This is a genomic window from Sabulibacter ruber (genome assembly GCF_017355955.1).
In the GTDB taxonomy this organism is placed as follows: domain Bacteria; phylum Bacteroidota; class Bacteroidia; order Cytophagales; family Hymenobacteraceae; genus Nibribacter; species Nibribacter ruber_A.
The window spans coordinates 1-115343 of the sequence record NZ_JAFFID010000006.1 but is presented as its reverse complement, the minus strand read 5'-3'; the positions used below and the strand labels follow the sequence as shown (position 1 = coordinate 115343).

At 53.4% G+C, this 115343-nt stretch carries 87 protein-coding genes (1 of these 87 running past the window's edge); 62 read left to right on the top strand and 25 right to left on the bottom strand.

The features are described 5' to 3' along the window. Positions 1 to 1956: the 3' portion of a SusC/RagA family TonB-linked outer membrane protein gene (locus JT719_RS22380; RefSeq protein ID WP_207435994.1), read on the top strand. The gene continues 1251 nt to the left of window position 1, outside the view; 1956 of the gene's 3207 nt are visible here — the last part of the coding sequence; the start codon falls outside the window, past its left edge; the stop codon is at positions 1954 to 1956. Positions 1957 to 1977: 21 nt separating this feature from the next. Then, positions 1978 to 3336 carry a RagB/SusD family nutrient uptake outer membrane protein gene (locus JT719_RS22375; protein WP_207435993.1) on the top strand — a complete coding sequence of 453 codons (1359 nt, stop codon included), beginning with the start codon at positions 1978 to 1980 and terminating at the stop codon, positions 3334 to 3336. Positions 3337 to 3405: 69 nt separating this feature from the next. On the opposite strand, the gene JT719_RS22370 is transcribed toward JT719_RS22375, so the two are convergent. Together JT719_RS22370 and JT719_RS22365 are read right to left on the bottom strand one after the other, a co-directional pair. Beyond that, positions 3406 to 3696: a hypothetical protein gene (locus JT719_RS22370; protein WP_207435992.1), complete on the bottom strand. Its 291-nt coding sequence runs from the start codon at positions 3694 to 3696 to the stop codon at positions 3406 to 3408. Positions 3697 to 4032: 336 nt separating this feature from the next. Then, on the bottom strand, positions 4033 to 4617 hold the full coding sequence (locus JT719_RS22365) for a Crp/Fnr family transcriptional regulator (RefSeq protein ID WP_207435991.1): 585 nt from the start codon (positions 4615 to 4617) through the stop codon (positions 4033 to 4035). Positions 4618 to 5318: 701 nt separating this feature from the next. Here JT719_RS22365 and JT719_RS22360 point away from each other — a divergent pair. The 3 genes from JT719_RS22360 (at position 5319) to JT719_RS22350 (ending at position 9220) form a co-directional block, all read left to right on the top strand. After that, a complete protein-coding gene (locus JT719_RS22360; RefSeq protein WP_207435990.1) occupies positions 5319 to 6284 on the top strand; it encodes a hypothetical protein in 966 nt (321 codons plus the stop codon). A 483-nt stretch (positions 6285 to 6767) separates the two neighbouring features. Then, the gene (arr, locus tag JT719_RS22355; RefSeq protein WP_242693415.1) at positions 6768 to 7184 is read left to right on the top strand and encodes an NAD(+)--rifampin ADP-ribosyltransferase; all 417 of its coding nucleotides are present in this window, start codon (positions 6768 to 6770) and stop codon (positions 7182 to 7184) included. A gap of 1712 nt (positions 7185 to 8896) precedes the next feature. After that, on the top strand, positions 8897 to 9220 hold the full coding sequence (locus tag JT719_RS22350) for a hypothetical protein (protein ID WP_207435988.1): 324 nt from the start codon (positions 8897 to 8899) through the stop codon (positions 9218 to 9220). A 102-nt stretch (positions 9221 to 9322) separates the two neighbouring features. Here the strand turns inward: JT719_RS22350 and JT719_RS22345 are convergent, their stop codons facing one another. Then, on the bottom strand, positions 9323 to 10345 hold the full coding sequence (locus JT719_RS22345; RefSeq protein ID WP_207435987.1) for an IS110 family RNA-guided transposase: 1023 nt from the start codon (positions 10343 to 10345) through the stop codon (positions 9323 to 9325). A gap of 274 nt (positions 10346 to 10619) precedes the next feature. On the opposite strand from JT719_RS22345, the gene JT719_RS22340 reads away from it, so the two are divergent. From JT719_RS22340 to bla, 14 genes are all read left to right on the top strand, one after another. Continuing rightward, entirely contained in the window at positions 10620 to 11027 is a 408-nt protein-coding gene (locus JT719_RS22340; RefSeq protein ID WP_207435986.1) for a hypothetical protein, read from the top strand. A 171-nt stretch (positions 11028 to 11198) separates the two neighbouring features. Further along, entirely contained in the window at positions 11199 to 11453 is a 255-nt protein-coding gene (locus JT719_RS22335) for a hypothetical protein (protein WP_207435985.1), read from the top strand. Between the two features lie 184 nt (positions 11454 to 11637). Further along, positions 11638 to 12108 carry a hypothetical protein gene (locus tag JT719_RS22330; RefSeq protein ID WP_207435984.1) on the top strand — a complete coding sequence of 157 codons (471 nt, stop codon included), beginning with the start codon at positions 11638 to 11640 and terminating at the stop codon, positions 12106 to 12108. Positions 12109 to 12977: 869 nt separating this feature from the next. Beyond that, positions 12978 to 13163, top strand: coding sequence for a hypothetical protein (locus tag JT719_RS22325; protein WP_207435983.1), 186 nt, complete (start codon positions 12978 to 12980; stop codon positions 13161 to 13163). A gap of 881 nt (positions 13164 to 14044) precedes the next feature. Further along, entirely contained in the window at positions 14045 to 14587 is a 543-nt protein-coding gene (locus tag JT719_RS22320; RefSeq protein WP_207435982.1) for a hypothetical protein, read from the top strand. A gap of 734 nt (positions 14588 to 15321) precedes the next feature. Next, entirely contained in the window at positions 15322 to 16068 is a 747-nt protein-coding gene (locus JT719_RS22315) for a hypothetical protein (RefSeq protein ID WP_207435981.1), read from the top strand. A gap of 276 nt (positions 16069 to 16344) precedes the next feature. Then, positions 16345 to 17439, top strand: coding sequence for an acyltransferase family protein (locus tag JT719_RS22310; RefSeq protein WP_207435980.1), 1095 nt, complete (start codon positions 16345 to 16347; stop codon positions 17437 to 17439). Positions 17440 to 17695: 256 nt separating this feature from the next. After that, positions 17696 to 17935: a hypothetical protein gene (locus JT719_RS22305; RefSeq protein ID WP_207435979.1), complete on the top strand. Its 240-nt coding sequence runs from the start codon at positions 17696 to 17698 to the stop codon at positions 17933 to 17935. Positions 17936 to 17940: 5 nt separating this feature from the next. Beyond that, the gene (locus JT719_RS22300) at positions 17941 to 18603 is read left to right on the top strand and encodes a hypothetical protein (RefSeq protein WP_207435978.1); all 663 of its coding nucleotides are present in this window, start codon (positions 17941 to 17943) and stop codon (positions 18601 to 18603) included. A 168-nt stretch (positions 18604 to 18771) separates the two neighbouring features. After that, complete coding sequence (locus JT719_RS22295) at positions 18772 to 19404, top strand: pyridoxamine 5'-phosphate oxidase family protein (RefSeq protein ID WP_207435977.1); 633 nt, start codon at positions 18772 to 18774, stop codon at positions 19402 to 19404. 261 nt (positions 19405 to 19665) lie between these two features. Then, a complete protein-coding gene (locus tag JT719_RS22290; protein ID WP_207435976.1) occupies positions 19666 to 20088 on the top strand; it encodes a VOC family protein in 423 nt (140 codons plus the stop codon). Positions 20089 to 20376: 288 nt separating this feature from the next. Then, entirely contained in the window at positions 20377 to 20703 is a 327-nt protein-coding gene (locus JT719_RS22285) for an MmcQ/YjbR family DNA-binding protein (protein WP_207435975.1), read from the top strand. Between the two features lie 383 nt (positions 20704 to 21086). Further along, positions 21087 to 21506: a hypothetical protein gene (locus JT719_RS22280; protein ID WP_207435974.1), complete on the top strand. Its 420-nt coding sequence runs from the start codon at positions 21087 to 21089 to the stop codon at positions 21504 to 21506. Between the two features lie 925 nt (positions 21507 to 22431). Then, positions 22432 to 23346: a class A beta-lactamase, subclass A2 gene (gene bla, locus JT719_RS22275; RefSeq protein WP_242693414.1), complete on the top strand. Its 915-nt coding sequence runs from the start codon at positions 22432 to 22434 to the stop codon at positions 23344 to 23346. A 340-nt stretch (positions 23347 to 23686) separates the two neighbouring features. Here bla and JT719_RS22270 read toward each other — a convergent pair whose 3' ends face one another. From JT719_RS22270 to JT719_RS22200, 15 genes are all read right to left on the bottom strand, one after another. Next, a complete protein-coding gene (locus JT719_RS22270) occupies positions 23687 to 24100 on the bottom strand; it encodes a hypothetical protein (protein WP_207435973.1) in 414 nt (137 codons plus the stop codon). Positions 24101 to 24967: 867 nt separating this feature from the next. Next, positions 24968 to 25993: a type II toxin-antitoxin system HipA family toxin gene (locus tag JT719_RS22265; RefSeq protein WP_242693413.1), complete on the bottom strand. Its 1026-nt coding sequence runs from the start codon at positions 25991 to 25993 to the stop codon at positions 24968 to 24970. After that, entirely contained in the window at positions 25990 to 26328 is a 339-nt protein-coding gene (locus tag JT719_RS22260) for a HipA N-terminal domain-containing protein (protein WP_207435972.1), read from the bottom strand. The genes JT719_RS22265 and JT719_RS22260 overlap by 4 nt, the downstream gene beginning before the upstream one ends. Further along, positions 26325 to 26534, bottom strand: a complete 210-nt coding sequence (locus JT719_RS22255; protein WP_207435971.1) for a helix-turn-helix transcriptional regulator — start codon at positions 26532 to 26534, stop codon at positions 26325 to 26327. The genes JT719_RS22260 and JT719_RS22255 overlap by 4 nt, the downstream gene beginning before the upstream one ends. A gap of 446 nt (positions 26535 to 26980) precedes the next feature. After that, positions 26981 to 27346, bottom strand: a complete 366-nt coding sequence (locus tag JT719_RS22250; RefSeq protein WP_207435970.1) for a hypothetical protein — start codon at positions 27344 to 27346, stop codon at positions 26981 to 26983. A gap of 161 nt (positions 27347 to 27507) precedes the next feature. Next, positions 27508 to 27855, bottom strand: coding sequence for a hypothetical protein (locus JT719_RS22245; RefSeq protein ID WP_207435969.1), 348 nt, complete (start codon positions 27853 to 27855; stop codon positions 27508 to 27510). Positions 27856 to 28045: 190 nt separating this feature from the next. Then, positions 28046 to 28930 carry a hypothetical protein gene (locus tag JT719_RS22240; protein WP_207435968.1) on the bottom strand — a complete coding sequence of 295 codons (885 nt, stop codon included), beginning with the start codon at positions 28928 to 28930 and terminating at the stop codon, positions 28046 to 28048. A 29-nt stretch (positions 28931 to 28959) separates the two neighbouring features. Beyond that, entirely contained in the window at positions 28960 to 30264 is a 1305-nt protein-coding gene (gene traM, locus JT719_RS22235) for a conjugative transposon protein TraM (protein WP_207435967.1), read from the bottom strand. Positions 30265 to 30274: 10 nt separating this feature from the next. Continuing rightward, entirely contained in the window at positions 30275 to 31102 is an 828-nt protein-coding gene (locus JT719_RS22230) for a DUF4138 domain-containing protein (protein WP_207435966.1), read from the bottom strand. Positions 31103 to 31129: 27 nt separating this feature from the next. Then, the gene (locus JT719_RS22225) at positions 31130 to 31843 is read right to left on the bottom strand and encodes a conjugal transfer protein TraK (protein WP_207435965.1); all 714 of its coding nucleotides are present in this window, start codon (positions 31841 to 31843) and stop codon (positions 31130 to 31132) included. 31 nt (positions 31844 to 31874) lie between these two features. Beyond that, entirely contained in the window at positions 31875 to 33251 is a 1377-nt protein-coding gene (locus JT719_RS25455) for a TraJ family protein (RefSeq protein ID WP_207435964.1), read from the bottom strand. Between the two features lies 1 nt (position 33252). Next, entirely contained in the window at positions 33253 to 35850 is a 2598-nt protein-coding gene (locus JT719_RS22215; RefSeq protein ID WP_207435963.1) for a VirB4 family type IV secretion system protein, read from the bottom strand. Then, positions 35819 to 36148, bottom strand: coding sequence for a hypothetical protein (locus JT719_RS22210; RefSeq protein WP_207435962.1), 330 nt, complete (start codon positions 36146 to 36148; stop codon positions 35819 to 35821). The genes JT719_RS22215 and JT719_RS22210 overlap by 32 nt, the downstream gene beginning before the upstream one ends. Before the next feature lie 11 nt (positions 36149 to 36159). Continuing rightward, positions 36160 to 36564 carry a hypothetical protein gene (locus JT719_RS22205; RefSeq protein ID WP_207435961.1) on the bottom strand — a complete coding sequence of 135 codons (405 nt, stop codon included), beginning with the start codon at positions 36562 to 36564 and terminating at the stop codon, positions 36160 to 36162. 58 nt (positions 36565 to 36622) lie between these two features. Beyond that, positions 36623 to 37330: a hypothetical protein gene (locus tag JT719_RS22200; protein WP_207435960.1), complete on the bottom strand. Its 708-nt coding sequence runs from the start codon at positions 37328 to 37330 to the stop codon at positions 36623 to 36625. Positions 37331 to 37596: 266 nt separating this feature from the next. Between JT719_RS22200 and JT719_RS22195 the strand changes: the two genes are divergently transcribed. From JT719_RS22195 to JT719_RS22155, 9 genes are all read left to right on the top strand, one after another. Further along, entirely contained in the window at positions 37597 to 37974 is a 378-nt protein-coding gene (locus JT719_RS22195) for a hypothetical protein (protein ID WP_207435959.1), read from the top strand. A gap of 21 nt (positions 37975 to 37995) precedes the next feature. After that, positions 37996 to 39915 (top strand): toprim domain-containing protein, encoded by a 1920-nt coding sequence (locus tag JT719_RS22190; protein WP_207435958.1) that lies wholly within the window; start codon positions 37996 to 37998, stop codon positions 39913 to 39915. A 633-nt stretch (positions 39916 to 40548) separates the two neighbouring features. Continuing rightward, a complete protein-coding gene (locus JT719_RS22185; RefSeq protein ID WP_207435957.1) occupies positions 40549 to 40806 on the top strand; it encodes a hypothetical protein in 258 nt (85 codons plus the stop codon). A gap of 339 nt (positions 40807 to 41145) precedes the next feature. Beyond that, positions 41146 to 42492, top strand: coding sequence for an IS110 family RNA-guided transposase (locus JT719_RS22180; protein WP_207435956.1), 1347 nt, complete (start codon positions 41146 to 41148; stop codon positions 42490 to 42492). Positions 42493 to 42625: 133 nt separating this feature from the next. Beyond that, positions 42626 to 43531, top strand: a complete 906-nt coding sequence (locus JT719_RS22175; protein ID WP_207435955.1) for an alpha/beta hydrolase — start codon at positions 42626 to 42628, stop codon at positions 43529 to 43531. 65 nt (positions 43532 to 43596) lie between these two features. Then, entirely contained in the window at positions 43597 to 43956 is a 360-nt protein-coding gene (locus JT719_RS22170; RefSeq protein ID WP_207435954.1) for a hypothetical protein, read from the top strand. Between the two features lie 20 nt (positions 43957 to 43976). Next, positions 43977 to 44888 carry a helix-turn-helix domain-containing protein gene (locus JT719_RS22165; RefSeq protein WP_207435953.1) on the top strand — a complete coding sequence of 304 codons (912 nt, stop codon included), beginning with the start codon at positions 43977 to 43979 and terminating at the stop codon, positions 44886 to 44888. Positions 44889 to 45246: 358 nt separating this feature from the next. After that, positions 45247 to 46329 (top strand): glycoside hydrolase family 5 protein, encoded by a 1083-nt coding sequence (locus JT719_RS22160; protein ID WP_207435952.1) that lies wholly within the window; start codon positions 45247 to 45249, stop codon positions 46327 to 46329. 263 nt (positions 46330 to 46592) lie between these two features. Next, complete coding sequence (locus JT719_RS22155) at positions 46593 to 46736, top strand: hypothetical protein (protein WP_207435951.1); 144 nt, start codon at positions 46593 to 46595, stop codon at positions 46734 to 46736. Positions 46737 to 47186: 450 nt separating this feature from the next. On the opposite strand, the gene JT719_RS22150 is transcribed toward JT719_RS22155, so the two are convergent. The 5 genes from JT719_RS22150 to JT719_RS22130 form a co-directional block, all read right to left on the bottom strand. Beyond that, the gene (locus JT719_RS22150) at positions 47187 to 47627 is read right to left on the bottom strand and encodes an alpha/beta hydrolase family protein (RefSeq protein ID WP_207435950.1); all 441 of its coding nucleotides are present in this window, start codon (positions 47625 to 47627) and stop codon (positions 47187 to 47189) included. After that, complete coding sequence (locus JT719_RS25680; protein ID WP_423227988.1) at positions 47521 to 48021, bottom strand: NUDIX hydrolase; 501 nt, start codon at positions 48019 to 48021, stop codon at positions 47521 to 47523. Before JT719_RS25680 ends, JT719_RS22150 begins: the two co-directional genes overlap by 107 nt. An 866-nt stretch (positions 48022 to 48887) precedes the next feature. Further along, positions 48888 to 49820, bottom strand: coding sequence for a replication initiation protein (locus JT719_RS22140; protein WP_207435948.1), 933 nt, complete (start codon positions 49818 to 49820; stop codon positions 48888 to 48890). A 1117-nt stretch (positions 49821 to 50937) separates the two neighbouring features. After that, complete coding sequence (locus tag JT719_RS22135) at positions 50938 to 51405, bottom strand: hypothetical protein (RefSeq protein WP_207435947.1); 468 nt, start codon at positions 51403 to 51405, stop codon at positions 50938 to 50940. After that, positions 51389 to 52141, bottom strand: a complete 753-nt coding sequence (locus tag JT719_RS22130) for a ParA family protein (RefSeq protein WP_207435946.1) — start codon at positions 52139 to 52141, stop codon at positions 51389 to 51391. Before JT719_RS22130 ends, JT719_RS22135 begins: the two co-directional genes overlap by 17 nt. 1089 nt (positions 52142 to 53230) lie before the next feature. Here JT719_RS22130 and JT719_RS22125 point away from each other — a divergent pair. From JT719_RS22125 to JT719_RS22105, 5 genes are all read left to right on the top strand, one after another. Beyond that, positions 53231 to 53728 (top strand): hypothetical protein, encoded by a 498-nt coding sequence (locus JT719_RS22125; protein ID WP_207435945.1) that lies wholly within the window; start codon positions 53231 to 53233, stop codon positions 53726 to 53728. A gap of 27 nt (positions 53729 to 53755) precedes the next feature. Further along, positions 53756 to 54787 carry a DUF5712 family protein gene (locus JT719_RS22120; protein ID WP_207435944.1) on the top strand — a complete coding sequence of 344 codons (1032 nt, stop codon included), beginning with the start codon at positions 53756 to 53758 and terminating at the stop codon, positions 54785 to 54787. A gap of 57 nt (positions 54788 to 54844) precedes the next feature. Continuing rightward, the gene (locus JT719_RS22115; protein WP_207435943.1) at positions 54845 to 56956 is read left to right on the top strand and encodes a type IV secretory system conjugative DNA transfer family protein; all 2112 of its coding nucleotides are present in this window, start codon (positions 54845 to 54847) and stop codon (positions 56954 to 56956) included. Between the two features lie 78 nt (positions 56957 to 57034). Beyond that, a complete protein-coding gene (locus JT719_RS22110) occupies positions 57035 to 57496 on the top strand; it encodes a hypothetical protein (protein WP_207435942.1) in 462 nt (153 codons plus the stop codon). A 17-nt stretch (positions 57497 to 57513) separates the two neighbouring features. Next, positions 57514 to 58857, top strand: a complete 1344-nt coding sequence (locus tag JT719_RS22105; protein ID WP_207435941.1) for a Fic/DOC family protein — start codon at positions 57514 to 57516, stop codon at positions 58855 to 58857. Between the two features lie 613 nt (positions 58858 to 59470). On the opposite strand, the gene JT719_RS22100 is transcribed toward JT719_RS22105, so the two are convergent. Further along, positions 59471 to 60343 (bottom strand): AraC family transcriptional regulator, encoded by an 873-nt coding sequence (locus JT719_RS22100; protein ID WP_207435940.1) that lies wholly within the window; start codon positions 60341 to 60343, stop codon positions 59471 to 59473. A 638-nt stretch (positions 60344 to 60981) separates the two neighbouring features. Here JT719_RS22100 and JT719_RS22095 point away from each other — a divergent pair. From JT719_RS22095 to JT719_RS22030, 14 genes are all read left to right on the top strand, one after another. Further along, entirely contained in the window at positions 60982 to 62853 is a 1872-nt protein-coding gene (locus tag JT719_RS22095; protein WP_207435939.1) for a sodium:solute symporter family protein, read from the top strand. A gap of 50 nt (positions 62854 to 62903) precedes the next feature. Next, positions 62904 to 64124 (top strand): glycoside hydrolase family 130 protein, encoded by a 1221-nt coding sequence (locus tag JT719_RS22090; RefSeq protein ID WP_207435938.1) that lies wholly within the window; start codon positions 62904 to 62906, stop codon positions 64122 to 64124. Then, positions 64124 to 65353: an AGE family epimerase/isomerase gene (locus JT719_RS22085; protein WP_207435937.1), complete on the top strand. Its 1230-nt coding sequence runs from the start codon at positions 64124 to 64126 to the stop codon at positions 65351 to 65353. The genes JT719_RS22090 and JT719_RS22085 overlap by 1 nt, the downstream gene beginning before the upstream one ends. A gap of 615 nt (positions 65354 to 65968) precedes the next feature. Beyond that, positions 65969 to 69025: a SusC/RagA family TonB-linked outer membrane protein gene (locus tag JT719_RS22080; RefSeq protein ID WP_207435936.1), complete on the top strand. Its 3057-nt coding sequence runs from the start codon at positions 65969 to 65971 to the stop codon at positions 69023 to 69025. A 19-nt stretch (positions 69026 to 69044) separates the two neighbouring features. Continuing rightward, positions 69045 to 70565, top strand: coding sequence for a RagB/SusD family nutrient uptake outer membrane protein (locus JT719_RS22075; protein WP_207435935.1), 1521 nt, complete (start codon positions 69045 to 69047; stop codon positions 70563 to 70565). 8 nt (positions 70566 to 70573) lie between these two features. Continuing rightward, complete coding sequence (locus JT719_RS22070) at positions 70574 to 71506, top strand: hypothetical protein (protein WP_207435934.1); 933 nt, start codon at positions 70574 to 70576, stop codon at positions 71504 to 71506. Between the two features lie 257 nt (positions 71507 to 71763). Continuing rightward, complete coding sequence (locus JT719_RS22065; RefSeq protein WP_207435933.1) at positions 71764 to 72780, top strand: glycoside hydrolase family 26 protein; 1017 nt, start codon at positions 71764 to 71766, stop codon at positions 72778 to 72780. Between the two features lie 206 nt (positions 72781 to 72986). Next, complete coding sequence (locus tag JT719_RS22060) at positions 72987 to 73967, top strand: glycoside hydrolase family 26 protein (RefSeq protein WP_207435932.1); 981 nt, start codon at positions 72987 to 72989, stop codon at positions 73965 to 73967. Between the two features lie 230 nt (positions 73968 to 74197). Beyond that, on the top strand, positions 74198 to 75883 hold the full coding sequence (locus JT719_RS22055; RefSeq protein ID WP_207435931.1) for a DUF5060 domain-containing protein: 1686 nt from the start codon (positions 74198 to 74200) through the stop codon (positions 75881 to 75883). 217 nt (positions 75884 to 76100) lie between these two features. Beyond that, positions 76101 to 78899, top strand: a complete 2799-nt coding sequence (locus JT719_RS22050) for a glycosyl hydrolase 2 galactose-binding domain-containing protein (protein WP_207435930.1) — start codon at positions 76101 to 76103, stop codon at positions 78897 to 78899. A 271-nt stretch (positions 78900 to 79170) separates the two neighbouring features. Beyond that, the gene (locus tag JT719_RS22045; protein ID WP_207435929.1) at positions 79171 to 80838 is read left to right on the top strand and encodes a carboxylesterase/lipase family protein; all 1668 of its coding nucleotides are present in this window, start codon (positions 79171 to 79173) and stop codon (positions 80836 to 80838) included. Between the two features lie 714 nt (positions 80839 to 81552). Next, positions 81553 to 83418, top strand: coding sequence for a class I mannose-6-phosphate isomerase (locus JT719_RS22040; protein WP_207435928.1), 1866 nt, complete (start codon positions 81553 to 81555; stop codon positions 83416 to 83418). Between the two features lie 123 nt (positions 83419 to 83541). Beyond that, positions 83542 to 84924 carry a sugar porter family MFS transporter gene (locus JT719_RS22035; protein WP_207435927.1) on the top strand — a complete coding sequence of 461 codons (1383 nt, stop codon included), beginning with the start codon at positions 83542 to 83544 and terminating at the stop codon, positions 84922 to 84924. A 217-nt stretch (positions 84925 to 85141) separates the two neighbouring features. Then, positions 85142 to 87520 carry a GH92 family glycosyl hydrolase gene (locus tag JT719_RS22030; RefSeq protein ID WP_207435926.1) on the top strand — a complete coding sequence of 793 codons (2379 nt, stop codon included), beginning with the start codon at positions 85142 to 85144 and terminating at the stop codon, positions 87518 to 87520. A 516-nt stretch (positions 87521 to 88036) separates the two neighbouring features. Here the strand turns inward: JT719_RS22030 and JT719_RS22025 are convergent. After that, positions 88037 to 88774 (bottom strand): GntR family transcriptional regulator, encoded by a 738-nt coding sequence (locus JT719_RS22025; protein ID WP_207435925.1) that lies wholly within the window; start codon positions 88772 to 88774, stop codon positions 88037 to 88039. Positions 88775 to 90062: 1288 nt separating this feature from the next. Between JT719_RS22025 and JT719_RS22020 the strand changes: the two genes are divergently transcribed. The 15 genes from JT719_RS22020 (at position 90063) to JT719_RS21950 (ending at position 115143) form a co-directional block, all read left to right on the top strand. Continuing rightward, positions 90063 to 90761: an RNA polymerase sigma factor gene (locus JT719_RS22020; protein WP_207435924.1), complete on the top strand. Its 699-nt coding sequence runs from the start codon at positions 90063 to 90065 to the stop codon at positions 90759 to 90761. 244 nt (positions 90762 to 91005) lie between these two features. Further along, entirely contained in the window at positions 91006 to 92070 is a 1065-nt protein-coding gene (locus JT719_RS22015; RefSeq protein ID WP_207435923.1) for a FecR family protein, read from the top strand. 109 nt (positions 92071 to 92179) lie between these two features. Beyond that, on the top strand, positions 92180 to 95524 hold the full coding sequence (locus tag JT719_RS22010) for a SusC/RagA family TonB-linked outer membrane protein (RefSeq protein ID WP_341350791.1): 3345 nt from the start codon (positions 92180 to 92182) through the stop codon (positions 95522 to 95524). 12 nt (positions 95525 to 95536) lie between these two features. Further along, the gene (locus JT719_RS22005) at positions 95537 to 97183 is read left to right on the top strand and encodes a RagB/SusD family nutrient uptake outer membrane protein (RefSeq protein ID WP_207435922.1); all 1647 of its coding nucleotides are present in this window, start codon (positions 95537 to 95539) and stop codon (positions 97181 to 97183) included. 33 nt (positions 97184 to 97216) lie between these two features. Next, positions 97217 to 98356, top strand: coding sequence for a SusE domain-containing protein (locus JT719_RS22000; RefSeq protein ID WP_207435921.1), 1140 nt, complete (start codon positions 97217 to 97219; stop codon positions 98354 to 98356). Positions 98357 to 98435: 79 nt separating this feature from the next. Then, positions 98436 to 99596: a glycoside hydrolase family 76 protein gene (locus JT719_RS21995; protein WP_207435920.1), complete on the top strand. Its 1161-nt coding sequence runs from the start codon at positions 98436 to 98438 to the stop codon at positions 99594 to 99596. 98 nt (positions 99597 to 99694) lie between these two features. Beyond that, positions 99695 to 101110, top strand: a complete 1416-nt coding sequence (locus JT719_RS21990; RefSeq protein WP_207435919.1) for a glycoside hydrolase family 125 protein — start codon at positions 99695 to 99697, stop codon at positions 101108 to 101110. A 245-nt stretch (positions 101111 to 101355) separates the two neighbouring features. Beyond that, entirely contained in the window at positions 101356 to 103548 is a 2193-nt protein-coding gene (locus JT719_RS21985) for a GH92 family glycosyl hydrolase (protein WP_207435918.1), read from the top strand. Positions 103549 to 103759: 211 nt separating this feature from the next. Further along, positions 103760 to 105703: a glycoside hydrolase family 97 protein gene (locus tag JT719_RS21980; protein ID WP_207435917.1), complete on the top strand. Its 1944-nt coding sequence runs from the start codon at positions 103760 to 103762 to the stop codon at positions 105701 to 105703. A gap of 63 nt (positions 105704 to 105766) precedes the next feature. Next, complete coding sequence (locus JT719_RS21975; protein ID WP_207435916.1) at positions 105767 to 106675, top strand: ROK family protein; 909 nt, start codon at positions 105767 to 105769, stop codon at positions 106673 to 106675. Between the two features lie 163 nt (positions 106676 to 106838). Then, on the top strand, positions 106839 to 109331 hold the full coding sequence (locus JT719_RS21970) for a glutaminase family protein (protein WP_207435915.1): 2493 nt from the start codon (positions 106839 to 106841) through the stop codon (positions 109329 to 109331). Between the two features lie 303 nt (positions 109332 to 109634). Beyond that, positions 109635 to 111485 carry a 3-keto-disaccharide hydrolase gene (locus JT719_RS21965; RefSeq protein WP_207435914.1) on the top strand — a complete coding sequence of 617 codons (1851 nt, stop codon included), beginning with the start codon at positions 109635 to 109637 and terminating at the stop codon, positions 111483 to 111485. A gap of 52 nt (positions 111486 to 111537) precedes the next feature. Then, positions 111538 to 113481 (top strand): hypothetical protein, encoded by a 1944-nt coding sequence (locus tag JT719_RS21960; protein WP_207436134.1) that lies wholly within the window; start codon positions 111538 to 111540, stop codon positions 113479 to 113481. Between the two features lie 194 nt (positions 113482 to 113675). Further along, positions 113676 to 114440 carry a 3-keto-disaccharide hydrolase gene (locus JT719_RS21955; RefSeq protein WP_207435913.1) on the top strand — a complete coding sequence of 255 codons (765 nt, stop codon included), beginning with the start codon at positions 113676 to 113678 and terminating at the stop codon, positions 114438 to 114440. A 202-nt stretch (positions 114441 to 114642) separates the two neighbouring features. After that, the gene (locus JT719_RS21950; RefSeq protein WP_207435912.1) at positions 114643 to 115143 is read left to right on the top strand and encodes a cupin domain-containing protein; all 501 of its coding nucleotides are present in this window, start codon (positions 114643 to 114645) and stop codon (positions 115141 to 115143) included. Positions 115144 to 115343 lie beyond the last annotated feature (200 nt).

Genomic DNA, 115343 nt, shown 5'->3' with positions numbered 1-115343 from the left:
CTCGCCGATGACGAGGGCAACGCCTTGCCTGTGGTCAAGGACTACCGCCAGTCCTTCAAGGAGACGGCGGGAGACGGCAGGCTGCTGGACTGGAACTACTACCCCCTGGAGGACTGGCGCCACAGCCGGTCCCGCGGGGAGACCCAGGAGGTGCGCGCCGACGCGGGCCTGCTCTACCGGCTGCCCTGGGGCCTGGAGGCCGACGTGAAATACCAGTACCAGCGGCAGCAGAGCGCCTCCGAGCAGCACCACGATGCCCAGAGCTACCTAGCTCGCAACCTGGTCAACCTCTACACCCAGATCGACCCCGCCACGGGCACCCTCACTTACAAGGTGCCCCGGGGCGGGATCCTGGACCGGTCCCAGGGCCTGACCGAGGCCCACAGCGTGCGGGGGCAGCTCAACTTCCAGCGCACCTGGGGAGAGCATGAGCTGGTGGCCATCGCCGGGGGCGAGATCCGCGCCGCCCGCACCACCGGCCACTCCGCCCGCCTCTACGGCTACGACCCTGCCACCCTCTCCTTCGGGCAGGTGGACCACACCCTTCCGTATCCCATGATCACGAGCGGCCGCACCTCCTTTATCCCGCCCAACACGGGGCTGCAGGGCCTGGCCAGCCGCTTCGTCTCCCTTTTCGGCAACGCCGCCTACACCTACCGGGGGCGCTACACCCTCTCGGCCAGCGCCCGCCGCGACGCCTCCAACCTCTTCGGGGTGAAGGCCAACGACCGCTGGAACCCGCTCTGGAGCGCCGGCCTGAGCTGGAACCTGGCCCGGGAGCCTTTCTACGGGTGGGCCCTGCTGCCTTCCCTGCGCCTCAGGGCCACCTACGGCTTCAGCGGCAACGTGGACCAGGGCCGCACGGCCGTGGCCACCATCACCTACCGGCCCAACCTGTCCCCCTTCACCGGCGGGCCTATGGCCTATTTCGCCAACTACGCCAACCCGAAGCTGGGCTGGGAGCGGACGGGCATGCTGAACCTGGGCCTGGACTTCGGCTTCCGGGGGGACCGCGTGAGCGGCTCGGTGGAATACTACCGCAAAAAGGGGAAAGACCTGTTCGGATGGAAGCAGCTGGACTATACGGCCGGCATCGGCTCCAGCGTGGTGACGAACGCCGCGGCGATGGTCGGCCAGGGTCTGGACCTGGAGCTGAACACCCTGACCCTGAAGGCGGGAGCCTTCGCCTGGCGCACCCACCTCAACGCCAGCTTCTACCGCGACGAGGTGACCGAGTATTACCTGGGGGACCAGCAGGGCAGCAACTTCATCTCCACGACCCCCGGCGTCTCCGGCGTGGAAGGCCGCCCGGTCTACTCGCTCTTCTCCTACCGCTGGGCGGGATTGGACCCGGCCACCGGCGATCCGCGGGGGTACGCCCCCGACGGCACGCCCGGCAAGGACTACGCCGCCCTCATGGGCGCCGGGGTGCTGGTGGATGACCTGCGCTTCCACGGCTCGGCGGTGCCCACCGCCTTCGGCTCGCTGGGCAACACCCTCTCCTACGGACCCTTCTCCCTCACCGCCCGGATCTCCTACAAGCTGGGCTATTTCTTCCGGCGCTCCTCCATCCATTACTCCGACCTCTACCGCCTGGGGGCCATGCACCGCGACTATGCCGACCGGTGGCAGCAGCCGGGCGATGAGGCCCGCACCGACGTGCCCTCCCTGTCCTACCCGGCCAACGCCAACCGCGACCGGTTCTACGCCGGCTCCGAGGCCCTGGTGGAGCGCGGCGACCACGTGCGGCTCCAGTACGTTACCGCCAGCTACGCCTTCCCCCGGGCGAAAGGGAAAAAGATGCCCTTCCAGCACCTGGAAACCTATCTGACCCTCCAGCACCTGGGGCTCCTGTGGAGGGCCAACGACCGGGGCCTGGACCCCGACTACCACCTGGGCCGCTATAACCTGCCCCCGGCCCGGACCTATTCCCTCGGCCTCCGGGCCTCTTTCTAACCTTTATCCTTTCCCTGTCCCATGCTTAAGAACCTGCACAAACTCCTGCTTTCCCTGTCGGCCCCCTTCCTGCTGGGCTGCGACAGCTTCCTCGACGAGAAACCCGACCAGAAACTGGTGATCCCCTCCACCCTCACCGACCTGCAGGCCCTGCTCAACGAGACGGACCTGATGAACCACCAGGTGCCCAACGCCGGCGAGATCAGCGCCGACAACTACTACCTCACCGATGCCGACTGGGCCGCCCTGCCCCGGGAGCAGGACCGTCACCTGTACGTCTGGGCGGGGGAGAACGTGTTCCCCCCCCAGGTCAACGACTGGAACTACAACTTCATGCCCGTCTACGTGGCCAACACCGTGCTCGAGCAGCTCGCCTCCCTGCCCCGCACCCCGGCCAACTCCCTGGACTGGGACGACGTGAAGGGGCAGGCCCTCTATTACCGGGGGCACCACTTCCTGCAGGGGGCGCTGCTCTGGGCCCCGGCCTACGACGCACGCACGGCCTCCGCGGACCTGGGCATCCCCCTGCGCCTGGGCACCGACTTCAACGTGCCCTCCGTGCGGGCCTCGGTGCAGCAGACCTATGACCGCATCGTGGCGGACCTGCGTGAGGCGGCGGCCCTGCTGCCGACCAAGCGCCTGCACCCCACCCGCCCGTACCGGGTGTCGGCCCACGCCCTGCTGGCCCGCACCTTCCTGGCCATGGGAGACTACCGGCAGGCGGCCCTCTACGCCGACTCCTGCCTGCAGCGGCAGTCCGCCCTGCTGGACTACAACACGCTGGACCTTTCCGCCGCCTACCCCGTGCCGCAGTACAACCCGGAGGTCATCACCGAGCACTTCGCCTTCGGCGTGAACCCCGCCCTGCAGGAAAGCCTGGCCCGGATCGACCCCGCGCTCTATGCCTCCTACGCCCCGGAGGACCTGCGCCGGGCGGTGTTCTTCCGGCCTAACGGGGACGGCTCCTTCGCTTTCCGGGGGAGCTACGGGGGCGGGGCCCCTTTCGCCGGGACGGCCACGGATGAACTGTACCTGATCCGGGCGGAGGCCCACGCCCGGCTGGGGAACGTGCCCGAGGCGATGCAGGACCTGAACACCCTTCTGGTGACCCGCTGGCGGGCCGGCACCTTCGTTCCCCTCACGGCCGCCGGCCCTGAGGAGGCCCTGGCCCACATCCTGCGGGAGCGCCGCAAGGAGCTCGTCCTGCGGAACCTGCGGTGGATGGACCTCAAACGCCTGAACCGGGAAGGGGCAAATATCACCCTCTCCCGCACCGTGCAGGGCCGGGTGTACACGCTGCCCCCCAACGACCCGCGCTACGCCCTCCCCCTCCCGGACGACGTGGTGGCCCTGTCGGGCATGCCCCAGAACCCGCGCTAAAGCCCCGGAGGGTAAAAAAAAGAGGCTGCCTGGATACCGGGCAGCCTCTTCGGGTTAAAAGGCAAGGAATCAGTTCCGCTTGGTGGTCGCCTGGCTGCGCACCTGCTCGTCGGACTTGCCGTCGAGCCATTCCGCGATGTCCATGTCCGTCACCACGGTGCAGGGCAGGTTGACCCCGGAGGGGCAGCTGGGCGCCTGGGAGGGCGCCTCCTGCCAGAACTCCGGTTCATCCGCATCGGCCAGCTGGGAGCCGATGAACTGGTAGGTGACCAGGCGTCTGGCGGTCCGGGTCTCGCCCCTGGTGAAGGCCGTGCCCCCCAGGGCCACCAGCACCGTCAATCCTAAAAGGTATTTTCTCATGGTACCGACTGCTTTGTTAGATCAAAAAACAGCCCAAAAACTTTGGTGGGAAATGGTCTTCAGTGCCTACTCTGCGTCAGGTTTTCGGCGTCCCCTGGCCGGGATGGGAGCGCGCCTTCCCTTCCATGGCGTTTCCTTCCGGTCCTGCGGGAGCGCCGGCTTCTCCCGCTCCCCGCGACTTTTCCCCGGTTGACAATCCCGGGGAGAGGACCTCGCGGCGATAAGGTAAAACTACCGGAAACCAGGGTGGGGAACCTGCCCCTATGCCGGAAGGAAAGGGAGCTGATGTCGTCATGTGCCGGGTGCCCAGGTCCGGTGGGCGGGTCTCCTGTGGGGTCAATCTCCCCGCCGCCCTCCCCGGGCTTCCTCCCGGCGGAGGCGGCTCAGGTGCTTGGGGGACAGGTTGAGGTAGGAGGCCAGCAGCTCCTGCGTGGCCTGGTACACGACCGTCGGTTGGGCGTGGAGCACATGCCGGTAGCGGTCGGCGGCGGCGGGGATCCGCAGCATCTCCTCCCGCCGCTTGGCCTCCAAGGCCTTCTCCTCCAGCAGCCGGAGGAAGAAGGAGGCCACCTGCGGGATCTCCGCCATCCGCTGCCCGGCCTCCCGCAGGGAAAGGGCGAACCCCACCGAGTCCTCCAGGCACTCGATGTATTCCCCTCCCGGCTCCCCGGTGAAGCAGCCGTCGGGCAGCAGGAACTGCCCTCCCGGCAGGAACCAGGTGGTGGCCTCGTAGCGTTCGTAGCGCCGGTACCCCCGCACCAGGCCGCGGGAAAGGAAGTACAGGCTCTGGGCGGTCTGCCCGGGCACCAGCAGCAGCTGGCCTTTCCGGAACCATACCTTCGTGAACGCTTTGGCCAGGGCCTCCCTCCCGGGAAAGACCCTCAGCCCTCTGCGGGCCAACTGTTCCGCTAACTCTTCCATAGGGGATTTTTTTTGGGGGACTCCCCCGCCGCCGGGGCCGTGCCTCCCGTTTCCTGATCTGGTGCGTTGGGCATCGCTTTCCCCTGATAGGGGGTTCGGCCGCCTGCCTGTCTTTCTACTGGGGAAGGGAGGCTCCCCTCCCAAGTGAAGCCGGAATAAAGGGGCTGGGGGGAAACAAACCAAGTCCTGCCGCGGGGGAACCTTCCCGGCGCCCTATGTGATTTTTCCCAGGGGGAAGTGGGGCTTCGGTCGGTTCCGCCGGGGTTTTACCCCGGGCGGGGTACGTGAAAAATCACAGATAGCGGGATAGGCCGGGAAGGCAGGGACGCCGTATATTTAGGAGCAAGAATCAGTACCGCTTACCCCTTCCCCCATGAGCAAGTATCTACTTTCCCCAGAGACGCTGCCCCTCCCGTTTCCCGCGCGGCGTCGCCCCTTCCTTCCAGAGGAACCATCCACCCGGAACCCCTTGACCGCACCGGTCGTCCCGGCCGGCCGCACGTAGGTTCCCCTCTCCCATAACTGCCGCCCTCCCTGGCGGAAAACGACCGTTTCCCGGCCAGGGCTCTAGTGGGTTGCCCGGGCCCGCCGGTTGCGCTGGCCTGTCCTTCCCATGCCCCGGGCTGGACGCCGGAACCCTCTGCCGGATCTCGGCGGGCAGTACCCCCTTTCCTGTATTTTCCATTCTTAACCCAGCGATCATGAGACTACTAGAGATCAAGAACAACGAGGCCGTATTCAGAACCCTGCTCCAGCGCGCCATCCTGGATGCCGCGGAAGCGGTGGTGGACAGATCCCACAAGGCAGGGAAGATGCCCCGGGAGGAGGACTTTGTCGCGGGGCTGACCCTGGTGTTCACCCCCAACCTCTTCCACGTCCTCAAGGCGGTGTTCCCCAGGAACCAGTTCTCCCTAACGGGGATCTACTCCTTCCTGAAGCCCACGGTGAACATCAAGCTGCGCCGGGAGCCGGAGCTGGGGGACCTTCTGCTGGTGTTCCTCTCCACCGACAAAACCGGGGCGAAGCGCGGCAACTCCCTGCTGCTGAAAGCCCGCAAATCCCGCAAGATGTCACTCGTGCTGCCCAAGGCGGAGCTGCACCAGGTGAAGCTGTACAGCGAATGGCCGGCGTTCACCCGCCAAGGGGAACCCGGTTCGGGGGAGGTCCGGAGGGACATCCTGCCCAAGGCGATCCACGACGGGGCCCAGTACCTGCTGATCGACGACAACCCTTTCTCGGGGCTTTCCGGCCTGGCCGGCACCTTCCCGCTGGGCTGCGCCATCCCCTCCCCGGAACTCTGCCTCAACAACGACCTGGCCGCGGAGCTCGTGGACTTCTTCAAGTTCAAGGCGGGCCGGACCTTTGAGCCGGACCCTTCTTCCTCCCGCGACGACTGGACCAGGCTGGTGTGGGACCTGCTGGACCAGGCGAAGGCGAAAGCCTCCCGCAGGAGGAACTCCGCGGTGCGGAGCTTTCGCAGGACCGCCTCCAAACAGCTGGACGGGGGCTGCTTCTTCGTCCCCGAGCCAAGATCCATCTACTCCGGGCTGCACGCGGAGCTGGGGGATGGCAAGCCCGCCAATCTCCCCGGCAAGCCGAGGCAGGAGGACACCGCCGCCGTGTCGGTCATCGTGGTGGAGAGCTTTGAGCAAGCCGAGGAAGGATAAGGGCGGTGGGCAGAAAAGGAAGTTAGGGTGGGGCGCGATTGTCTCCTGGGGCCCCGGCACTGGGCACGGCCGGTTCCGTACTGCCCGTGGATCCTGCGTGCGGTATGCCCCTTCAGGGCACCCTCCTCGGGAAGGGTGCAAAAGACGCCCCTCTTCCCTTTCCGTACCGGACAACCAGGCTTCCGGGCTCCCCCCGCAGGGATGATGCGGGGAACTGCCCTGCCGCAAAAGGATGGCAGGCGAAGGAACCCCGCTCCGGGAGCAAGCCCATGGCTGCTTGCCTGTATCTCCCTGCTTTGTTTGTGCGATTCTCCCAGGGGCCGTTGCTTTTGGGGAGATGTTAGATTTGTTACCTTAGGATGGACAAACATCCCCTGGTACGACCGATGGCCATGGGATGGACTCGGAACAGGGGAACTGCAGCCGCAGCCCTCTACCAACCCCGGAACGCCAATGAAAACGGAAAGACGCGAGGATATGTCAATGGAAACCGCCCCCGACTCGGATAAAACCAGATTCTACCATGGCACGAAGGCCGACCTGAAGCCGGGGGACCTGATCGAGCCCGGCTTCAGGTCAAACTACGGGAAAAGGAACAGGGCGTCCTACGTCTACCTGACCGCCACCCTGGATGCCGCTGTCTGGGGGGCCGAGCTCGCCCTGGGCGAAGGCCCCGGCAGGATCTATGTGGTCGAGCCGACCGGCCCGACGGAGGATGACCCGAATCTGACGGACAAGAAGTTTCCCGGCAATCCGACCCGGTCCTACCGGTCCCGGAGCCCGCTTCGGGTACTGGGCGAGGTTTCTGCCTGGCAGGGACATTCCCCGGAGCAGCTTAAGGCCATGCAGGACCACCTTGCGCGACTCAGACAACTTGGAATCGAGGCAATCGAAGACTAAGCGGAAATCGGACGGCCCCCGTACTTCCTTACCCAACCGGCCGCTGACCCAGCGTTGGCTAAAGGAAGGCAGCGGTGCAACTCACCTCAGGCTTTGGCTCTGCAGGATTTCAAGTATGCATCCAGTTGGTGATTTATAAATCGCTGTCTGGAAGCTCGTTAATGCTCGGTTGCTGGAATTCTGCTTTTTGTTCTCAGGCCTGCTCTTCCTGCCCGCGTTTCACCGAGAGGCGGCCTATGCCTTGCTTGTTTTCCACTTTCCCTGGGTGAAGGCTGCTTACAGAATCTATCCTTTCAACCTTGTGAAGGTATTGACTAATTGACATGTCAACGATTCAATAAATTAACCGGTTATACTTGCCTAAAGCTGTTTCAACCCTGATCCATGAAAGAGTTGATGGTAGGTCTTGGCGCACCCCCTCTAAGCTCTCCTTCGCCCTGGCTTTGGGCGTCTCCGGTCGAATTCCTGCCCCATCCTGTAAAACGTCCGACAATCTGCCGATTTCCGGCCGTCCGGTCTGTTCTTTTGTCTTAATAGACGATTGACTATCAGGGTTATGGAAGGTGGGTCCTCTTGACTTTCTTGAGGTGGGGCAGTCATGATTCCTTGAGTTGCGTTACTGGTGAACTTCCCAGAAGAATCTTTCCAAAATCACAAGTGACTGGATATCTTTATATTAAGGGCTCCTACTTTCCAATTTCCTTAAAAGAGCGGGTATAACCTCCGCCTCCTTATGCCTCTATGGGCTTCCATCAGAAATCAGGTTGATTGACCATAGCCCATCACCCACAGGAAGTGAGTTTGTACCTGGTTTGAAGATATCGGCGGGTCGGATAGAGCTATGAAGTTATTGCCAGGCCCTTTCCAGGCCTCCGGTCCTGAATGAATGCCAGGCTTGAAAAATAGTCTCAGTACCCCAGGGCACCTATTGGGGAAACCGTTCTTTCGCTGATCTTTCAGGTGGGTGTATAGCGCTCATGGGCCTTTTTGGTGAACAAGGGAGAGCTGCTTCTATGTGATGCCCTATCTAAAGGTATTTCAGATAGGGATGGTGGCTTATGATGAGGGCCTTTTTCCTAATTCCGCAACAAGCGGCCGTAACCGGGATAGAATTTCTTGTCGATCCGTCCTACGGAAGGCTCGCCACAGTGGCCGCAGACATTCCCGTTAGTCTCCATATCCGCTGTTTATCCGAATACATCCGGTTATATCCGGGTTACCCGGATACATACGGGTAGCTTACGGCTAGAGCCAAAGAGAGCGCTATCTTGGCGTTTACAGCCAAAAACTATGTACCCGCACCCTGATTTCGCCCCAATCCTGTGCCTCAACCCTCTGGAGCATGGTAAATGACTTTCTTTTGAATCTGGCACAGACCGGACCCACGCATTGGCAAGAGGCTCAGGGAGTGCGGGGCGGCCAAGTACAGAATGACCACCGAGACCCTAACCCGCTTCACAAGCCACGGCCTGAAGGGCATCACCACCCCGCTTGGCAATTTGTGAGCAATGGCTATATTAGCTGGAGTAAATACCATGGGAAATAGTATGTTGCGGCTGTGTTCGGGAACAGGAGATCGGTGTGAGGGGCGGTGGGAAGCAGTACCAAGGGTTCCAACCAAAGTGCCAATAACCGGAACTGCTCCTTATACACTGTAGTTAGCGGTAACCTTAAAAAGACTAATTCCCTTACAAATGAGGAATATCAATATAATGACCATCGGTATTGTTTTAATAGCAATAGTTGGTGTTTGTTACTTTAACATAAATAGCTATCGATACAATAAGGACTTGCGTGAAAGTAAAATAACTGCGAAGGTGATTGGAGTGGAGTATCATAATCGAGGGGGCTATCGATATTTCTATGATGGCTCGTCATTTTGGGGAACTACATTTTCACTGGATAGAGATTCAGCTGAATTAATAGTTGGAGACTCTCTGTCTAAAACCCCAGGCTTATTGGAGTTAAAAGTCTATAGAAAGTCTAATAAAAAGAGTTATCAATATATGAGGACTTATTACGGTGACATTGACTAAAGAAAGGCAACCGCTAACATTGTGCATAAGCCATGCCACGGCCGACGGCCTCGCACGTCTCATGCACTAGACGAAATCTATGAGTAAAACAAGCGCTTATGGCTAGATTTTATCCAATCTGATCTCATACGGGGTGCCTCTTTTGACGACAGCCACGATCTGGTGGAGCAGCTTGTTCCTCACCGCGTTGAGCACGCTCATCTTGCTCTTGCCCTCCGAGACTTTCCTGTCAAAATACGCTTTCATCTCCCCGTTGTAGCGGACGCTGTTCATCGCCGCCATGTGCAGGATGTGTTTGAGCTGCATATTTGCAAATCTAGACACGCCCGTTTTGCCCATCACGCTGGTGCCGCTTCTGTACTCGAAAGGAGCCACTCCGCAATAGCAGGCCAGTTTCCTCGCGTCATCCATTTTCGTGAAGCCCTGGGTGTAGACCAGCAGGGAAATGGCCAACACCTTGCCCACCCCTTTTACGCTCGTGAGCAGGTCATACTTACTCTTCAGGTCCCCGTCTTTGGCGATGAACTCCTGCATCTTCTCCTCCACCTGCTCCATGCTCTTCTCCAGCCCCTGGATAGCTTTCCTGTTCACCTGCTCAAGCGTCTTGCCAGAGACTGGGTCCACCGCCAGCAGTTCCTTGACTGTGACCTTGATGCCTTGCAGGGCCTTGAGCAGTCTGCCCCTGTTTGCCTGCAAGTCCTTCAGCCTCTCCAGTGTCACGCCCGACAGGCTCAGGCACCTTGCCTCCCGCTGGTGGAGGAAGGCATAGCGGGCTATCCTCTGCGCGTCTACCCTGTCATCCTTGCCCCGTACCATGCCGATGGAGCGTTTTATCTGAAGGGCACTCTCCATCCACACCCGTACCTCCCTTGCCAGCAGGTAATGGACCAACTGGCGGGTGTAGAGGCCCGTGTGCTCCATACAGGCAAGTGTTTCGGGCCCTGCCTCACAGCCATGCTGCTTAAGCCAGGCCTTCATGCGCCTGAAGCCTGAGGGGTTGTTGTTGGCCTTGTGGTCAAACTGCCTGCCGGCGTTGCAATCCAGCAGGCACACGTCCAGGCTGTCCTTGCTTACATCGATGCCCAGGATGAAAGCGGGGGCTTGCGGTTGCATAGTCTTTTCCATATCTTTTCGAAAGCTTGTGCAGACGGCGGATCGAAACCTTTATCATGGGCCCTTGTCCCGAAAATCTATATGACCCTTGCCTGCGGGTTGGAAATAAAGCAGCCAGTCTGAATCGTCTAATAGACCTTTCCGACTCGTTAGCGGGTAGTGCACTGGCTGCCCCTTCAGGTACAGTAAGTTAATCCTATACCTGGCAAATAGGAAGTAGGACTATTGGAAAAATGAAACTGCGCTAAGCTAAAGGTTAGCGGTAACCAATAGAATAAAACCATTCATGTATAGCCATTTTAAGCAAGCCCAAAGATTTAGCAGAATATCAGCACTACTTATCCTGACCAGCTTCTACTCCTGCGGATTTGCTTACAAAGAGCAAGTGACAGGGAAATATTACATTATCGGTGTAGACACAAAGGATGACCTGTCATTGAGATATAAATTAGACAATGGAGATTTTGTAGGCAAAGCACCAGGACAAATTTTACAATATGGCTACAATGACACTCTGATAGTTGCCAAGACTCAGTACAACTACAGTGGACAGCCTTCCTTCTACCTTATCAATATGTTGAAGGACTCCGACTATGCTCATGAAGAAGATTTCCAGATAGGGCCGATTTCGGAAGAGGAATTCAATTCTAAATGGAATCAAAGACTTAATATTAAATTAGAAGATGTGCAGTAGCTTGAATTTATTGCAGATATTTCCTCACACTAGAACTAAAGCAAAAATATAAGGGAATTCGGTAAGAATGGCAACCGCTAACAAGGCATAAACGGCAGCATCGGCCGACGGCCTCGCCGTCGTTTATACAAGTACGTTGTATGGCATTGAAAGAATTGATAAAAAAGTAAAATGGACAAATCAATAGAATTTACATGCTGGAAAGAAGACGATTCTATTGAGGTGCAATTAGAACCCGAAGCATCTGTATTTGTGGTTCAACCAGGAAATCTAATAAAATTTGACCCAATAAAACCCTCGGACGATTTCAAATGGGTTCTAAGAGTAAGCCATACGGACAAAAGCATTCAGCTTTACCCAGATGGTTCCAACGAAGGGGTTAGAATCTATGAGAACAATACCTTGATTGAAGAATTAATCTATTAACTAAAAAATGGATTAACTTTAAGGTTGTTTTCTGCCTGATTTCTTAAAAACAGGGCAAAAACAGAAAAAAGAATGCGCGTGGCAACCGCTAAAGAACAACGCCATACAACAACACCTAAACGTCAGCCTTCGGCCGACGGCCTCGCCCGTCGTTTAGCCTAGTCCGTTATGGCCAATTATAAAAATGAAAAAAGACTATAAAGTTGAGTCTGAGACGCTAGCTAAAGCCATAGACATTGCGATTGAATGCGTGGAGAATGTTTCACCAGATGGCTTCAATAGCAGTCACAAAGAGCACTTTATAGCCGTCTACCTCGAGTGGAAAAATAAAATTTTAAATCCTGAACCGCAATTCAAGAAACTACAAAGCCTCAAGTATAATGAGCGGGATGTCTTTATCTACTTCCAAGAGGCAAAAGGCGCAACGGTGGAGTTGTTCTGGAAAAAGATGAAAGAAGCGGGACTTCCATATAGAAGAAAAAATCCTTTAATCCCGATTCTTAAAAGAAAAAGGATTAAGGATGATTTGGAATACGACCATGTAACTGATGTAGTCGTAGGGCTTGAGCAAGACGGAACAATCACACAAGAGCAGGCAAAGGATTTAAAAAGTATGATAGGTGAATATGAAAACAGAAAAAATAACAGGCCATAACCACGTGTAAACGTCAGCTTTGGCCGACGGCCGCGCCGTCGTTTACACAAGTACGTTAGCTGGTATTAAATTATGGAAGCATCATTCCCTGTTGATATTAACAACACTAACAAAAGAATCGAGAGAATGTATATGGTACTTTTGGGTATATTTCTTTGTAGTTGTGTGTTTTTCTATTTCATGGAACCAATATTACTACTTAACATACCATATAATTCTTCTTTTTTTTTAAAATCCTCTCTTGTAGTTCTTGCTATTGGCGGATTAGCATTAGGCTTAATGGCAATTAGTAGAAGAAATGAAAGCGCCACACTAAACATATATAGCGATTATATAGAACTCGTTTCAAAATCAAATCGGACCAAAATATTCTTTAGCGATTTAAAGCGGATCTCGTTCATTGTCCGCACTCTGACTTTAAGGCCCTACAGAATTGAGTTCATTTATCCAGACTTTCAACTCACCCGTTTACGATTAAAGACACAGGAAGACTTCTATGAGCTTATGAATAAAATTTATAGCAACACTCCCGAATCACTTGAAAAGCATGTAAGTCAGATAGAGTCAAATGATTAAAAAATAACACCAGCTAACATTGTGCATAAGCCATGCCACGGCCGACGGCCTTGCACGCCTCATGCACGAGACCGTAGGGCGGTAGTATAAATATTAAAGAAAATGAAAGTAAGTGAATCAGTGGAATTTGGTGCCTTGTTTTGCTTTGCCCAAAGTAACGGTAAATTGACCATCTCATACAGATTTATAAATATAAGTGACACCAGCGAAGTGAATTTTGAAGGTATGATGCTTATTCAGTGGTAAGAATCCAACGCAAACAGGAACCAAAGACTTTAAAGTAAACAATCACTATGCTTATTTTGTTAGAGGTGGTCTCCATTATTCTGGGGGTACTTATTATGGTTAAAAACCAATTTGATAAGCAACCAAAAGATAGCATGCTTCATCCTATAGAGTATAGCCTTTTTACAGGAGGGTTAATGCTTTTTCTTATCGGCATTGCAGGTTTGATTAATGAACTTTCAAAACTTTTCTAAAAGTACCTATTGTTGAAATAAGGAGTTTGTAGTAATGCCTCAAAAGCCCTTTAGATTTGAAGCCTACCTCCACCTGAGGTGGTTTATAAAAAAATGAAATGGGTTTATGTATGTGCTAAGTATAAAGATAATTACAATCAATGAACCTAAAAACACCTCCTTACTGTACAAGTCCTGTGTATTCAAAAGGGATGGTATATTACTTATGGGTAAAGACACAACTAAAAAGAACTAAATAAACCATCGCCCAACACCAACTATAGGGCATAAACGCCCCATAGCCAAACCGTTGTGGCAAATTTGAAATAATAGAAAATGGACTTTCTTCTATCATTCCTAGGAATAAGCATCCATTTGATTTTCTTGTTCAAGAGAGAGCTGTTGGCGGATAAATCTGCCAGAAAATGGATTTGGGGTTATTCTGCCGTTCTATTTCTTTTAGGATTGATTCTTGGGCAAATACACGGACAGGAGATAAAGACATTGCCGATTCTATTGGTGCCATTGATGTCCTACACGATTTATGTAATCATGTTAAAGGCATATTTAAAAATTTACTCCCAAGAGCCAGTCGATACTTACTGGTCAATGGATTTAAAATTGATGCGTTCCGGACTATTCAACTTTGCTTTTTGGGTTGTTGGACTAATAATTCCTGTAATCATTAGCTTTAAATTGATTTGAAGTAGTTCAATCAGAAACACTTAAATAAGATTCATCTGTTTTTGGCCTCTTTTTCTAAAATCAGGACTAAAACAGATTAAAATAAATCGACGTGCATTGCAGAAAAACAAACTCGCCACAACAACAGCTAAACGTCAGCCTTCGGCCGACGGCCTCGCCGTCTTTTATACTAGTTCGTTGAGCGTTATTAAAGATTAATGAAAAGAAATCTTATAATTTATTTCTTACTGTCCTCATTTTTGCTGGTTAATCTTGGCTTGTACCTTTCCTATGGAATAAGTATAAGTGGCTATTGGAGTGATCGAATTGTTTACTGGATATGGTTACTAAGTACTTTGCTTTTGATTGAGAGATATTGGAATAAAAAAGGAATAAAAATCTATGCCTCAAGCCTGGGAGCATTGATCATACTGAGTATGATACCTTTTATGATACCATTCACTGTAATAATATTTACTGGATTTGGCTTAGATAGAAGCTATAGCAAAACCCTTGATGGTGGTATAAGCATACAAGTCAGTACAAAATCTTTCTTAGGTGGCCCTACAGTTGAGGTGATAGAGCAAATGGGAGGTTTTGAAAAATTGGTTGGCACTGTAAATGGATGGCATATAGTTAATGAAGGCGTTCATCTGGATGAGGCCCAAGACTTGAAGCTCCGTTGTAAAAATGGGAAACCTATCCTATTAGAAGTTCAAATCGGAAATAAAACCTCTAAGTATGATATTGAACAATATTGACCTTTCAAAGAATAACACCGCTCAACCAAGTGTAGACGTTATGCTTCGGCCACGCCTTGCACATCGTCTACACAAGTACGTTGTGGCACATAGAAATAGATAAATGAGATACTGCTATTCTCTTCTGCTGTTCTTTTTGTTTTCTGTTAATGAGCCTAGTATAAAAATAGAAGGAACAATAGTCGACCAGGAAGGAAAGGTAAGCCTGGTTGCCAAATAAGGGTAGAAAAAGACAAGGAAGTTTTCCATACCGACTCAGACGGTAAATTTTCTATAGAAGCCTCCTTGTCAGACACCCTACAATTCGATGTGTGCTTTCGATACGTTTTCAGCCCTCAAATTAGAATCAGTGGTGTCAAGTATGAAAGCAAGACAGTGGATTTAGGCACTATAACCTTGCTAAATAATAAATATGTATGTGTGCAGGAATATGAAAGTATGAATAAAAACAGCCAATCAAAGTTCTTGGCGGTTCTCCATTGGGCAAACCTACTTGGATATGTCGATACAACTGAAGTAGAATCAAACTCCAATACTGTTCCATGTCCTTACAATTCAAGAAAGAACATTGCCTTCCATTATAATAGTAAACTGAATGAGATAGTCATTGGCTATGAACAATTAATGAAATGCAAGTAAAAACTACGTGCCACCAACTGCCTTGTGCATGAGCCATGCTACGGCTGACGACCTAGCACGCCATATGCACGAGACCGTAATGTAGCAGCATTGTTATGAAACGTATACTTATAATATTAGCCCTTTTGATATCTGTTTCAGCCGCCGCTGAACCCTGGGATAAGCTGGTGAGCGGCATAACAAGCAAAAGTACGCTAACTGAACTTAGAAGCGCCAAATCAAAATTCTATTCCCGGCACGACAGAACCCCATTGACTAGAAGTCTTGATTTTGGATATAAACACACGGTTTGGGAATTTGACTTTATTCATGGTAACTATTCAACCGACTTCAAGATTTCCCTCATCACAAAAAACGATAGTATAATATTTGGCAACCTGGAACGGCTGCATTGGAAAGGAAAAGTTAAGGAGTCCATTAAATTCTCAGTTGATGGACTCCAACTTATGAACTTAGTCAATTCCTATAATGGCTTATATTTAACTTCCTACTCTGTTAATGGATTCTTAGGTGAATTGACAAGGAATTACTATTTCTCACTCGGATGCGGTGATACTGGAAGTTCTAGGCCAAAGGAAGCTGAGCTGATGCTAAAGTGGGTTGAATCAAAAAATATCAAAAAGTTAAGCAACTGGTTGCACTCGCCAAACTTCGAACTGCAAGCCTATGCAATTGATGGTTTAATCAGAATCAAAGAAGAGGGAAAAGCCATCCCAAAAAGTGCTGAAGACACCATAGAACAATTGCGTGCGAGGAACAGCATCATAATCAATTGTTCCGGTTGTCTAATGGGGTTGCAAACACCTGTTAACCAGCTTCTCTTTGACCATAGAAAAGAATAGCCGGTACATAACAAGGTGCATAAGCCACGTTTCGGCCGATGCCCTCCTACGCCTCAGGCACGAGACCGTTGCCAGTTATTATAAATAATTAATGGTTTTCATTTCGCTCAGCCAAAAAAATATAATTCTCAGCTGCAGTTCTTTGGGATATTGAGGGTGTGCCCGCTCCCAAGGACAAATAAATGTGGAAAAAAGGGTTAGCGACTTTGGAAATATGCAATTTTATTAACTAATATTAATAAAAATATTGGAAATGTAATCAAACAAATTGTTTCTATGCCGCATACTCTTGAACAGGTTAAGGACGTAGCCTTTGTGTCTGGCTGTGATGAAAGCAGCTCGAAAGTTGCCTCTAAACGGATCATTGAGCTTGACTGCACCAGGGGAATCACTGCTTTCCTGGTGGTCTTTGTCCATTATGCCCATGGGACTTTCCTGCAAGAGTACACCAAGATACTTGTGGGGGGAACCGATTTGTTCTTTATCATAAGTGGGTTTGTGGGATACAACCTGATGCGTTCCAACCCTTCGCTTGGAGACTATCTGAAGAGGCGCTTCGTCAGGCTTGTCCCGATATTCTGGGTTTGCGTTACCCTGACCTCCACTTTGGTTTTCATATACCATTGCAGGAGTGGGGCCCCCAACGGGCAGCTGGCGCTGGACTACATGGCCAACCTGTTGATGGTGAACTATTTTCTGAATCTGCCTTTCATCGACGGGGTGTATTGGACCCTTTTGATCGAGGTTCTGTTCTACGGCCTTCTCGGGGTTCTGCTTTGCTTCGGATGGGTGAGGCATCTGGAGAAGATTGGTGCGGCAATCCTCGTCTTTCTGCTTCTGTCCAGTGTGCTCCCCTTGGGCGAGACTCAAAAGGACCTTTGGCGCTACCTGGGGAATTTCCCCCTCTTCTTTGTCTGGCCAGCGTTCTACGCGGGGATAGTATTCAACAGGATCAAGTATGACGGGGCTAATTTCCATAGGTGGTGCCTGGTGCTTCTCTGCATAGTGGCCAACGTTGCCCTGGTTGGGTATTCGGAAAGGATACACATCGGGGTCATGAAGATCTCCCCATACGCCCATGGTGCCATGACTTTCGTCTACTTCACATTCTTCTACCTTTCGATCAAAAACCGCCTTCGATTCATCGTCAATAAGGCAACGCTGTTCCTTGCAAGTATCTCCTACTGCCTCTACCTGACCCATTTCAAAATCGGCGAGCAGTTTCTCAGGCCCAAGTTGCACGGGATCCCAGGCATCTGGCAGATACCCTTGTTGGTAGGGGCTGCCGTTCTGCTGGCTGTGGTTTTGACTTACCTTGTTGAGGTTCCGCTTGTGGCTAACCTGAGCCGGCGGTTGCGGCTTAGCAGGTAAGGATACGGCTGAAGTTTTATAGGAAAAAATGTCAAAATCTGATTTGATGCCTGAGTAAGAACCTGCTATGATGAATTACTTTGCCAATAAATTCTTTCCAATGGTTTGCAGGCCTACGGAATCAATGCTCTGGTTTTTCTCGTCTTCTTCAATGGTTGTTTCATAGAACCCATGCTGACCACATGACCAGCATGCAGGTGCAAAATGAGATTCGGGAAAAGGTGTGGAGTGCAACAAAAAGCCAATGATTAATGCTATGAATCAGAAAATTGTAAAAACAGAACAAGTAGAGGTTTTGGTCTACCGTGACTTAACAGAAGAAGGGGATAACATTGTTGTTGTGCAGGCATGGAAGCCATATGAAAGTGATCCGGAAGGTTTAGAGGGTTTAGTTTACGAATCTGCCGACTTCGCTAATGCGGATGCTGCTAAAGCATACGTCAGAGATTTTTCTGAAGCATCAGCTGGGGAATTTCTTTATAGAAACACTCTCTAAACCTAATGATTAAAGATATACTACTGGGGTTAACAGGTACAATCCTGAGCTTTTTCGGATGTGACAATCCGATTAACAACCCATCTTCATTTAATTCAACAAGCAAGTCCACCTTTCAAGAACAACTGGAAACTTTTACAAAACTCGGGTTTATCTTGAATCCGGAGGTAGATACGACAGACCTCAATAGATGGACCGGGCAACATAAATTTGAAAAAGAGCCATATTCATTGCTGTACTTAACTCTTGGGCAGACGATAGAAAGGGAACCATGGACGCCTATCACAAATAAATGTTGGGACTTCGACACAGAAGCAATAGAAGATCATGGTTCATACGTCTTTATTATTGAAAACCTTGAGAGAATTTCAAGAGGAGAATTACAGTTTGAGAACATCGAAGATTATGTTGACATAGAGGAAAAAGTAGCTTGGGTCTCATTTACAATAAATGGCGACAGCTACAAGTGGAACCTACTAGTAGATGATGATTGGGTTGACACAACCTTGTTTTCAAAAATTGTAGAATTGACTCAGAAGTATAAAACAAAGGGTAAATATACCTATTTTGACACGGGTGGACAGAATGCGGTTTTAGGTTTTGAGACACCTGCAGAACTTGAAAAAATTAAGGCATCTACTGGACTTACAATTGAATGGTTAGATTAAATAGTGCTACTGCTAACCACACCTAAAGCGTGCCTTAGCCCAGTCTTTATGCCAAATCATAAAAAGATCTTCTCTCTATTCCTACTATAAACCAAACCCTGGTTCTTGCTCTCTTTTGCGATTACCGATAAAATAAGCTAATTGCCCCGGTGTTAAGATTCAAATCCAATGCAAAATCAACCGGAAGACCTGATCAATACTGAAGATGAGCTTAGGGAGCTTCTTGGATATCCGAGCGAATTGGTAAGGAAAAAGGCTATTTCTCGTCTTGACAGGCATTGTAAAGATTTTATAGCAAAATCACCCCTAATCTTTATAGGTACATCCAGCAAAGAGGGATTGTGTGATGTATCCCCGCGTGGGGACGCTCCGGGCTTTGTAGAAACCCTGGAGGATCATTACCTGGTCATCCCGGAAAGGCCAGGAAATAAAAGGTGTGATTCGTTATCGAATATCCTTTCCAACCCTCAGATTGGAATCATCTTCCTAATACCCGGTTTGAAAGAAACCCTCCGTGTTAACGGAAAAGCGATAATATCCAGGGAGGCGAAGTTACTGGGAAGACACCAGGTAAATGGTAAAATCCCCAGGTTAGCAATCATAGTGGAGGTTGAGGAGTGTTATATTCATTGCGCCAAAGCCTTCATAAGATCAGAACTATGGAATAAGGAAACCTGGCTGCCAGAGAATGATCTGCCGAAAATACCGCAGATACTAGCGGATCATGTCAGCAATGAAAGTTACCCAGCCCATAGGATTTCGGATGCATTAAAAGAAAGCTACAAAGAGAGGCTATATTAAGACTGTCATTTGATTCCATAATTCTTACGAGATACAGGAAAGCTTCTGTATCAATGGTTGTGAATTAGTCATAACACAAGATAAAAACAATGGCTGGATTGCTTGGGTAGGAAAGGTTACCTCCTTTAATTATCTTAATGCTTTAACCGAAGCAACAGGACTCCTACCCATCCACTGTTATTTTACACAGTCGTTGTCCCGGGTCCTGTCCAAGCCCAGAAATAAATCCTATAGTCGCTTCCACCTCTAAGTATCCCAAATATGGCAAAGCAAATCTTCATCAACCTGGCAGTAAAAGACCTACAAAAATCCACCGGTTTTTATACGGCACTGGGGTTTACCGTCAATCCGCAGTATTCAGACGACACCGGCAAGTGTATGGTTTGGAGTGAAAACATCTATGTGATGCTTTTGACCCACGAAAAGTTTACATCCTTTATCACCAAACCCCTCGCAGACACAAAATCGAGCGTGGCAGGGCTTTTCTCCCTTTCAACGGACAGTATTGAGGAAATGAACACCATCGTGGTGAACGGTCTGAAGGCAGGCGGGACAGAGCCCCACGAAGTGAGGGATTACGGCTTTATGCAACAGCGGACCATTGAAGATTTCGACGGGCACACGTGGGAGGTTTTCTTCATGGACGTCTCGAAGATCCCAGCCGCACAAGCAACGGGGCAATAGCCCCGAACCAGTCTCCTCGGACTTTGCCCCAACTATAATGGAAGAGGATAAACGAACAACGGACGCCCCGCAGTTGATAGTGGTTGGCGTGCTCTATGTGGCATTTGTTCCAAGCCAGCACCTTTGTCCCGGAATGGGTTAGGCGCCGATAATGCGCTTCTTCACCAGGCCGGACACCTTAAGCAGCACTCTAAAACGGCAAGCATATGATTGCCTGTACTACTGTACAAGGCCTTCGAGCTTCGGTAAATATCACCCTCACTTCTAGCCGCCATCTAACCCATACCCATGCTAACAGTAGCCTCTTTCGCCGAAATGGCGCTTTCCTTTCCGGGAACAGAGCAAACTGCTCATTTCGGGCGGATTGGATTCCGGGTAGTAGGCCGGCGCATGTTCGCCACCTATCTGCCCAAAGACAATACCGCCAACGTCTTTCTCACACCTGCGGAGCAGGCGCATTTCCGGCAGTTGGATGAGGCCAACATCTATCCCGTCCCGAACAAATGGGGCCAGAAGGGAGCAACCACCCTTGTGCTCAGCCGGATCACAAAGGAAGTGGTGATGGAGGCGCTGCTTTCGGCTTATAACCTGGTGGCGAAGGCCGGGAAAGCGTAGGAAAGTGCTTGTTGGCATATGGTTTTCCGCTGGATCGGAAAACCATATGCCAAGGCTGTCCCCCGGCAACTTATCCCCGGATCCGCCTAAATTCCTCTGCCGCCTACCGCTGCTGCCTAGCAGCGGTAGGCGAACACCAATTGGCAAATTCCTCTGCCCCCTTCCCCCTCCGTCAGGTGAAAGGATACAGATCGCTGGCCCTGAAACCCCTTCCCTTCCTGATTCCAGCGGCCAGGGCCAACAGCCCCAAGATCCTCCCGGGAAAGGAAACCTACGGTTGGTTTACCGGGTGAAACCGCCGCTTCACCGGGTTTTAGACCTTATTGGCCGAACAAACCGATTAAATCCAAACTATTGTAGTATTTTTAGGCAAAATTGTGCCGATGATCATTCTCAGGAACTGGCTCGTAACCATCACGTTCAACCCGGCGGAGGATACCCTCTTCGCCGAGCTTCCCAACGTGGAGGAGTTCGGGGTGGGGGAACTCAAGCACGCCCTGGAGATCGTCGCGGACAATGTCATCAGCTATGACGTGAAGAACCTTCTGTTGGACTCCACCAACGTCTCAGTGGGGAAGATGGACGACCGGGAATACGGGCTCACGGTGAAGGACTTCATCCGGAAGCTGACCCGGACCCGGCTCCAAAGGTTCGCCAGGCTCAACAGCTCCATCCTGAGCCTTGACCACCGCGCGCTCACCGCAGTGACGGAGATCTTCAACCAGGAAGGCTCCTCCATCCAGTTCCAGGTGTTCAACAGCGGGACGGCAGCGGCGGAGTGGCTGCGGGCGCAGGTCAACTGAAGCATCGAAGTGCCGCAAGGCTGAGTTCCCAGTCCTAAGCCTAAGCCCTGCCTGGCCCAAAGCCGCAGGCAGATCCCGGAAGATCCCAGCAGGAAGGTCATTGCTCCCCTTCTGGGGGCTTCGCCTGGCATTGCACCAACGCGGAGAGGGTGATAGGCCTGGGGCAAAGCTCCAGCGGTTTGGCGTTGAAGAGGTTGGAATGGGGAGTGACCCTGAACCCCAGTACGCACGTTGCGCCAAATGCCCCTGGTTTAACCTCCAGGGCCCGGCAGCCCCTGCATTTCTGCCTTTTCCTGAGTTCCATTCTTAGAAAAGCAACTTTATAAATTTAATTATTTAGTTATTAAACTTCCTAAGAACTAAAAGGTTATAGCTGGAACCGGAAAACGGTTCTACGTATCTTTGTTTATCTGATGGTGGATTTTACTTCTGTCGTCCACCGGCCTCTGTCTTGAATCAGGTACCTGAGCCGTACGGGCCACCTTCCTGGTCAGCTGGTGCGCCCGTGCGGTTCTGTCTTTGTGTCCCCTGGGTGGTAATGATTCCCCCTTTACCCGGGTCTATGCGATATACCGGTTTGTTTTCCGCTAGGCAGCGGGACGATGTCCGGATGTCTTACCAAACAAAGGACTAACGGAATGGTGAAGATAGGAACCCCGCCACACCAGTAGCTCCTAAGCCGGAGCAGGGACGGGCTTATACCTATGGCAAAACGCTTGCCCGCCTACGCATTTTGGGTATATTGCCAAAAAGCGAGGTGGGCTGTCCGGGTATCGCTCAGCGGAGCTGGGGGTAAGGTCCTGAAAACCGGTAGCGAAGACCTTACTCCTTCCCAGGGCGAAAGCCTGAGAAACACAGCTCTATACCCAAGAAGCCAGGATTCCCTCTCCGAGGGGCGGTAGGCCTCCGGCTATGTCCTATGACCATGAAAAGAATGACCCGAGTACTCAACCTGGCCGCTGCCCTGCTGCTGTTTCTTGCGTACCAGGCCTCGGCACAAACACCTGACTCCCTGCGGGAGAAGATACAGCAGATCATCTCGGCGAGGAATGCGACGGTGGGGGTCTCGATTGTCAGTGGCAACGGGAAAGACACCCTGTCTTTCAATGGGGACAGGCGCTTTCCGATGCAGAGCGTTTTCAAGTTCCATATCGCCCTGGCGGCTCTGTCCCAGGTCGATGCGGGAAAATTGTCGCTCGCCCAGAAAATCAAAATAGGGAAAAAAGACCTTCTGCCCGGGCTCCATAGCCCACTCCGGGAGAAGTACCCGAACGGGGCAACCCTGCCGCTTGCAGAGATCATACACTACACGGTCTCCCACAGCGACAATGTGGGCTGCGATGCCCTGCTTAGGCTTCTCGGTGGGCCGCAGGGAGTAGAAAGCTACTTTTCGGGGAAGGGTTTCAGGGACCTCTCCATTAAGATCAACGAAGAGGTGATGCAGAATGACTGGGACCTGCAATTCCAGAACTGGACGACCCCGAAAGCCGCCACCAAGGTATTGGAGGCCTTTTACCGCAACAAGGGAAAACTGCTCTCCCCGGAAAGCCATTCCTTGGTCTGGAAAGAGATGCGGGAAAACGAAACGGGCAAAAAAAGGTTGAAAGGGCTGTTGCCCCGAGGGACCGTCGTTGCCCACAAGACCGGTTCCTCCGGGGCGAACAAAGCCACCGGGATAACGGCGGCGGTCAACGACATCGGAATCGTCTTTCTGCCAAATGGAGAATATTTTTTCATCAGTGTTTTCGTATCCGACTCAAAGGAGGATCCCGAGACGAACGAAAAGATCATCGCCGATATCTCCAAAGCAGCCTGGGGCTTCTTCAATACTGAAGGATGAACGGCGGAAGCCTTCGCATCGCTGTGCCATCGGCTTCATGATGGCTTAAGAACAAGTCAAGGGAGAAATCCAAGGGGTTGCACTTCCCGCTCTGGCAGGGTTTTGCGGAAAGCAGAGCTGCGTTCCGGGGACTCCCCCATAAGCCCTGCAAGGGGTTTTGTCAATCTACAGATAAGGGCCCTGCCCGACGGATCCCATGTCCGAGAGAGCCGGCTCTTTTCCCGGATAAAGGCACAGGCCGAACTGCAGAAAGACTGGGGGGATGGACGGAGAAATCCTTTCAGGTGTAGAATCAAGGTCGATACGGGGCTAATTGCCCTTCCCGGGAAGGCTGCTGAGTTCAAGGGAGTTGGCGCTCCCCAAGTAAGGCCAGGGTCCAGTAAACCCGTTTGCCTTTCACCGTTTTCCTCAGCCCAAGGGCGGGTAACCTGGCCTGGGTAGTGCCCAGGTAGGTGAAATGCGGCAGATCCGAGACCACCGTCTGGAACCAGCCGTGCCGGGCAAGGATGGCGCGCACCGCCTCCTGGCCGTGCTCGTTTATATCGAGGGCGAGCAGGGAGAGGTGCTGCGAGGCCCCGGGGGCCGAACCCGAAGATAGCACGGACCTGGAGAAATCCTTGCTGAAGAACAGCCCACGGGCTTCCAGCATCAGGATCTCCTTTACCTGCCGGGCAGGCGCCAGCCCGCGGATACGGGCTGCCTCCCGGGCGCTCAGCCTTCCGCGCCGCTGCCAGAAGGCAAGCCCCGGTACCACCCGGCGGCTCCATATCTTTTCCGTGTCCCGGTAGCTGCGGCGGGCCGCCCACGTGCCGCGCGGGGTGATCCGCAGGTTCTTCCCGGCGGCCTCTCTGCGGGCGGCGAGCAGGGCCTCCATCGCCTCCGTCTGCAGTTCGACGGGGATGCCGCCGAGATGCTCAAGCCGGGTACTTACCTGCGCCTGCCAGTGGGCGCATCCTGCGGCGTCGGCAAAGATAACCGCAGGCGGGTGGATGACGCGGCCCTGCGCCACGAAAATCGCCCCGTGGTCCGTCAGCAATCTGCGCTCCACCCAGTCATTTACCTCCGGGAAAGGAAACCTCTGGGGCAGGTTCCGGCCCACCAGCGACCTGCCAGGGATAACCCGCCCTTCATCGGCCACAGGGGCCGAGGCGGGAAGGACGCGGGGACCGCACCGGGGTACAGGTTCGGGAAAACCGGGCACGAGCAACCCGCCGCCTATAAGAAGCAGGCAAACGGTTAGAAGCGATTGGTTCCTGAGAAATCTGTGCGGCGGCATGAGTAAGCAGACACGGTTGGATTACCTGAATGAATCTACGGAATCCAGCTAGATAAACCCGCCCGCCAGGAGGATTTCTGCCTGCTTCCCTAGTTTGGATGTACGCCCTCCCTGGTTGGCTTCCCACGGTAGCAGGGCAGGTTGCCTGGATGGTTGTCTCTCTCCCTGCCTCCCGCCACCGCTCCTGCGGCCATACGGTGGCCAGTAGCAGGTACCGAAGACCGCTGCCCTGGTTTTCGGTACCCTTTGGCGCCGGAAAAGGATTTGCCGGCACTTGGGCCCCATCCGGTTCGCCTAGCGGAAATCAGCCAGGGTCCTGAGAGTAGAATTGTTCCGCTTGCGCTTTCACCCGCTGTTCGCCCTTGCTGAATAGTTGAGCATGCGTAACCGCTCCAGGTAATATTCCCTGTATCTCTCTTTCAGGTCCTGCTCCAGGAAGGAGTTTCCGATCAGGGTATGGACCGCAGGCTGCTCCTTCTGGAAGGCGGCCAGGATTGTTGTGAACCTGTTTTCCCTCAGACCGATCCTTCCGGCAAATTCATGGAAGTCGTCGTAGGCATAGAAGCCGTTGGCCTTGAAGCTCTCCGTTTCATAGCCCCCCGAGAAAAGGCCGTCCTTCAGCGCGAAGTACGTGTCCTCCACATGCAGGCGGGTACAAATCAGGTCGTAAGCCGGGGTCAGCACATAGTCTCCGTACTCGGTGTCCATCAGGGAGAAATTCTTCAGGTGTGCGTCCCCGTTGGAGAACAGGTAATTGAACAGAACCAGGGCGAAGAACCTCTCAGCCTCCACCTGGTAGGCCGGCACCGTCTCCCGGAGGATCCGGGCGATGTCCTCGTAGCTGCCCTCGTACTTGAAGTCATTCCCGGCGGTGTGCCTGGTTCTGCCCGCCAGGGAGGCGAAGTCCTCCTGCCCGTGTTTCGTGCCGTCGGGTTTCATGTCGAAGCGCCTGGTCAGATAGGCCGGTTCCCCGTTCCGAAAGAAAATCAGGGCATTCTCCGCCACCGGAAGCCGGTAGACCTGCCGCGCTATCTGCATGGTCAGGTGCTCATTGGCCGGGACCTGGCTGGGGCGCCTCACATCCCTGGGGATGGGCTTGAGGATGTACTGGCCCTGTTCCCCTGTCTCGGTGAGGCGCAGCCGGTTCCTCTCCAGCACCAGGGAAAGTTTCTCCTGGACGCCTGAGATGGAGATCCGTTTCCGGTTCTCCAGGAACTTCGCGGCATCCTCCTCGCTTTCCTGCGGGGGCAGGTACGGGAGGATATGGCTGACCTTCCGGCCGTTGAACACACTCCTCAGGCAGGCGGGGCTATAGGTCCGGAAATGGGGCTTCAGGGTGCCCGGACAGAAATCTACCGCAGGCATGCTCATGCTTCGTTCTCTTTGATTGGTTGAAGGGTGACTGCCCCTATCGTGTCGTACTGGGCGGTGGCCAGAAGCAATCCGAAATAGTCGTTCTCATCGATTTTCAGCTGCCGGCTCTGCAGGTTCCGGTTCACTCCCTCCGAGAGCATATTGAAGAAGAACGGGAACAGGTACTCGCTCCTGTACTCCTGTGGGCGCTTGGGCAAGGTCAGGCTTATGGCCGGGAGGCTCGGGTCCTGTAGATAGGCCTCGTCATACCGGAAGATGTATCCCCCCTGGGGTATCTCCGTCAGTTCTCCGGCCAGGATGCGGTTTCTCAGTACCTGTGCTTTCCTCATCATGTATCCAGTCTCTTGACCTCCAGCCTGATTTCCATCCCCAGCACCTCGGCGATTTTCCTTAAGGTGCGGAGAGAGGGGTTCCCCTCCCCAACCTCCAACGCTTTCAGCGTCCGCAGGGCAACCCCTGACAAAGAGGCCAAATCCTCCTGGGAAAGCCGCAGTGCCTTCCTTCTTGCCTTGATGGTATCTTCAAGCTTTTGGTGCATTATAACGCCCTTTTTGTGTAAAGATACACTGTTTCTCTGAATATAATAAGATAAAGTGCATTATAGTGCACTTATATACGAATAAAAACTCCATCTTCACCTTAATTCACTTAAAAGTGCACTATAGTGCACCTTCTAAAGCAATTATGGTTCTTGAAAGGTCATTGCCATATGGAAGGGGTTCGGGTAAGCAAACGCAGGAGGCGAGCGGGACTCCCTGCCTGCGATTCGGGCGCAGGTGCACCTCCTCCCCATTGGGATGGAATACCTAATGGTCGGTCCTTTCGGAAAGCAGACTACCCGGCGGAGATTACGTTCTCTCTGGCCCTTCTGAAGTATCGGAAGGCTGATGAGGTTGGGGGAGGTGAAAAGCCTCTTACCGTCGGGAGATTTGCCCACCTGCTCCCCGGTTTTCCTCGGGATGGTAGGGTTCTGAAACTTTGGTTCTATTTGATCCCGGCAGCATTCAGCTTTGCCTCCAGCCTCCTGCACTTTGCCTCCAACTGCCTTATCCGGTACACATACAGAGCATCCTTGTGTTCCCAGGGCAGAGTGTAGAAACGCGGGTCGGAGGGTGTGATGGTGTAGTCCAAATGGTTTGGGTGAAAATTCCGTATGGGCATCCTCGGAGTCAGTTGCCGGTAGATCACAATCGGTTTGGTAAGGGCGTTACAAAGAGCTCTATTCCACCTTACCCTTCTCCTTAAGGCAAAGATGACCAGTCCCGCAAGCACCCCTACCGTGAGCGGGCCTGCGATCGGCTCAAGCAGGCTCTTGGTTGCCAGGATCAGAGAAAAATGATACTGCATCATGCCTTATTTTCCTCCCCATTCTATTGAGGATCCTATTTCCTGTCATTTTCCTGAATGCGCTATCGCCCTAAACACTTTGAAGGACAGCGCTCTGTTCCCCCCTTCCTAAACTAACGGTTTGGAAGGTGTTTGAAAGGCTTCCCACCGCTTATCAGGGCTCCTTACCGGTAGTGGTACCGTACGCCAACCGAAACGTACCCGGGCCATTCCTCAAGCAGGGGATGGTTGAAAAGCCTGGCCTTGGTGACGGAGCCCGTCAACGAGAACCGGTTGCCCAGGTACAGATCCGCCTCCAGGCCCGCCTGCGGCCCATAGGTGAACCGTTCCCCTGCCCTCCGGTCCATCTTCCCGCCCAGTCCTCCCTCGGTCCGCTCAAAGGAGGCGCCCCCTCCCAGCAGCAGGTGGAAATAGACCAGCTCCCCGATCCGGAAGAGCTGCGGGGCCGCCAGCAGGCGGGCGGTGTAGGCCTCGTACTCTCCCCGGCTCTCCCCTTTTCCGTACTCCCGCAACCCGCTGACCCGGGCGCCCAGCCGGTCGGTGAGGAAACGGGAATAGCTGAGTTCGTGGAGTCTGCCCTTCTCGGTGCCGCCCAGATGGACACCCCAGGCGGAGAGATGCCGGACGTGCCGTTGGGCCTGGGCCGGGAGGCAGACCGCCAGCCCCAGGGCCGCTAACAGGGCTTTGAGTAGCGTTCCCATCTCAGTGCGCCTTGGTTCTTCTCTCCAGCTCGATCAGCTGCCTCTGGGCGAGCAGGTCCGTGTAGAGGACCTCGGCGGCCAGGTGGGCGGGGCCTTTGCGGGTGCTTTCCGCCAGCAGCCGGTCGGCCTCCTGCCGCAGCTGCATCGCCCGGACCATGTTCTCGTTCGAGGCGTTGATCATGGCCATGCGCTCCCCCTCGGTCATCGCGTAGCGGCCGGGGTTCTTCAGGGTGGCGTTCATCTCGATGCTCTGCTCGGTCATCTCATCGGCGATCCGGTAGTAGTCCAGGGCCGTCTGGATCTTCTTTTTCTGGTTCATCTCCTCGTAGGCATAGGCCGAGACGGCCGATTCCTCCCGCCGCTCCACGTACTCGGCCGAGCTCATGCGGGCGTGGGCATCGGAGTCCCCGGCCGTCCGGGAGAAGACGGAGAAGATGGTTTTGATGTCTTCCTCGGGGTGGTGGTTCTGCAAGGCGACCCGCAGGCGCTGCGCCTTCGCGAAATGCGGCATGTAGTTCGTCCCGGAGTTGCCGCCCGACATGGCCAGCGCCCGGGCGAAGAGCTGCTGCGGGTTGGAGATCCGCAGGTCCATGATGCTGTTCACCTTGCGCAGGTCCTCCTGGATCCGGCGCTGCAGGGCCAGCCCGTCGGCCGTCAGGTCCTTGACCTCGCCGGTGAGGTCTTTGGTGACCCCGGCGATGGTGCGGGCATCCCGGATGATCTGGTAGTTCTGCACCGTCTCCGCCCACTGCGCCAGGCGCTTGGCGAACTCGCCGATGTGCACGCCCATGTGGATGGGGTCGTTCACCACGAACTGCGCCTCCGTGTTCGCGGGGCATACCGCCAGCAGCCCCGCCGCCAGCACTGTCAAGCCGATCTTTCTCATACGTCTTCGGTATTGATGTTAACTAACTCTTATCTCGTGCCGTCGCCCGGGTCTCCCTCCGCCGGGGAAACCAGGATCGGGTATCCGTCCGGCAGGAGCACCTCGCGGAGTCTCCGGTTCGCCCTGGGGCGGGAGACGACGGTGGCCGCCACGCGCCCGGCGACCCCTACCACGGAGTTGGCCCCCGTGGCGGAGCGGTCGATGGCGGTGCTGATCTCCTGGCCCGCCTGGCGCTGCAGGTCCCCGAACCCGCGGTCCACCTCCCTTTCTATCCGCTTCTCCGGGTCGATCATGATGCCGGGCAGGTAATGGAGGTCGTAGACCTCCGCCCTGACCCGCACCGGCCCCAGCCGATCGATCCGCAGGGAGACCCGGTTGGACTCCACCTTCGCCACGCCGGCGAAGACGGTGTTGCGGGGGAAGGTCACCCCGGCGATCACCGCGTCCTCCAGCAGGCGCAGGGTCACCACGGACCCGGAGCGGACCTTCTGCTCCCCGGAGACCACCCCCCGGAAAAAGACTTCGGGGCCGCGGGTGCCCCCCTCGGGCCGGCCACCCGCGGCCTTGTAGGTGTGGAAGCCGTCGGTACCGGGCGGGGCCTGCCGGATTTCCGGCGGTTTCCCTCCGCGGGTGCCGGGGTCCCGGTACCGCCGGCCGGTGGTCTGCTCGTACACCTGCCTCGTCTGCGGGGAGGAGGCCGAGAGCATCCGCAGGATCTCCGGGTTCGTCTCGAAGGGAGTCCCGTCGGTGTCATGGGAAGCCTGGGCGTTTCTTTCCCCCACCGCCCCTTCCTCTGCCGCGCGGCTGGCCATCCCCGGACCGGTCCCCTCCCGGGGCAAGTGCGCGGTTGGGGCCGATTCCGGCTCCGTGGGGTGGGCCGGATCCGCGGCAGCGGTCGGGGCCTGTTCCAGCCGTGCACGGCTCCTCCGGGCGGCCTGCCCGGCCGTGTCGACCGCGAAGGCACCCACCACCTCTTCCTCGGACGGAGCCGGGGGAGCGTACCGGGCCTCCTGCTCGGCTTTCCGCTGCTCCTCCAGGAGCGCCGAGGGGGACTTGCGCTCGATCCCTTCGGTGGCGGCCTCCGGGATGGCCTGCTCGATGTTCTCGGAGGCCGCGGCCACGGGCTCCAGGTTCTCCCGGGCGGCGTTCCGGGCGGCCCGCAGCCAGAGGAAAAGCCCCAGGAAGAGGAGCACCACCAGCGCCAACAGGCAGGTGAACCAGTGTTTTCTCAGCAGGCCGGCCACCTGGCGCCTTACCGGCGGGTCTTCTCTGTCCCCGGCGGGGTGCGGTTCCCCGGTACCGCTGGCCGGGTAGTCTTCGCGCAGATCTTCCATATTCTTCTATTTAGATGGTTTTGGCCCGGTTGATCACCCTGCTGGGGATGGGCAGCACCAGCACCCGCGCCCCGTTCCGCTCCCGCAGGGTCACCTCCAGGTACCCCTGCCCCGTCGCCGCGTAGAGCGGGAGCGCGTAGGCCAGGTATCCGGTGGAGCGGCCCGGGATGGTCTGCTCCGCCTCCCCGCCGACCGGGGGGAGCGGGCGGCGGGCCTGGTTCCGCTTTTTCCCCAGGAACCTCCGGGAGGAGTTCTCCACCAGCTGGAAATCGGTGAAGTCCACCCGGTAATCGATGTTGGTTCGGTTGATCACCTTGAAGCGCAGGAAGGTGAAGTCCCCGTCGTTGCGGACGTTGGCCAGGGACAGCACCAGGTCATTCCCCACCACGGCCACCGATTGATGCTCCTCCCGCGCCTGCCGGAGCTCGGCGAGCTTCCGCGCGATTTCCTCTCCGTTCGCTCCGGGCGGGCCGCTCCTTTGGAGGGGGCCGGAGCCCGCCTCCGGGGGAGCGACGCCTCCCTGGAGGTCGTAGAGCTGCAGCACCGGGCGGGCGCTGTAGACCAGGCGCCCCATCCAGTACCGGGACCCGTGGCGGACCAGGATCGGGGTCGGCACGGGGTTCTTTCTTCTGGCCCGCACGAAGACGGCGTCCCCCTCGATCTTCACCAGGTAGTGCTCGGCCATGCCCACGTCCACGAGGGAAACGGGGCCGCTGAACACCAGGTAGGTGGTGGAGGAATCGGAGACGGGGATCTCCGCGGGCGGACTCGTCCGCTGGGCCTGGCCGGGGAGGGAACCCAGCCAGATGAAAAGGAACAGAATGCAAGGTTTTTCCATAGCGTCGGAACTTAGGGGTGGGAAACATCAGGGGCGGAAGGGCAAGGTATCCGGGGTGAGGCCGGCCCCGGCGGCGGCCTCCCGCAGCCTCCTCTGCCGGTCGGCCTCCTGCTGCTGCAGGAACTCCTTCTCCTCCCGGGAAACCGGCGGATGGTAGGGGATGTAATCGAAGTCGGTGATCAGCAGGCCGTAGGGGTTCTCCTCGGAGCGCTCGGTCTCCACGAGGCGGAACCTGGCGGCCAGGGGCAGGCTTTGCCGCTGCTGGTCACCGATGAAGATCCGCTGCCGGGTGTACACCCGCCCCGAATAGGGCCGGGTCCGCATGTCCAGGTGGATGCTGTCCACGTCCAGCACGGAGCGGGCGGAGTAGCGCTGGTAGTTCTGCAGCACCTGCCCGCGGCTGAAGTTCTCGAAGATGCGGCGGCCCCCGGCGCCCTCGATCAGGGGCAGGGCGGCGTCCAGGTTCTGTTTGAAGGTGTACTGGTCATGGCCGAACATCGTCTTCATGAAGCCTTTGACCATGTTCCGGGCCTCGAAGGGCGTATGGGTGTCCCCCCGCACGGCCAGGGCCACGGCCGATCCGGAGTCGGTGACCACGTACACCCGGCGCCCGGCCTCCTGGGTCACCCGGTAAAAGCCGTAGCCCGCGCTGACCGCCACCACCACGAAGCCGGTGATGCAGGCCAGGGCGATGGTGCGCATGGTATTGAAAGAGGTATTCAGGTCTTTTACGGTGCTCATCGTTCGTTATGGTTGGTCTGGTGGTGATTGTCTATTCCTCCCGGCGTTCCTCCGCCTCCCCTTCCCAGTACCCGGGGTCCCCGGAGGGGAAACCGCCATACTCCTCCTGCTCCCACCCGTCTTCCGGGTAGTCCGGGTAGTCAGGGTACCCCAGGGAGGGAGACCCCGTGCCCTCCGGGGAAGCATAGTAGCCCTCCTGCCCGTCGGCATACGCATCCTCGCCGTAACAGCCTTCGTCCGGGGAATACCCGTACTCCGGAGAATACCCGTAGCTTTGATCCTCGGAAGGATACCCCTCGGGGGAGTACCCCTCAGGGGAAGGGGCGCTCCCGCCGTAGCGGACGGGGGGCGTCTCCGCCGCACCCGCGGCCATGCCCGGGGTAGGGGGGCCGCCTCCGCCGGGACCGGGTGCCTGGGGGGCGCTCCCGCCCGTACTCCCTGCCGCCCCGAAGCCCATGGCCCGGCCGAGGGCCCCGCTTGCCCCACCCCCATAAGCCGGCGGGGAGGCTATGGTCACCGCGGTGCCGGCCGCTCCGGCCGCCATGCCCAGGACCGTCCCCATGAAGGACTGCACGGCGGTGGAGCCGATGAAATACCCCGTCAGGGTGGGCACCATGCAGTAGAGGAGGATGAAGGCGACCGACATCAGCAGGAACTGCACGTCGGTGAAGGCCTGGCCCGGCGTCACCAGGCCACCCAGCACCCCGCCCGCGGTGGTGCTCTGCTCGGCGAAGTTGGTGTAGATCAGGTCGAGCAGGTTCATGGTCAGGGCCCAGAACTGCACCGCGATGAAGTGCTGCAGCCACTTGCCCGCCAGCCCCGCGAAGGCCGGGACCACCGACAGGCAGATGGCCAGCGGGCCCACCACGTACAGGAACCCCAGCACGAACTGCCGCAGGAACAGCACCACCTGCCGGATCAGCAGGACCGTCGTGGTGGTGAACAACTCCGTGATCAGGTTCATGAGGGAGAAGCTGGCGAGCCGGTGGTAGATTTTGGCGTACCAGGCGCCGCCCTGCTCCACCACCTCCGCCGGGGCCACCGCGTCCGACTGGGCCGCGGCCGCGACGCCGGGCGGGGCGGTCAGCCGCTGCAGGGCCTCCCCCACGTTCCCCGAGCCGTCGAACAGGTGGGTCACCCCCTTGATGCCGGCGCCCAGCACGTGGGTCAGGTCCCGGTAGAAGAAAAGCACCAGGAACAGCGCCAGGGCCTTGACCACCGGGGAGAGGTCCATCCGCAGGCCGTGGCCCGACAGGTACCCCCGGCCGATGGAGACCACCAGGGCGATGCCCATGAAGGTGGGCGTGATGAACCGGCAGACGGCCAGCACGGTCTCCAGCGACTGGTCGCAGGCGCGCAGGAATCCCTCGTTTATCCCGTGGGCGACGAATAGCAGGCGTGTCTCCATGTCACTTCCCGATCCGGCCGGCTCTTTTGTCCTCGGTGAACTGCTCCACGGCATAGTCGAGCCGCTGCTCGGCATAGGTCTCCCACACGGGCCGCCCGTCCTCCACCCTGACCCTGCCCTGCCCGTCGAGGGCGGGCCGGCGGCGCTGCTGCTGGTAGCGCTTCACCAGGCGGTTCAGGTGGTTCCGCTCCGCCGGCTTGGAGCTGAGGATCGCGCCCAGCTCCGGGGCGGCCTCCAGCAGGTACACCTTCCCCTTGGAGCCCTGTTTGAGGAAGAACTCCCGGAAGTCCGGGGTGGAGCGGACGGACCGGATCAGGTCCATCTCGTGGTCGGTGAAGCCCAGGGGCGTCTGCAGCTGAGTCAGCGAATCCGGGTTGGCGTGCCGCAGGATGAGCTTGGTCGAGCTGTTGTTGATGAGCGCGTAGCCGATCCGGCTCTCCACGATCTCCCCGATCCCCTGCGTGATGATGGTGATGGAGCCGTTCGTTTTCCGGATGGTGCGGTACATGGAGACGATGAACTCCTCCATCACCCCCCCGGAGAGCATGGCCCAGGCCTCGTCCAGGGCGATGTATTTGACGTCGTCAGGGAATTTGCGGAACAGGTCCAGCGAGAGCTCCGTGATGAGCATGGCCACCACCGGGTACAGGTCGGGGTCGGCCTTCACCTTCGCCAGGTCAAAGCAGATGAGCCGGTGCTCGGACAGCTCCACGTCCTGCCGGGCATTCAGCACCTTTCCGTACCGCCCGCCCTCGGTGAACTGCGCCAGCACCAGGAAGAACTGGTGGAGGTCGAAGTACTGCATGTCCTTCCGGTACTGGGCGCGCATCTCCTCCCGGCCGTCCCTCTCTTCCGGGGTGCGGTGCATGTCCTCGTCGAACCTGCGCACGAAGCGCACGAAGCCCTCCATCCCCGGCTTCTCCTCGTCGGCCTGGCCGGCCCGGCCCTCCCCGTTGAGGTAGTGGTAGTACTGGAGCAGGAAGCGGCTGAGGATGGCCCGCTCCGACTTGTTCAGCGGGGCGGCGTCGGCGCCTCCCTTCCACAGGACGGCCAGCAGGGCCAGGTGGAAGTTGACCTTCTCGTCCCGGTATTCCCACCGCCGCCCGTCCGCGGCGCGGGGCACCAGGAAGGGGTTGAACTCGATCGGGTTCTCCGGGTCGTACTCGAAATAGGTCTCCCCGAAATCCGCCCCGTTCAGGGACTGCACCACGTTGCGGTAGGTGCCCCCGATGTCGATGAGGATCTGGCGGGCCCGCCGCTCATGCCGCTGCACCACGATGTAACCGAAGGTGAAGCTCTTGCCGGAGCCGGAGGGGCCGACCACGATGGCGTTCTGGTTGTCCAGGTCGGTGTTGAACAGGTTCACCTGCAGCAGGTTCCGCTGCCGGTCGCAGAAGTACTCCCCCACCGGGTCGGTCCGGTAGGTGGCCGTCCAGTGCATGTGGCACGCCCCGCGGTCGGCGGTCGTCACCAGCCACCGGTCGGGGATCTGCGCGGCGTTGCCCGGCAGCAGCCCGAAAAACAGCGGCAGGGCCAGGTGGGACTCCACCACGGCCTCCATCCCGAAGATGCCGCGGAAGGCGGCCATGGTTTTCTCGATGCGCTCCCTGCGCAGGAAGTCGTTCGCCTCCCAGACCAGCACGGACAGGTGCAGGCCGATGATCTGCTTGCTGCCGGCCCGCACCTCGGCGGTGAACTGCTCGATCTCCAGGGCCCGCAGCTGGTTGTCCTGGGTCGCCAGCCGCCCGAGCGACTGGTTCAGCTTGCGGTCGGTGTCCAGGCTAGAGAGCGCCGCCGCCGTGTCCTGGACCAGGAAGGCCTGGGTGAGCACATGCGGGAAGGGCAGCGCGTTCGTCAGCGGGTACAGCATCGGGGCGGTGACCCCGTAGCGGTTGCGCACCGCCGGGTGCTGCTCGCTTCCCTGCCCCACCAGCGAGAGCACGGAGACCTGGTGCTCGCCCACGGCCAGGCTGCCGTTCCCGTTGGAGATCTCCCGTTCCTGCCGGCGGGGAGCCCCGTCGAAGTCCAGGTTGAAGTACCGGTGGTGGAGGCGGGTGATCTCCTCGGCGCCCAGGCGCCGGACCCCCACGCTCCCCGTGCCGGACAGGGCGGAAGCGAACTCCCGGGCCGCCGCCTCGGCCCTCTCCAGGGTGTGGACCAGGTCCTCGAAGGGGTTTTTCGCGAGGGCCTCCCCCATCCGGGCCACCAGGGCGTTGAGGGCGTTCGTCTTCCCCTGCCGCCGCCCGCCCGGGGCGAAACTCAGGAACAGGTAGGACCGCTGGAAAAGCACCAGCCGCTCGAAGAAATGCTTGTTCATCTTCCCCTCGAAATAGGTCTGCTCGCGCTTGTCCGCCCGGTAGGGGCGGTCGTAGTAGATGTCCGTCTTCTGGAGGATGGTGTGGACGGGCAGCGGCCGGAGCATGCCCAGGAGCGCCTGGTTGAAGGCGCTGAACTCCTGCGCGGACCAGGCCTCCATCTCGGCCGGCTCCACCGCGAAGCCGACGCCGACCCGGCCGTCCCGGAAGATCACCTTGTTCCCCTCCAGGGAGTGCACCGGCATCACCCTCTCAAACGGGACGGTTCTTTCTTTTCTCATCATTCGGTAAGGTTAAAGGGAGGATACCCACGGCGATCCGGCGGGGCTGCCGGAACCGGTGGGAGAGCCAGCCGAGGAGAAACCCCGGCGGACGGGTTTTGGCCAGGAAGCGCAGGGCGGCCAGCAGCCCGGCCTCCAGCAGGAAGACCGCCAGGTAGACCAGGCGCGGGAGGGGCACCAGCAGGTTCAGGAAACCGAGCAGCAGCACGGACCCGATGAAAAGCCCCACCACCAGCCCCAGGTCCGCCAGGTGCATGCCCAGGAGCTGGGCGGGTTTCTCGATGCTTCGGTAGGAACGCATGGCGGGGACGGTTACCGGACACCCCCTTCTCCCCCCACGGTCCCCACCAGGTCATCCTTGAAGAACTGGAAGCCGAACCACAGGATGACCCCGCCCACGAGCCAGCCGAGGGAGGACAGGGCGTCGGGCGCCCCGTTGAGGAATTTCATCACCACCCGGATCAGGCCGATCACCAGGATGATGGAGAAAACGACCTGCACGATGGTGATGATGGTCTCCTGGATGCCCTCCAGGGCCGCCGCAGTGCCGCCCTGGGCCAGGGCTCCCCGCCCCGCGGCCAGGGCCATCAGGGTCGCCATCAGCCTTCTCTCCCAGGGGGAGGGCTCGTACGCCCGCCCTTTCAGCAGCAGGGCCTGGGCTTTTCCGGAGACTCCGGCCCACGGGCCGGCGCCTCCTCTTTTCGGTTCGGTGCACATGTGTCTTGGGGTTAAAGTGAACGGATGGGAAAGGGGAAACTTCCCCGGGAAGCCTGTATCAGGCGCCGGACGGCTTACCCTCCGTCGTTCCCGGCCAGCCGGGCACGACGGGGTTCCCGGGGAACAGCTCCCCCAGTGCTTCTTTCTGGTGCGTGAGTTTGGCGCGCAGGGCCGCCCCCTTGCGGGCGCGGTGCTCGGCCACGGCTTGCCGGTTCCGGGTGTCGTTCTCCGTTCCGGCAGGGGCCGTGACAACGTTGAGGAAAAGAGACGGGGCGATGGTGTCCTGCCCGTCATCCGGGGCATCGGAACCGCCGGAGGCAGTTGCCGACTGGTTGGGTAAGGGTTCATGGCGGAAGCCGCTTTCCGGAACGGGGCTCCCGCCTTCCTCCCCCGGCGGGGAGCTGGGTTCGGTATCTAGCTCTGTTTCTGTCCGGTCTTGCCATGGGTCCAGAGGGGAAACGTCCTCCCCCAGCTCTTCCTCCTCCCACAGCCCCGGCCTGGGGCTGGTGGAGGCGAGCAGTTCCTGCAGGACGGTATGGAGTCCCTCCCCGCTTTCTTCTTCCTCCTCCGCTTCCCGGGGAGGGGGGCGCAGGAACTCACTTACATCGTAGTGGTATTCCCGCAAGGGCCTGTAGCGGGACAGTTCCATCTCCGGGCCGGTTCCCGCCGCGTCTCTTCCCCCGCCCCGGAACCTCCACCAGATCAGGGCGAGCAGCAGCAATCCCGGGACCAGCACCGAGCCGATATGGAGGATCTTGGGCGCCATGGTACTTCCTTTAACGGGAGCGTTTCCGAATAGTTGTTTAAAAGTTATACAAAAGTTAGTAAAAACTTATTCAATAGAGGTGCGTTTAATGGAACACAGCCGGAGTATCCCGAAGGCATCAGGTGAACCGCTGATTATTGAATCGGTGTTTTGTCAACCTGTGGCGATAAACCCTAACTTGGAGGCCTGAATACTATGAAGCACCGACTGCTTTTCTTACAGGCTCCCCGGGGAGCCTGTAAGGCGGTTGGCAAACTCCTTCCACTATGCCTACAACCGACGCCTTGAAGCCATTGGGATTCCCTAACCCCCAGCTGTTTGTGCCCTATGCTGATGTGCTTCGCTATATCCGATACCGGCTGAAGGTATTGGGACACGGGCAGCTCAAACCGTTCTGCGCCCAGTTCTCCTTTCCCTACACGACCGTCGTCAACCTGAAGAACGGGACCCTGAAGCGGAAGGAGCCCCGGCTCCTGCAGCGCCTCCTGGCGGCCCTGTCCTTTGAGACCACCGCCTCCCAGAACCCACTGGCCACCGGCGAGGACGACCGGTACCTTTTCCTTTTCCCCGGCGAGCCGGAGCTGCAGCAGTTCCGGGAGCAGTTGACCTACATCGACGGCCTGGCCGGGGGCGCCCCCCACTGAAACCGCGTTCGGTTTAGATTTTTGGAGGAAGACAACGGGCAGACCCGCTGTTCGCATTTTCTGGAATCCGCCCTTTGGCCCCGCGCGATGGAAAGGAAAACATTGGAGAATGATCCCCAGGAACTGGAGAGGTTCAAACAGGAGATAGACCTGGTCGCCTATGCCCAACGGCAGGGCTACCAAATCAAATCCCAGGGCCGGCGGGGGGACTGGCACCACCTGGTCAATGACGGCGAACACCTCATCGTCTCGCGGAAAGACCAGCGGCAGGTCTACTTCAACCCCGGCGACGACTGGGACCGGGGCACGATCATCGACTTCGTGAAAACCCGGGAGAACAAGAACCTGGGGGAGGTGCGCCAGCACCTGCGGGAATACCTCGACGGCAGCCCGTATCCCCAAGAACTTCCGCCGCCCGCCCCCTCCCGTCCCGGTCCCCTTCCCCCGAAGCAGGGGCATGCGGCCGAAAGCCCGGAAGAGGAGGAGCGGAAGCGGACCCGGCTGATCGCCGAGGTGCTGGGCGTCCGCAAGGAGCTGAGCGACCGCAGCTACCTCCACAGCCGGGGCCTGACCGATGAGACGATCGACAGCCCGGCTTTCCAGGGCCGGGTGTTCACCAGCCAGCGGAACAACTTCAGGAACACCGCCTTCCCCCTTTACAACGAGCGGGGCCTGGCCAGCGTGGAGCAGAAAAACAAGGACTACCGGAGCCTGCTGGAGCTCCCCAAGGACGGCATCTGGGTCTCGTTCCCCACCCAGGGGAAGGGCACCCCGGTGGAACGCCTGGTCATCACCGAGAGCGCCATCGACGCGATGAGTTACCACCAGCTGAAGCACGACGGGAAAAACACCATGTACATCGCCACCGCAGGGACGGTGACGGACCGGCAGACGGAGCTGATCCAGAAGGTCATCGACAAACAGCAGCCCCGGGAGGTCATCCTGGCCGATGACCGGGACGCGGCGGGCAGGAGGTACAACATCAACTACCTCAACGACCTCCAGGTGGCCCGGCCGTTCCAGCCGGTGGCCGACCAGGAGGCCTACCGGGAGGCGACCCGGCCCCTCCACTGGCACGCCACCTTGGGGCGGTACCACACCCACCTGCGGGTGGACGTCCAACACCAGAGCTTTTCGGAAGGAACCGAGCGGGTCCAGCCGATCCTGCGCCAGGTGGAGCGCATCAACTCAACCCAGGAGGAGCCCAGCATCGAGGTGAGCATCCAGCGGTCCACGGAGAAGGAGACCGTCCTGCGGCTGAGCGTGGCCCGGGCGGACACGGCGCAGCTGGAGGTTCTGAGCCAGGAGCTGTACCGGCAGCGGGAGCAGCTCCGGCCGGTGGCGGAGCGGCAGCCGGCGAACTTCCTCCGGGTGGACTACCCCCTGGCCAAGGATTTCAACCGGGACCTGGAGCTGGCCAACCAGGGCCTTTCCGCCGAGCAGATCCGCCGGCAGGCCCTCTTGGACGAGCAGGAGAAGGAAAAGCAGCGCGTCTCTCCCCAGCCGCCGAAGGTTGACCCTGAACGGGAGAAAACGCCCTTGCCCGATCCCAACGAGAAGTCCCTCTCCCCATCCGCCCACCCCTTTGGGGATACCCCGGGACAAGGCGCCGAGAACCAACTCCTGATAAGAGTGGAGGAGCAAGGCAAAGGGGCGGACGCCAGGGGGAAAGCGGAGGCTGTGCAGGAGGCCCTCCGGCGGAGCGGGGCCAGGGTCGGGGAACTCGAGAGCTCTTCTGACGGGAACCTGAGGCGATCGGAGATGAAGGTGAGCTACCGGACAGACCAGGAAGAGATCGGCAAGATCTCCAGAACGCTGGATGCGGTCGGCTCTCAGAAGGGCAACCAGGTCCTGGAGCCCGAGGCGGACCGTTCGGCGCGCAGGGAAATCGCGGGCCAGCGGGAAACCCGATCCCCGGGGCAGCAGGAACTGACCCGGTAAGATGAACCTCCTTTTTGCCATCTGGAATATGGGATTCCGGTGGTTTCCTTCCGGTGAAGCTCCTCAAATACCGAGCTTTGCCCCTCCCTAGAACCAAGGTACCCTGCCCTGAGGTTAGTCTAATTGACTTTGTTTAGCTTCCCCTCACACCTATTCCATGCAGAGGCGAATGGAAGGCCTGGGGTGTGGTCTCTAAGCCCTATCACCGGCCGGGGCAAGGCGTCACGCGGGAGTTCTTCCCGGACATCCAACACCCGTTGGGCTTCGTCGTCAGGGTCCATCACCGACAACCATACCCAAAGGCCGAAGTGTTGCAGGGGAAGTTCGGAAAGGCAGAGTTCAACTACCGGCCGGCTAACCTGCGCTCCTACCGCAACCCCTCTCCCAGAAAAAGCAGCTGCACTTACGTGTGCGTGGCCCGCAAGACTGGCGCGGGGTCCTACAGGGACACCTGCTGTCTTCATCTATGTACATCTGAATACTACTTTCAAAATAAATGCGAAAATATTCGTGACACATTCAGTTGTGAGCTTTCTTGTTGCTTTTCACAGGCTCTGCCACCCCGGTCAGGTCATTGGATCGGTGTTCTTCGTGTCTCCTGCAAGAAGGGAACACCGATCAATAATCAGTGATATGATGTTGGAGCTGAAAGACTGTTGGCTCTGGTATCCAATAGGTAGTATTGATGGTGATAAACCCAGAGCCAACGAGAACAACCGGCGGGCGACGGCCCTAGTCAGATCGCTCCGGGAAAGCACCAGGGAAAGCGGCACGCCCCCCTGGCGGGAGATAGCGAAGGAGTTGAACAGAGGGGGTTTCAAGACCAGCAGAGGCGGCACCTTCAAGGCCATCCAGGCGCAGCGGCTCTACGCAGGAGGCACCCGCAAATAGGGAATAGAAGTGGACAAATAAGCATATATTCGGCTCCGTACATAGGCCAGTAACCGGAGTAGTTCCGTTTATCCAGTAGTGCCTGTATTGGCCCGGCCAATGTTTCCGACATAATAACTTGTGCATAGCTTTTAGGCTGAAAATTTGGGAAGACGGTAAAATCAGTTACAGGAGCCTTTGCAGCGAGACCTTTCCTAACATTGAGTGGATGAACTCTACCAGTAGTGTGGTTCTGCTGCCCCATTTGGTTTCAAACTGGGCGATAGAGCCCGCATAGAAGAGTAAACTGACTGGGCGGCAGGCAACGGCTTTTGTATTTATCCCAAAACATTAAAGCCTATGAAAAAGCAAACCACCACAAGAGAGGGTGCCATCAACCTGCCGCTGGTCAACCCGAACGCGGCAGGTATTGATGTGGGAGACACCATTCACGCCGTTGCCGTTCCTGAGGGCAGGGATACGCTGCAGGTCAGGTCCTTTGGGACGATGACCTGCGATCTGGAGGCCATCGCCGCTTGGCTGCTCGAGTGCGGGGTGGACACGGTGGCCATGGAGAGCACTGGCGTATACTGGAGACCTTTGTTCAACCTGCTCACCCAGCATGGTCTGGAGGTTTACCTGGTCAATGCCAAACAGGTTAAGAACGTGAGCGGCAGGAAGAACGATGAGGATGATGCGCGCTGGATCCAGAAGCTGCACAGTTGCGGACTGCTCCGCAGCAGCTATTTGCCCGACGACCAGCAGGAGGCGCTGCGCACGCTGGTTCGCCACCGCAGAACGCTCACCCAGGATAGAGGCAGATGCGTGCTGAGGATGCAAAAGGCCTTGGAGCTGATGAACGTGAAGGTGCACACGTTGCTGCGTGACATCACCGGCAAGAGCGGCCTTGCCATCATTGAGGCCATCCTGCGGGGGGAGAGGGCAGCGGAGAACTTCCTTGCCTGCGTCCATTTCAAGGTGAAAGCCGACAGGGCAACCCTCCTCAAGTCCCTGCAAGGCAACTGGCGCACAGAGCAGCTTTACCTGCTGGAGGACTGTTACATGGGCTATAAGTACCTGACCGAACGCATCGCCTCGTGCGATGTGGCCATTGAGAAGCAGTTGGGGCATTACCATGGGGAAATCCGCCCTGAAGCGGCGCCTGAGGGTGAGGCCGTCTCTGCTAAGAAGGCCAACAGGAACAAACCATCGTTCAACACCTGCTCCTACCTGAAAAAAGCACTGGGGGTGGACGTGATGGCCATTTACGGCATCAGTGACATTGCCGCACTGGAGATTCTCTCCGAAACCGGCACAGACATGGGCAAATGGGAAACGGCCAAGCACTTTGCCAGCTGGCTGAACCTGTGCCCCAACAACAAAATATCCGGCGGGAAGCTTATCAGTAGCACCCTGATGAAAAAGAAGCCAAACCCGGCCAGCCAGGCTTTCCGTAACGCCGCCAATGCCGTGCAGCGAAGTGACAACTGGCTCGGTGACTACTTCAGGCGGATGAAAGCTAAGGGTGGTAACAAGTATGCCACTGTGGCCACGGCTAATAAGATCGCCACCATTTACTACAAAATGGTAGCTTGCGGCCAGGAGTTTAAGCCCGTCGAACTTACTGCCTACCAAAAGAGGTACAAGCAGGCCAAGATCATTTACCTCGAGCGCAGGCTGAACGAGTTAAAAAAAGAAGCAGCCTAAAGAAGTTATATAGAAGTTGGCGAATACTAAACCCACACTATCCCACCAATTTGGATACAACAAACAGTAATACGGAAACACGTCCTACCTTATACTTCCTGAATTTTGCATGACAAACTTTAAACAAAGAGTAATGCAAAAAGTAAACTTTAAAAACAGAAGCTGGAATGTAGTCGGATACTTACACCTTCCCGAAAATTTTGATGATACACAAAAATATCCTGTTATTGTCTGTGTACATCCCGGAAGCAGTGTAAAAGAGCAAACCGCTGGTTTGTATGCCAATCAACTTGCTAAGAATGGCTTCGTCGCTTTGACCTTTGACGCTTCCTTTCAGGGTGAAAGCGGTGGTGAACCCAGATTTTTGGAAGACCCTGCAACACGGGTTGAAGATATCCGTTGTGCTATTGATTTTTTGACAACCTTGACCTTTATTGACCATAACCGCATGGGTGCATTGGGCGTTTGTGCTGGTGGTGGTTACGCTGCCAATGCTGCCATTTCGGAGAAGAGAATTAAAGCTATTGCAACAGTTGTGGGAAGCAATGCAAGCAGAGCTTTCAGAGAAGCAAATCCGATGGAAGTACTCAAAGCAGTTGCCCAACAGCGTACAGCAGAAGCCAACAGCCATGAAATTCTTATCAATAACTGGATACCCAATTCTGCTGATGAAGCCAAACAGGCTGGTTTAGAAGAAATGGATTTATTAGAAGCTATCGATTATTACAGAACACCGCGGGGGCAACATCCTAATTCGTGCAACAAACTGCTTTTCACAAGTATGAGCAACCTAATTGTGTTTGATGCTTTTCATTTGGCGGAATATTTCCTTACCCAACCGCTTTTGGTAGTTGTTGGCGACAAAGTGGGTGGATTTGGTTCGTACCGGGACGGTTTCGATTTGTACAACAAGGCTGCCTCAACCAACAAAAAAATCCACGTCGTAAAAGGCGCAAGTCACTATGATTTGTACGACCGCCCTGAAGCTACCAAAGAAGCATTAGGGCATATCGTGCCTTTCTTCAAAGAACACCTTTAAACAAGGCTGCTTCTCGTAAAATGAAGCATAGGTGTACTTATTACTTTTATCTTTTTAATTGTCCATTGAATTCATTCCTGAAAATATCTGGCACCATTTTGCTTATTGCAGGTTTCGTTCTAGCAATAAAGCCTAATTTATTTGGTAATTTTTCAACACCTGTTGATGCTTATCAAATGATAGAGAAAAGAGTAAAATGGGGACTATTTATTGGTTTGGGCGTATTTTTGTTATTTCATAGAGATTGGGCTTCATGGGGCTTAATCACAGCGGGATTTCTTACGGCATTAACATTTGGTGTCATACTAGCGAGATTGACAGGTTTCGTTTTGGACGGATTTATCACCAAACAACTATGGTGGCTGTTGATAGAATTCGTTGCCCTAATGTTGTTCGGATTTTTGTATTGGAAGCAAAACAACTAAACTCTGAAACATAACTCAATATGAAGGCAATCCAATCCTTATCCGAGTTTCACAGATTGTTATCCGTTGGAGCACCATTGCATCCTTTGGTAAGTGTGGTGCACGTTTCAGAACTTCACGCAATCCAATCTGATATATGGAAAAGATTTACCACAACTTTTTATACCATTTCGTTGAAATACAACATTCAGTCAAAAATAAAATACGGACAGAACTATTATGATTTCGAAAACGGCACGATGACTTTTACAGCACCAAACCAAGTTCAATCAGTTGAGGTGGAAATAGCAAACACCTTCAATGCAACGATGGGAACAGGTTATGTGCTAATGTTTCATCCTGATTTTTTAGGAAAACATTCCTTAGCTAACAACATCAAAACTTACAGTTTCTTTTCCTATTCAGTAAACGAAGCATTACATCTTTCTGAGAAAGAAGAGAGCAATGTTGTTGCTATTTTCAAAAAAATTCAAGAAGAATATCAGCATATCGACCAGCAAACGCAATGTATTATTTTGTCGCAAATTGATTTATTATTGAATTACAGTAAACGCTTTTACGATAGGCAATTCATTACCCGGCAAACCGTAAAAATTGATTTACTCACCCAAACTGAATATTATATAAACGCGTATTTCAATTCTGACAAGGGGTTGCAAAAAGGCCTTCTTACGGTAGAGTATCTAGCGAGCCAACTCAACTTATCGTCCAATTATTTGAGCGATGCACTCCGTTCACTTACCGGACAAAGTGCACAACAACACATCCACGAAAAACTTATAGGAAAAGCAAAAGAGTATTTAACCACCAGTAATTTAACGGTTTCTGAAATTGCCTACAATTTAGGTTTCGAACGTCCTCAATCATTCAACAAGCTTTTTAAAAATAAAACAGAAATGTCGCCTCTGGAGTTTAGACACTCCTTTATCTGAAAAGTTCTACCGCCAACAAGGGGTTTGCGTCATGTGGGCTGACAATCATAGGCTGAACAACGGTTTTTCTGTTAGGCTGTATATCTTCAACCAGGGCTGACGTTCCGTGAATGCCCTCACGTACGCAAAGCCCTAGAACGTTCAGCTCAATGCAAACCAGACTCTACATCCCAGACCAGCGAGCCACGCACGTAAACGGAGCAGCTACCCCCAAAAAAACACCATACCCCCCATTTACGACTCACCAAACACCTGAAAACAACCTCTGGAGCCTCTAATAATGGTTTTTAAAGTGTAAGCAGGTGTAGACTCTTTGGGTGGTTAGGAGGTTTCAATACCAGCAGGTATATTGCCTCTGATGTTCAAGAACCTAAACCGTCGCCATTTTATCAAATTAGGGATAGGTGCTACTGCCGTTGCGCTGGTGGGAGTGCCTTTCCCATTGGCCGCCCGCGATAACCCCACCCCAAACCACTTGCCGCGCTGGCGGGGCTTTAACCTGCTTGAGAAGTTCAACGGTGCCCATAACCAGCCTTACCGGGAAACCGACTTTCAGATGATAGCCGAATGGGGTTTTGATTTTGCCCGCCTACCTATGTCGTACCATTGCTGGTCGAGGCCCGATAATTGGTTGCAGATGGAGGAGAAGGTGCTGAAGGAAATTGACCAGGCTGTTGCCTTTGGCCGCAAGCACAGGGTACACGTAAACCTGAACCTCCACCGCATCCCAGGCTACTGTGTGAATCCGCCGGAAGAGCCGTTTGACCTCTGGAAAGATGAGAAAGCCTTGGAGGCCGCTGCTTTCCACTGGCAAAAGTTTGCCTGGCGCTACAAAGGCATCCCCAATAGAAGGCTGAGCTTTGATTTGATCAACGAGCCCTCCAAGGTAGAGGAACCCGATTATGTGCGCGTGGTGACGCGCCTGGTGGAAGCCATCCGGTCCGAGGATCCGACACGCCTAATTATCGCCGATGGCATGCAGTACGGGACCAAGCCTGTTTTCGGCATCAAAGACCTGCAGGTGGGCCAGAGCACCCGCGGTTACGGGCCTTTCCAGCTTACGCACTACAAGGCACCCTGGGCATCCGGCTCCGATACATGGCCCCTGCCTACCTGGCCCTATAAACAAAGCGAAACGGATGTGTGGGACAAAGAACGCCTGCAACGCGAAGTATTTGGCCCATGGAAGAGGTTGTCAAATGAAAACGTAGGGGTGCATGTGGGCGAATGGGGGGCTTACAGACACACGCCCCACGACGTGTCCCTCGCCTGGATGAAAGACAATCTGGAGATCTGGAAAGAAAACGGGTGGGGGTGGTCGCTGTGGAATCTGCGCGGCGATTTCGGTGTGCTGAACAGCGGCCGGGCGGATGTCGCCTATGAAGACTATAAGGGGCACCAACTGGATAGAAAGATGTTGACGCTGCTCCAGGCTTACTGAAAATAGGGAGCCCCGAAAGCATCCCCCGGAACGCATCCTGAACATGTACCTGTCAATTGCATTTCGCGCCCTGGGAGCCACCTGCTCTTTCTATTGTATAGATGAACCGGAAGGATTCGGACGTGACATTGCACATGTTAAACAAAGAGGCTGACCCAAGGGAACAGCCTCTTTTGCTTTATGGTTTGCCCGGCTCGACCGGATAACTGCCAGGCTAATTAAGCTGCCCAGATAGCACACACTTCTCCCACTCCGTTGTGCCGGTGGAAGAAGAGTACAAAAAGGGGCCTTGGCTGCTGGAAGCGGCACTTCCCGTTGGGGAACTTTCCTTTGCGGGGCAATGGCATTATGGAAAGGCCATCTCTACCCTCACCCGCAATGACAACCTGCCCTACGTCCGGTATTAGCGCGAGCGACACACGTTGATGGACCGGCCAGTCACCGAAAAACCCGTACGGTCATTTACCCCACCAAATCTTGGGAAAATGCCTGTAAGACCTCAAATCAGGGTTCTTAGTGTATAGGCGGGTGCCTAAAAACTTAGATGATTCCGCTTTATTCTTTAAAAGCTTTTGCTAGAACTGAAGCAAAAGTAAGTGTCAAAAGAAGCGCAGACAAGCGGAAAACAGAATGTTTGAAGCAGGGGTTATTTTGAAGCGAAACACCGATTCCCAAGGAGTAGCACTAAACCTTATCTGGTATACAAGTTATCAGGTACCGCTTAGTTGAGTACAGTTTGTAAGATGTGGAGTAACTTGTCCTCCTGTCCTGTAGGAGTTAGTTGGCCATTGGATTGTATTTCCAAACTGCATATCAACCGATAATTTTTTGGTGGTATGACGTAACTGCAATATCCATTATCGGCCTTTGTAGAAAACGCGGTCGAAGAAGGAGTGCATCTCAGCCGCATATTTCACCCCGTACCTGGCGAAAGTCGCCCTCGTTGCCGCATCCAGTTTCCAATCAAAAAAGGCATGACCGGCACCCTCCACCTGAATATATCGCACGGGCTGCCCGGCCGCCTTCAGCACATCCACATACCGCTGCACCATGGCATGGGGTACTATCGGGTCTTCAGTGCCCCGTACCATGAAGTGCGGGAGGGCACGTTCGCTTACATGGGGCACATGCTTTAAAGGGGAGATAGCGTCCCAATACCCTTGGTCGGTTTGCTCCAGCAATCCTTTGAAATCAGACGCATCGGAGGCGCCATAACTGGGAGCCACCGCCTTGATCGCACTGGTGATCTCGCTTTTCACCTGGTCCACCGATTTGCCCTTCGGCAGGTAGGTGGGCATGTACTGGTAAACCCCATTGCTTGCCCCGAAGCCACCTGCACCGATGTGAGGGCTTAGCGTTGCCGCAGCCTCCGCCAGGTGCCCGCAGGAAAAACTCCGGTGGGGTTACTGTGTAGGAGATGAAGGCATGGACATAGAAGTTGCTCGGGGGAACGTATACGGGGGAGATCTCCCTTATAATCCGGATGTCCCCTTTGCCTACCTCAATTTCCTCATGGGTTTCCCGGACGGCTGTCTCTGCAAAGGAAGCATCGGATCCCTCCACCTTCCCCCCTGGCAAGGCGATTTGCCCGCTGTGCTTGTCCTGCTTGAGCACGATCAGGGGGAAAAACCACTCCCCACCCTTATTGTACAGGAGGATATTCACGGCGGCAAGCCTCGGCCTTTTCCCCATTATCTGGCTATAGGTCAGCCTGGGAACAGCCAAAGGCTTGTAAGACAGATGCGCATCAGGCATCAACTCCAATCCTTTGATTCTCTCGAGCAAATGTCTCATGCCTGCCTTACTATTCATAGCGGGTCGTCATGGGTAGCCATACTGGCATTATACCGCTTAAATCAAAAAAAGAGTCGCTTTGAGCCTGGTCTTCCACAGGTGACACTGGTTTTCAGCTTTCGACCTCACCGGAAAACCGTACCCGCCTTTCCCCTTGTGCCTTGGGGTCCGATTGGTGAAAATGGGCGCGCTTCCCTAGGGCTTTCCCCTCGTTAATGGTCGGCAGCATAAACAGGGAGAACCGGCAAGGTTTCTTTTCGGGCCAATGCCATAAACCGGGTTCCTGGTATGTTGGCTCAGTAATCATGCAGACGGCTACTTCGCCTCCTTGGGCCCGGATATCCAGGATACGAAAGGGGAACCCTCGGAGACATCGGCGCCTGGGATTGCGCTGTCCACCCGGGAGTATAATTCCGAAATCCCCTGCAGGAATCCGGAGGCGGCACCGTGATCCTTACGGGGGCTTCAACCTTAAGTCACAGGTTCCAGCAAAAATGGAAACCACAGAACGTAAAACACAAAACTAAAGCTTAAAACCGTTGATACCGGCTTCCCTCGGCAAGGTATCTGAATACCTACTGCTCAGGCCTTGGTGCAAGGTTGCGACACCAATCCGACAGGTTAGGATTTCTCAGACCCTATCGGGTTTTATACCCTAGAAGGCGCTCGTTCTATCCCCCACCTTGATAAACTGCCCTTGCTCAACCCTACCCATAAGCCTCACCCGGGTATCAGCCTGCCTTTTCCCTGCAGGACCATAAGGTTCAGATCAACCCGTTGATGGTGAGGAACAGGCCCCCCGGGTTGCTTTTGGCCTTGATGCGGTCGGTCTTGAGCTTGTAGACGAAATCGAAGAGCGCGCGGATCAATTTGGGGTCCTCCAGTATCTTCTTCACCAGGGCGGGGTCTTTGATCTCCAGCGCCTCCAGGTGCTGGTGGGCCGCCGCCAGCTTTGCGTCGTCCACCGCCTCCTCAAACGGAATGGGAATCTGCTGCGGGATCTGGTTCTTCACGTACAGGCGGATGTCCTCGAAATTGCGGCCCTTCTTGAACAGCTCATAGCTGATCCGCAGGTCCGTGTTCTCGTTGATCTGCGTCACGGCCGTATCCAGCACGTATTTCTTGAAGGCCGAGATCTTCTCGTACTGCTCGGGCTCCTTCCCCGCCGGGTCCTTCAGGCTCAGCATCACCTTGAAGTTGTGGATGGACATCTTCGGGGTCTCCCCGATGTCTTTCCACTGGGAGCAGATCTGGTAGATCCGCTTGGCGAACTTGCTGGAAAGGCTGAAGACGGCCTGCAGGCGGTAACTGGTGAAATTGTTCTTCAGGTCAATCAGGTAGGGGCGCAGGCGCTCGGAGATCTCCAGCTCGATGATCCCCTCCCCCTTGATGTAAAGGGCGGAGGCGAGCAGCCCCACCTGCAGGATCTGCTTTTTATCCTCTATGTGGTATTCACGGCTCCTCAGGTTGGAGGTCGACTCCAGCAGCCGCTGGTAGTTCCAGGTGCGGCCCGTCAGCTCCTCCAGGGTCTTCACCCGCAGCCGGTAGATCGTCCCGACCTTGTCATCCTTTTTCAGCATGGACAGCAAGGAGAAGATGATGTCCATTTCGCAGGCACTCATCTCATACCTGGCGGTGGTCAGGGCGTTGTGCTGCCTTATCTCGACGGCGGATATATCTGAGGATTCCTTAGCCATAATCACTATATTTGTCCCAAGGTAAATAGTTTATAGATAAAAAAGAAAGACTTTTTTTTAAATCTATCTTTTCGCTTACCATCTCTATCCCATTTACTGACCAGTTCTATCCTTTACGTAGACGATCTCTATCCTTTGGCTTACAGAATCTATCCCCAGCCTTACCATTTCTATCCAAAAGCCCCTATAACAATTTAATAATCAATCTCTTACAAGCCCTGCAAATACTGTATAATATTTAAAAAACTACAAATTGTGTTCTTCCCAAAAATACAAGGCGTTTAGGGTTGGTGGGAACGTACCGAATCAAAGGATAGACAAAACATACAGAGAGGCAAAAAGACAGCAAAACAAAGAAAAGAGATCAGATAAAGTAAAAGGGATTGCACTTTTCTAATTTATTATATAATAAAATCAATAAAACTCCTTGAATCCCCTCGCCTCTACCCGGGGAGAGGACCCCTGCAGTGAAAGGATAGAAAATGTAAGCGGGTTTTGGGAAGGATCCGCAGCTGGCCCTGAACCGCTGAAAGGATAGAAACCGTAAGCCAAACAGATCCAATCCCCTTGAAAGGATAGAAAATGTAAGCAGATCCTCCCTTCCCGCCCCGGTTTTCCCCTGAAAGACCCGATTCCGGCCGTTAGGGGGGCAAATCCCGGGGTCCCGGCTTACCAAATCTATCCTTTCGGACCCTCCTCTGAGAGAAGCACTTATGAAAAGGAAACCCGGGACAGGGGAAAGGATAGATTTTGTATCCAGGTCCGCTCCGCATAGGCATCCCCTCCCCTCCCCCGCGAAAGGATAGAAAATGTAAGCCCCTCGGGGAAGCTCTCCCCGGAAACAGGGTCCGCACGCGGCTAAAAGGATAGAAATTGTAAGGCAAAAACGGCCAAAAACTACTGAATAGCGCGTTTTCAAGCGAAAGGATAGAAAACGTACGCCATATGGAGCCTTTTTCGGCAGGAATCAGCCCTGAATAGCACAAAAGGATAGAAACCGTAAGCCTTCCACTTACGATCTCTATCCTTTCCAGGGTTCCCGCTTCCGGTTCTTCCCAGCGGGGAGCCGGTTTCCCGCATTTTCTATCCTTTCGCTTTAAAGGATAGAAAATGTACGTCAACGAGGGGGCAGTTTGCCGATCTTCCGCAGGTGGGCCTCATAGAATTCAAAGGCCGCATCCCCGTAATCCCGCAGGCTTCGGATCCCCATGCTGGAGGGAAGCAGCAGAACATTCATTTTGGCGCGCATCACGGCGTCCTTGGACATCCGGACGTGCTGGGTCTCCGAATCCTCCGCCGGGGGCGCAGCATTCTTCTCAGGCTTTCTCCCCCGGCCTCTCCCCTGCCGGCGGACAGGGGTTTCCTCTACCGAAAACGGGACAGGGTCCGGCTCAGGGGCCCGGACAGCCACGGGTTCTGGGGCGGCGGCAGGGATCTCGGCGGCCACCGGTACCGGGGCGACTGGGGCAGGCTCACCACCAGCTTTCACGGCTTCCCCCGCCATCCCGGAGCGGGCCTGCTGCTTCTGCTCTTCCGTTAGCGTGATCCGTGGTTTTTTGATGGTAAACTTATTGGGCTGGTTCATTCTTCGCAGTCGTTAATTGGTCAACGGGTAGTTCTAATTTCTCTATGATTTCCTCGCACAGGGCCTTGATCTCCTCGCTCACGGTCTTATCCCCTCCCGCATACCGCAGGTAGGTGGGGTTCAGCAGGCTGAAGAGCGTGGAGGGCCGGGAATAGGCAGCCCGTAGCCCCAGGGAGGATTTGAGCCGGGACAGGCCGATCTCATCGATGTAGTCATCCATCTCCTTGTCCTCCCTCCTATTCGTCCTTTTCGTGGACAGCCCGTAATAGGCGAACTCTATCCCCTCCTTGTCGGCCACGGATTTGATCGAGTGCAGGATCCCCATGAAATCCGCCGTGGAGGCCCTATCCAGGTAATCCGATACCAGAGGCACAAACACCACATCACAGGCCGTCAGGGCATCGAAAATCTCATTGCCATCCGCCCTACCCGGCAAATCCAGGATCACCAGGTCATATTTGTCGTTCTCGGGATCGTCGATGAAATCAAAGATCTTGGTCATCGCCATCGGGAAAATCTCATAGGGGTAATCCGCCTCCGGGTCTGATTCCCGCAGCTGCTCCAGGTTCTCGGCATCCATGTGCAGCCGGGTTTTCACAATGCTTTGCTGGTAATCGCAATCCAGAACGGCGATCTTCAGTTTGTAATCCACTGCCAGGCAAGTGGACAGTAATAGCGTCAGGGTCGATTTCCCCGATCCCCCCTTCTGCGTGGCGAAGCTTACTATTTTTCCCATCTTATTATTAAAGGTATGTTAACAGGTTAACAAGTGTTTTCCTTAATCTTTTGACAAGTTGATACATAAACTTGTTAACAAATCAATGTGTCAACTTATATACTTGTATGTTTATTTATGAAGTGACATGTTTAATCCTTAATAAGGATACATATTGATATGTATCCTTATTAATACATCTCCTAATAAACATGTCAATCTCTAACTTTGTCTACCAATCGATATGTAAAGTTATTTACATGTTAACAAATAAACATATCAATCAATAAACTTATCTCCTATTTAACTTGTCTACTTGGGGCGACATTAAAAAAGTTATTAATTAACAAGTAAACTTGTCATTGTTTAAACATTTCAACCTATTAATAAAATAACGTGTTAACAAATTAATATGTGAATTAAGTACTTTGTTTACATGTTGCTTTATATACAAGTTGAGACCTTACCAAATCTTTATATTAATGAATCGACTTGGAAATAAGTTTATAAATTAATAAGTAAACTTGTTCCCAATTGGATTTATACACAAGTTAACAATGTAACTTGTTAAGTCATGTATAAATATATTTGTTAACAAGTTCACTTGTTTCATTGTTAACTTGTAAAGTTTTGAATAAGTTTATAAAAGCACTTGTCAACTACACACAGGAACCTAGCCTTGTAGACTTGTCAAGGTATCCACATATCTACTTGTTAACAAATCAACAAATCAATCCCGTAACTCCTGATCCATTCCACAAATTAACAAGTCAACAAGTAAATAAAGAAACCTGGATGATAGTTTCTGAAATAATTTATATATTTGTCAACAAGTAAACTAATTAACAAGTTAACATGAAGAAAGCCTTTTGCCTGGTATTGCGCACATTACCAGCATTCCAGCCGGTAGAAACGGCCTTCAGTTTCTCTTTCCGGTAACTGCCCCAGGAAAGGGGGAAGGAGGTAAGTGTAATTTTAGCAAGAAGAGAGTGCTTGCGCACACTTAAACCGCTGTAAAACAGCTTTCTATCAATCAACAAAGTTGATTGATGTAAATAATGAAAGCATAAATATCTGATGATCAAGCCAAACTTGTAAATATACTCAGCTATGATGGGAGCAGAACAGCCAGAAGACAAGGGATATACCACCGTTCGGATGACCGTCGGGGCACACGAAGCGGTGGTCAAGGAAGCAAAGCGTTTCAAGCTAAAAAACATCGACTATATGGACGCGGCTATCCGTTACTTTGCCCTCCGGGGACTTAACCCGGTGGAGGTGGAAGCACGGGAGGGAACCCTGATCATGAAGCAGGTGCAACGGCTGGGGGACAGGTTGTTTGCGTACATGCAGGAAGAAGAGCAGGGAGTTCTAGTTCCCATGCTGGAGGAGCTGATCCGCGTGCGACTGACAACCGAACGTATTCTGCGGTTAGAGGAAGTGCTGCTGAGCACTCTTCCGGAGGAGGAGATGAAACGGAAAAAAGATAAAGTCGAACAGCTGCGACTCCAAAATGAAACGGCTATCCAAGAGCAGATAAGGGAGGTACTCGGAGCGGGAAGGTCCATGGATTCGGTCAAGAGAGGAACAAAGAAACAAGAGAAATAACCAGTTCAAATAGTTGACCAGGGTGCTATGTATGTCAAACTGATTGATCCCCGGAAGCATGGCAAAACCGCTTACCACAACGAGGGGAGTTGCCAGAAAACCTTGAATTACCTGGTCCATGAGGCAAAGAAGGGGAAAGGGGAGGTTGATATTTTCTTTGACCAGGAAAGGGACAATCTGGGACCTGGGCAGGTGCAGCTAGCCATTGATCACAACACAAAAGGGTTACGCGCCAGGCAGGAGAAGTTCTTTTCCCTCATCATCGCGCCAAGCGAAAACGAGTTGCGGCACATCAAAAACAATGACCAACTGCTAAAAGACTATACCCGGCAGGTCATGGAATTGTACGCCGCCAATTTCAACCTGAAAGACGGGATAAAGCTAAGGAGCTCAGACCTGGTATGGTTCGCCACCATCCACTTAGATCGCGAATACCGAGGCACCGACAAAGAAGTCCTGGCAGGAAAAGCGCAGGTGGGCGGCAAGCGGCCCGGTCTGCACACACACCTGCATGTGATCGTCAGTGCCAGGGATCGGGAGCAGAAACTCACGCTGAACCCGGGAGGGAGAAGGAGCCGGTTCAACCTGATGCAGTGGCAGATGGCGGCCGGGCAGCAGTTCGAGGGTCAGTTCCACTACAAAGCCCTGGAACAGGAGAAACTCAAGCCCAGGCAGCGGGACGCCAGCCGGGACAGCGGCAGGGCCAAGAGGATAACGGAGAGGATCGAGGCGCTTAACCTGTTGCTTCCCAAGGCAGAAAGGCTGGATGTGGAACGCATCAGGCAAATCGCCGTTAATAGGGAGTACGATAAAACCTTTTACCGTTCCTTGAAACGCCTGGAGAAGGTGGCAGAGGAGGGATTGCCCTTGGGGCACCCTTACCATCTGCTCCAGACGGGACGGGAGAAAACAACCGGTAGGCCGAGACCGGGGCTATCGGTGCGGCACCTGTTGCAGGAAGTGCAGCGGGCGCTTCAGCCCGGGAAACACCGACCGCTCCGGACGGAGGAAATCGGTGAGAGGGAAGGAAGTAGAAGAGGTGAAATCGAACTGGAGTAATCAACCTTGCAGCGGAGGGCAGTTGCGAAGTTGAATCGTGAGGTTAATGCAACTGGTATGAGCACCCCTATCCCCACACCACCGGCCGGACAGTCCAGAAACCTCTTCGTGGGACTGGCATTGGTGGTATTCTTTCTTGTTCTCGGTGATTATTATATGTTAACCCATACGCAGCAGATCCGCCAGGCGCGCCAACGGGAAGACACCGTTTCCCGGGAAATCAATCGGCAAAAATCCCTGGACGGGAGCCCTGGCGCCCGATCACTCCGGAAAGGAAGCCGGTTCATAGGGGAGCTTTGGCAAACCCTTCAGGACCGATTCGTCCTGAAAGCGGCCGGCTTCTACGGAAGGGTAGGGGCCTTTGTCCGCGGATCCGCGCTAGCCGCCTTCCTGCTTTTGCTGTACGGGCAGAATGCCCCGCCCCGCAAGCCGGGGCAACCGCGACGGAAGCCCCTCCCGGAAAAGACCAGGAAAATGATTTTTCTGCTCAGCGGGATGGTTTTCGGATTGAGTGCCTATGTGCTGATGGGTATCTCCCAGTACCCGGTTCCCTTCGTCACCTATGCATACCCGCTTGCGTTTCTTTTGGCATTCTGCGCCACCTTTGCGGCGGGGCAGGTGATTGCCAGGAACAGAGTGCCCGCGTTTGGTTTGACGACGGAGCGGAAACGCATCCAATCCCCCAACGGGTTTTCTCTGCCTACCCAGGACGGCGGGTTCATCAACGTGCCCAATGCTTACCGGGGAAGTCTCGTGCTGGGGGGAGCCGGGGCGGGGAAATCCTTCAGTATCGGGGAGCCGATCATCGAGCAGTTCGCCGAGAAGAACCTGGCGGGAATCATCTACGATTTCAAGTTCCCGGTCCTGACGGAAGTGGCGCAGCGGGCCATGGCCCTGGCCGGCCGTGGCAGGAAGCAGCCGGAGGAACGGGGCCCGGAGGTGCGCTTGCACGTGGTCAACTTCCGGGATCTGGCAAGGACGGAGCGGATCAACCCTTTGCGGGCGGAGGATATGCCTGCTATGGCCTACGCGGAGGAATACAGCCGGGCCATTATACATAATCTGAACACGCACATCATCCGTAACCCCGGGGAGTTCTTCTCCAGCAGCGCCATCGCCTTTCTGACGGGCATCATCTGGTTTTACCGCAAATACTATCCCGCCTGCTGCACGATCCCCCATGTGGTCGCTACCGCCTTGTACAAGGATTACCGGCATGTGTTGAGTATGCTGGATACGGATGCCGAATGCGGGGATCTGGTGCGGAGCCTGATCACCGCCGTGGAATCGAAGGCCGAGAAACAGATCGCGGGGGTGGTGGCTACCCTGCAGATCATCCTGACCCGGATCAACAGCCCCGAGATGGTGTGGGTGCTGACCCCGGACGAGGAGAGAGGCGAAGGGTTTTCCCTTCACCTCAATGACCCCAACCAGCCGAAACTGTTGTGCATCGGCAATGACCCCACCCTGAAAGACTCCTTCTCCCCGGTGATCAGCTGCATCTTAACCGTGGCTTTGAAACTGATGAACCAGCAGGGGAAACACCCCAGTTATGTTCTGCTGGACGAAGCGGCCACCCTCTACGTGCCTGGCCTGGAAGTGATCCCGGCGACGGCGCGGAGCAACCGGATCGCCACCGTCTACATGAGCCAGGACCTAAGCCAGATGGTGGATACCTACGGGCGGGAGAAAACGCAGGTGATGGTCAGCAACCTGAACAACTGGTTTATCGGCAAGGTGAACAATATGGAAACCGCGGAACTGATCTCCAAGGTGGTGGGCCGGGAGGACAAGGAAATGGTTTCCACCAGCCTCGGCAGCAGCAGCGCGGGTTACGGGAAACGGAACCGGAGCCATAGCCAGAGCGCCAGCTTTCAGGAGCGGAACCTGGTACGGCTCCAGGACGCCATCAGCCTGGGGCAGGGGGAATTCATCGGGCAGACGGTGGAGACCGATTCCCCCTTTTTCCAGGGATACGTCTCCCGAAAGGATGCCCCCCAGCAACGGATGGTCCTGGAACCCTTTGCCCATTTCACGGACCGTGACCAGATCACCTCCGGGGAGGACGTGCAAAGCACCATCGTTCAGGCGAATTTCCAGAAAGTGCGCGATGACGTGCGGGACACCATCGAATTGTATCCGAATACACTGGCTTCCGGGGATGAATAGGCCCCTTTCGGTCTTGGTACTTATACTGGCCTTTCCCGTTATTTTTACGTATATTGAATACCAACAGGAGAGAAAAAGATGGAAAATCGCAGTTGGAACCCCAATGGGACATTTTTCAAAGCAGCACCGGAGGGCCTTAGCATGGAGGACCTGGCAAAGCGGGCGGAAAGGGAGAACATCGCGAACCACGGCTTTGCCCTCGTGATGAGCAATGGCCCCAAGCCCGATGGGGAGGCCCTGGAGTTCATGCAGAAGTACGTAGACGGTGAATGGACCCTTCGGCAATCTTTGGACGCGTTAGCCAACTACCATGGACTGAATAATTTAACCCAGGAAACGGCAAACCTTCCTCTGGTTGCTCCTGAGGAAGCGGTGCATTCCTCCTCTAGCGTAGACGATCCGGATGAACAGTACTGGAACGTCAGGCTGCAAAGGGGTACAGAGCCCCCCAGAATAGAAACAAAGGGGCAGCATAGTAGGTGGGAGACCCCTGACCTTTTTGAACCCCGAAACGGGGAGGAGTCTGAGCAGAATGGCTAACGACTGCAAGTGAGGCGATGGCTATCGGCGACGGTTTCAGCGACGAGCACGGGGTCTTGATCAACCATAAAGGCATTCAGGACCGGGCAGAGTTGGCTCGTCTGGAGAATAAGTTCGCTGCCTTCAAAGCAGCTATCCTAAAGGAGGAGGGAGGTATTCCCGGTAGCTTCGACCAGAAGCATCTGCAAGCAATCCATCGGGAGCTATTCGGGAGTGTTTATCCCTGGGCCGGGGAAACCCGGGCCGAAAGGGGAGGCTTCCAGGGTATAAAAGAGACAGCGGTCCAACTCATTCCCCAGGAGATGAAATACGCTCCCTTCCAGGAGATCGGGACCCGTCTGCAGGCTATTTCTTCGCAGTTGGAGAAGGAAAACTTCCTGAAGGGGTTAGGGCCTGATGCCTTCAGCCAAAGAGCTGCCTTTTATCTGGACCAGTACAACCACGTGCACGCTTTCCGGGAAGGCAACGGGAGAACCCTGCAGGCCATGTTCACCCAATTGGGCAGGGAGGCGGGCTATGACATCAACTTCCACCACGCGGATCCGGCCAAATACAACGAGGTCCGGAATTATGCGCTCGTCAAACCCCATGCCCCCCATGAATCCGGGAGAAACCTGGCGCCGCTCGCCGCCTTCCTCAGAGAGGTGTCCCGTCCGATACCGGGAGCGGAAAGGAGCACCGGATTGGAGTCCGGCAGGGACAGGATTCCCGAGCCCTCCCCTGAAATCAAGCGGATAGAGATCCTGAGGGAGCTGGAGGTCACCGGGGGGCGGATCGCAGACCGGTGGGATATCCTGGTGAAGCAGCAGGTGAAAGACATCGTGGAAGACCCGCGTCACCTGAAAAAGCACGACAAGCCGCTTCGCATGATCAGTAAGGCTATCCTGGAGGGAATAAAGCCCAGCCATTACCTGTACCAGGATGCCGAGCGGTTCACAAAGGCGCTCGACCAGGTGAGAGCCCTGACGGCAGGAAAAGAAATCCCAACCCCGCGCGCCGCTTTGGCAGAGCAATCACCCTCCAGCGAGCTCCCGAAAAGCCACAAGGAGGCACAGGGGCTGTTTATCAGGGCCTCAACCTGGCTTAGCCAGGAATTAAGGAATAACGGAAAGGAGGCGGAAGGAGAGAAGTTGCAGCACGTGGCCCGGTTCGTCTCCAGAGTGCCTTTCATCGGAGGGATGAACCACGAGTATATCAACACCGCGCTGGAAGCTTCCTCCCGGATCCCCAAGCTGAAGGAGTGTAACCCCGTGCGCGATATCCTATGCGCTGTCCAGGTGTTAAATAAGCCTGAAAACAGGCTGAACAAGGAGGTCGCCGGGAAGGAGAGGCATCTGGACAGGGGAGGGCTGGAGCGTTAAGCCCCGTCGCCCAAACCCAGCTTCCTCCAATCAGGGCGCGGCCTCGGTAAACCTTCTAGGGCAGGGATATCACCTGATGAGGCGGCCTGAACCGTTGCGTTCACAAAGGGGGCGAACCTAGCCCGGCTCGGTGGCTCCTGCTGTGTCAAAACAAGTACTGCCTAAAAAGATGTGCAAGAAAATACGCACCTTAAGATTTGGCTATATAAATGGAGAAGCTAGGCAGGTAAGCAGAAGTTGTACGTAAATACGTATGTGCGGGAAACCTAAAAAGCCAGCACGTTCTCAACTCAATTTTTTTGGCTTTTAACTATGTAGTCCGTAGGGGAAATCCTCTATCAGAGGCTCTCGTATTTATGCCAAAAGAATGCAGTACGGCGAAAACAGAACCACCCGATTAAACCCAAAGCGTTCCGATTGATTAGAACTACTTCCACCTATAAAATACAAACCTTGCATTCGTAAGTCTCCGCCAATCTTTTATCGGCTTAATGAAAAAAGCTTTTAAAACGGTTTCTCTCTAAGTTTAGTAGATATAAATGGCTTTTATTCAAGCTGGCAAGAACCATTTCGCGATAGATAAATGGTGAATTAGTGAATTCCTTGAGTGTTTTTAGATGAAAACCCGGGACCCGGAATAATTCTGCCTGAACTCTTTAGGGGTGCAGCCATTCTTCCGCTTGAAGATTCGGTTGAAGTGGGAAAGGTTGTTGAAGCCGCACTTGAAGGACACCTCCGCGATGGTAGCGGTTGTATCGATGAGCATACGGGAGGCGTGCCCCAACCTGATCTCATTTAAACTATCTATGAAGGTTTTCCCGGTTCTTTTCTTGATAAACCGGCTAAAGGAAACCTCCGGCATGTTTACCACCTTCGCCACGTCCGCTAGGGACACATCTTTGTTATAATAGGTTTGCATATACTCAAACACCTTTTCAATCCTGAGACTGTTGTGGTTGGTTTGATCAGACGAGAAGGAGCTGTTTGAAAGAGTTCGCATATCCCGAGAAGTAGAAAGGTCATGCAGAATGGAAATCAGCTCCAATACTGAGTCAAAGCCTCTCTTTTGGATAAGCGCTTCCAGTCTAGGCTTGAAAGCCTTTTTGGTTTCAGAGGAGAAAGTGACGCCTTTGCTGGCCCGCTCCAGCAAGTCTCTGACAAAACTGAGCTGGTTGCGGCGCAAAAACTTGTCATCCAGCAAGTCACGATGGAACTGGATGGTGATTTCCATGATTTCCCTGCTTTTGCACTGGTGCGTAAACCATCCGTGAGGCAGGTTGCTACCCACTAGCACTAGTTCATACTCATCAATGGACTCCACATTATCCCCCACAACCCTTTTAGCTCCAGCAGCATTGTAGATAAAGTTTAACTCAAAATCCTCATGGTAATGAAGAGGAAAATCAAACTCCTCTTTCATTCTAGGGAAAAGAGTGAAGCAATCGTACTGCGTCAAGGGGGTTATCTCGTGATAAATGGTACTCATACTGCTTTAAAGTTAAGTCAAAGGGTAACTTTATCAAATTAATATGATGTTATGCTAAAATAGTACCAGTATAACGCTTATTTAAACCTATATGGTGCTAATGCTTTTGAAGAGGCTAAATGCCTTTAGCTGTAAAATTTTCTTCAGCTATCTTACATTATATTCTTCACTTAGCCTGTATTTCTATTGAATCGTCAATTTAGACTCTTATTAGAGAAGGTTTATTATTGTCTTCTCACTGCCTTTTACTGCGAATCTGCTCGGAAAGTAAATAATAATTCAAGAGAAATCTTGTCTGAGCATAATATATGAGCAAATAATTGATAAAAAAGTATTAATAATTCAGCGAGAAGCTATATACTTTTGTGAGGGATGTACGAAGCCTTTCAAAGCTTAGGAAACAAGGAAGGGGGCTCCTAAGGTGTGAGTGGCTGACCTCCATAGCTACGGAAAAGTCAGCGCCCAACCTAGTCTTCCCCTAAACTCCAAGATATAGACATACCTCGGGATTCCATGGCGGAGTTGCAGACCAGAGCCTCAGCTTGATTTGGCCTGTTCCCCTTGGTTCAGGAGTACCCAAACCGCCAGTGGATGGGACAGTAACACACGCACCTTAAACTAACTTTACTCATTCTACTATGAAATTAACCGCACTTGACATCGGGATTATCTTCGTCTACCTTTTTGCAGTCGCGGCCATCGGATTGATTTTGCAGAAGAGAGCCAAGGCCAACAAAGAGGCGTACATGCTGGGCGGCAACACGCTGCCCTGGTACGCACTGGGCTTATCCAACGCCTCCGGTATGTTCGATATCTCGGGCACCATGTGGATGGTGATGCTGGGCTTTGTGTATGGCCTTAAAAGCATCTGGATTCCGTGGCTGTGGCCTTCCTTCAACCAGATCTTCCTGATGATGTTCCTGGCGGCCTGGCTGCGCCGCTCCAACGTGACGACCGGGGCCGAGTGGATGCTCACCCGTTTCGGGCGGGGGAAAGACTCCAGTAAGTCGCACGCCATTGTGGTCATCTTTGCCTTGCTCAGCTGCCTGGGTTTCCTGGCGTACGGCTTCATCGGCTTGGGCAAGTTCGTGGAAATTTTCGTGCCCTGGTCGGTGGTGCAGCCGTACTTGCCGTTTACCGTTTCGGCTGAGTTCGTGCCGCATTTTTACGGCATGCTCTTCACCTTTTTCGCGGTGTTTTACTCCATCCTAGGCGGCATGGCAAGCATTGTGTGGGCCGATGTGCTCCAATACATGATCATGACCGCAGCTTCCATTGTAGTGGCCGTGCTGGCCATGAACAACCTGGAGGTTGCCCAACTAAACGTGCCGGCGGAATGGAAAACGCCTTTCTTCGGGGCCACGCTCAACATGGACTGGACCGGCATCATCGATGACGTGAACGCCAAAATCCAGACCGATGGCTATTCCCTGTTCGGGATTTTCTTCTCGCTCATGGTCTTCAAAGGTGTATTGGCCAGCCTAGCTGGGCCTACGCCCAATTATGACATGCAGAAGATCCTCTCGTCCCGCTCTCCGCAGGATGCCGCCAAGATGAGCGCCTTCGTGTCGGTGGTGCTGATTCCTACGCGCTACCTCATGATCATGGGTTTCACGGTCCTGGCCATCCTGAACTATGATCAACTAGACTTGCAGTCGGCCTCCGGGATTGACTTTGAGCGGATTTTGCCGGCCGCTATCCAGAAGTTCGCCCCGACAGGGATTATGGGCCTGCTGCTGGCTGGTCTGCTGGCAGCGTTCATCGGGACCTTCGCGGGCACGCTCAACGCGGCGCAGGCCTACCTGGTGAATGACGTGTACCTGCGGTACGTGAACCCCAAAGCCAGCAACAAAACGGTGACCAGCATGAACTACGCCACCGGCATTGTGGTGGTCCTGGTGAGCATGGCGTTGGGCTTCCTGGCCAAAGACGTGAACAGCCTGCTGCAGTGGATCGTGGCGGGTCTTTACGGCGGCTACATCTCGGCCAACGTGCTTAAATGGTATTGGTGGCGCTTCAATGCCAGCGGCTTCTTCTGGGGCATGCTGGTGGGGATTGTGGCTGCTCTAGTCTTCCCCTATTTCACCGAGGGCCTGGACCTGTACTACTTCCCGTACCTGCTCCTCATCTCTTTGGCCGGTAGCATCATTGGCACCTACCTGGCCCCGCCTACCGACATGGAAACCCTGAAAGGCTTCTACCGCAACGTGCGTCCGTGGGGCTTCTGGAGGCCGGTGGCCGAGCAGGTGAAAGCCGAAGACCCCTCTTTCGTGGAGAACAAAAACTTCTGGCTGGACATGTTCAACGTGCTCATTGGCGTGGTGTGGCAGATGAGCCTCACGCTCCTTCCTATCTACCTTATCCTGACCATGTACACTGAGCTAATGGTGACCTCCGGCATTATGCTCGTTTGCAGCTTCATCTTGAAGAAGACTTGGTGGGACAAACTGCCCGAAGACGGCGACTCGGTGGCCGCTACCCTCAAACGCAAATTAGTCTCTGTTTCCTAAACCATCGCTGGCCCTTAAAAGCCGCTTTAACATCCTTTACAGAAATACCCATGGAAAATCTCTTCCAAAAAAGACAGCAAGCGCTGGAGAAGTTTCACTCTGAGCTGACCGGCAGAAAAAACGAGAAGCAGCCCCTGGGCAACGGCATCTACGACAAATATAAATTCCCGATCCTGACGAACCAGCACGCCCCTATTTTCTGGCGCTATGACCTGAACCCCGAGACCAACCCTTATTTCATGGAGCGCATTGGGGTGAACGCGGTGTTCAACGCGGGTGCGATCAAGTTCAACGGCAAGTACCTGGTGGTGGCCCGGGTGGAAGGCAATGACCGCAAGTCGTTCTTCGCGGTGGCCGAGAGCCCCAACGGCATCGACAACTTCCAATTCTGGGAGAAGCCTATCACCATGCCCGAGACCGATGATCCGGACATCAACGTGTACGACATACGCCTAGTCCAGCACGAGGACGGCTGGATCTACGGCCTGTTCTGCACCGAGCGCAAAGACCCGGAGGCCCCCGAAGGCGACCAATCCTCGGCGAACGCGCAGTGCGGCATCGCCCGTACCCGTGACCTGGTTTCCTGGGAAAGACTGCCTGATCTGAAGACCACCTCGCCGCAGCAGCGCAACGTGGTGCTGCACCCCGAGTTTATCAAGGGCAAATACGCCCTCTACACCCGCCCGCAGGACAGCTTCATTGAGGCCGGTAGCCGCGGTGGTATTGGCTGGGGCTTGACGGATTCCATGGAGAACGCCGTGGTGGACGAGGAGATCATTGTGGACCCTAAGACCTACCACACCGTCTACGAGGTGAAAAACGGCCAGGGCCCTGCCCCCATCAAAACCGAAAAAGGCTGGCTGCACCTAGCCCACGGCGTGCGCAATACTGCCGCCGGCCTGCGCTACGTGCTGTACCTGTTCCTCACCGACCTGCAGGACCCATCCAAGGTAATCGCCAAGCCCGGCGGGTTCTTCATTGCGCCGGAAGGCGAGGAAAGAGTAGGCGACGTGTCCAACGTGGTGTTCGCCAACGGCTGGATTCTGGACGAGGACGGCACCGTGTTCATCTACTATGCTTCTTCTGACACCCGCACCCACGTGGCCACTTCCACCGTGGACAAACTGCTGGATTACGTGCTGAACACTCCGGCCGATGGGCTTCGCTCCGCCGCCTCAGTGCAGCAAATCAACCAGCTGGTGGATAAGAACAAAGTCTTCATTAAGAATAAAAAGAAGGCTCTTACCCCTGAATTAAACGACGCAAACTAATGGTTACTGCTTCAGATACATTTCTTGCGTCTCAGCTTTCCACCTACCAGCAGGAGATGGAAAGCGAGCTGGAAAGGATATTAAGTTTCTGGATGGAGCACACCCTGGACCACCAGCACGGTGGCTTCATCGGGCAGATCGACTACTCTGGGAACGTGGTTCAGGACGCGCCTAAGGGCAGCATCCTGAACGCGCGCATCCTCTGGACGTTTTCGGCGGCTTTTCGGCAAACCGGGCAGGAAACGTACCTGGAGATTGCCACCCGGGCTTTTGATTACCTGCGCACCTCTTTTTTGGACACAGCCCACGGCGGTATCTACTGGATGGTGGATGCCCAGGGCCAGCCCCTGAACACCCGCAAGCAGATCTACGCGCTGGCGTTCGCCATTTATGGGTTCAGCGAGTACTACCAAGCCACCCGACATCCGGAGGCCCTGAAAGCAAGTCAGGAATTGTTCCGGTGGATTGAGCAGTACAGCTTTAACCCCGAGCACGGTGGCTATTTGGAGGCCTTCAGCCAGGAAGGTGAACTTTTGGAGGATTTGCGCCTGAGCGAGAAGGACCGCAACGACCCTAAGACCATGAATACGCACCTGCATATTCTGGAGGCCTACGCCAACCTGTACCGCATCTGGCCCGACCAGCTGCTTGCACAGAAGCTGAGAGGGTTGATCGAGGTGTTCCTGCGGCGCATCTTGGACCAGAACACGAGCCACCTGAAGCTGTTCTTCGCCCGCGACTGGACCTCCACCGCTAACCTGATCTCCTACGGCCACGACATTGAGGCCTCCTGGCTTCTGCAGGAAGCCGCCGAGGCATTGGGCAATCCGGAGCTGCTGAGTCAGGTAAAGGGCACCGCTTTGAACATGGCCATCGCTACGTCAAAGGCGCTGTTGCCCGACGGGAGCCTGTACCACGAACTGAACGTGGACACCCACCACTACGACAAGCACCGCGAGTGGTGGGTGAGCGCCGAAGCCATGGTAGGCTTCCTGAACGCCTACGAACTGACGCACGACGAAGCTTTCCTACACCATTCACTTAACGCCTGGAAGTTCGCTCAGACCTACTTCCTTGACCTGGAGCGGGGCGAATGGTTTTGGGGTGTGCATGATGACTATTCCTTAATGTCCAAGGAAGATAAAGTGGGCTTTTGGAAGTGTCCTTACCACAACGCCCGCGCCTGTCTGGAGGTCATCCACCGGTGCAAAAAGGAACTGGCTGGGTAGGGTCAATTACTGTTGAATAGCAATGTTCAACCTTGTCCTTCCTGCAGTCAAACGAGAGCGTGTCCCAGTAAGGTGTATTTTAACGCCTATGATAAAATAGTATCAAAGTACGGTAAAAAAAGTCAATGCAAAGGTTCGCAGCCAAACACAATCAATTCAGTGTATAAATGACTCGGTATTAAGCTATTCCTAAACGCGTTCCATTAAATATGATACTGTGAAGTTTGAATTGATCTTATCCTAAAGAAGTCTGCTATTTATTGAATCCACCAATCCGCAGCGATCGCCCTTATAAATAAGCAAGAACTTAGCTGATTTAACAAAAAGTTAATTCTAGCAAATTAAATGATAAAATAGTGTTAAAATAAATTTATCAATGCATGTAGCTTTGTTTCGATAAATGTTAAGGATTTTAAAAAATACACCCTTGGTAAAAACAATTTTTTAAATCCGTAATCGATCAAAGTTCAGTTTCCCTTTAATCTCGGTCAGTAAGCAGGGTAGAGGGAGAAAGTCGCTCGCCTCTTTTGGCTAATCTTCTGGCTCCTACGATGCCGTCTGGGTTTGTTTTAGCACAACGTCCTTTAATATTAAAAAAAGCCTAACCACACTTTTATGAAACAACGATACCTATTGTTTTTATTTCTGTCCCTTCTGCTGAGTTCGGTGGATGTATGGGCGCAAGCAGTCACTGTAAATGGTACTGTAAAAGATGGAACAACTGGTGAGCCCCTGCCAGGAGTTAGCGTAGTGGTAAAGGGTACAACTACAGGAACATCTTCCCAGGTTGATGGGTCCTTTTCCATCAGTGTGCCTTCCGATAAAGCCATACTGGTATTCACGTACATCAGCTATCTTCCTCAGGAAGTGCCGGTGAATGGAAGAGTATCCTTAAGTATAGCGATGCAAACGGATAGTAAATCGCTGGAGGAGGTAGTAGTCGTAGGGTATGGCGCAGTAAAAAAGAGCGATCTGACCGGGTCGGTTGCGACATTGAAAGGCAGTGAACTCAACAGGACACCTGCTGCCTCTGTGGATCAGTTGCTGCAAGGCAAACTTCCCGGTGTTCAGGTAATGGCGCCCAGCGGTCAACCAGGGGCAGGTGCTACCATCCGGATCAGGGGAGCCAGCTCTCTGAATGGCTCAAAGGCACCCTTAATGGTGGTAGATGGGTATCCTTGGGGTGATGCCGGTAACTTGAAGCAGATCAACCCGGAAGATATTGAATCCATAGAAGTGCTGAAAGATGCTTCCTCAGCGGCAATCTATGGCTCGAGAGGGGCGAATGGGGTAATTCTAATTACCACTAAGAAAGGGCGTGAAGGGGAAGCGAGAATCAGTTTTAGTTCGCTCAACACGATTTCCGCATTACCGGTGAAGCCTGACCTATGGCGGGACCCAGTAGAGGAAGCGACGTACGCAAATGAAGCTGCCATAAATGGGGGATTGGTCGGTGTGGACATTCCTTTTACTGGGATCACAAGGAACGGTGTTTACTATCCTTCTATAGCTGAACTGCGGGGCTTGGACCCCAATAAACCCCAGTGGCCGCATAATACGGATTGGGTGGACTTAGTCTATCGTAACCCGTTCTCCCAAAGCTATACCCTGAGCGCGGACGGTGGAACAGAAAAGACGAAGTACTCTATCTCCGGAAACTACTACAAAGAGGAAGGACTGTCAATCAAGAACTTCTACGACAAATACACCGGAAGATTAAACCTCGATCAACAGTTGTCAAAAGCTTTAAAAGCCGGGACGAATGTTGTATTGGCACACACTAAGACAAATGGTTTCGGGTTGAGCGTGGATCGATCAAGGATCTTCCCGGCCTATGATGAAAACGGAAATTACTTCCGAACAGGCCCAACAGATTACGGCAACCCTCTGGCTCATGCCAATCAGGTCCTGAGCACCACCAAAACCATCGATGTCCTGGGAACGATCTTTTTGGATGCCAAGATCACAGATTGGCTGCAGTTCAGGACCCAGCTCAGTTCCAAGTACGGCAATTCGGAACAGGACCAGTACGAACCGGCAACGGCCACCTTCAGAGGGTTTGAGTCACAAGGATATGGCTCTATCAACAACAGCACCTATACAGACCTTTTGAACGAAAACTATTTCACCATCAACAGGACTTTTGGAACGGATCACGCCTTGAACCTGGTTGGGGGCTACTCATTCCAGAGAACGGTCAACAAATTCAACACCCTTACCGGGCAAGGCTTTGTGAACGACAACCTGCAAAACGAGAATTTATCTGCTGCTGTAACTAAAACCATCAGCAATGACTTGTCCCGGTTTGACCTGGCCTCTTGGTATGGGAGAGCCAATTACACCTTGATGGATAAATACCTGTTCACCTTCACGGGCAGGGCTGACGGATCCACCAAGTTTGGCGCTAACAACAAATGGGCCTTTTTCCCTTCAGGCGCATTTGCCTGGAAAGTGAGCGAGGAGGAATTCCTGAAATCTATCGAAACCATCTCAGAGCTGAAAGTGAGGGCTAGCTACGGATTGACGGGAAACCAAGGTATTTCCCCTTACCAGACCTTGGATAGGTTCGGAACCGCCAGATATTACACCGGTACAGGTTTCCAAACTGGTTTCGGTCCGGGTCTCGCCAGCGGAAACAATGAACAAGGTCTTACCATTGTGGGGGGCCTTGGCAACAATAGCCTTAAATGGGAAACCACAAGATCATTTGACATCGGCTTCGATTTAGGGATCATGGATCAGCGCTTCACCCTTACAGCCGATTACTATGTCAAAAACACCAGTGACTTGTTAAGGCTAAAGACAATCGCCCCTTCCGCGGGATATGACCAACAATGGATCAATGACGGTGAGATCAGCAACCGGGGGGTGGAACTCGGAATCACAGCGGACGTCCTTAGCAGTTCAGAGCTGAACTGGACGGTTGGCGCCAATTTCACGGTGAACCGGAATAAAGTGGTGTCCATGGGGGAGAATGACCAGATCGAAATCGGCACCCTGTACGAGTCAGTAAGGCAAAGAATAAGCACCTATGCTGTCGGTCAACCGATGTATGTTTTTTATGGCTATAAAACAGACGGCATCATACAGAGCCTTGAGGAAGGCGTGAATGCAGGTTTAACCGGTGCCGAGGCAAGGCCGGGTGAGATAAAGTACCTTGACATCTCTGGACCGGAGGGTGTTCCGGATGGGGTGGTGGATAGCTTTGACAGAACTATCATCGGAAATCCAAATCCTGATTTCCTATACAGTTTCAACACCACCCTTACGTTCAGGAGATTTGATCTTTCGGCCCAGCTCTATGGGGTGCAGGGCAACGACGTGTTCGATTTCAGGAAGATGACTCCTAGCAGGCAGATCCAAAGATGGACTCCTGACAACCCAAGCCAGGAGTTCCCCAGAGCCAACAGCACAAGAGGGTACAGAGCATCCGACTTCTTTATCACAGACGGTTCTTTCCTGCGTATCCAGAACGTGACCCTGGGCTATAACCTAAAGCCCGGGTTGATCAAAGGGGTGCAGAGCTTACGGGTTTATTTCTCTGGCAACAACCTGTACACCTTCACCAAATTCAACACCGGATTTGATCCGGAGATGGGTGAATTGGGGATCAACGAAGGCAATTACCCAAGACCCCGAGCATTCTCCATAGGAGTTAACGTTGGATTCTAATCTATAAAAGACGAAAACCATGAATTACAGAAAATATTTATACGGTTCGCTCGTGATCGCGGCACTTCTGACGAGCTGTTCGGATCTGGAGGAGGATCCTTACGGGCTTATCAATACCGGTTCCTTCTATAAAACTCCCTCTGATGCTGAATCGGCGATTATCTATGCTTACTCCATCCTTCCGGAGGTTGGTTACTATTCCAGGGGGTTTCTCATCATCACCGAGCTGCCTACCGAGAATCTGACCCAGAAAGGGGATGCCGGGGTTTCCAACTTTGAGCTTGATGAGCTCAGGACTACCTCCACGAATGCCGACCTGGACAATATCTGGACTTACCTCTACAGGGGGGTCGCCAGGGCGAACGCTGTCATCACCAATGTCCCTAATGTACCGAACATGCCGGAGGTGAGCAAGAACCAAATTGTCGGCGAAGGATACTTCCTGAGAGCGCTTCATTTTTTCAATTTGGTGAGACTGTTCGGAGAAGTACCCTTAAGGGTGGACAACATCGTGGAGGCATCCCAGGTGCCAATCGCCAAATCATCGATTGAAGACGTCTATAAAGTGATCATCGATGATTTACAGCAAGCGGAATCCTTGATAACCTCACAAAGGATAAGCGAAGGGAGAGCGAACAAAGTTGCCGTCCAGGCCCTGCTCGCCAAGGTATACCTTCACTTAGCCTCTTCCAAAAGCTCCAATTCCCCTGGGTATGATTTTGTGGCGGATGCCGATGAAATGTATGCCCAGGCTAAGAATTACTCCGGAAAAGTAACCAATGAACAGACAGCTTTCGGGTTCACCGATAACTTGGTGGATATCTGGAATACGGAGATCTATAAAACAGCCCCGGTGACCGAACATATCTTCGACGCGGCGGTGGATCGGACCGGGGAGATTGAATCCAATTACTCCAAGTTGCCCAATATGTTCCTGCCCGCGGATCGCCGGATGGTTATCCCTTACGACCCGCTTGTTCCCACGAGTGCAACGATCAATATAGGGCAAGGTTGGGGACACTTCCGGACGGAATCGGCCATCTACAATAGCTATGCGGCCAACGACAAACGCAAAACGCAGCTGATCGTGTCACAGTACAAAGGAGAGGACGGGGCTTCCTATACTTTGGATATCAGCGGGAACGCCAGGCCATTCACCCGAAAATACATAGACCCTCTGCGGGTAGGGGACAAAAGCAGCGCCAACACCCCCATCCTGCGGTATTCCGATATTCTTCTCGTGTACGCTGAGGCCGCCGGTCCGACCACGGAAGGTTATGCTGCCATCAACAAGGTTAGGGCCAGGGCTGGATTAGGTAATCTTGACCCCTCTCTGGGAGTGCAGGCTTTCCGGAACGCAGTTGTGGAGGAAAGAGCGCTGGAGCTTGCCTTTGAAGGGAATCGGCTTTTTGACCTTCGGCGCACCAATACAATGGAGGAAGTTCTGGAACACAAGTACAATAAAACCATCACAAGCGGAGCGTACTTCTTCCCAATTCCTCAAAGAGAAATAGATACCAATCCTTTAATGAAGCCATAAAAAAGGTTATGAAAAATAGAATCATCTTAAACATAAACCTCCTGTTGGTATTTGTTGCCTTGTGTACAGGATGTGTCGAAGATCCCTACGATGGGGTAGTCAGCAACGAAAGGTCGATAGAAGCTGTAACCCTCGGAGGGGATCTGGTGCAAGTAGGCCCTGCCGTTGTTGACAGAACGGAAGGGAAAGTTACAGTTACGGTATTAGTGCAACCAGGCACAGACCTAAGCAAGGTTTCTCCTCAGATTCAGACTTCGTATAAGTCCACCATCTCCCCTGGTTCAGGTGAGCCGGTAAACTTTGCGGCTAACAATAACCAGGCAACTTATACAGTTACTTCTGAATCAGGCAAAACGCGTGACTGGCAAGTGGAATTGGTTCCTTTTACGGAGACTCTTCTTGGGACCTATGACATCAACGGGTTGGTTGTATTCGGTGGCACCGGACCGGAATATGGAGGAGGGGCCGTTTTGAAAATGACGGATAAACCCTGGGTGTGGCCAGCAGCTGGAGGGCCTGAGGCAGAGTTGGACAATACCCTGACGTTTGAATTTACCGGCGTAACCGCGGAGGGCCATACATACGGCACCGTAACGAACAACGCCGGTCCTGATGGTCAATATGCCAATTTCCTTTTTGTGGGCAATCCCCAGACGGATGTCAACAGCTTCTATAGGAAAATCCCCAAGGGAGTGGGTACCTGGACCCGTAACTACACTGCCAATACCGTGACCTTCACCTTTGCCGACAATACCACCGCCACCGCCTCCTTCGTGGGACCGGGGAGCATCAGCTTAGGCAATGGTCTGAACAAGACCGTCACCGACAACGCTTTTGAGTTTACCTTGAATGGCACAGATGATTGGAACAATATCTATTCCGATTATGATAAGTTTGTCAAAAAACCTAGAAGGTTCTGGGTGGAGGTGAAGAAACAGTAACCACAAAAGGCTGGGGATAAACGGTCTTCAGCCTTTTACACCTCCTGTTATACCTCTACTCCGCATTAACTTAGCAAATATATCGGATACCTTAAGCACCCTTTTTAAGAAAATCCCCAAAGGGCCTGTTCGAGAGTGGCCTAGCTGAAAAGTATCGGCAACCCTTTAAGGCTTGGCACTGCTCCTAACAGTTTCTATCTACCTGCTAGAATCCGCCCCCAGGCACCACGTTTCCGCGGATCGTTAAACGATATTATATGAACAACAGAATTGTAGTTTTTGCATTAACCGCTTTATCTCTCTTTTCCTCCTGCGGAAGCAAGGAAAACGAGCCAGAGCCTGAAATACCGGTGGTCACCCCTCAAACACCCTTCAAGACGCTGAACTACCTTTACAGTATCTCAGGTTCGAAAACCGTTTCCGGTATCCATAACCGGGAGCCGAACGCAACCCCAGCACGGTGGACTGAGGAGATGAATACGGTAGCGGGTAAATACCCAGGGCTTTGGAGTGGAGATTTCCTGTTCCAAGCCGACAATATCAATAATCGCCAGATCATGGTGAATGAGGCATGGAACCAATGGAAAAAAGGGGCTATCATCAACATCATGTGGCATGCCTGTAACCCGGCATTGTCCCAGCCGTGTGGCTGGGATTCAAATGGAGTCCTGAGCGAATTGACAGATGCCCAATGGACTGAATTGATCACGGATGGCACACCATTGAATGCTAAATGGAAGGCAATGATGGATGAAGTCAGTGTTCACCTTCAGTTCCTAGAAGACAAAGGGGTAGAAGTGCTATGGAGGCCACTTCACGAGATGAACCAAGGGAACTTCTGGTGGGGCGGAAGACCGGGGGCGAACGGCACCCGCAGACTTTATCAGATCACCCATGACTACATGACCAAGACCAAAGGTTTGACGAATCTTATCTGGGTGTGGGATGTGCAGGACTTTTCAACTCTGGAAAATGACCTTGTTAACTACAACCCTGGTGAAGGGTACTGGGACATAGCGGCTTTGGACTTCTACGATGGCAGCGGATTCTCCCAAGGGAAATATAATGCCATGGTCAAAGCGGCTAAAGGCAAACCGATCGCCATCGGGGAATGCGAGAGATTGCCCACTGTTGAAGAATTAACCTACCAGCCAAAATGGACATTTTATATGGGATGGTCCGAACTGGTCTTTGAAAGGAACACAGCTGCAGAGATGAAGGCGCTGCAAAACTCTTCAAAGGTCATCACCTTGGATGAAATGCCAGGTTGGTAGTATCCATCCATTGCCTTCTGTTGCTTTGTATTGCTAAATCCACCTCCAGTTTCCAACTGGGATCAGGTCACCGTAATCTGTTATTCCGTTCAGGGTATCTCCTGAAGGAATAACAGCGGACCTTCCTTGCCGGGAAATCAGGCTAACCCGGCAGGCCATCACTATTAGGACTCCCTTCTTTATACAAATTCCCAAACTCCCATACTATGAATCTGCGTATTTCCCCCTTGCTTCTGTTTGCTTTCTTTACTGTACTTTTCTCTTCCTGTAGAAGCTCACAGCCTTTTAAGTCCCTTGATTATCTTAAAAGTATATCCGGATCAAAAACTATAGCCGGGCAGCATAACCGCGAGCCGAACAGCGAACCTGAGAGATGGTCCAAGTACATTGCCGAAACGACTGGCAAATACCCCGCTTTGTGGAGCGGTGACTTTCTGTTTCAGCAGGAAAACATAGACCAAAGGTGGACTATGATCCATGAAGCCAAGCGCCAGTGGGAAAAAGGAGCCATCGTCAATATCATGTGGCATGGCTGCCCCCCCAACCAGGGAGAGCCTTGCGGGTGGGATCCGGGCTTATTGAACGCCCAGCTCAATGACCAGGAGTGGCAGGAAATCATCACTGATGGAACGCCGTTGAACAAAAAGTGGAAAGCCCGAATGGATGACATCGCGGTATATCTCAAATACCTAAAGGATAATAATGTAGAGGTACTGTTTCGTCCTCTCCATGAAATGAACCAGGGTAAATTCTGGTGGGGTGGAAGGCCCGGGCCAAATGGAACGGCTCGCCTGTACCAGATCACCCATGATTACATGGTAAAGGAGAAAGGACTGACTAACCTGATCTGGGTGTGGGACATGCAAGACATGAGCCGTGATTTCGCCGAGTACAATCCGGGTGATCAATACTGGGATGTATTTGCTTTTGACGTGTATGACCAGGGGTTTGATCCGTCCTGGTACAACTATATCCTGCCAATTGTGGGAAATAAACCGATGGCCATTGGGGAGTGTGCCAAACTACCTACCCCGGAAATGCTTAAGGAACAACCCCGATGGATATTCTTCATGGCATGGTCAGAGTTGGTGAAAGAGAGCAATACCCCGGAGGCTATCAAGGCATTGTACCACTCGGACAGAGTCATCACCCTGGATGAGATGCCAGGCTGGCAAAAAGCTAAATAAGGCAGAAGCCAAATCCCTTCATTCATCTTCGTGCGGTTCCCATTTTTCGGGTGTTTTCCTTGATCTATCCGGAAAACGGGAACTTTGTCCCCTCCATTTTGGACCGTGTAAGTGCCTGTTTTGTTTGGCAGGAAGGTAAGGTCCTCATAATGGTTCCTTGGCTTTTGCATTATTCCTATCCTTGGGCTGAATAAGATTCAGCCATGTTTGACCTTGTTTATCCATTCTCCATGAAAGCATCACTCAGAGTTTTGCTTCTATTCCTGTTGCTTACCCTGGCCAAAGCAACAGTTGCCCAGAATAGAATCGAAAACGTGACCCGGCCCAAAGCTCCCATAAAGCAGTTTGAGAAAGCGGAATGGACCATCAACCTGCAGGTCCCGTTCACGAATCCCTATGACCAGAAAGAAATCACCCTGGACATGGTGTTGACTTCTCCATCTGGAAAACCGCTGTTATTGCCTTGTTATTTTGAGAAGGGGAACACAAATGCCTCTGAATGGAAAGCGAGGTTCACCCCCCAGGAAGTCGGCACCTACAGCTGGTACTTTCGGTTGGGCGGGAAAAACATTTCGGATGAATCTAAACCCGAAATATTTGAGGCGAGGAAGGGAGGTAAACCGGGGTTTCTACACAAGAATGATTTGTACACCTTTAAGTTTGATGACGGCACCCTGTTCAGGGGAATAGGAGAAAACGTGGGATGGGAGTCACGTTCGTTTGAGAACGATAAATGGACGTATGATTACCTACTCCCCACCTTATCTAAAAACGGGGCCAACTTCTTCCGGACCTGGATGTGCTATTGGAACTTGCCGCTGGAATGGAAGAAAGTAAGCTCCACCAAACGGTATTCCAACACACAAGAGTACTTTCACCCTGGTGCCATACAACGGATGGAGGAACTGCTACAACTCTGCGACTCCCTAAATCTGTACTTCATGCTCACTTTTGACTGGCATGGACATCTTATGGAAAATGGCGGCTGGAAAAACAGCAACTACAACCAAGTCAACGGTGGGCCGGCCAAAACCCCTACAGAGTTTTTCACCTCGCAAAGGGCCCGTGAGAAATACAAAAACAAATTGCGCTACATCGTGGCCCGTTGGGGATACAGCACCAACATAGGAGTCTGGGAGTTCTTCAACGAAGTAGACAACGCAGCTTTTACCGCGGCCGATAGCGTGATTATTCCGCATGAAGCCATAACGCAGTGGCACGATGACATGAGTCGCTACCTCAAAGACATTGATCCCTACCAGCATTTGGTCTCCACCAGCATTTCCCACCGTGACATAGCGGGCTTGAACGCCATAGCCTATTTGGATTTCAATCAGAAACACATCTACAAACACACAGGGAAAATCCCGTCCATTTACCCAACCTACATCAGCACCTTCGGCAAGCCATATGTGATCGGGGAGTTTGGCTACCGTTGGGAGGACGCAGATCCCAAATACGGGGAAGAGTGGGATTACGATTACAAGCGGGGCCTATGGTATGGCCTTTTCAACCCCACGCCCATTTTGCCCATGACCTGGTGGTGGGAACTGTTTGATGATCGCAAGATGACCTCGTATTTCAACTCTGTGAAAGAAATCAATGACCAGATGCTGGCCTCTGGAAAGGGCAGCTTTGAACCATTTGAAGTTACTACTGATAAGTTAGAAGCCTACGGAATGAAGTGCGGAAACAAATATTTCGTTTATCTGCTCAACAATTCCCCAGCGGAACTAACGTCAGATATCTCATTTGAGGTGAAAGAGGGAAAAATTAAAGAGGCACAGACCTTCGCCCCGATAAGCCGCCAGTATCAGAAGCTTACCTCATTTAGCACCAAAAACCAAGAACTGATAATGCCGCGGGTAAAGTTTGCCCCACGGCAGGAAATGGTTCTGATTCTATCAAGCAAATAGTGGTGTTAACAGCAGCAGGCAAATATATCACCTGGCGTATTGGCCCTGTTTTCGGGTAATCAGCCCAAATGTGGAGGAGCTGTTTTCCTCTAAACGGATTTTACGTGAGGTATTTTCAAGCACGGCAATGACGGATAAGGTACTTCTTATAAAACAAATTCAATATATACTGGTAGCAGCCCTTTTGTTGGGAAATACATTCGTAGGGGAAACAGCGATGGCACAGACGTCTAAATTGAACTACGGCCTCTCTAAGCCCCAAGACCAAAGTACTTTGCCAAAGGCAAAAGCAGTGCCAACCAAAGTACAACGGAAATCCAAAACAACGCCTTACACCCAACTGCTTCCGTTAACGGATGGAGCTTTTGAGATAGCCAACGGATGGGAAATGTATGAAGCCAGCAAGGTGGGGAGCAGTGGATCCGCTATTTCCAAACCGGCCCATAACAGTGCTGCCTGGTACAACGCCACCGTGCCTGGCACCGTGCTGACCACTTTGGTGGAACAAGGCATTTACCCGGATCCGTACTTTGGGCTGAACAACCTCGTGATTCCGGACACGCTCTGCCGGCAAGATTGGTGGTATAGAACTTCCTTCCGCATCCCTGAGGCTCAGAAAAACAAAACTGTTTGGCTTACCTTACATGGCGTCAATTACCGGGCGGAAATCTGGCTGAACGGCAAAGCAGTAGGTACCATGAGAGGAGCATTCAAACGAGGCACCTACAACATCACCAACAATTTGGTGGCAGGCGGAGAGAACGTGTTGGCTGTACATATTTTACCGCCGCTTCATCCAGGCATTCCGCATGAAGAATCCTCGCTAACGGGGCAGGGGCCAAACGGAGGCATCCTGGCCCTGGACGGCCCCACATTTATCTCTTCTGAAGGATGGGATTGGGTCCCGGGCATCAGAGACCGCAACATCGGGCTCTGGCAGAAAGTGACACTTACGTTCACCGGTGATGTAGTACTGCAAGACCCGCAAGTCATCACAGACCTTCCGCTGCCGGATACATCCCAAGCCCAGCTTACCCTCATTACTAAAGTTTGGAACTCGGGTAAAAAGCCTAAAACCGTTACGGTAACTGTACAGCTGGAGAATACCGAAGTCAGCCAAAAAGTCGCCCTCAAGGCGGGCGAAATCAAGACGGTCTCTTTTGCGCCTGCCCAGTTTAAAGAACTTACCATGAAGAACCCTCGGCTTTGGTGGCCCAACGGCTACGGCAATCCGGAACTCTACCAGATGCGGCTGAGCATAACCGAAAACGGAAACCAACTCTCGGATGAACGGCATATCAGGTTTGGCGTACGGGAGCTCACCTATGAAATGTCTGTTGATTTCCCGCAGGAACAGGCCAGGCGCATTGAGTATGCCCCCACCAATCTCCGTGCTCAACGGAAGCTGTTGTTTGACAATTTGAACCGCCGGGAAGTGCAGCCCGAAGTACATGTCCCTAAACTGCGCGAGGGGGTAAATCCTGACCTATTCCCGCATCTGCCTGAAAAAGGCACAGCTCCCTATTTGGTGTTGAGGGTAAACGGGCGGCGCATCTTCTGCCGGGGCGGCAACTGGGGCATGGATGATGCGATGAAGCGCGTTTCACGCGAGCGGCTGGAGCCTTATTTTAAACTGCACCGGAACGCCCATTTCAACATGATCAGGAACTGGACCGGTGAGAGTACCGAGGAGGTATTCTATGATCTTGCCGATGAGTACGGTCTCCTGGTCTGGAATGATTTCTGGCTCTCAACCGAAGGGTATAATCTGGAGCCCCAAGATAATGAGCTGTTCCTAGAGAATGCCGCCGATGTGGTGAAACGCTTCCGGAACCATCCTTCTATTGCCCTCTGGTGCCCCAGGAACGAGGGGTACGCGCCAGTTAGTTTAGAGGACGCACTGGCTACCTTGATTATGAACGAAGACGGCACCCGCCTCTATCAGCCCAACTCCCGTTACCTGAACCTCCGCCCCAGTGGACCTTGGCACTACTTCAAAGACCCCGCCGATTACTTCAGGAACAACGCCCAGGGCTTTAACACAGAGATCGGCACCTTCTCGGTTCCTGAAGCCAAAACCCTCCGCAAGTTTATCCCCCAGGAAGACCTTTGGCCCATCAGCGATACTTGGTATTACCATGACTTCCATGCTGAACACCAGCAGAAACAGTACATAGGTGCCGTGGACAGTCTTTATGGAAAACCGCGAAGTGTGGAGGAGTTCACCAGAAAGGTGCAGTTCATCAACTATGACAGCCACCGGGCCATATTTGAGGCCTGGAACAGTAAACTCTGGCACAACACCAGTGGTGTACTCCTATGGATGTCTCACCCGGCCTGGCCCAGCATGATTTGGCAAACGTATACTTGGGACTATGGAACCCATGGCTCATACTACGGCTCCCAGAAGGCCTGTGAGCCTGTCCATGTGCAAATGAACCTGCATGATAATCAGGTAGCCGTGGTAAATACCACTATGCGGTCTTTCCCCCAAGCAACAGTAACCCTTGAGGTGTATGACCTTGCCGGTAAAAGAGCCCAGCAACTGGAACGCCCGGTTATGGTAGCGGCCAACCAACTCACCCCAGTATTCACGCCTGACTTACCCGAAGGTCTTCCGGAGGTGTACCTGATCAGGCTTACCCTGAAGGGAAACGCCGGGGAACTACTGTCACAAAACGAATACTGGAAAACCAACCCCAAGAACGGGGACTTTAAGGCATTCAACCAACTTCCGCAGGTGCAGCTGCAAGGCAGGCTCCTGAAGCAGGATAATCAGAAGCATACCATCCTGTACGAAGTCATTAATTCAACCACAATCCCTGCCCTGTCGCTTAAATTTGGTTTAAAGACAGCTGAAAACAAGGAAGTCTTACCCGCCTATTTCTCAGATGGCTACTTCACGTTGTTACCCGGCGAAAAGAAGCAAATACAGGTGACCTACCCGGAGTTGGTGAAGCATGAGAAACTGTCGCTCACGGCGGAGGGGTACAATGTTTTGCAAGAGCTTGAATAATTTCCTCTTGCCTAAGGGGTAGAAACTCCTTCTGCCAAAACACAGTTCTTTCTTACCTTGTAAAGAAGGGCAGGCGGTAATTTGGTATTTCTGTGTTGAGAAGGCTCACCATCCTCTTGCTGGCGTAAGCGTTAGCGGACCATTCTGGTTTTGGGACTGTTTTCTAAAAAGTAGCGCATAAAAGGAGTATGGATGCCTAGTAGCACCACTGCTGAACGTGTATGGAATAGATTATAAAAGCCCCAAGGCGTGAAATGGAAGAATGTCAAGCATGAGAATGAACCGAAGAAACTTTGTTGCGAAAGCGGGCTTAGGAGCCGCCACCCTAGGCATAACACCCGCCCTCTCTTTATCGTCCTGCACAGTGCCTGAAAAATCACGGGACCCGGAGAATGACGGACAGGTCCTGTTCATAGGAGATGATATAGCCCTTGCCCAGACGAACTACGGAAAAGTCAAGGGATATATGATGAACAGTGTGTATTCGTTTCTGGGTATTCCCTACGCCGCGGATGCCTCAGGCAAGAACAGGTTCATGCCTCCTCAGGAGCCGAAGCCGTGGAAAGAAGTGCGCCCAGCGGTGTACCCCGGAAACTCAGCCCCGCAGGATATCTATGACCGCAAACCCGAAAACTACTATTCCTTTGTAGACCATTGGAACTATGATGAGGTAAGCGAAGATTGCCTGCGGCTGAACATCTGGACGCCAGGCTTAACCGATGGGGGAAAGCGGCCAGTACTGGTGTGGCTACACGGCGGTGGGTTTAGCAAAGGGAACGGTCTGGAGCAGGACGGCTACCACGGTGAGAGCTTCAGCAAGTACGGAAATGTGGTCTTCTGTTCCATCAACCATCGGCTAGGCCCGATCGGCTTTTCGGATTTCTCCGCCATTGGAGGCGAGAAATACAAACACTCCGGAAATGTGGGCATGTTGGATGTGTTGGCGGCCCTGAAATGGATAAACCAAAACATTGAGAACTTTGGAGGAGATCCCGGAAACGTCACGGTAATGGGGCAATCTGGGGGTGGTGCCAAGGTATGTGTCGTGGCCGCCATGCCAGAGGCAAAAGGATTGGTACACAAAGCGGTTGCCCTGAGCGGCTCAGATGTCAAAGGAGTGGACAGAACCTATTCGCAGGAGCTGGGGAGATACATCCTGCAGGAAGCCAACCTCACCCCTTCCCAAATTGACCAGCTGCAGGAACTACCCTGGAAAGAATACCTGGTCCTGGCCAACAGAGCGGCTAAAAGAATGGAGCAAGAAAGGGGAGGTCCTGGTATGAGAAGAGGTGGCTTTGGCCCCGTGGCAGATGGATTGCATTTACCGGAAGGGCAGTTCTATGCGGACGCTTCCTTGGCTTCTCCCAACGTTCCTATGCTGCTATGTACCACTTTCCATGAGTGGGCTCCAGGCCGCACCGAACCAGAGTTAGAGAATATTACATTAGAGGGAGTTATTGACAAACTCAGGAGTGCCTATGGCGACAAAGCCGCGGAAATAGTTAGTGCGTATGACAAAACCTTTCCAAACAGGAAACCCATCGAAATTTGGTCATTGATTGTATCTAATAGAGAAGCAGTGATAAGGACTGCAAACGCCAAACTTAAGCAAAATGCTCCTGTCTATATGGCTTGGTTCGGTTGGAGTTCACCTTTGTTCAATCACCGGATGCGGTCATTTCACTGCTTAGACATCAGTTTCTGGTTTCTTAACACCGACCGAATGGTAACCCATACTGGAGGGGGCGCCCGCCCAAGAAACCTAGCAAAAAAAATGGCTGGTGCTTTGTTGAACTTCATGCATAAGGGAGATCCTAATGGCGCTGACCTACCTAATTGGCCTCAATATACCTTGGAGAAAGGAGAGACAATGGTTCTTAATGATGAGTGCAAGGTTGAGTACGACCCAGATAGGGAAGCCCGGCAAAAGCTATCCTAAAAAAGGGCTTTAGAAAACACCCTTGATCCTAAGTCTCAGCCCTTATTCGTAGAGCCTTTCCTAGAAATAAAGGAGGTCTAAAGGAGATTAGAACTGTGGTAATGGAGAGAGCATCGCCTAGCTGAGCAACTTTTCAGGTCATAACAACTAAGCCCAAGGGTTAAGCGGATCTTAGTTTACTTAGCCCATTCTAATATGGGCCTAATACAAATCAGGCAGAGACCATCAAATGCTTACATGTGCCCGGTATAAAGCAAAACCCTTGTGATATATTGTAGTGCAAGGGGGGATGTTGTGTTCGTGGAGATGCAGGCTCTTCACTTTCCCTTTGCCGCTGGGAAACGGCAGGGAAATCTTTCCTGATCCAAGGGACATCCGTCCCATTCCCACGAGGGTTCAGTAATCATTTTGAAGCACCGCATCAATTCTCAGGTGCAGACTGTGGGGTGTAATCAACCTGCTTCTTTATGAGGCGGAATTGACCATTGCCAAGGGCCCTCTCCACCTGGTAAGTAAGTGCTGGGATACTAACCTTTGATTCTTTCAGTGTGCCTATTTATTCCTTGGTTTCCAATTAAGGATTGATTTCCCTTGCCTAACTGGATATTAGTTCTACATTTGTAGGTATGTATGTACATATCGAATACGGGGGATGTATATATTACTCTTTGGAGTCAACTACGCCTGTTGGGATACTAACCAATTTCAATCATCATGAATCATAGCACTGAAAAGGAAAGCTCATCGCAGAACGTTAGGACAGAGATGGAGGAGACTTTAGGGGATAGGGCAACTGGTACTGCCATCTGCTCTCCAAGAGATTTCCGAAATACCTCGCAATACATGCTGCCGCTAAAGAAGGAAGGTGTAGTGGATGGTTACGATGTGTTTCCGTCGTTCAGAATCGAAGACGGAAAAATCGCTGCAGGATTCGAATCGTTGGTTGACTGGCTGTGCACCCATCAGCAGGTAATTATAGATGGGGATCCGGGGGTTTGCTGGAATACGTTTCTCGGGCAGCTGTCCAATGTTGCACAAACCAGGAATGTTCAGGTCAGGCTTATGGATATAAGAGGCGCCTTGAAGCAGGAAGAAGAGGTGAACAGGATGGTCTCTCCTTACTTGGGTGAGGATGATCCTGTCTTTGGACGGCTGTTTGAAGGTGGTTTGTTGGATTTCTTCGATAGAGAAAAGCTCAAGGCCATTCACCCGTCAAATGAGGGACTAACTGTGCTTCATGGTACGGGCGCCGCCCTGGTGAACTGGGATTGCCCGGTTATATTCGTTGAGGTGCCCAAAAATGAGGTACAGTACCGGTCCAGGGCGGGGGTGATTACCAATATAGGGGAGTCGACCCCCGGCTCTCCCAAGCAGCAATACAAAAGGTTCTTCTTTGTGGATTGGGTTGTAATGAACAGGCACAAAAAAGAATGGCTGCCCAAGGTTTCTGCCTGGGTAGATGAACAAAGAGGCACAGACATCTCCTGGATGTCCGGCGAGGATCTAAGGAATGCCCTGAAAAAGGCCTCTGAAAATGTTTTCAGAGCCCGGCCCTGGTTTGAAGCGGGAGCATGGGGAGGAAATTGGATAAAGGAGAATATTCAGGGCATCTCACCTGATGTTCCAAACTATGCCTGGTCCTTTGAGCTTATCACCCCGGAAAATGGGATTGTGTTTGAGAGCGGCAAGATCCTGCTTGAAGTGAGTTTTGCTAACCTGATGCACTATGACAATGAAGCCATCCTAGGCAAGGCGGCAGGGCGCTTTGGAGATGAGTTCCCCATTCGGTTTGATTTTCTGGATACGTTTGGGGGAGGGAATCTCTCCGTGCAGTGCCATCCCACCAATGCCTACATCAGAGACAACTTCGGGGAAACTTTCACGCAAGATGAAACCTACTATATTCTAGATGCCAAACCTGGAGCGAAGGTATACCTGGGCTTTCAGGAGAACATCAAAGCGGATGAATTCAGAACTACGCTGGAGAGAAGTGCGGCAGCCAACGTGGCTGTTCAGGTAGAGGATTTCGTGCAGGTATTCCCAGCCAAAAAGCATGAGCTATTCTTGATTCCCAACGGAACCGTGCACTGCTCCGGGATAGACAACATGGTACTGGAAATAAGCAGCACTCCTTACATCTATACCTTCAAAATGTATGACTGGCTCCGTCTGGACCTGGACGGTAACCCGCGTCCCCTGAATATCAAAAGAGCGTTCGATAACCTGGACTTTGACAGAAAGGGAGACAAGGTAGCCAGGGAGCTCATCTCAGAGCAAACCATTGTTGAGAACGGGGCTGACTGGCAACTGGTTAACCTTTCCACCCATCCGGAGCATTTCTACGCGGTTCACCGCTTTGAGTTTGAAACCGAAGTTCATTCGGAAACGAAGGGCCAATGCCATATCCTGAGCTTAGTGGAAGGAGCCGCCATTACCGTAAAAACCGGCAATGTGGAGCAGCAAGTGAGGTATGCCGAGACTTTTGTGATCCCTGCCGCTGCAACGTCCTATACCCTGGTGAACAACGGTCGGTCACCGGTGAAAGTGGTGAAGGCGTTTGTGAAGGATGAATGCTGTTAGGGGGGCTACCTCCCTGTAAAGGTATGCCCTGGGTATAGGGGAGATACCCTCTTTGGGTACACAGGATGCCGAACCCTGCCTTGATGCTTTTATTCCTATTGCTTTATCTTTCACTTCTCTGGTATGTTGTCCACTAAATCATTCTACTTGTTTGCTATCACCGCGGTTGTCACCATGGGGGGGCTGTTGTTCGGCTTTGACATGGCGGTTATCTCAGGGGTTCTACCTTTTGTGAAAACCCAGTTTGTCTTGTCTGCGGCAGAGGAGGGTTGGTTTGTGTCTTCCGCACTTGTTGGTTGTATCCTTGGGGTAGCCTTCTCCGGTGAACTGAGCGACAGATGGGGCCGCAAGGCCATGTTGACACTGTCAGCGCTACTTTTCCTATTGTCTGCTATCGGTACCGCCGGTGCGCCGAATTTTACCCTTCTGGTACTTGCCCGTATGCTGGGCGGAATAGGGGTCGGGGTGGCGTCCAACGTAGCGCCTCTGTACATCTCGGAGATTGCCCCTGCGGCCGTACGGGGTAGGTTGGTTACTTTCTACCAGTTAGCAATAACGGTGGGTATCCTGGCGGCCTATCTTACGAACGCCGGCCTGTTGAGTATATCGTTATCGCAGGGGGCTACGGGCCTGGGGAATCTGATGGACTATTTGGTGCTGGAGGAGGTCTGGCGCGGGATGTTCGGTTTGGGGGCTGTGCCGGCGGTTCTGTTTTTGGCAGGCTTGCTGTTCGTGCCGGAAAGCCCCCGCTGGTTGGTACAGAAGAATAGAATAGAAGAGGGGACGCGAGTCCTGGCCAAGATCAGCAGCAAGGCCGAGGCGCAGGCAGACGTGTCCAATATCATAAAAACCTCCAACCAGGAAACCGGCTCATACAAAGAGCTCTTCTCTACGAAACTGAGGAAGCCATTGGTGATTGGGTTGCTGTTGCCTGTATTCTCCCAGTTCAGCGGTATCAATGCGGTGATCTATTACGGGCCCAGGATTCTCAATGACGCCGGTATCGATTTGAGTAATGCTTTGATTGGGCAAATTATCTTTGGGTTAGCCAATTTGGTTTTTACCTTGATTGCCATCTGGAAAGTGGATAGGTTAGGCCGCAGGCCCCTTTACCTGGTCGGCTCGATTGGTGCGGCCTTGAGTCTGTTATTCACCGGTTTTAGTTTTTATACCGGTAGTACCGGTTTCTCCCTTTTGCTTTCCATTATAGTTTTTCTGGCCTGTTTTGCCTTCTCCATAGGACCCTTGAAGTTTGTGATAGCGGCAGAGATTTTCCCCAACAAAATAAGGGGGAGAGCCATGGCGCTCAGTATCATGGCCATGTGGATAGCGGATACCATAGTAGGCCAGGTTACCCCCATTCTTTTAGCCTGGGTAGGCGCAGCCATGGCCTTCTGGTTTTTCGCAGCCTTTTGCCTGTGCGCGTTTTGGGTAGTGCTGAAACTGGTGCCGGAAACGAAAGGCAAATCCCTGGAGGAAATACAAGGCATGTGGGCTGGCCATTAGGTATGTCCATCCGCCCTCAGGGAAACGCTTCGTGCTTTCCTACCCCTTAGACTGAATCCAACCAGCGGTTTCAGACGGTTACCGGCACCTACCTGTTTCAGGGGGGCACACATGTAAGCCGGTAGGTTCCAGACCGCTGAAAGGGAAGGTCTCACCCAGGCATAACGGGGAACGGAGCTTCTTTTGAAACATAACCATACACTCATTATCCCATCTCATGAAAATACGAAACTCCTTTTTACAAACATCCCTGTTTGTTTTATCTCTGGGTTTAGCCTCCTGCGCCGTAACCAGGAATGAGAAAGATGTACTTAGTTACGTTGACCCCAATATAGGAACCGCCCACAGCCGCTGGTTTTTCTATACCCCGGCCGCAGTGCCTTATGGCATGGCCAAGTTAGCCCCCTCCACCAATGGGCATTACGGGAATAAAGATGGCTGGGAGGCTGTAGGCTATGATACCCGGCACAACTCGATAGAGGGTTTTGTGCATTTCCACGAATGGCAGGTAGGCGGGGTGAGTTTTATGCCTACGGCCGGAGAACTTAAAGTAAAACCCGGCGAGCTGGAAAAGAGCGATAGCGGCTACCGGTCTGATTTTGACAGGAAAAACGAGCTGGCGCAGCCCGGCTATTACAAAGTCCTATTGGATGATTACAAGATCACAGCCGAACTGACCGCTACCAAGCATGTCGGGTTCCACCGGTATACTTTCCCCCAGAACCAGCAATCGAGGATTATCCTGGATATTGGTAATGTGCAAGGGGAAAGCGGCTGGATCACGGATGCGTCAGTTAGAATGATAGATGATACGCATTTTGAGGGCTTTGTGCATACCTACCCGAAATATGTCAAGAAATACGACCCAGAAGGGAAAGTCTCTATGTATTTCTACGGCGAGATAAGCAGGAAACCTCTGCGGGTGGGTTCCTTTTCGGAAAAGGGAGTAGAGTCTGCTTCAACCGTTGCGGTGGGCAAAGGAGCCGGGCTTTTCCTGGAGTATGAAACCCAAAATCAGGAGGCCATCGAAATCAAAGTCGGACTGTCTTATACCTCCACGCAGAACGCCAAACTGAACCTGGCGGCGGAAGGCGAGAAGCTGTCCTTTGAGCAAGCCAAAAGACAGGCCCAGAAAGCATGGCGGGAAGAACTAGGGAAGCTGCAGGTAGAAGGCCCTGAGGAGAACAATAAAACCAAGTTTTATACCGGCTTATACCACGCCCTGCTAGGCCGCGGAGTGGCCAGCGACGTGAATGGCGCCTTCCCCCGGCACGACGGTGCGATCGGGCAATTACCCCGCGACGCAAAAGGAGACTTCAGCTATAATTTCATGAATACCGACGCGATCTGGGGAGGCTATTGGAACCTGACGCAATTGTGGACTTTAGCATACCCGCGGCATTACAATGATTTCGTGCATACCCAGTTACAGGTTTACAAGGAAAGAGGATGGTTCGGCGACGGGATAGCCAACAGTAATTTCGTTTCCGGGGTAGGTACCAACATGGTAGGGTTGGCCGTTGCGGCAGCTTACAATGCGGGCATCCGGGAGTATGACACGGAGCTGGCCTATAAAGCAGTGTATGAAAATGAGATGAGCTGGAAAAACAGGAAAGAAGGGTCCGGTAAGATGGATGTAAAAGCTTTCGTGGAACGAGGGTACTCCCCTTTTATAGGGGGCGGTGATACCTTCATCACCGATTCCACCGGCTCCACGTTTTCAGCATCGCATACCATGGAGTACGCCTACAGTGCCTACGCAGCGGCCCAGATGGCCAAATCGATGGGCAAAACAGAGGACTACCAGAAGTTAATGAAGTACTCGGACGGCTGGAGGCACCTGTTCAACCCCCAGTCGAAGCTTATTCACCCCAAAGACCCCAAGGGCAATTTCATAACCCCGTTCGATCCGTATCAAGCCTGGAGAGGGTTCCAGGAGGGAAATGCCATCCAGTATACTTTCTTTGTGCCCCACAACCCAGAAGGCCTGATTTCTGCGGTGGGAAGGGAAGAGTTTAACACCAGGTTGGATAATATTTTCAAGGAGTCTCAGAAAAACGCCTTTGGTGGTGGCAAAACCATTGATGCCTTTGCGGGCATCAACGCCATCTACAATCACGGAAACCAGCCAAACCTGCACATAAGCTGGCTCTTTAACTTCTCCGGTAAGCCCTGGCTCACCCAGAAGTGGACCAGGGCCATCTGCAATGAGTTTTATGGGACAGAGGGCGTGCATGGCTATGGCTACGGGCAGGACGAGGACCAAGGGCAGTTAGGGTCCTGGTACGTAATGGCCTCACTGGGTCTTTTTGACGTAAAAGGCTTCACCGATGCCAGGCCTATCATACAGATTGGAAGCCCCCTGTTTGACAAGGCCACCATCACGCTGGGCAACCGGAAGAAGCTCGTCATTGAAACCAAGAACAATGCAGCAGATAACGTGTACATACAGTCTGCCTCTTTCAACGGGAAGCCTTTGGCCAATAGCTGGTTGTACCTGGATGAGGTAATGGCGGGCGGTAAGCTGGAATTTGTCATGGGTAACCAGCCCAATGAGACCTGGGGCACCATGGTTGCTCCTCCCACCGTGAAATAACGATCTGGCATGAAGGATGCCGTATAAGCCCTCCGCGACGTCTACGGAGAAGCTATCCGACCTATCAAAGGGCTCTTCTGTTTTGAGCCTGCCTTTGGCCGCTTCGCTGAATACAGACCAAAGCCAGAAGAGCCCTTCAGCATCCTTAACCAGGCGCGTAGACCCAGATCCAGGGATTCAGCCAGAAACCCTGGATCCCTTGGGGAGACTGGGCAGATACGGCAAGAGGGAGAGGGGCGTGGTGGATCGGGCAATCGTGTATGGCAGGAATCCAGGCGCCCGGATCCAAGTTCAAAGGGAATGGTTAGCCTGAATGCAACGGCCTGTCCGGGGCTGGGTAGTGGTACGTTCCGGGGCTTCCCGCTGCATTGCACGGATGCTCCGGAACCGTGTTCTTGCGTGATAGTAACCAGTGCCGGGATGAAGGAAACCGGCTACCGTCTCCCTGTGGAGGCTTGGGAGTAGGCATAGCCTGTTACTTGCTGCGGCCACCTCCCTGGAGCTGGTTTCAGTTCTTTACCCCTGGGTCCTTCTGCTTTCCACGGTATACACGAAACTGTCGGCTCTGTAGTACCCTAAATTATACTCCAGGGGGCGCTCACCCTGGTCATACACGAAGCGTTTCCTGAAAAGGACAGGCTCCCCAACCTTCATCTCTAATTTCCTGGCTATAGTACTGTCGGCCCCTTTCGCGGTGATTTCCTCTTTGGACAGTTGCGCCACAATAGAGTAATCGTTTTCCAGAATCTCATACAAGGGACGCTTGAAGTCCTCCTCCCCCGTCAAACCGACTCTGGGATGAAAATAAGAAACGAAATAAACGAAGGGCCCCTCTTCTCTTCCCCGTAGCCTTTCCAGTTTCAACACCATTCGTTGGGGAGGTATCTCGAAGAAATTAGCGATGCTCTCCTCTGGATGTACCCAGCTCACATGAAGTTCGAAGTTTTTGATCGGTATTCCCCGGGCCTGCATTTCCTGTGAAAAGCTAAGCCAATTTTGGGACTTCGAGCTTACGGAAGGGGTGGCAACCCTTGTGCCCACCCCTTTCTTCCTTATAAGAAGCCCCTCGTACACAAGCTTATTGATTGCTTGCCGCACCGTGGTTCTTGATATCGCCAGCTGCTTCGACAATTCCATTTCATTAGGCAGCAGTTTCCCGTTTTTATAGATAGGATCTTCTATAAGCTCACGGAGCAGGTATTCTACCTGGATATGTAGAGGGATAGGGTTCCTCCTGTCGAGAGTCAGGTGCATAACAACGGGGTCTAATCAGCCTAAGAGAGTGTAAGGAGTACTATGTTAGAATAGAATTGTATTCCCAAAACCAGGAATACCCCCTCCGGATTATAGTACGTAAGCCACAAATATACAAAAGCCGTGAATCACATGTGGTTAGATTATTGTCAGGCAGAGGCTCAACCGCGGAGTCCAAGTATCTTTCCCGGGGTAGGTGAAAGTTAGTACTATTCCGATCTGTGGCCCGGCGGCTAAGGACCGGGTGTTCAAACCGGGGACTCTTTGATCCTATACCTCGTCGCGGGGCCTATTTTTATTTGTCTGTGTTTTTTGGGTTTCCGAGGTTTGATCAGGCAGTTACCTCACCCCTGGACATCACCCACCCCAAGGTTCCATAGGAGGGTCTGCCCAGGCCAAAAGAAGGTCCCAAAATCACCGTTTTTGTTGACTTTCCGGGGTATAGGTGTACACGCCTCAGCCTGGCCTGTGAACTCCCGGTGCCTGGGTAAACCGTGCGGAGGTAATGCTCCGATTGGGCCTGTGCTTCTGCCCGTTTGGCGAATGCCGCCCTGGTGCACGTGTGCATAAGGGGAAATTTTCCATACAGAGTAAAAGATGGCGGGGAGAAGCGGTAGGGCTATTCTGTTCCTTCGCCCCGGGGAGGTTCCGTCGGAGATCATGGCAGGCCTGTTTACAGGCTATCTGATCCCGATGCTCCCAATGGTTTTTCCTTGCTACGGGCCGGAAGCCCTGTTGGGGCCTTTACTGGTTACCGTTGGTTTACTCCCCATTCATTCAGGCCTTGTTGTATTATTATAGGCAATAGGTAAATAAAATAAGAAAATAGCAATAAAGCCCCTTAATGTTATTATGTTTATACATTATAACATTAACCGATACCTGTCCCTTTGGGAATGTTGCTTAGTGGTGATGAGGTAAAGCTGCTTGGACGGTGGCGTTTCAACCACATGTAGGGGAAGTATCCCGTAACAGATAAGATTTGCAGACCTTCAACGCTTCGCCTGAGAACCTGAAAATCAACCCCGTGCATAGGGGTAGGTCAGGCAAAGCGGACTCTTTCAGGAGAATGGGGCTTTGTCCCTGGGGAAGGGTTGTCTCATGGACTTATTCGCGGCTTGAGGCATGAAGCAGATCCACGCTTGCCAAGCCAAACCTTTGACTGCGGGGCATGCGCCATACTGTCCTCAAGGGGGCAGAATGAATCGAGCAGCTGATCAAAGAAAATAAACAAAACGTTTAATTTTTTTTAAATTTTCCATATAATTACGGACAAAACGTTCAACTGATGGGAAAATCGCAATTGTTAGGGGAAGAGGTTGAGGTATGGGATAGATTCAGGGCAGGGGACGAGGAAGCCTTTTCACAGATTTTTGCGGTCTTTTCTGATATCCTGTACAATTACGGTTGTCGGTTGCACCCTGATAAAGAGTTAGTGAAGGATTGCCTGCAGGATCTTTTTGTAACGATCTGGAATAGGCGGCATGTGTTAAGCGCCACCACGTCCATAAAGTTTTACCTTTTCAGGGCATTGCGGAGGGAGATAGCCCTCAAGGTTAAAGAAGCAGCAAAGATTTCTGTGTACAGGGAAACCGAAGGGTGGGTGAAAGTGGAGACCCCATCCGATGATAGGCTGATAGAGGCCGAAGACGAAAAGCATATCCATGCCCTGCTAGAGCGGGCAGTAGAACAGTTGTCAGAGCGGCAAAGGGAAGCTGTTTACCTCCGGTTCTATCAGAACATGGAATTTGCGGAGATCGCCACCTTGCTGGAGATCACGCCCAGGGCAGTATACAAACTCATGTATAGGGCGATCGACATTCTTCAGGATAGCTTTCGCAGTTCTTCTGCTACCGCTGCCACCACCAGCCCAACCTTCGTCTTCCAGGGCAATAGCCAGCGTTTGAAATTCCGCGAGCAAGAGCTGCAGTTTGGCACAGTGCTTCCTGTTCTTTTCATAGGCGGAGCTGAATTTTTTCTGTCGTAGGCCAGCAAGTGGTCCCCATGAGCACCTGCTTCGGCCCATCCCCCCATGAGGCGAACGCCATTGCTCCAAAGCGAAAGGCTTGCCACAATGACAACGGGGTTCCGTGTTTTGAGGCTTTTCGCTAAAAAAGGGAGGTAGGACGGAGGGGATTCTAAAAAAATAGTAAAAATAAATCTGTTTCCATGGGTCACTTTGCCTGGAATGCTCCTTTCTCACTTTTGAAGGACATACCCAAAACTCTTAGATGGAAGAATACTACCGGACTTTACACGATTTTGTATTAGATCCACGCTTTTGTAGTTGGGCTTTAGGTCTGGATGAGAATGATTCACCTTACTGGGAGGCTTTCATAGAAGCCCATCCGGAGAAGGCGGAACAGATAGAGCAGGCCAAAGCCGTGGTGCGGGCCATGGGTTCCCGGAACCGGAGAACATGGCTCCCTGCAGAGAAAGCAGAGGTATGGGGTAAAATCCAACACAGGGTCTCTGTCACGGAAAGCCCTGCGACGGAGATTCGTGCCGTAAGGACCAATCCGGTCTGGAAAGAGGCCTCAAGATTAGCCGCATGCCTTGTGGGTTTGGTGATGGTTAGTGTTGCCCTCTATTACTTCGGGGTAAGGGAGAAGAGCGAGACTGTCCGATATGCCACCCTGCACGGCCAGGTGAAAAGGGTTGTCTTACCGGATGGCTCAGAGGTTGTCCTGAACTCGAATTCCACCTTGAGCTTTGAAAAGCCCTGGAGTTCAGAATCCGCAAGGGTGGTGAGTCTAGAAGGGGAGGCCTTCTTCAAGGTGAGCCATCAGGAGAATGACCAGAAATTCAAAGTAAGGCTACAAGATAATGCCTGTATCGAAGTATTGGGTACACAATTTACGGCCACGCAACGGCCACAGGTCAGCAGGGTAGTGTTAAAAGAGGGGAAGGTAAATTTCTCGGTCACTGATGATATGTTGTTCGGCCTCTTTGCTAAAACGATTAAGCAAGAAACCCTGAAGCCCGGTGAGTTGGCGACCTGGAACGGACAAATTGATTCCCAGGCACTGATCATCAAAGAGACGCCGGCGCATCCGGAGATCTATGAGGCGTTTCAGCACAATAAACTCATGTTCGCAGACGCCCCTTTAACAGAGGTTGCCCGGGTCTTGGAAGAGGTCTACGGATTTGAAGTGACCTTTTCCAAAAAAGACGTCATGGACAGGCGGTATACCGGTTCTGTCCCACATGACAAAGTTGAGGTACTTTTCATCGCGCTGGAGAAGCTGTTCGATCTGAAGGTTATAAAAGAAGGTCATCGGCTGGAATTCAGATAATCCCCCTGACAAAGAAAAATCACTAGAAGTATGGTACAACCTTTACTAACTATAATCCACTCAGTTTAATATGGTAAAACCTTTTAGCAAACCGAAATTGCTTATACCTGTGCTGCTACTCATGGGCTTGCAGGTATCTGCCCAACCGATGGCATCCGTCCGTAGGCCAGCCCTGAGCGGAGTTGGAATTAGAGAGCAAAAAACAGTTTCGCTGTCTAAAGTACTAAAGGAGCTGGGAGACTACTATAAGGTCAATTTCAATTATGACAGTGAGTTGTTTTCCAGAATGAGGGCGGAAGCAGGTTTGCTGAAGCCCATCAGCGGCAATGTGAGCCAGGACATAGAACGGGTGCTGAAACCGTATAACCTCAAGGCAGAAAAGGTGGACAAGAACACGTATGTTGTCCTCCCCATTGTTCCACAAGCCCCTGCCCCTCCGTCGTCCCAGCCAAAAAGAGACCAGGCCAGGGCAGATATCACTGTTACCGGTGAAGTAAAGGATGCCAAAGGCGAGGGGTTGCCGGGCGTATCCGTCGTATTGAAGGGAGTAGCTGGCATCGGGGTTTCCACGGATGTAAATGGGAGGTACTCCATGAATGTACCGGCTGGGCAGGAAAACGGGGTGCTGGTATTTTCCTACATCGGCTTCAAGACACAGGAAGCACCTATCAACAACAGGGCTACCATCAACATTACTTTACAGGAGGATGACCAGGCCCTGGAGGAAGTGGTGGTGGTAGGGTACGGTACCCAACGGCGGATCAGTGTGGTAGGCGCAGTGGACCAGGTAACGTCAGCGGCTATCGAAGGCAAGCCGGCGATGAACGTGACCCAAGCCTTACAGGGTGCCTCTCCAAACCTTATCATTCAGCAAAGGAGTTACGAACCGGGGCAAGCCCCCAACATGAACATCAGAGGCATCAGTACCATAAATGGGAATGGGCCGCTTATAGTAATTGACGGAATCATAGGTGGCGACATAAACCTGTTGAATCCACTGGATATCGAAAGCGTCTCAGTCCTGAAAGATGCCGGTAGTGCGGCCATCTACGGTTCCAGGGCTGCCAATGGGGTTATATTGGTTACTACCAAGAAAGGCAAGAAGAATACTCGGCCCAGTGTGACGTACAATGCCCTGGTTGGTATACAGGAGCCCCGGGTATTGTATAAGCCGGTAAAGGGGTATGAGAATGCCCTTCTCAGAAGCCAAGCCGCGGTAAACGCTGGTTTACCCCCTATCTATGGGCCTGAGGAGATAAGGAGATTCCAGGAGCAAGGCGACAACGAATGGTTCCTGAATACTATCCTTCAGAATGCCGTGCAGCAATCGCATAATGTCTCCATTTCTGGAGGTGGCGAGAACTCCACCTATCTGGTGTCTGCCGGTATAGCCGATCAAAGAAGCAATTTAGTGGGCCCCAACTACGGACATACCCGGTATAACTACCGACTGAACGTTTCTAACGAGTACGGTAAATTAAAATTAACCAGTATCCTTGCCTATACGCGCAGCCAAATCAAGGACCACTCCAATTCAACCCAGTTTCTGATTGTGGATGCGGGCAGAGTACCTACTTACTATCAGCTGAAGGATGAGCAAGGGCGGTATTTGACGAACGATGTCCTCTCGGAGTATAACCCGCTGGGGGTCCTGGAGAAAGGCGGCTTCCGTAAGTATGACAATGATAACATTTTGGGGAATATCAATGCTGAATTCGCAGTCACGGATTTCCTTAAGATAAGAGGGGTCTTTGGGGGGAGTGTTACCACAAACAATCAGTTTGCCCGAACCATGCAGGTAGATTATTTCCCTGGGGGTACGTATGGGGCAAACCGTAACACCAATGATGAAACCAGCAGGCATATCGCTTTGAATACCCAGTTGATAGCAGAGTTTAACAAGACTTTCAATCAAGACCATATCACGAATGTGTTGGTGGGTGTTTCAAATGAGTCTGAAACCAGCCGGGGTATTGGCTTGTTCAGAACCAACACTGACCCTGAGTTAGGTACCCCAGTCACAGAAACCGTTATCGGTACCGGTTCTTATAATTCACATCAAACATTAGTAGAAAGGAGCTTGAACTCTCTTTTTGGTAGAGCATCCTATTCTTTCAGGGATAAGTATTTCGGTGAATTCAACTTCAGGTTTGATGGCTCTTCTAAATTCAGAAGCAATAACCGGTGGGGCTTCTTCCCGTCCATCTCAGCGGGCTACCGCATCAGTGAGGAGAGCTTTTTCAAAGGGTACAGGGAAAAGGTAGGGGACCTGAAAGTAAGAGGATCCTATGGTATCCTTGGCAACCAGGCGGTAGGTGACTACCAATACCTAAGTACTTATTTTACCTTTCAGAATGCCTATGGCTTCAATAATGTCGGGGTTGGGGGCACAGGGTTCACTTTTGCCAACCCAGATATCAGATGGGAGAAAGGGGCGACCTTCAACATAGGGGTAGACGCGGGGTTCCTGAATAACGCGTTAACGGTATCGCTTGACTACTTTGACAAGACGACCACTGATATGTTGGTCCCGCCGATTATTCCGGCGCTTTATGGGGCCACGTTGCAAGATTATAACGCTGGAAGATTCAAGAACCAAGGCTGGGAGATTAACCTGAATTACCGCTTCTCGCACTCTGTTTTCGACCATTCCTTCTCGTTCAACCTGGGGGACTCTAAAAATAAGGTGCTCTTTATTGAGGGAGGGGAAGTGTTGGCTGGTGCAGACGAAATGCTCAGAATCCGTAGAGACGGTTTGCCCTATAACTCATATGTAGGCTTCCTGCGGGATGGCTATTTCCAAAACCTGGAGGAAATCGAAAGAGGGCCTAAACCAGCCGGGTTGAACCTTTCCCCAGGAGACAACCGGTATGTAGATGCAAACGGCGATAATGTCATCGATAACAATGACTTGTTCGTGCTGGGCAACCCTTTCCCGCGCTATACCTTCGGAGCTACCTATAATCTGAGAGTGAAAGGCTTTGACCTGAATATCTTCTTCCAGGGAGTAGGCAAGAGAAGTACTTTCCTGAGGGGAGAACTGGTGGAGCCATTCCACTTTAATTACTCCCAGGTGATGTACCAGCATCAATTGGATTTCTGGACTCCCCAGAACCCCGACGCCAGGTACCCAAGGCTGGCGGCAGCTGGCAGCCAGTCGGTGGAAAACAACTTCAGAAGAGGTTCTGACATGTATCTCTATGATGCGTCTTACGTGAGGTTGAAGAACCTGCAGATTGGGTACACACTGCCCCCTTCCCTGATTGGTAAGATAGGCCTTAAGTCGATGAGAGCCTATCTATCCGGCCAGAACCTGTTCACTCTTTCCAAGTTGGACTTCCTGGATCCGGAGATCACAGAATTTGACAGTAACCTAAGAAACAGTGGGGCAAACAGCGGAAGGGCGTACCCTACCCCAGTGTACTATGGCTTTGGGCTTGATGTTACTTTCTAAACTACTAAAAACATGAATAGATTTTCACAGTTTGCCATTTACTTACTAGGGGCGTTAACGGTCTCGTTGAGCGCGTGTAACGATTTGGAGGTATATCCAGAGAGCCGGTTTACAGAAGCAAATTACTGGACCACCACGGAAAAGGCGATGAGTGTCCTCAATACTGCCTATTCACAGATGTACCGTAGTGACTACTACTTCTATAATGAAGGCATGTCTGACAATGCCTATAATGGAAGAGGGGACCAGAACGGGGTGGCCTCTCTGGCTGCCGGTACCTATGATCCATCGCTGTCCAGGATAATAGATGAGTGGGGTTACCATTACTCCGGCATCAAAACCTGCCATATTTTTCTGGAAAACGTGGATAGGGTGGAGGGCATGGACCCCACGCTGAAAGAAAGAATGAAGGCAGAGGCCCGCTTTATTAGAGCCTTCCACTATTTCCAACTGCTGACCTGGTATGGGGATGTCCCCCTTATTGAACGTGATCCTACCGTGGAGGAAGTAAGAACCGTCCAAAGGACGCCGCGAGCGCAGGTGCTTGAGTTTGTGCTGAACGAATTAACACAAGTGGAGGGCGTTTTACCGATAAACACCGCCTATGCCGCCGCAGACAGAGGGAGAATCACCAAAGGCGCGGCCATAGCCCTGAGAGCCCGGGCCTTGCTGTATGAAGGGCGGTGGCAGGAGGTAGTGACTGCCTGTGAGTCCCTCATGAGCAATGCCAACGGTACCTACAGCCTCTTCCCGTCTTACCAGGGGTTGTTTCTACCAGCCAACGAGAACAACAACGAGGTGATCCTAGACCTACAGTATGTACCCCAACACAGGGCGTATAACCATTACTTTGATATGGCCCCGATTATTGCGGGTGCCCGACTGAACAATCTTGCCCCTACCCAGGAACTGGTGGACAGCTATCTCACGGAGAACGGTAAAATGATCGGTGAATCCGGATCCGGATATGATGAAACGAACCCTTATTCGAAGCGTGATCCCCGGCTGGATGCCACCATTGCTTACCACAATTCTACCTGGACCAAGCTTGATGGCTCTGTGGTCACTATCTATACCAGACCTGGAAGTGCCCCAAGAGATGCCAATGGCGATGCGAAAGGCCTGGATGTGGATGAATATAGACCTGGAGGAGTTAGCTCCCCTACCGGGTACTATTTCAGGAAATACTACGATCGCTCTTCGGGACCCAACTTTTTATCAGGCCTGAACCTGATCCTGATCCGCTACGCTGATGTTTTATTGATGTATGCGGAAGCCAAGAATGAACTGGGCCAGATGAACGAGAATGTTTGGAGCCAGACCATAGGAGCCATCCGTTCCCGCGCCGGCTTTACGGACCCGGGAGCCTTGGGTTATCCTGCTGTTGGCCAGGACGGGCTGAGAGGCATCATCAGGAATGAACGCCGTATTGAACTGGCTTTTGAAAACACGCGCATCTTCGATATCCGGAGATGGAGAATAGCCGAGCAAGTACTGAATGGCTGGGCCCACGGCGCCCGGTACGGCTCACCCTCCGTTGACAACGGCTACATCAGGGTGAATCAGAGATCCTTTGATCCAAGCAGGCATTACCTCTGGCCCATTCCCCGGAACGAAAGAGCCCTTAACCCAAACTTATCCCAAAACCCTAACTGGTAATCCTTTTCACATCAATCTTCTAGCAATTCACATATGAAAAATTTACATATCCTTCGCTTATGCACCTGGGTAGCCGCCTTGTTCTTTTTAGCGAGCTGCGACGATGACAAAGAACTCGATCACACACAGGTGAGTGAGGTAACAAACCTGTTCTCACCGGAGAACAATAAGTTCATCAAACTGGAGCCGGCCTCCGGGAGCACCGTTTTCGAGTGGGCCCCTGCCATGGCGGAAGACAATGGGCTGGTTTTCTACGAGGTGGTTTTCGACAGGGAATCCGGCGACTTTTCCGATCCAGTCTATAGTGTCAAGTCAGATAACAATGGGATGGGTAACTCCCTTACCATGACCTATGGCACTTTGAATCAGATCGCGAAAATGGCAGGGATTGCCTCGCAGGAAATAGGGAAGATCAAATGGACGGTTTTTTCTTCCAAAGGTATCAATGTCAAAAAACCTTCTGTCTCGCACACGTTGGAGTTGGAGCGGCCCGCTGGTTTTTCGGAGATCCCTTCCGCCCTTTACCTGACCGGTTCGGCCACAGAGGCAGGGGAGACCCTGGGCGATGCCATTCCCTTCAAACTAACCAAGGCCGGTGAATTTGAGATTTACACCGCTCTGAAAGCCGGTACTTACCGGTTTACGGCTGGCAACTCGGGCAATCCTCTCTCTTTCTCCATCCAGGACGGCAAAATGGTGGAGGGTGGCACCACCACGGTGACGGGTGACCAGAAAATATACCGGATACGGTTAAACCTGAATAACGCCACCGCTGAATTCACCGAGATCAAGTCAGTAGGTTTATGGTTCTCTGCAGAAAACAAGATCTGGTATGAACTGCCTTACACGGGCAAAGGTACCTGGGAAATCAAGAACGCCCCGGTGGAGTTCTTCCAGGAAAGCTGGGGTAGAGATGAGCGGTATAAATTCAGGTTTACGGTGCTGGATGAGGGTGGGGCAGAAGCCATGGAATGGTATGGCAGCCAGAACAGAGACAACAGCCGGCCTGGTAGCAGTACCCAACCCTCCTATTGGTATATGGTTCCGGTAGACAACTCGCGCTATGACTTCGCATTCAAGTTCAATGAAAACGCTGACCGCAAGAACGCCGATATCAAAGTTGATTTTAGCGGAACATCAGGCCCATATACGCATTCTGTCACGGTGAAATAGTTCAGGGCTTTTCCCGGCCTCGGTCACCCTTCAAAGAAGGACCGAAGCCGGGAAAACATCACTTTTAAAATTTCATGTTATGAAAAAGTTGGTTTTAAGAGGCTTTCTATATTTCAATCTTGTAGCCTTGCTGGCGTCACTTAGCGCTTGTGAAGATGATCCGTTTCCGCTGTATGACCGCCCTTCTACTGTGGCGGTGTATAACTGGGCCGCAACTGCAGACTCTTTGCAGGACAAAACGAACAGTACCTTCCTTTCCGCTGATGGAAAGTATTTCGTTCAGAACAACACCGGTAACACGGCTTTCAATTACTGGTGGAATGCCCATGCTTTGGATATTATGGTAGATGCCTACAGGCGGACGGAAGATCCGATGTATGTGCAACGGATGAAGTTTCTGCTAAACGGCATCAAAGACAAGAACAACGGGAGTTTGCCGAATGAGTTCTACGATGATATGGAATGGTTGGCCCTCTCAAGCCTTCGGGCGTATGAGGCTACCCAGGACCAGGCATTCCTGGACGCCACGTTGCTGTTGTGGCAAGACATCAAAACTGGCTTGAACGATAACCAAGGGGGAGGGATCGCCTGGAAGAAGACACAGTTGGACTACAAAAACACCCCTGCCAATGCTCCTGCTATCATACTTGCCGCCAGGCTATATGCCCTGCAGAAGAAGCAGGAGGATCTGGACCTGGCTAAAAACCTGTACACCTGGCTTAAAGCCACCTTGGTAGATCCCGCAACCGGCCTTGTTTGGGATGGCATCAACAGAACCGGTAACGGGGAGATCGATAAGAGCTGGATCTTTACCTATAACCAAGGGGTCTTTATCGGGGCCGGCCAGGAACTGCACAAAGCTACCGGTGAACAGGCATACCTGGCAGATGCGGTACGCACGGCCAATACTGCCATCAACAGTACCGAGCTTTCCCCCGGCGGTATCCTCAAAAGCGAGAACCAAGGGGACGGCGGCCTTTTCAAGGGGATTTTAGTGAGATACCTGGCCAATCTGATCGAACAGCCTAACGTGCCGCAGGCAGACAAAGCGAAATACATCAATTTCCTGAAGTACAACGGGGAGACCCTCTACTCCAAAGGTATCCGTAGACCCTCGCTCATGATAAGCCCTGATTGGAAGAATATGCCTGGGGAATCCACTGATTTCTCTACCCAGTTATCCGGTGTAATGCTGGTGGAGGCACTGGCAAGATTAGATGAATTGAACCTGTTGGATTAAACCGGAAGCCAGCAGTGCCACAAGTACCAAAAGGGCACGGCCTGGGCTCTTTCGGTACTTCCCTCCCCCTCACGAATTTACTTAAGTTTTCAAACAACATGAACAGAAGAACCTTTATCAACAGTTCAGCCCTGTTAGGTGCCGGAATCCTTTTAAACCCTCCACTGGTGTTTGCCTCAGCAGACTACCCGGTAGTACGGATGCCGGCGGCAAAGCGTAACTTCCAAAGCAAATCCGTGGAAAACGCCATTGCGGAGTTTTCCAGAAAGGTAAAGGACAAGGAACTGAGCTGGATGTTTCAGAACTGCTTCCCCAGCACCCTTGACACAACGGTAACGCATAGGATCGTGGACGGCAAACCGGACACCTATGTCATCACCGGGGACATTGATGCCATGTGGCTGCGGGACAGCTCAGCCCAGGTGTGGCCTTATCTGCCGTTCGCGCCCAAAGATGAAAAGCTGAAGCAACTGATCGCCGGGGTAATCAACCGGCAAACCCGCTGTGTTTTGAAAGACCCCTATGCCAATGCCTTTTACGGCGATGACAATAAAGTAGGGGAATGGAAATCCGACCACACGGACATGAAGCCTGGGGTACATGAGCGCAAATGGGAGATTGATTCCCTGTGCTACCCCATCAGATTGGCCTATCAGTACTGGAAAACCACAAACGATACTTCTCCATTCGGGAATGAGTGGCAGCAGGCCGTGCGGCTGACGTTGGCAACCTTCAGGGAACAGCAACGCAAGCAGGACCCTGGGCCCTATAAATTTCAGCGCACCACCCCCTTTGCGACCGACACGCTGTCAATGTCCGGGTACGGTAACCCTGTCAACCCGGTAGGTCTGATATGCTCCTCCTTCAGGCCCAGTGATGATGCCACCGTCTACTCCTTTCTGGTACCGTCCAACTTTTTCGCCGTGACCAGTTTAAGGCAGGGCGCTGAGATGATGGGAAAGATTGCCAAAGACCAGAACACCTCCGCGGCTATGCTCGCTTTGGCCGCAGAAGTGGAGGCGGCCCTTCAGGCCCATGCCGTCATAGACCATCCCAAGCATGGCAAGCTCTATGCGTTTGAGGTAGATGGGTTTGGCAGCCATTACCTGATGGATGACGCCAACGTCCCAAGCCTCCTTTCCCTCCCCTACTTAGGGGCCATGGAAACCTCAGACCCCATCTACCAGAATACCCGCAAATTTATCCTGTCCGAGAATAACCCTTTTTACTACAAAGGAACTGCCGGAGAGGGAGTGGGAGGGCCTCATGTGGGCAAAGACATGATATGGCCCATGGCCATCATCATGAGGGCCCTTACCAGCACTAGTACCGATGAAATCAAAACGTGTATCATGATGTTGAAGAGTACGCACGGCGGAACCGGGTTCATGCATGAGACTTTCCACAAGAATGACCCCACCAAATTCACCCGCTCTTGGTTTGCCTGGGCCAATACCCTTTTTGGCGAGTTACTCTGGAAGACCTACCAGGAAAACCCTTGGCTTCTAGCATAGGGGAATACCTGCCGGAACCTGGCGGTTGTTTTCTCCTCCCTCCGGTTATCTGCAAAAGAGACGGCTCTCTGCCACCCTGGATCCGGGATTCAATCTGGCGGGCAGGGAGCCGGAGGAGAAACCTTCCCATGCCCTTCCTATCCCTGCCGGGGATACGAGTCTTTTGAATGGAGGTGTTTGAGTTTAAACCAAGGGGGGCTTGGGGCAACAGCATCAGCCCCGCACCTTGAAAATGAAGTAATTGAATGACTACTCTACGATATGTCCTTTCCCTGCTGACCCTATTGTTGGCTTTTTCCTGTGCTAAAACGATTAAACAAACGGGAACGGTTACTAAGGCAAACGAAAGCCCTACCTATACCCGGTACGTGAACACCTTCATCGGTACGGCCCCTTTGTTAGATCCCAAAATCATCGGCTACACCCCCCCCAAAGACTGGCGGGTGTGGGCGGGGCTGGTGTATCCGGGCAGTTCCCTCCCCAATGCCATGGTGCAGCTAAGCCCTATGACCGAATATGGCTCAGGGGCGGGGTATGAATACGAAGACACGCTTATCTATTCCTTTACCCATACCAACAAAGGCCATTGGAACCTTTGCAACATCCCCGTTCTGCCTGTCACGGGGCCTACCCAGGGCAGGGAGGCGTTTTACTCCCGCTACAGCCACGCCCAGGAAAGTGCCTCCCCTGGCTATTACGGAGTGCTGCTGCAAGACTACCGGGTGCAGGTAGACCTTACCTCCACCCTCAGAGCCGGATTTCACCAGTACACCTATCCGTCCAGCAAAGAGCGCAGCATTGTGTTTGACCTGGGCAAAGCCAACAACCCCGTCAGGAAGTGGAGCATTCAGCAGGTAGGCAAGAATGCCGTGCAGGGGCACCAGGATGTAGGGGAAAAGATATTCTTCTACGCCACCCTCAGCACAGAGCTGAGCAGCCTGGAGAAGAGAGGTGAGGACACCAAGAAGGGCCTGGCTATTCTACACCTGAAAGATGGGGGAAAGTCGGTGGTTGACATGAGAATAGGCCTTTCGTTTGTGAGCGTGGAAAACGCGAAGCAGAATCTTGAAAGCGAGATAGGGGACAAGACGTTCCAAGCGATAAGAAAAGAAGCCGATACCACCTGGGAGAACCTGCTCTCAAAAATACAGGTGAAAGGGGGCACCGATAAACAGAGAGAACTATTCTACACGTCCTTGTACCGGTCTTTTCTCTGGCCTGCCTTGCGCAGCGACACCAATGGAGAATATACGGATGCCAAAGGCAATAAAGCGAAAGCCGATTTCAGGTACTACACGGAACCTTCCCTCTGGGACACGTACCGAAACAACCTCATTTTACTGGGCATTGTTTCTCCTGAGGTAACGGTAGATGTGATAAAGTCACTCAAGGACGTGGGGGAGAGAACCGGTTTCATTCCCACCTTTTTCCACGGTGACCACGCCGCCCCTTTTATCGCCGGATCCTATGCCCGCGGGTTAGACGGCTTTGACGTGAAAGCCACCTACCAACTGTTATTGCGCAACGCCAATATAGAAGGTGGCGCTCGGCCTCACATCACAGAGTATATCCGGAAAGGCTACATCTCTGACCCCGACGTGGCCAACCCGCACGTAGAAACCAAGGGCAAAGCCGGGGTGTCCAAGACGCTGGAGTATGCCTATGACGACTATTCCCTCGCCCAACTGGCCAAGGCGCTGGGGGACACAGCCAACTACCGGGTGCTGATGAAGCGGTCGCAGAACTACCGGAACGTGTTCGACCCAAAGACCAGGTTCATGCGGGGCCGCCTGGCCAACGGGGACTGGATCCAGAATTTCAACCCGCAGTACCCGTATTACGAGTACATGTACCGCGAGGCCAATGCCTGGCAGGTGTCGTTTTTCGCCCTGCACGACATGCCCGGGCTCATTTCCCTGTATGGCGGAGCCAAACCGTTCGAGGCCAAGTTAGACTCCCTGTTTACGTTGCCCTGGAACCCCAATTACATTGCCCGGAACGTGGAAAGCATGATCGGGCAATACTGCCACGGAAATCAGCCTGACCACGAGGCCCCGTTCTCCTACTACTTTATCAACAAGCCTGAGAAATCCCAGCACATGATTGACCGCATACTGGAGGAGCTGTACGGCATCGGGGAGGACGGCCTGGCCTTGTCTGGCATGGATGACTCCGGGGAGATGTCTTCCTGGTATGTCTTCAATGCAATGGGGGTTTACCCCTTTTCCCCTGCTGATGACCAATACCTGGTCACCGTGCCTATTTTTGAGGAAGTACGCTGGACCATGCCCAACGGCAAACAGGTGCTGATTCGGAAAACAGGAAAAGACAGGGCCCTGAAATCCATTCTGGTGGATGGCCAGGCACAGAAAGGGTATTTCGTATCCCATGACCTGTTCAGAAACGGGGGTGAGTTACGGGTGGTGACGGGCAACTGAGGCAGCTCCCGCCGACCCTCCTACTTTGTGGGACCTCTCCTGGAAGGACAGGGATAACCCTCCAACAATGGCCTGGGGATCCCTTCGGTCTGAAACAGCTTCATAAGGAAAAAACGAACGAAGTGCCCCAAAAGCGTTTGGAGATGTTCCCGATACAACAGGCTTGAAACGGTTATAAAAGATTCAACCGAATGGAAAAAACCAATCTGGTATGGTAAGGCAAAGCGTTTTCATGGTTCTTTTTGTGTGGGCAGCCGCAGCGGTGCACGCACAGCAGTACAGCCTTCTTTCGCCGGATAAAAGAACAGGGGTCCAGCTGACCCTGTCAGACAGCCTTTACTATACCGTCACCGCCGACGGCAAACAGCTCGTCCACCCATCGGCCCTACATCTGGAGACCGGGTTCGGGAAGGGCAAGAACTGGAAAGTAACCAGAACCAGCGGGCGGGCGGTCCGGCAGGTGCTGCACCCGGTGGTTTGGCAAAAGGGGAAAGACATTCAGGATAATTACAACGAACTGCGCCTGTCTTTTGCCCACGGCCTGGCACTGGAATGGCGGGCGTATAACAACGGCGTAGCCTGGCGATGGGTCACAACCAGGAAAGGCCCCGTTGAAATCACGAACGAAGTAGCCTCCTTTAACCTGAACCAGGCGGAAAGGGCCTGGTACCCGCTCGAGGAGGAATTTTTCTCCCACAATGAACGCGCCTACCGCCAGATGGCACCAGATAGTATCGGTGCCCAGGACCTCGCCAGCTTACCTGCCCTTTTCAGCGTTCAGAACATGCGGGTACTGGTGACGGAGGCGGACCTGCTCAACTATGCGGGTATGTGGTTGCGGGGAAACGGATCAGGCGGCGTGAAAGGTGTCTTTCCCCGCTACCCTAAGACGACCCGGCTGGACGGGGACAGGAACATGCGGGTGGTGGAACGGGAGAACTACATTGCCACCGTGGGCAACCCGCAGCCCTTTCCCTGGAGAATCATCATGGTGGCCCGGGAGGACGCGGAGCTGCTGGTGAACCAGTTAGTGTACCAGCTTGCCAGCCCCTCCACAGGAGACTTCAGCTGGGTCAAGCCGGGAAAGGTACAGTGGGACTGGTGGAACGACAACAACATCACCGGGGTCGACTTCAGAGCGGGCGTCAACGATGCTACCTACCGGTACTACATCGACTTCGCCTCTAACTTCGGGCTGGAGTACGTGATACTGGATGAAGGCTGGAGTGACACCCGGGACTTACGCAAGCAGATGCCCGGCATTAACATAGAGGAGCTGTCTTCCTACGCCCGACAGAAGAAGGTGGACCTGGTGCTGTGGGCCAACTGGCTGGCGCTGGACGGGGATAAGCTGGAGCCCACCCTAGACCAATTCGCCAAGTGGGGCATCAAAGGGATAAAGGTGGATTTTATGCAGCGCGACGACCAGGAAATGGTCAGGTACTACGCCCGGGTATCCGAGGCGGCCGCCAGAAGGAAGATGCTCGTTGACTTCCATGGTGCCTACAAGCCTACCGGGCTTTACCGCACCTACCCCAACGTGATCACCTATGAAGGGGTACTGGGCCTGGAGCAAAACAAAGGGAGCGGCCTGGTCAACCCAGAGCATAATGTCACCATCCCGTTTATAAGAATGGCCGCCGGGCCCATGGATTATACGCCGGGGGCCATGCTGAACGCCCAGAAAAACATGTGGAAACCCGTCTGGTCCAAGCCCATGAGCATGGGCACCAGGGTGCACCAGCTGGCCATGTACGTGGTGTATGAAAGCCCCCTCCAGATGCTCGCCGATAACCCTACCCATTATGACCGAGAACCCGAGGCTATGGAATTCCTTAGCAAGGTGCCCACCGAGTGGGAGCAGACCATCCCTTTGCAGGCCCAGGTAGGGGATTACGTGCTGCTGGCCAGAAAAGCGAAAAACGGCGATTGGTACATAGGCGGCATGACGGATTGGTCCCCCCGGGAGTTGCTCTTCAACCTGTCTTTTCTGGGGGATGGCGACTACACCATGCAGGTCTGGAAAGATGGGATAAACGCTGACCGCAATGCCGAGGATTTCAAGACCGAGAAAACAACGGTTACCAAAAACGCCACCATCACAGCAAGCTTAGCCAAAGGCGGAGGTTGGGTAGCCCTTATAAGTAAAAAATAAAAATGCGTGGTGAAGGGGCTGAACCTGAGCCTATCGCTTAAACAAGTAACAAGCTTATCATTTATGGATCATTCAACTGTAGTGGGAATCGATGTAGGAGGCACGCATATCTCTGCCGGCCTAGTGGATATTGAAACGAGCACCCTGGTTTCCGGGAGCTACCTGCGGAAAGAGATAGATACCCAGGGCACCGTCACTGAGATTATCACAGACTGGTGCGAGGTGATACGGCAAACCCAAGGGTTCAGCGGGGCACAGGCCGGTAAGATCGGTATAGCCATGCCCGGACCCTTCGACTACGCCAACGGAATCTCTCTTATCAAAGACCAGAACAAGTACGACATTCTCTACAACCTGAACGTGAAGGAATTACTGGCAGAAGAACTTTCCATGCCAGCCGCCGCTATCAGGTTCCTGAATGATGCCGCCTGCTTTCTGCTAGGCGAGGTATTCTGCGGGGCCGCCCGGGGCGAGGGGCAGGTGCTGGGGCTTACGTTGGGGACCGGGCTAGGCTCTGCCTGGTGCCGCCACGGCCAGGTACAGGACGCGGATCTGTGGCATGCGCCTTTCAAAGACGGTATCGCGGAAGAGTATCTGTCTACCCGCTGGTTTGTAGGCCGCTACCAGGAACTAACGGGCCGCCGGGTTAAAGGCGTGAAGGAGCTCGCTGACGCCGCCCCAAGGGATGGCGCGGCCCGACAGGTGTTTGATGAGTTCGGGCGAAACCTGGGGCAGTTTATTGAGGCGGCGGTGCAGCCTACCGCTGCAGACGTGCTGGTGATGGGCGGGAACATCTCCAAAGCGTTCCCCCTTTTCTCTGGAGAGTTGGAGCGGCACCTGCAGAAAGCAGCCTTGCCTATTCCTATCAGGGTGGCTGCGTTAGGCGAGGCGTCGGCGCTCATCGGGGCCGCCAGTTCCTGGCAGGAAAGCCTGCTGGAGAAGGAGGAAGCCCTGAGAGGCCAGGCGGAATAAGGCAAAACCCTCAGGGTCCCGGCTGAAGTTTTCCGGGCACCTTTTTCGTCACCCACACAGGGCAGGTAGCGATACTCCCCTTTATAGATCGGACATGAGGCCCAGGTGACCACACCAAGCGAACAGGCCTACTGACAACCCCATAACATCATCTCTGCTTTTTATGAAACGAATCTGTTTGTTTTTGTTTCTGGTATGGTTCCCCCAGGTGCTGCTCACCGCGCAAAGCCTCAGGGCCCCCGCGTATCCGTTGATCACCCATAATACCTATTTCAGTGTCTGGTCCTTCGGGGATGGGTTAGCGCAGTCGCCCACTACCCACTGGTCCGGCCAAAACGCTTCCCTGCTTGGCCTGGTGAAGGTGGACGGGCAGGCGTATCGGTTCCTGGGTAAGGAACCCAAGGTGTACCGGACGGTGGCCGCCGCCGCGGATGAGACCCCGTATTCGTTCACCTATACCGAAACCGAGCCCGGTGCCGGTTGGATGAACCCGCAGTTCAGCGCTTCCTCCTGGAAAAGCGGGCCCGCCCCGTTCGGGGATGACAAAGCACGCGCCAAAACCCTCTGGGAGAGCAGCAACCTGTGGGTGCGGAGAACCTTCTCCCTGGACGGCGCAGGTACCGGGAACCTGTACCTGAAGCTGCGCCACGACGATGACGTGGAAGTGTACCTGAACGGCGAGGAAGTCTACCGCCTGGCCGGCTGGGCCCACCAGTACCAGTACATTCCCATTCCGGCCGCCATCGCCGGAAAGCTGAAAAAGGAGGGGAACGTGTTGGCCATCCACGTCGCCAATACCGCAGGCGGGCGCTTGCTGGATGCCGGCCTGGTGCGGGAGGAAGCCTCCAACGCCTACGCCAAGGTTGTCCCCGCCGTGCAGAAGAGCGTGGAACTCAACGCCACCCAAACCATCTACCGGTTCACCTGCGGCAAAGTGGACGTGACCGCCACCTTCACCTCGCCGCTCCTGCTCAACAACCTGGAGGTGCTGGCCCGGCCGGTGACCTACGTGAGCGTGAAAGCAGAATCAAATGACAAAGCCAGCCATGAGGTGCAGGTGTATTTGGGAGCCTCGTCAGACCTGGCCGTGAACACGCCAGAGCAGGAAGTCATGAGCCAGGAATACACCGCCGAGAAGCTGTCAATCCTTAAAACCGGCACCAAAGAACAACCCATGTTCCGGGAGAAGGGGGAGAAAGAGCGCATAGACTGGGGATATTTCTATGTAGCCGTGCCCACTGCCGCCAAAGCCATTCAATACATTTCGCCGGTAGGCAAAGAACTGACGCCGTTCCTTTCGGCCCCCGTGGGCAATCCCGAAAACACCCAACAAAGCAGAAACCTGGTACTGAGCACCATTCTGCCCTTCGGCAAAGTGGGGGCCAGCGCCAAAGAACAGGTCTTCCTGCTGGGGTATGATGAAGGATACTCCGTGCAGTTCTTCGGGCAGAACCTGAAGCCTTGGTGGAAAAACAACGCCCCGGCCACCATGGAGAAGCAGCTGGCGCAAGCCTCTACGGATTACAGCAGAATCATGCAGCAGTGCCAGGCATTTGACAGGCAGATGTACCAGGCAGCCGAGAGATCTGGCGGGAAAGAATACGCTGATTTATGTGAGTTGGCCTATCGGCAAGCCATCGCCGCCCACACGCTGGTGAAAAGCCCCACCGGTGAAACGTTGTTCCTGTCCAAAGAGAATTACAGCGGTGGGTTCATCGGGACGGTGGACGTAACGTACCCTTCGGCACCCTTGTTTCTGCTCTACAACCCGGAGCTGTTGAAAGGCATGCTGAACGGCATCTTCTACTACAGTGAAAGCGGGAAATGGAAGAAACCCTACCCCGCTCATGATTTGGGGAACTACCCGTTTGCCAACGGCCAGACCTATGGCGAGGACATGCCCGTGGAGGAAGCCGGCAACATGCTTATCCTGGCTGCGGCCATTGCCAAGGCCGAGGGAAACGCCGGGTATGCCGAAAAGCACTGGCCTACCTTGACCACCTGGGCCGAATTCCTCAGGAAAAGCGGCTTTGACCCCGAGAACCAGTTGTCTACCGACGACTTCGCCGGGCACCTGGCCCGTAACGCGAACCTGTCGGTCAAAGCCATTGAGGCCTTGGCTTCCTACGGCATGCTGGCGGACATGCTGGGCAAACCGGATGTGGCCAGGCAATACAAAGACGTGGCCCAGGAGATGGCGCAGAACTGGATGAAGCTGGCCCAGGACGGTGACCACTACACCCTGGCGTTTGGGAAGCCAGGCACCTGGAGCCAGAAGTACAACCTGGCCTGGGATACAATTCTGGATATAAACATTTTTCCTAAATATGTGCGCGAAAAGGAAGTGGGCTATTACCTCAGGAAACAGGGTACCTACGGCCTCCCGCTGGACAGCCGCAAGACCTACACCAAGTCTGACTGGATTATCTGGACGGCCACCCTGGCAGACAACCCCGCTGATTTCAAAGCCATCATATCACCCGTCTGGAAATACGCCAACGAAACCTCATCCAGAGTTCCCCTCAGCGACTGGCATGAAACCACGGACGGCAAAAAAACGGGTTTCCAGGCACGCTCCGTCGTGGGTGGTTACTTCATGAAACTGCTGGCGGAAAAGCTAAGCGGGAAGCAGGCACCAAAAGCAGGCAAAAGGTAGCGACTAGCAAGTATTCCTATGCACATCCTCCCTTTTCCTGCTTCTAGGAAAGCAGTTGAATCGCATCTGGGGTTCCTCGGTTCCTACTTGAAATATGCGGCAATGAAAAGCTATGCGGGGAAGGTGTGGGATGGGTTGTAAAATGAGTGGGGCCTGTTTTTCAAAAAACAGGCCCAAAACACAAAGCAATTAAAACGCAACCGGCAAATAAGCAGCACGCCCTGCATTGGGGAAGCGAATATTAGAACAGCTAACCGCAGCATTACCTGAAGTACCATCACCTTATAAAACAATCATTGGCTAATGTTAAACCTATCCAAACTCCTCTTTACAAGGAAAGCGCGAACTGTTGCGGCAATAGCCTGCCTGGCTGTTCCTGCCCTGGCCCATGGGCAAACCACTGCTGTTCCCCTGCAGGACCTTTCTTCTTTCCAGAACCCCGGCAAAACCTGGCAGGTAGTGGGCGAGGTGTCCGCTGATCTGGCTGAGGAAAATAAATTGATCCTGAGTAAAGGAACCGGGGTACTCGTGAACATGCCTACCAAGAAGAACAAGGGCCAGGACCTGCTCACTGCTTTTGAGCACGGCAATGTAGACCTGGAACTGGATTTCATGATGGCCAAGGGCTCCAACTCGGGTATCTATCTGCAGGGCCGGTACGAGGTACAGCTGCTGGATAGCTGGGGCTCCACCGCCCGTTCAGCCAATAGCCTCGGGGGCATTTATGAACGCTGGGATGAAAACCGGCCGGAAGGTCAGAGAGGCTACCAGGGGTATGCCCCCCGCCAGAACGCAGGCCGGGCCCCTGGTCTCTGGCAGCACCTGAAAATCTCTTTTCAGGCCCCGCAGTTTGATGCCAGCGGTAAAAAGACCGCGAATGCCAGAATGCTGCGAATCGAGTTGAACGGTGTCACAATTCAGGAGAACGTGGAGTTGTTCGGCCCCACCAGGGGAAGCATCAGCAACGATGAAAAACCCACCGGGCCTGTCCGGTTACAGGGCGACCACGGGGCCGTGGCCTTCCGGAATATGAAAGTGACCCACTACCGCAAAGCCCAACCGGAGCTTAGAAACCTTACGTACAGAATTTACCAGGGAAGGTATGAGCGGCAACCCTTGTATGATAGCATCCCGCCCGAGGCAGAAGGCCCACAGGGAACCTCCAATATCCTTACTTCCAACCTGGAAACCGGTACCAAACAATACCTGATCAGGTATAACGGCACCTTAGAGGTAAAAGAGCCAGGCGAGTATACGTTCAACCTCTTCGCCCGTGGCGGCTCAGGGGCAATCAGGGTAAACAACCAGGACGCAGTGCCTTTCAGATCCTGGGAGGGAAAAGGAACCGTAACCCTGCCGGCGGGTGAATTCCCTTTCGAGGTATTGTATTCCAAATACATGGACTGGGAGAAACCGGTTTTGGCGCTTCGGGTTAGCGGACCTGGGGTACGGGAGTTTCTGATAAGCGAGAAAGAACTGGTGCCCGATGTGGAAGCGGATCCTATCATCGTGTCTGCCCAGGAACGGCCTGTTTTGCGGAGCTTCATGGACCTGCCCGGCCAGTACCGGGTGACCCACGCGGTATCAGTGGGTAGCCCAGATCAATTGCATTACACCTATGACTTAGACCATGGTGCCTTGGTGCAGCTGTGGCGCGGTGATTTCCTGGACGCGACCCCCATGTGGCATGAACGGGGCGATGGGTCTTCCAAAGCTTTAGGTTCAGTTAAACAGTTCGGCAAACCTACCCTTACCCTGGCCACCTTAGCTACAGAACAAGCCGCCTGGGCAACCGATACCACTGGCAGCAATTTCACCCCCAAGGGATACAGCCTGAACCAGAGTGCGGAGCCCTCTTTCCGGTATAGGGTGCATGGGGCCTCCGTGCAGGATGCCTTCCGGATCATTGAGAGCGGAAGAGGGCTGCAGCGGGAACTGAATATTCAAGGTCCTGCCTCCGGATTGTACGCCCGTGTAATAGATGGGGAAAAAATCGAAGACGCGGGCAAAGGCATGTACCTGGTAGATGACAAAGCCTATTATGTGCGCCTGGATGACCTGGCCGGGGCTAAACCTATCATCAGAACGGTAAACGGCCGTCAGGAACTTATCGTGCCCGTGCGCTCAAAACTGGTGTACACCCTTCTTTTTTGATTTCTAAAGCAATCAACTGATGAATAAAGCAGGAAAAAAATTGTTGCAGCACATGCTTTTAGCCGGGGTCTTGTTAGTAGGCTTGGGTGAAGTGTCTGTCGCGCAGGAGTCACCCAAGGAGGAAGACTTCTTTAAGATCATGCGGGTTCCCTCCCCCGAAGGTACGCTGCTGGAAGTAGGGGGCCTGGCGGTATTGCCTAACGGCAGCCTGGGCATCTCAACCAGGCGGGGAGACGTCTTTGTGGTAGAGAACCCCACCAGTGCCAAGCCACACTTTATAAGATTTGCCTCCGGCCTGCACGAAGTGCTGGGACTGGCCTACAAAGACGGCGCCCTTTACTGCGCCCAACGCGGCGAACTCACCAAATTGGTGGATACCAACAATGATGGCAAAGCAGATCTATATGAGACCATCTATGCGTGGCCGATTTCCGGCAATTACCATGAGTACAGCTTCGGGCCCAAGATAGCCCCGGATGGATCTTTCTTTGTTACGACCAACATTGGGTTCACCGAGCCCTGGTGGGAAGGTAGAAGTATCGTGCCTTGGCGCGGCTGGACGCTACACCTCACCGAAGACGGAAAGATGGAGCCCTGGGCCGCCGGCATGCGCTCCCCGGCTGGCCTGGGCATGGTAGACGGGGAAATGTTCTATGCCGAAAACCAGGGAGACTGGGTAGGGTCAGGTGGTCTGTGGCACCTGAAAAAAGGAGCTTTTGCCGGGCACCCCGCCGGGTTGAAATGGGCAGGCCAACCTAATTCACCGGTTAAGGTCAACCAGTCACAAGTGTACGCCATCGTTGACCCCCGGGACAAGAAAAACGAAAAAGGGGAATATGTCAAACCGGAGAATATCCAGGATGAGCCGGTAGTTACCTTACATGATGTGCAAAAGAAGCTTCCAGGGCTGCAATTACCCGCCGTCTGGCTTCCGCACGGAATATTAGGGATCTCTAACACTGAGATCCTGGAAATACCGGACGGCCACTTCGGGCCGTTTGAGGGTCAGTATCTGGTGGGGGACCAGGGGCAGAGCAAGATCATGCGCGTAGTGCTGGAGAAGGTAAACGGCGAGTACCAGGGCGTGGCCTTCGATTTCAGGAGCGGCTTCCAGTCAGGGGTGTTGCGCATGGCCTGGGCACATGATAAATCACTCTTCGTAGGGGAAACCGCCCGGGGGTGGGGAGCCGCCGGCGAGGCAAGTGAGGGGTTGCAGCGCTTGGTCTGGAACAACCGGGTTCCCTTTGAGATGACCACCGTTAAAGCCATGCCCGATGGGTTTGAAGTAGCCTTTACCACCCCGATAGATAAAAAATCAGCGGAAGACCTGGCCTCCTATGCAGTGGAGAGTTTCAGCTACAAATACCATCCGGTGTACGGTAGCCCCATCGTCAACAGAAAGAAGCTGCCGGTAAAGGGCGTGAAAGTCTCAGAAGACGGCATGAACGTACGGCTGGTGGTGGGTGATCTGCGGGAAGGATACATCCACCATCTTCAGCTGGAAGGGGTGCGGGCGAAAGAAAACGCCTATACCCTGGTGCATCCGGATGCCTACTACACACTCAACAATATTCCGGCCGGCACAAAGCTTTCTTTGAACGAGACGGGCACCAGAAACGCTGCGGCGGCACCAAAGCCGGGTAGGGCAAAGGCAAAAGTGAAAACTCCGGCGGCTAAAACCGTTGCTGCGAGCCACGTACCTGCCAAAGCCCCTGCGAAGGCCAAGCCAGCTGCCAATGTGGTGCTTACATTCAATGAGGTAAAGCCCCTGTTAACCAGGAATACGTGTTTGGCTTGCCACAACACCGATAAGAAGCTGGTAGGGCCCGCCTTCAGAGACGTTGCCAAACGCAAGTATACGAATCAGCAGATAGTAGGACTTATCCATAACCCTAAACCAGAGAACTGGCCAGGATATACACCTATGCCGCCTATGCCGCAGGTTCCCAAAAGCGAAGCCCTTAAAATTGCTGCCTGGATCAATACGCTGAAATAAAGCGCTGCAGGGAGCTTTCCGATTTGCCTCTGATTGACATTCCAGCCTGATGAAGGCACGGTGTGCTTTCTGTTTAGGGGCTTCAAGACAGCCTCAGACAGAAAGCACCCTCCTGTAAGCCAGAAGTACAAAACGCCGGTTGTCATAAAACCCCGTCGGCTGAGTGCTCTGCCGATTAAAACGAACGAATCCTCATGAACAGAAAACAGACATTTACCTGGGCGTTGGCAGTTGTAGCTGCCGGGTCCCTAAACCAGGAAAACGCCTTTGCCCAAGAGGTGCCCAAGCCGCCTAAAATGACCCCAGAGATGACCGAATTCTGGGAACCGGAGCCCCGGGTAGTGACCCCTGGCTTGCAAAATGCCGCTCCCTCAGACGCTGTTGTGCTGTTCAACGGTAAGGATTTGGCTGAGTGGAAGGCGAAAGCAGACGGCGCCGAGGCGAAATGGGCCATCAAAAACGGCACCTTTACCGTGGGTAAAGGGGACATCACGACCAGAAAAGAGTTCGGGGATTTTCAGCTGCACCTGGAATGGAGCGCGCCAGATGAGGTAAAAGGCAGCAGCCAGGGGCGCGGCAACAGCGGCATTTTCCTGCAGGACAGATACGAGGTGCAGATTCTGGATTCGTACCAGAACCGCACCTACTCCAACGGGCAGGCGGGTAGTATCTATAAACAGCACCGCCCGGTGGTGAACGCCATGGGCAAACCTACCGAGTGGAATGTCTATGACATCATCTACACCGCTCCTCGCTTCAAAGAAGACGGCTCCCTCTTTTCACCAGCGAGGGTCACGGTGCTGCACAACGGCGTGGTGGTACAGAACAATGTGGAGATCAAAGGTCCTACCGAATACATCGGGCTGCCGCAGTATAAGGCGCACGGCAGAGCCCCTATCAGTTTACAGGACCATGGCAACCCTGTCGCATACCGCAACATATGGATCAGGGAATTATAAAGGAAGCTGTCAACGGTACCCATGGTTCCTTAGGAACTTGCCGGTACTGGATCAACAGCCCGCTTAGACAAACACTGCGTGTTTTGTTTTAGGCCTGCTCATAAAATAGAGGCCTAAAACAGCGCATCAGCTTCGGTTTCCCCCGCGATGGGGAAGTAGAAGAGAACAAAACAAAGCTTTCACCTAAATAAAAACCCGCACAATGGTTACTACAGAGAAGGAAACCCTTTTTGATCAGATTGAACAGAAGTTACAGCAGCAAGGCTTTCAGATTGCGAACAAAGACATGACCAGGCCCTGGGGCGGTTTCTTTGTGATACAGGAAGACCAGGCCCAGCAATTTGCCAATGTCTATTTTGACGGCATAGACATTGATGATCTGAAGATAGCAGGCAAGCTCAGCCCTAAGATATTGGTGGTAGCACCCCAGAAAAGGCTGTCGTGGCAGTACCATCACCGGCGGGCGGAGATCTGGAAAGTGGTGGAGGGAACGGTTGGCGTGGTAGTAAGTGACACCGATGAGGAAGGGGAAGTAAAAGTACTGGAGCCCGGTAGCCTGATCACCTTAAAACAGGGAGAACGCCATCGCTTGGTGGGCTTAAGCGGCTGGGGCGTTCTATCGGAGATATGGCAGCACACAGATTTACATTTGCCTTCAGACGAGGAGGATATTGTAAGGGTGCAAGATGATTACGGGCGGTAACCCCTAACAGGACTACGCTTTAGGTTAACAACAATAACATTCCCCTTCACCAAAAATCCAGACAATTTCATGGCAGGAATCTCAAACAGCGCCCGCACGGCCTCGGCTGCGGCGGAGGCGGTGGCCCCCGCGGGCAAGAGCTACACGGGCCCGCTGATGGTGGTGACGCTGCTGTTCTTCATGTGGGGCTTCATCACGTG

Excerpts from the sequence above, each read along its gene's own strand:
- JT719_RS22370 (WP_207435992.1), bottom strand. The coding sequence starts at position 3,696 with ATGAGAAAATACCTTTTAGGATTGACGGTGCTGGTGGCCCTGGGGGGC.
- JT719_RS22230 (WP_207435966.1), bottom strand. The coding sequence starts at position 31,102 with ATGGAAAAACCTTGCATTCTGTTCCTTTTCATCTGGCTGGGTTCCCTC.
- JT719_RS22290 (WP_207435976.1), top strand. The coding sequence starts at position 19,666 with ATGGCAAAGCAAATCTTCATCAACCTGGCAGTAAAAGACCTACAAAAA.
- JT719_RS21990 (WP_207435919.1), top strand. The coding sequence starts at position 99,695 with ATGAACAGAAGAACCTTTATCAACAGTTCAGCCCTGTTAGGTGCCGGA.
- JT719_RS22205 (WP_207435961.1), bottom strand. The coding sequence starts at position 36,564 with ATGTGCACCGAACCGAAAAGAGGAGGCGCCGGCCCGTGGGCCGGAGTC.
- JT719_RS22030 (WP_207435926.1), top strand. The coding sequence starts at position 85,142 with ATGAAAATACGAAACTCCTTTTTACAAACATCCCTGTTTGTTTTATCT.
- JT719_RS22055 (WP_207435931.1), top strand. The coding sequence starts at position 74,198 with ATGAAAGCATCACTCAGAGTTTTGCTTCTATTCCTGTTGCTTACCCTG.
- JT719_RS22365 (WP_207435991.1), bottom strand. The coding sequence starts at position 4,617 with ATGGAAGAGTTAGCGGAACAGTTGGCCCGCAGAGGGCTGAGGGTCTTT.
- JT719_RS21970 (WP_207435915.1), top strand. The coding sequence starts at position 106,839 with ATGAAACGAATCTGTTTGTTTTTGTTTCTGGTATGGTTCCCCCAGGTG.
- JT719_RS22005 (WP_207435922.1), top strand. The coding sequence starts at position 95,537 with ATGAATAGATTTTCACAGTTTGCCATTTACTTACTAGGGGCGTTAACG.
- JT719_RS22035 (WP_207435927.1), top strand. The coding sequence starts at position 83,542 with ATGTTGTCCACTAAATCATTCTACTTGTTTGCTATCACCGCGGTTGTC.
- JT719_RS22300 (WP_207435978.1), top strand. The coding sequence starts at position 17,941 with ATGATTAAAGATATACTACTGGGGTTAACAGGTACAATCCTGAGCTTT.
- JT719_RS22105 (WP_207435941.1), top strand. The coding sequence starts at position 57,514 with ATGGCTATCGGCGACGGTTTCAGCGACGAGCACGGGGTCTTGATCAAC.
- JT719_RS22360 (WP_207435990.1), top strand. The coding sequence starts at position 5,319 with ATGAGACTACTAGAGATCAAGAACAACGAGGCCGTATTCAGAACCCTG.
- JT719_RS22295 (WP_207435977.1), top strand. The coding sequence starts at position 18,772 with ATGCAAAATCAACCGGAAGACCTGATCAATACTGAAGATGAGCTTAGG.
- JT719_RS22090 (WP_207435938.1), top strand. The coding sequence starts at position 62,904 with ATGGAAAATCTCTTCCAAAAAAGACAGCAAGCGCTGGAGAAGTTTCAC.
- JT719_RS25455 (WP_207435964.1), bottom strand. The coding sequence starts at position 33,251 with ATGGAGACACGCCTGCTATTCGTCGCCCACGGGATAAACGAGGGATTC.
- JT719_RS22345 (WP_207435987.1), bottom strand. The coding sequence starts at position 10,345 with ATGGAAAAGACTATGCAACCGCAAGCCCCCGCTTTCATCCTGGGCATC.
- arr (WP_242693415.1), top strand. The coding sequence starts at position 6,768 with ATGGAAACCGCCCCCGACTCGGATAAAACCAGATTCTACCATGGCACG.
- JT719_RS22130 (WP_207435946.1), bottom strand. The coding sequence starts at position 52,141 with ATGGGAAAAATAGTAAGCTTCGCCACGCAGAAGGGGGGATCGGGGAAA.
- JT719_RS22265 (WP_242693413.1), bottom strand. The coding sequence starts at position 25,993 with ATGAGCATGCCTGCGGTAGATTTCTGTCCGGGCACCCTGAAGCCCCAT.
- JT719_RS22160 (WP_207435952.1), top strand. The coding sequence starts at position 45,247 with ATGTTCAAGAACCTAAACCGTCGCCATTTTATCAAATTAGGGATAGGT.
- JT719_RS22085 (WP_207435937.1), top strand. The coding sequence starts at position 64,124 with ATGGTTACTGCTTCAGATACATTTCTTGCGTCTCAGCTTTCCACCTAC.
- JT719_RS21995 (WP_207435920.1), top strand. The coding sequence starts at position 98,436 with ATGAAAAAGTTGGTTTTAAGAGGCTTTCTATATTTCAATCTTGTAGCC.
- JT719_RS22075 (WP_207435935.1), top strand. The coding sequence starts at position 69,045 with ATGAATTACAGAAAATATTTATACGGTTCGCTCGTGATCGCGGCACTT.
- JT719_RS22250 (WP_207435970.1), bottom strand. The coding sequence starts at position 27,346 with ATGATGCAGTATCATTTTTCTCTGATCCTGGCAACCAAGAGCCTGCTT.
- JT719_RS25680 (WP_423227988.1), bottom strand. The coding sequence starts at position 48,021 with ATGGGGAAAAGGCCGAGGCTTGCCGCCGTGAATATCCTCCTGTACAAT.
- JT719_RS22180 (WP_207435956.1), top strand. The coding sequence starts at position 41,146 with ATGAAAAAGCAAACCACCACAAGAGAGGGTGCCATCAACCTGCCGCTG.
- JT719_RS22000 (WP_207435921.1), top strand. The coding sequence starts at position 97,217 with ATGAAAAATTTACATATCCTTCGCTTATGCACCTGGGTAGCCGCCTTG.
- JT719_RS22060 (WP_207435932.1), top strand. The coding sequence starts at position 72,987 with ATGAATCTGCGTATTTCCCCCTTGCTTCTGTTTGCTTTCTTTACTGTA.
- JT719_RS22080 (WP_207435936.1), top strand. The coding sequence starts at position 65,969 with ATGAAACAACGATACCTATTGTTTTTATTTCTGTCCCTTCTGCTGAGT.
- JT719_RS22305 (WP_207435979.1), top strand. The coding sequence starts at position 17,696 with ATGAATCAGAAAATTGTAAAAACAGAACAAGTAGAGGTTTTGGTCTAC.
- JT719_RS21975 (WP_207435916.1), top strand. The coding sequence starts at position 105,767 with ATGGATCATTCAACTGTAGTGGGAATCGATGTAGGAGGCACGCATATC.
- JT719_RS22120 (WP_207435944.1), top strand. The coding sequence starts at position 53,756 with ATGTATGTCAAACTGATTGATCCCCGGAAGCATGGCAAAACCGCTTAC.
- JT719_RS22135 (WP_207435947.1), bottom strand. The coding sequence starts at position 51,405 with ATGAACCAGCCCAATAAGTTTACCATCAAAAAACCACGGATCACGCTA.
- JT719_RS22110 (WP_207435942.1), top strand. The coding sequence starts at position 57,035 with ATGGAAAATCGCAGTTGGAACCCCAATGGGACATTTTTCAAAGCAGCA.
- JT719_RS22100 (WP_207435940.1), bottom strand. The coding sequence starts at position 60,343 with ATGAGTACCATTTATCACGAGATAACCCCCTTGACGCAGTACGATTGC.
- JT719_RS22125 (WP_207435945.1), top strand. The coding sequence starts at position 53,231 with ATGATGGGAGCAGAACAGCCAGAAGACAAGGGATATACCACCGTTCGG.
- JT719_RS22200 (WP_207435960.1), bottom strand. The coding sequence starts at position 37,330 with ATGGCGCCCAAGATCCTCCATATCGGCTCGGTGCTGGTCCCGGGATTG.
- JT719_RS22260 (WP_207435972.1), bottom strand. The coding sequence starts at position 26,328 with ATGATGAGGAAAGCACAGGTACTGAGAAACCGCATCCTGGCCGGAGAA.
- JT719_RS22040 (WP_207435928.1), top strand. The coding sequence starts at position 81,553 with ATGAATCATAGCACTGAAAAGGAAAGCTCATCGCAGAACGTTAGGACA.
- JT719_RS22140 (WP_207435948.1), bottom strand. The coding sequence starts at position 49,820 with ATGGCTAAGGAATCCTCAGATATATCCGCCGTCGAGATAAGGCAGCAC.
- JT719_RS22115 (WP_207435943.1), top strand. The coding sequence starts at position 54,845 with ATGAGCACCCCTATCCCCACACCACCGGCCGGACAGTCCAGAAACCTC.
- JT719_RS22255 (WP_207435971.1), bottom strand. The coding sequence starts at position 26,534 with ATGCACCAAAAGCTTGAAGATACCATCAAGGCAAGAAGGAAGGCACTG.
- JT719_RS22150 (WP_207435950.1), bottom strand. The coding sequence starts at position 47,627 with ATGCCCACCTACCTGCCGAAGGGCAAATCGGTGGACCAGGTGAAAAGC.
- JT719_RS22310 (WP_207435980.1), top strand. The coding sequence starts at position 16,345 with ATGCCGCATACTCTTGAACAGGTTAAGGACGTAGCCTTTGTGTCTGGC.
- JT719_RS22165 (WP_207435953.1), top strand. The coding sequence starts at position 43,977 with ATGAAGGCAATCCAATCCTTATCCGAGTTTCACAGATTGTTATCCGTT.
- JT719_RS22065 (WP_207435933.1), top strand. The coding sequence starts at position 71,764 with ATGAACAACAGAATTGTAGTTTTTGCATTAACCGCTTTATCTCTCTTT.
- JT719_RS22340 (WP_207435986.1), top strand. The coding sequence starts at position 10,620 with ATGTATAGCCATTTTAAGCAAGCCCAAAGATTTAGCAGAATATCAGCA.
- JT719_RS22320 (WP_207435982.1), top strand. The coding sequence starts at position 14,045 with ATGAAAAGAAATCTTATAATTTATTTCTTACTGTCCTCATTTTTGCTG.
- JT719_RS22280 (WP_207435974.1), top strand. The coding sequence starts at position 21,087 with ATGATCATTCTCAGGAACTGGCTCGTAACCATCACGTTCAACCCGGCG.
- JT719_RS22050 (WP_207435930.1), top strand. The coding sequence starts at position 76,101 with ATGGCACAGACGTCTAAATTGAACTACGGCCTCTCTAAGCCCCAAGAC.
- JT719_RS22215 (WP_207435963.1), bottom strand. The coding sequence starts at position 35,850 with ATGATGAGAAAAGAAAGAACCGTCCCGTTTGAGAGGGTGATGCCGGTG.
- JT719_RS22020 (WP_207435924.1), top strand. The coding sequence starts at position 90,063 with ATGGGAAAATCGCAATTGTTAGGGGAAGAGGTTGAGGTATGGGATAGA.
- JT719_RS22210 (WP_207435962.1), bottom strand. The coding sequence starts at position 36,148 with ATGCGTTCCTACCGAAGCATCGAGAAACCCGCCCAGCTCCTGGGCATG.
- JT719_RS22350 (WP_207435988.1), top strand. The coding sequence starts at position 8,897 with ATGACCATCGGTATTGTTTTAATAGCAATAGTTGGTGTTTGTTACTTT.
- JT719_RS22175 (WP_207435955.1), top strand. The coding sequence starts at position 42,626 with ATGCAAAAAGTAAACTTTAAAAACAGAAGCTGGAATGTAGTCGGATAC.
- JT719_RS21950 (WP_207435912.1), top strand. The coding sequence starts at position 114,643 with ATGGTTACTACAGAGAAGGAAACCCTTTTTGATCAGATTGAACAGAAG.
- JT719_RS21960 (WP_207436134.1), top strand. The coding sequence starts at position 111,538 with ATGCTTTTAGCCGGGGTCTTGTTAGTAGGCTTGGGTGAAGTGTCTGTC.
- JT719_RS22240 (WP_207435968.1), bottom strand. The coding sequence starts at position 28,930 with ATGAGAAAGATCGGCTTGACAGTGCTGGCGGCGGGGCTGCTGGCGGTA.
- JT719_RS22225 (WP_207435965.1), bottom strand. The coding sequence starts at position 31,843 with ATGAGCACCGTAAAAGACCTGAATACCTCTTTCAATACCATGCGCACC.
- JT719_RS22285 (WP_207435975.1), top strand. The coding sequence starts at position 20,377 with ATGCTAACAGTAGCCTCTTTCGCCGAAATGGCGCTTTCCTTTCCGGGA.
- JT719_RS21985 (WP_207435918.1), top strand. The coding sequence starts at position 101,356 with ATGACTACTCTACGATATGTCCTTTCCCTGCTGACCCTATTGTTGGCT.
- bla (WP_242693414.1), top strand. The coding sequence starts at position 22,432 with ATGAAAAGAATGACCCGAGTACTCAACCTGGCCGCTGCCCTGCTGCTG.
- JT719_RS22095 (WP_207435939.1), top strand. The coding sequence starts at position 60,982 with ATGAAATTAACCGCACTTGACATCGGGATTATCTTCGTCTACCTTTTT.
- JT719_RS22330 (WP_207435984.1), top strand. The coding sequence starts at position 11,638 with ATGAAAAAAGACTATAAAGTTGAGTCTGAGACGCTAGCTAAAGCCATA.
- JT719_RS22375 (WP_207435993.1), top strand. The coding sequence starts at position 1,978 with ATGCTTAAGAACCTGCACAAACTCCTGCTTTCCCTGTCGGCCCCCTTC.
- JT719_RS22335 (WP_207435985.1), top strand. The coding sequence starts at position 11,199 with ATGGACAAATCAATAGAATTTACATGCTGGAAAGAAGACGATTCTATT.
- JT719_RS22045 (WP_207435929.1), top strand. The coding sequence starts at position 79,171 with ATGAGAATGAACCGAAGAAACTTTGTTGCGAAAGCGGGCTTAGGAGCC.
- JT719_RS22325 (WP_207435983.1), top strand. The coding sequence starts at position 12,978 with ATGCTTATTTTGTTAGAGGTGGTCTCCATTATTCTGGGGGTACTTATT.
- JT719_RS22195 (WP_207435959.1), top strand. The coding sequence starts at position 37,597 with ATGCCTACAACCGACGCCTTGAAGCCATTGGGATTCCCTAACCCCCAG.
- JT719_RS21955 (WP_207435913.1), top strand. The coding sequence starts at position 113,676 with ATGAACAGAAAACAGACATTTACCTGGGCGTTGGCAGTTGTAGCTGCC.
- JT719_RS22070 (WP_207435934.1), top strand. The coding sequence starts at position 70,574 with ATGAAAAATAGAATCATCTTAAACATAAACCTCCTGTTGGTATTTGTT.
- traM (WP_207435967.1), bottom strand. The coding sequence starts at position 30,264 with ATGGAAGATCTGCGCGAAGACTACCCGGCCAGCGGTACCGGGGAACCG.
- JT719_RS21980 (WP_207435917.1), top strand. The coding sequence starts at position 103,760 with ATGGTAAGGCAAAGCGTTTTCATGGTTCTTTTTGTGTGGGCAGCCGCA.
- JT719_RS22315 (WP_207435981.1), top strand. The coding sequence starts at position 15,322 with ATGAAACGTATACTTATAATATTAGCCCTTTTGATATCTGTTTCAGCC.
- JT719_RS22025 (WP_207435925.1), bottom strand. The coding sequence starts at position 88,774 with ATGCACCTGACTCTCGACAGGAGGAACCCTATCCCTCTACATATCCAG.
- JT719_RS22185 (WP_207435957.1), top strand. The coding sequence starts at position 40,549 with ATGATGTTGGAGCTGAAAGACTGTTGGCTCTGGTATCCAATAGGTAGT.
- JT719_RS22015 (WP_207435923.1), top strand. The coding sequence starts at position 91,006 with ATGGAAGAATACTACCGGACTTTACACGATTTTGTATTAGATCCACGC.
- JT719_RS21965 (WP_207435914.1), top strand. The coding sequence starts at position 109,635 with ATGTTAAACCTATCCAAACTCCTCTTTACAAGGAAAGCGCGAACTGTT.